Below are 113,383 nucleotides of genomic sequence, written 5' to 3' on the forward strand. Positions count from 1 at the left end.
GTTCGGCTTGATCTTGATCGAGGTGTTTTCCTCCATGGTCTTGGCCATGATGTCGTACATCTCGATCCACTTGGTCTGGTCGTGCTGCTCGGCAAGCTCCTTGAAGGCGGCCTCCATGGTGGGAACGCGGGAGTCGCCATTCTTGTACACGCGGTGACCAAAGCCCATGACCAGGTCCTTATTAGCCAGCTTGTTCTTGGTCCACTCCTCTGCCTTGGCAGGATCGTCTACCTCGAGGAAGTTCTTCATGACGGCCTCGTTGGCGCCGCCGTGCAGCGGTCCCTTGAGCGCGCCGATGGCGGCAACGATGGCGGAGTAGGTATCAGACATCGTGGAGGTAACCACGCGTGCCGAGAAGGTGGAGGCATTGAAGGAGTGCTCGGCGTAAAGGATGAGGGACTTATCAAAGGCCTCGATATCGGCGCGATTTACCGCTGGGGAGCCTTCTTCATCGCCGAAGACCATCCACAGGAAGTTTTCGGCAAAGCCCTTCTTACGGGAAGGCTCGATGTAGCCTTCACCGCGGCGGCGACGGATGTCGAGCGCGATGATGGTGGGGATCTTCGCCATGAGTTCGAGCGCGGTACGGCGGACGTGCTCGGAGTCCCTGGTGTATTCCTCCGCGTCCTGGGCCCCGATGAAGGAAATCGCCGTGCGCAGCACGTCCATGGGGTGGCAGCTTTGTGGCATGGACATGATGAGGTCAATGAGATGGCGGTCCAGGTGACGCAATGCCTTTTCACGCGCGGAGAAACGGATGAGGGATTCTTGGCCCGGCAGCTTGCCATTCCACAAGAGGTACGCAACCTCTTCGAAGGAGCAGTAGCGGGCCAGTTCTTGGACCGGGTAGCCGCGGTAGGTCAAGGAGTTGGTCTCAGGAACGACCTTGGAAACGGCAGTTTCATCAACGACGACGCCGTAGAGGCCTTTGCGGATTTCTGGGGTTTCGTTTTTCTTATCGGACATGGTCACTGGCTCCTTAGCTTTCAAAAGTGGGTTGATAGTTGTCTTTGGAATAGGTGAATACGGACTGGTCGAACTCGTTGTATTCCTGGTAGCGGACCAGCTCATACAGGCGGGAGCGGTGCTGCATGCGCTCTAGCCACTCAGTCTGGATGCCGGTTTCCTGCAAGTCGCGCAGGAATTCTTCGGTAGCGCCCATGGCCACGCGGAAGCTGGAGACTGGCCAGATCACAGCGTTGTATCCCAAACCGTCGAGGGTTTTCGCTGATTGCAGCTCGGTTTTTCCAAACTCCGTCATATTCGCCAAAAGCGGTGTATCCACGGCGGCGCGGAACTTTTCAAAGTCCGCGGGGGAATACAGCGCCTCGGTGAAGATGAGGTCCGCGCCGGCTTCGGCATAGGCCTTGGCGCGGTCGATGGCGTCATCGATGCCATTGACACCGGCGGCATCGGTACGGGCGCAGATGATGAAATTAGGATCGCGACGCTCGTTGACGGCTGCGCTGATGCGGCGGACCATAACCTCCTTGTCCACCACTTCCTTGCCGTCGAGGTGCCCGCAACGCTTCGGGTTGACCTGGTCTTCTAGGTGGCAGCCGGCCAGCCCGGCATCCTCGAGCGCGGCGACGGTGCGGGCGGCGGACATGGGTTCGCCGAAGCCGGTATCGGCATCGACAAGCACGGGCAAGTCCGTAGCGCGCGCAATCTGCCCGGCGCGCTGGGCCACCTCGGTCAAGGTGGTCAGGCCAATATCGGGCAACCCCAAATCATTGGCCAACACCGCGCCGGATACGTAGACGCCGTCGAAGCCGCCGATGTCCTGGATAAGCCGGGCGGTCAGCGGGTTAAACGCGCCCGGCAGCGTGGTGATCGATCCGGATTCGATGGATTTACGGAAATTCGCGCGCTTTTCTGCGTTGCTGATTGTAGAACCAAATAGTCCAGCCATTAGAAGATTCCCTCCGGTTTCTCGGGCGCGGTGGCGAGGTGCTCATCGCTGACCCGCACGTTGAGTTCGGTTAGATCGGTGAGGTTTTCTAGGTCTTGCACGGCGGTGAGGAAGCGCTCTTGCTCGGCCTCGTCGACGACGCCATCGGCAAGCTTTTTGAACTTGGCGATGTACTGCTCGCGGGCGAAGGGGCGGGCGCCCAGCGGGTGGGCGTCCGCCACGGCGCGCTCATCCTCGATGACGGTGCCGTCCTTGAAGGTGATAACGGCCTTGCCGCCGAAAGCCTTTTCCTCAAGGTCGTTGGAGTGATAGCGGCGCGTCCACTCGGGATCCTCGACGGTGGAGATCTTCTGCCACAGCTCGATGGTCTCCGGGCGGTTGGAGCGCTCAGGGGAATAGGAGGTTTCGTGGTCCCAAACGCCATCCTCTAGCGCGACCGCGAAGATGTACATCACAGAGTGGTCCAGCGTTTCGCGGGAGGCGGATGGATCCATCTTTTGCGGATCGTTCGCTCCGGTACCGATGACGTAGTGGGTGTGGTGGGAGGTGTGCAGCACGATGGACTCGATATCCGCCGTCTTCAGTCCCTTATCCTCCAGCGTCTTTTTCAGCGCAAAGGCCATGTCGATGGGAGCCTGCGCCTGGTATTCCGCGGAGTGTTCCTTGGTGTAGGTATCCAGGATGGCGGTCTTGGCCTCACCGTTTTCTGGCAGGGGCACGGTGTAGGTGCGCTCTGGCGAATGCAGCATCCAGGCGATGAACCCGTCCTCGCCCTCCCAGATAGGTGCCGGGGCGCCTTCGCCGCGCATGGTGCGGTCAACGGCCTCGATGGCCATCTTGCCCGCGAAGGCTGGAGCGTAGGCCTTCCACGAGGAAATCAGGCCCTTGCGGGACTGACGGGTTGCCGTGGTGGTGTGCAGCGCCTGGCCGACTGCCTGGTAAATCGTGACCTTATCCAGGCCCAACATCGTGCCAAGCCCTGCGGCTACCGATGGCCCCAAGTGCGCCACGTGGTCGATCTTGTGCTCGTGCAGGCATATGCCTTTGACCAGGTTGACCTGGATTTCGTAGCCGGTCGCGATGCCGCGGATAAGATCGCGGCCGCTCAGCCCCTTGTGCTGCGCTGCGGCAAGAAGCGGCGGAATATTGTCTCCGGGGTGGGAATATTCGGCGGCGAGGAAGGTGTCGTGATAGTCCAACTCGCGGACCGCGGTGCCATTGGCCAGTGCGGCCCACTCCGCGGAATACGTGCCATCGATGCCGAAAATGGTGGAACCGCCCTTGTCCACGGGGTGGGCTTCTGCCATCACTCGCGCAGACGTGACGGGGCCACGGGCAACGGAGGCCATAGCTACGGCGGCGTTGTCGATGATGCGGTTGATGATCATCTCGGTGGTTTCTTCCGGGACTTCTACGGGGTCCGCGGCCACCTCGGCCACCTTGTACGCCAGGTGCTCCTCGTACGGGAAGTCCTCGGCGGATTTATGAGTGCGTACCTCATGGTTTTTCACTAGTTGCGTCCTCCTTCATCAAGAATGCGTTGCACATCACAGTAAATGCTTGCATGTGGTGCACGCTATAGGTAACGTTTGTGGAAATTAGCGGACTTCTTTTGTGAAATCTGCAAAACTTGTGATTTTCACAGCGCATGGGCAGTAAAGGAAGGGCGAGGACGCATGACCAAGCACTATGCGGGGGCACGGATTCACGCTTTGCGCAAGCAACGCGGTCTCACCCAGGTGGCGATGGCGAAGAAGTTGGGGTTATCCACGAGCTACCTCAACCAGTTGGAAAACGACCAGCGCCCGCTGACCGTGACCGTGTTAATGCAGCTAGCCCAACGCTTTACCGTGGACCCCAGCTACTTCGCCGAAGACCGCGATATCCATACGATTACCGAGCTCCGCCACATCTTCCCCGATGCCTCTGAAGAAACGCTTTCGGATCTCGCCTCCCGCTTTCCCGAGTTGATGCCGCGGTTTGTTGACGTTGCTTCGCGCGCCCCTGCCGCGGACCCCTCCCCCTTTGAAGTGGTGCGCGACTTCTTTTATGACGCGCATAACTACATCCACGAGCTCGATGTGCTCGCAGAAGAACTCGCCGGCCAGTTGGGCGATCGCGTCCTGCGCCGCGGCCGACTGGCCTCCCGCATGCACGAAGACCTGGGTGTTACCGTGCGCTTTTCCCGGCCCGGCCCCCGGCGTAGCTTCGACCCGGATACGCGCGAACTCTCGCTACGCGATGGGCTATCTGAGGCCCAATTGGTCTTTGAAATGGCCCTGCAATACTGCCTGCTGGCCTACGGCGATATCTGTGACAACCTCGTGTCTGAACTGCCCGAAGGCGAATCCCAGGACTTGGCCACCCTGGGCCTTGCGCAGTATTTCGCAGCGGCTGTCACCATGCCCTACCAGCGCTTTCTCACAATGGCAGAAGATACCCGCTACGATATCGATCTGCTGTGCAACTACTTTGGAACCGGGTTTGAAACAACGGCGCAGCGCCTCGCCACGCTCCAGCGCCCAGGGCTGAAGGGCGTGCCCTTTTCCTTCATCCGCACCGACCGTGCGGGCAATATTTCCAAGCGGAAGTCCTCTACTGCCTTTCACTTCGCGCGCTCTGGCGGATCCTGCCCCCTGTGGGTGGTCCACCGCGCCTTTGAAACCCCGAACCGCATTACCCGGCAGGTCGCGGCCATGCCGGATGGCCACGCCTACCTGTGGATCGGGCGTTTCGTGCAGGGAACGGCCAAGTCTTGGGGTACGCCGCGCAAGGAATTCGCGGTAGGCCTAGGCTGCGATATCACCCAGGCGGATCGCATCGTCTATGCCGATGCCCTGAACCTGGACATGTCCGCCGCCACCCCGATTGGCCCAGGCTGCACGGCCTGCCCCCGCGAGTTCTGTCCGCAACGCGCCCTGCCGGAGGCAGATAGACCGATCAAAGTCGAGCTCAACCGCACTGCGGAACAGGCCTACTCCACGTTCTAGGAACGAGGTTTACTCCAAGTCATCGTGGGCCACCAAGCGGCGGGCGGCCTCGGTGATGGTGCCGGACAGCGATGGGTAGACCGCGAAAGAATCTGCCAACTGGTTCACCGTGAGCTGGTTGGTCACCGCCATTGCAATGGGCAGGATGAGCTCGGAGGCGGTCGGCGCGACGATGACGCCACCGATCACGCGGCCGGAGGTAGCGCGGCAGAATAGCTTGACGAAACCGTGCTGCAGCGAGCGCATCTTCGCGCGCGGGTTGGTATTCAGCGGCATAGTAATGGCGCGGGCGGCGACCTCACCGGCCTCGATTTCGGCCTGGGTAAAGCCCACCGCCGCGATCTCCGGGCGGGTAAAGACCGCGTTAGCCACGGTCTTCAGGCGCAGCGGCGAGACGCCTTCACCGAGCGCGTGGTACATCGCCACACGGCCCTGCATTGCGGCCACGGAGGCAAGCGGGAAGAGATCGGAGCAGTCACCGGCGGCGTAGATGCCGGCAATATTGGTGCGCGAGACGCGGTCTACCTGGATGTGCCCAGACTTCGCGGTCTCCACGCCCACATTTTCCAGCTTCAAATCCTTGGTATTCGGGACGGAACCAATGGACATAATGACGTGCGAGCCGTGGATCTCGCGGCCATCCTGCGTGGTGACCAGCACGTTGCCGTCCTCGGTGCGGTTAACGGTTTCCACGCGGCAGTTCTTTTCCAGCTCCACGCCGCGCTCGCTCAGCACGGTTTCGAGGACGTCGGCGGCATCGGCATCATCGTGCGGCAAAATGCGATCGCGCGAGGCCACCATCGTGACCTTGACACCCAGCTCGGCAAAGGCGGATACGAACTCCGCACCGGTGACACCGGAACCCACCACAATCAGGTGCTCCGGCAGCTCGGTGAGGTTATAAACTTGCTGCCAGGTCAGGATGCGCTCGCCATCCGGCTGGGCGCCGGGCAAAATACGCGGGGTGGCGCCGGTAGCCACCAAAACGAGGTCTGCATCCAGCGTCTCCTCGTGGCCGTCCTCATTGAAAACCGCGGTGACCTTGTGCCCACCAAACGCATCGGCCTGCTGATCCTCCGGGAAGTGCGCGCGGCCATCGATAACGCGGGCACCCAGGGAATCCATGGTATTGCGGATATCACCGGATTGCTTAGCCGCCAAGTCCTGCACGCGCTGGTTCAGCGCGCTGATGGAAAGCTGCGCCTTGCCGATGCCCTCGTTCAGCTCCATGTCATCCGCGCGGCGCAAGTCCGTTTTAATATTAGCGCCGGCAATAAAAGACTTGGAGGGAACACAGTCCAAGACCACGCTATTGCCGCCCATGCCTTGGTCTTCGATGATGGTGATTTCCGCGCCGTACTTGGCGCCAGCCAGCGCTGCCTCGTAGCCCGCCGGGCCACCGCCGATGATGACAATTCGCTTGGTCTGGTTCAACACGCAATTGCTCCTTTATAGGCTCCACTTTTAAAGTCGCCTACGAGTCTAACCCGTAGGTAACCCCAGCGCGTTAGTCCGCCTGCGCATTCTCCCCCATAAATTGCTCGACGACGGCCCCGAAAAGCTTAATGCCCACACCAATCGCCCGCTCATCCACGATGAGATCGCCCATGTGCAGATCGTGCTGCTCCCCCTCACCGGACCAGCAACCAAGGCGCGCCATGGAACCGGGCACCTTTTCCAAATACCAGGAAAAGTCCTCCCCGCCGGAAGACTGCGGGGCCTGAACCACGGCTTGCGGGTCGATGGACTGTGCGGCAGACGCGAGCATGGCGGTCGCCACGTCATCGTTAAGCACCGGCGGCACGCCGCGGTTATAGGACAATTCGTGTTCTACCCCCACCGGCGCGAGGATCTGCTCCACCAACTCCGCGAAGAGTTCCTGCATCTGGCGCCAGATGGTGATATCGGCGGTGCGCATCGTGCCGGTCAGCAGACCGGTTTCCGGAATAGCGTTGGGGGCGTAGCCCGAATTGACCTGGCCAAAGACCAGGACCGTGCCGGTGCGCGGATCAACCCGGCGCGACAGCAGCGCCGGCAGCTCTGTAATAACCTTGCCCAGCGCATAGACCACATCCGCGGAAAGGTGCGGGCGCGAGGTATGCCCGCCCGGGCCTTTAATCTTGAGCTCCACCACGTCCGTTGCGGAGGTTATGGCCCCGGCGCGGATGCCAATGCGCCCCACGCGCAGCTTCGGCTCGGCGTGGATGGCGAAGATGGAATGCACGCCTTCTAACGCACCCCAAGAAATAACGTCGGTGGCCCCGCCGACCCACACTTCTTCCGCCGGCTGGAAGATGACGCGAACGCCCAGCTTTAGCTCATTAACCCGCTGAAAATCCGCCAGCGCGCAGGCCAGGCCGAGCGCCACGGTGGTATGTACGTCGTGGCCGCACGCGTGCATGGTCCCGGGCTTCTCAGAGGTAAACTCCAGCCCGGTCACCTCCGTGATGGGCAGGGCATCGATATCGGCGCGGAAGGCCAGGCGGCCAAGCTCCGTGTCTGGGCCGATGTCCACCATGAGACCAGTGTGCGGGAAGCGCTGCGGCTCGAGCCCATAATCCGCAAGGATATTCGCGATATAATTGGTGGTTTCCACCTCTTGGTTCGCCGTTTCCGGATTGCGGTGGATATGGCGCCGCCACGCGATGACCTCCGCACGGTGAGCATCGAACCACTCGTTAATAAACTCCGAGATCACGCGCACGCCTCCCTGTTGCTGGACTATCTCTTGGAGGCAGTCTACAACTAGACCATGCGGTTCAGTAAGTCAGGGTAGTTAGCCCCGCGCATCACTAAAGCGCCGCTGGTTGATGTAGTCCTGCGGAAAGGGCGCCACGTCTTCTACCCCGAGCACCGCGGAATCCGCTAAGTGGCCCTCCACCACGTCCCCACCGGCCGGCAAGAGGACCGCCGGCGGGATTTCTAAGGCCAACGCCAGCTTGTACACCGTGGATAATTGCGGGTCCGCCATGGTGTGTATGCCATTTTCGTTGCGTTCCAAGTTGGAGATCTGGCTGCGCGATACCCCCGAAATATCCGCAAGCACTTGCTGGGATACCCCGCGCCGCTCGCGCACGCGGCGCAGTTGTTGCGAAAATCCGTAGCCGTAGCTCGACCACATTAGTTGAATAAAACTCACGATCTTTTTCCCCCTTTTTGAAAGCCACCTTCGGGCTTTCAGGGAGAAATACTAGCTTAAAGATCGATATTGCGCGGCCCGTAGAGGCGATCGCCAGCATCGCCAAGCCCCGGCACGATATAGGCATCCGCATTGAGCTCGGGGTCAATGGCGGCGGTGACGAGGCGGACGGGAAGGCCCGATTCCTCCAGCGCATCCACGCCATTTTGCGCCGAGACCATGCAGATAGCGGTGATATCGGTAGCGCCGCGGGCGGCCAGGAGGCGCAACGCGTGCAACAAGGAACCGCCGGTGGCCAGCATGGGATCAACGACGAAGACGGTGCGCCCAGTCAGGTCTTGCGGCAGCGCCTCCAAGTACGGCACGGGTTCGTGGGTTTCTTCATCGCGCGCCATACCAATGAAGCCAACCTGAGCATCAGGAATCATCGACAGGGCGGGATCCACCATGCCGAGCCCGGCGCGAATAATGGGCACGATGATGGGCGGATCCTGCAGGCGGGTGCCTTGTGCTGTGGCAACCGGGGTTTCGCAATCGAAGTTTTCTACCGCCAATTCGCGGGAGGCTTCATATACGAGCATGGTTCCCAAGTCATTGAGCGCGGCGCGAAAAGCGGAGTTATCGCTGCGCGCATCGCGCATCAGGGTCAGGCGGGAAGCGGCAAGCGGGTGGTCTACGACGTGGATATCCATGCCCACTACTTTAAACTTTTTGGGAACCACTTGGGCCATTGGCCAGTCCAATAGGGCATGAGACCATTTCAGATCGATACCGCCCACGCCCGCCATTTAGCCCGTGACCTGCATTCAAACGCGCAAGGAGACAACCCGCCCCACCCGGCATTGCCCGAAGATCCGGCTTTTACCGGGTTCAATGAGGCCGTTCATGCCGCCTTGGACAATATTGGGGCGCGGATGACCATGCTGCGCCGCGATATGGGCCATATTGCGCAGTCTTCCTTCCAGATGTCACGCGAGGCGGAAGACTCCGATGCGGCGTTGCGCGACTCCCTCGAGGCGGCGATTTAAGTGCTTGCTACTGCCATTAAGAATATTGCCGCGCTGCAGCCCTCGCCGCTTCCCGATGTCCAGCTTCCCCGCGTCCCAGATATCTCCGCCGTACCGCCACTTGCGGATATCGCGCACGGTGACGCCTCCCAACTTATCGCCGCCGCGGATCTCCTCACCGGCGATAACGAGACCGTCTCCGCCGTACTTGGCCAGGCGCGCAGCCTTATCGCAGCGGCCGCCGGCGATATCTTCGGCATCGGCACGCAGCTCATCCGCGCCGCTGCGCCCATCGCGATGGGACTTATCTCCCTCGACCCCGCCTCTCGCGCCGCAGCACTTGCCTCACTTCGCGCCGTGATAGATGAGCATATTGGCTTGGCGATGGTCCGGGTCAGCCGACTAAAAGACGAGCTCACCAATGCCACTGCGGCCCTTTTGCCTATCTCCCAGCGCCCGGTGGAATCCGCCGTGGGCCAGCCCCAGCAAGCCATGGCTGCCGCGGCGACGCACACGGCCGTGGCCCCTCCAGCAGAACTGGCCGCTGCTCCCACACCGAACCCGCCGGCGAGTACCGAAGCTGGATCGGACGCAGGCCGGGCGGCCGTTGCCGCGGCCAAGAGCCAATTGGGCCAACCTTATACCTGGGGCGGAACAGGCAACGGCGGCTTTGACTGCTCGGGGCTTACACAATGGGCCTATTCCCAGGCAGGGGTGGATATTCCGCGCACGGCGGACCAACAGGCCATCGGCAAGCAGGTCAGCGCCGATCAGCTCCAGCCCGGCGATCTGGTGGTTTGGGATGGCCATGTGGCGATGTATTCCGGCAATGGCGAGATCGTGGAGGCCGGCGACCCCGTGCAGACTAACCCGCTGCGGACGAATAATATGGGCATGCAATTTAAGGGCTTTTGGCGGCCGACTGCCTGACAAGCGCCCGGCAATTCCGCAGGGCCGCAGGGGCGTTGGGTATGCTAAAAGGTCATGAGTACCCGTGCGATTGTGCCTATTAAGCTCTCCCTGACTGAGGGCGATTTTTATACCCTCTGGGCGCCCAAGTGGCGCGAAGGCGGCTCCGAATGGCAAGCCTTTTTGGGCGACGATGACTCCGTCTTGGTCTTTGACTCCCCCGCTGAGCTGCTGTGCTACCTGGAGTCCAATGCCAAGCATGACCTGCTAGATCACCCGCAGTGGGAACAATTTGCCGCCCGCCCAGCGCACCGCGTTACCCCAGCCAAGCGCGATGAATACGATCTCATTGGCATGCCGGAAGCCCTCGCTGGCCGCCCCGGCCACGCCAATGTCGCAACCGTGGCGCGCAACCTCGAGGTGGCATCTGCGCTTGCCGATGTCGCCGCTGCCGAACAAACCACCATCTTCTTCGCCACCCACTCCATCCTGCGCAACGTCTCCCGCGGCGCCGATCACTACTCCGGTGAGCAGGGGCTGAATGAGTGGACCGGCGTCGGACGGGTCATCTTGACCAATTGGAAGAAGGTTATCGCGGATTTGGATAAAAGCGTCCGCGTCGTTCCTAGCGATGAATTCGATGCCTCCGCTATCTCCGAGGCCGAAACCCGCATCTCCGAGGCCGCGGACGCCGCCGACGCTGCCGCCAAGGAAGCTGAAGAAAAGCGTAAGGCCGCGGCGGAAGCCGCCGACCCTTATGACGAGTCCCCTTGGGCCGCCGCCGGAATCGACCCGATTAAAATCACCGCACAGTCCAAGTCCGTCTACACGCTGCGCACCTACTTGGACGGCAAGCCCATCTTCTTAGGCAAATGGGGCGAAATCTTTACCTTCGATTCCTCCAAGACGCTGGTGCGGTGGCTCATCGATAATGATGACCACGACTTGGCGCGCGTATCCACCTGGCAGGACGTTGTCACCGCCGCCAATGCCGGTGAACTCGAGGTCCAGGTCCACCCGGATAACCAGTATTCCTTTAATGGCATCGTGCGCGATATTGAAAAGGGACCGGAAGCGGTCGACTCCGACCAACTAGCCCGCTGCTACGAGGTCTGCGCCGATGCCGCGGACTGGGCCGGGGACGATTCCATTAACTCCTATATGCTGGCGAACCCACGCTTGCAGGACTACCTCGGCTACATGCTCGGTTCCACCGAGCACGCAGGCTACGTGCCGTCGAAGCCCTATAACGAGCATGCCGAGTCCTGGAAGGGTCTTGAGAACATGCTGATTAAGCGCTTCTCCCGCTTTTAAGTTTTTACTCTGCCCTGCGGTCTACCGGCTCTAGCTACGTCAGCTGCCGGGAGCCGCCGCTAACCGAAGACCGCCCCAGTCCAACCACTCCTCATAGTGGAGCGTGGACTGGGGCGGTTGCTGCATTTTCACCCACATCTCATTCCGAATACAGTGCGGCTAAAGGTGAGAGCCGAGGTGCTCGATAAGATCTGCCAGCATTCTGCGCGATTGGGGCGCGCGCGGGCGTACCTGATCGAAGCCGTGATAGGCACCTGCATATACATCAAGTGTGGTCTCGACTCCGGCGTCCTGCAGTGCGGTAGCAAAGGCCACGGATTCATCATGAAAAAGATCGATGTCTCCCACGCCGATCCACGTGGGCGGCATCCCCGAGTGATCCGAACGCGTCACCGGCGATGCATACGGTGGCAGCGGGGTTCGTAAATGGTCCTTGCCTAAGTACATATCCCAAGCGCCGCGATTTAAATTCGGAGGACAAATAAACTGCCCCACCGCACCCTCTTTAGCAATAGTGCGGTGATCAAGCATTGGATAGACCAATCCAAGCGCTCGAATGGAATGACCTTCATCCACCGTGCGTTGGGCGAGGCCAGCGGCCAAGCCGCCGCCGGCGCTATCACCAGCGACCGCAATGCGCGAAGTATCCGCGCCTAGCAGCTCGCCGTTTTCCTGCATCCAGCGCAAAGCGGCATAGCACTCTTCCAGATCCGCAGGAAAAGGTTCCTGCGTGGATTTGTGATAGCGCGGTGCGATGACGATGGCCCCCAGCTCCGATGCGATGAGCGAAGTTTGGGGATCATGCATCGCAGGACCACCGAGCAGGTGACCTCCGCCGTGAATCCACATCACCACGGGACGTTGCTCGGCTGACGCTCCATCTTCGGGTGGAGTAATAACGCGGGCACGGAATGGTTGGTCTTTAAAAGAACAAGATAGCTCTTCGATATCCACCGGACGCCACTTCGGGCGTGCCACGTCCATATTGGCAAATAGCCTGCTCGTTCGAGCAAATCGATCGCCCGAGAGCAGGTGCAGCGGCAGGTACAGTAATGGGCTGCGAAGCTCGGGTGCAACGCTGCGCAGATAAGGACGACGGCTCTTTATATATGCCGCCGCCCCTACTACCGCGCTACCTGCAGCGAGAGCTTTCAGCACCCGCATTAAAAGTCGCGCAGGATGCGCTGTGCCAAAGGCTCAGAGGATGCCGGGTTCTGGCCAGTGTAGAGGTTGCGGTCAACCTCAACATAAGGCTGCATCGGGTCGGTCTGCTTGAAATCAGCGCCGAGCTCGCGCAGGCGGGTCTCAACAACCCACTTGGCGGCGGCGATGGTCTCCTCGCCCTCTTCGGCGTTGGTAAAGCCGGTCATGGTGTAGCCCTTAAGCGGCCAGTTGTCATTGTCCAGCGCGAGCAATGCAGCCGGTGCGTGACAGACCAGGGATAGCGCGCGGCCGGAGTCGATGCGCGCCTGCAGCAGCTTGGCGGAGTCCTGGTCATAAGCTAAGTCCTCCATCGGGCCGTGGCCGCCGGGGTAAAAGACAAGGTCGTAATCGGCTTCCTTAACATCGGCCAGGTTCAGTGGGTCTTCCAGATCTGGACCGATTTCTGCGAGGTAGTTCTCCTGCTCGGCGCGGTCGCCCTCAGACAATACCTCGAGGCTATACTCGTCTACCACGGGTGCCTTTGCGTTCGGCGTAGCAAAGTCGATATCCCAACCAGCGTTCTTAAACACGCGGTGCGGAGCGATGAGCTCCTCGGCCCAGTAACCGGTAGGACGGGCGCTGCCATCAGCCAGCGTCCACTTATCAGCGGCGGTAACAACGAATAGTGCGGAAGGCATGTCTTCCTCCTTTATGTAGATTAAGTATCTATTACTCTTCGGAAGCGTTGTCATTCAGGTTCATTGAGAACCCGGAATCTTGGAGCGACTCCTCAGTCTCAGGGCCGGCAAGTTCCGGATCGGAGAGGTCCTCGTAGGCCGGAAGGACAACGGTCTCAAGGATACGCTGCCTTGTCTCTTCGGTGTCGAAAATATTTTCAATCGCCTTTACGGTGAGATCGAAAAACTCCTCCAAGCCGTATCCAAAGGTCTCACTCAAGGCGAGAAATTGGCTGCTCAGCGTGGAATCGCCGGAAGAAACGGAACAGGTAAAGCCAAGCTGCTGCAACAGCGGCAGCGGATGATCCGTCAGTTCCTCAACGTCGTCCACGGGCGAAAATACCAATGGAATGTGTCGGTCGCGGATCCATCCGGAGGCCTTGCCCGGGCGGATTCCATCGACATCGGCGGTGAAATCATCGATCATATTCACCGGGCGCAGCAAGCGGTTGACGCCGGCCTGCGCCGCGCTTTCGGTATCGGCGAAATCCTCGCCCACCGCGGTCTGGGTAGGCAGGTACTTCGCGCGGAATTCCGCCGCTGCGGCAGCGCTACCTTCCGGCAGGGTGTAGCCCGCAACGCCCGCAGTGTCCTCGGCATTAGCCGCCGGCTCTGCTGCCTCGAGGACAAACCGAACCTCAAGGTCGCCGAAGCGTTCTGCGGCCACCTCGCGTACGACCGCTGACGTATCGAAAGAATAAGCCGCGGGGTTGAGCTGCAGCTCGGCGTAGACCACGTGGTCATCGGCAAGCTGGGCACACTGCTCGCGAATATCCGCGTTCAATTCTTCTGCGGTGCTGGCCTGCGAGCGGACCGGCTCCCACAGGGATACCTTAGGAAGTTGTTCCACCACGCTCTCGGCGGAATCCTTATTTTCGGGGCTAATTAATGGTGCATCGTGCATGCGCACCATCGTAGGTATCTGCCCGAAGTTGCGCCATGCCCGCGTTCTACTTGCGCGGTTTCCTCTTTACCACTTCTGCGTTTGCGAGATCGTCGTGCGAGCCGCGCAGGTTGTTTTCCTCATTAATGGTGGTCGCGTGCACCACCGCGCCCACCAAGCCCACCAATTGCCCGATACCAGGAATCAGGTTAATTAGGCGCCACCACTGGCGCTTGGCGGACTGGCTGAGGCTGAGCTTTTCCTTCGTATCCACATCCCGCACGGTATAGCCGGCAAGAATCTTTGCCGGGCTAGCTCCCAACCAAACTTCGCTGCCCAGAACGTAGACCACCATGACGATGCAGAAAACGACAAAGGACAGGGCGTCTACATCCACGAGCTCGTCAACACCCGCGCCAAACGCACTGCTGATGCTACCGGCCAAGAAGAAATCCAAGATGCCCATGCCAATGCGCGTGCTTTGCGAAGGCCGTTCCTGTGCCTGTTGTTGGAAGGGCACCGGCGGGGCAGCGAACGACGGCGACATCTGCTGCTGCTGCGATGATGCGTGCTGACCAAATGGGTTTTGCGCGTACGGGGAGCTATATGGGCTGGGCTGGGCAAAACCCGGCGCCTGCTCCGGACCACCCTGCGGTTGATCGTGGAAGCTTTTCTGCGAGCGCGGTGCCGGAGACCACTGCCCCACCGAACTCAGCGTGCCGAGATCGCCCCACGTCGGGCGAAGGCCGGTGCGCAATGCTTCATCATATTCGGCCCTCTTTTTCGCCGAGCCCAAGATGCTGGCCGCTATGCGTAGCTGTACGCGCCGCGGCTCATCGGAGTTATATCCTTGCTGCCCGAGCTTGATATCTTTTGCTTCCAATAAAACGGAAAGCTCATCCTCGCCACCACTGCGGTCGAGGTCCCACTTTTCGTAGAAGTCTGGGGCAATATCATCGGCGTTCATAGTGTCCTATCTTAAAGGTAAAGAGCGCGGCAATCCTCACCCGTAGGGAGGATTTTTATTTCCGGCGGAAAAGCTTCGCCACACCCACGGCCGCAGCGCCCAGCGCCGCGCCCACGCCGAAGACCGCACCTGCTGGTGCGCCCTCGCGCACCTCATTGCGCACGCGAATAACGGCGGGTTCTGGAACCGGCGGGTGCGCGTACTTCAGGGATTCTGCGGTCGTCGCGGTCCATGCGGAGATATACAGCACCACGCGCCACACCAGGTACATGACAATCATCAGGACGATGACCGGGCCAAAAACCGCGCCGGCAGGGCTGCCGGTGGCAGAGGACATAATCACCGTGGACAGCTGCTTAATGGCCTCGAATGCCACCGCACCAATGGCGGCGCCGATAAAGCCGGACTTCTTAGGCACCTTCGTGCGCGGCAGGATCATAATCAGCCACCACATGACGATGAAGTTGGCGATAAGCCCCAGCAGCAGGCCACTAAAGAAGAACACGTAGCCCATGCCAGGGAAGGAATCGATGCCTAAGAGGTCAAATACCTTCTGCGTAAGCCCAGAGGAACCCGCCGCGGTCACGCTGAAGGCCACGACGAAGGCGACGATCAGGCCGATAAGGCCCAGAAGATCCGAGAACTTCTTCTTCAGGAAGGAGCCGCCGTCGTTGGCATCGATGCCCCACATGGCAGAAATGCCGATGCGCAGGTGGTTCATCCACCCCAGTCCGGACCACAGGGTGGTCAAACCACCAATACCGAACATGGCACCGCGCTGGTCGATGGCCGTATCCAAGATCTCATTGACCGATTCGCTGAGATTCCCGTCAATGGAGTCCGTGATATAGGACTGGAGATCATTGAGCAGGTCTTCGCGGTTAGCAAGGACAGCGGCGATGGTGGCCACCAGCAGCATCGCCAACGGGAAGATGGACAGCACCGAGTAATAGGTAATGCCAGCAGAAAACTGGTTGCCACCCTCTGCGGCATAGCGCTCCTGCATGCGCATGAGATGGTCAACAAAGGGCGACTTGCGCCGGACTTTATCTATCGCTCCCGGGTCATCGGCGTTCGCGCGCTCGATGCCGTAGTGGTCCGTCTTCTTAGAGGAGGATTGCGTGGTGGTGGACACGTGCTTCCCTTCTTGTTCGCACAGCGTTTATCCCGTATAGCGTAGCTGGCAAACACCCACTTGTCCCTTGGTGGGGTGGGTTAAGGGGTATCTACTACCTGCGCGGGCGGGGAAGGAAACCGACTTTTTCATAGACGGCATCGACAAGCGGCTGCGCTACTTCCTGTGCGGTCTGGGCGCCGCGCTCCAGGATGCGCTCCAGCTCGCCGCGATCCGCCATGAGCTCGTCATAGCGCTGCTTGAGCGGGGTGGTAAAGGCCTCGAGCGCCTCCGCGGTATCCACCTTCAGGTGCCCGTAGCCCTGGCCGGCGTACTTTTCCACCAAGGAGTCGATGGACTCGCCGGTCAGTGCGGACTGGATGACCAGCAAGTTCGATACGCCCGGCTGGTTTTCCCGGTCGAAGGCGACGGTGCCCAGGTCATCGGTGACGGCGGACTTGATGCGCTTGGCAGAGGTCTTCGGGGCGTCAAGCAGGTTGATCAAGCCCTTGGGGTTGGGGCCAGACTTAGACATCTTGGACGTCGGGTCCTGCAGGTCATAGATCTTCGCCGCGCCCTCTGGAATGAACGGCTCCGGCACGTGGAAGGTCTCGCCGTATTTATTGTTGAAGCGCTCGGCCAGATTGCGGGTGAGCTCCATGTGCTGGCGCTGATCCTCGCCCACCGGCACGTAATCCGGCGAGTACAGCAGGATATCGGCCGCCATCAGGATGGGGTAGGTAAAAAGGCCCACCGAGGTGCGATCGGCGCCGCGCTTGGCGGATTTATCCTTGAATTGCGTCATGCGGGAGGCCTCGCCGAAGCCGGTCAGGCACTGGAATACCCAGGTCAGCTCCGCATGGGCGGGCACGTGGGACTGGACGAAGAGGGTGGACTTCTCCGGGTCAATGCCCAGCGCGATGAGCTGTGCCGCACCCGCCATGGTGCGGTTGCGCAGCTCCTCCGGATTTTGCTCCACGGTAATCGCGTGCAGATCCGGGATGAAGTAAAAGGCATCGTAGCCTTCCTGCAGGTCAATCCACTGTTTCAGCGCTCCCAAGTAATTTCCCAAGTGATAGGAATCAGCGGTGGGCTGGATGCCGGAAAGTACGCGGGATGCGGAATTAGATGCAGTGGAATCAGTCATGTCAGGTAATGTTACTCCGTCATTTTTGCTTGCTGATTGGCCGCCCCAAGATGTTGCGCGGCGTCATCAAAAATCGAGACCAGCCGGACGCCGCGGGTAACGTGCGGCGTCCACGAGGTATCAATCACGTCATCGAGGTTGCCATCCTCCAGCGAGGTCACATACGCCTTGACCTGCTCCAATGCTTCCTGGGTATAGCTGCGGAGCTTGCCGATGTCCTGCGTGGTCACCGCACGCGCTTCCTCCGCCGATTGGCCATAGCCCATGGCATCCGGCAGGTCGAGGTCGTAGCGCTGCCACAACTCTTCTTCCCCAGTCAGTTGCGCAAGCTGCAGGTCTGCCATGCGGCCGGTGTGCCACAGCAGCCACGTGATCGAATTCGGATGATCACCAAAGTGCGCATTGGCGGTCTCGTTGCTGAGCTCCGGCAATGCAGCGAGCGCATCGAGCGGGCGTTGCGCCATGTCCGTGAGGAGATCGATAGCCTTCATCCTTGGACCGGCCCCTTAGACCTTGCGGGAGGTAGGGCTGACGATATCCATGAAGATGGCGAAGCCGGCCACCATAAAGGCACCGCCGACGCCCATGAGGACGATGGGGCCGAGGAAGGCGAAGGACGGTCCGACAGCAGTCCACCACCAGATGCTCAGGGCGAGGATTACGGCGCCAAGGACAAAAGGAATAATTGCGCGAGCCATGAACTTTCTCCGTTGCAGATTTCGAAATTTTTAACGTGTTAATACTAGCACTACTGCTTGTGCTTGGGGGTCCTTTGCCTGCCCACATCCTCCTTGTTGAAGGTCCATTGCTGCTGTACATCCACTCCCCTCGCTCCCGGCGAGTGCTTGCCGCTGGGGCGGGTAATGGATGGGTGGGCAGGCGGCCGCGCGATCCGGTTGCTATTTAGATCCTCGAGGCTGAGCGGCGAGGCAAAATCGCTTGCGGTGCGCCTGCTGCGGCCCAGCGGCCGGGTAATCGGGCTGGCGTAGCGGGTGGCCGCGCCCGCCTTCCGCTTGGCCCGGCGGGCACCATCGCGTACGATGCGCGCCGATAGCCGCAGGCGCGGATCCATCTGTTGCTCGCCGTCGCGGTACTCGAAGACGGGCAGGCCCTTCTTAAAGTAGATAGCCGCAAGGCGCGCGCTAAAGCAGACTAGGGCGGTGATGATCGCCGTGGGTTCCTCGGATAGCCCGGCGCGCAGGAGGATCATGTACAACCCGGCCGCCAGAATCGAGATGGCCGCATAAAACTCTCCGGAGAATACCAGCGGAATGCGGTCTGAGAGCAGATCGCGCAGCACGCCGCCGAAGACGCCGGAGATAACCGCTGATACAGAGGCGATGATGAAGCCATAGCCCAAGTGCGCGGCAATCTGGGTGCCCAGCACGGAAAAGACCGCCAGCCCCAAGGCATCGAGAATGAGGAAGAGGTGGCGGAAATAGTGCATGAGGAAGGACATGCCCACCGTGACGATGGCGGCAGCGATGACGATGACCAGATAGATGGGGTGTTCTACCCAGGTCAGAGGCGGATCCGCCAGCACGATATCGCGGACGGTGCCACCGCCTAGTGCGGTAATGGCGGCGATCATCGTCACGCCGAAAAGGTCGAGTTTTTGCCGGCCGGCCGATAGCGCAGCCGTCATGGACTCGGCGGTAATGCCGATGACGTACAGGACGCTAAATAGCGGCGACATCAGACGTATTCCACCAGCAGTGGCGAGTGATCGGACCAGCGCTGCTCTACGGTCGGGGCCTTATCCACCCAGGTGCGCTGCGCGCGATCGAGCAGCGGCTGAGTTGCGGCTTGGTAGTCGATGCGCCAGCCTGCATCGTTATTGAAGGCTTGGCCGCGATAGGTCCACCAAGTATAGGGGCCGTCGGCCTCTGGGTGGAGCCGGCGCGCCACGTCGAACCACTGCGGCGCGGTGGCCGGCTCCCACGGGGTGGTGCCCGCGTAGTCCACGACGCCGAGCCACTCGCCCAGGTTCTTTTTCTCCTGCGGCGCCTCATCCGGAAAGCTGCCGAAGATATGGTCCATAAAGGCGCGCTCTTCTGGCAGGTGGCCGGCCTTCTTCTCGTTGGCCTTATTATTCTTCAAATCCTGGGCACGGTGGCAGATATTCCAGTCACCGCCGATGACCATGTCCTTATCGGCGTTTTCTGCCAGCACGGAATCGAATTCATCCAAGAAGCGGTACTTTTCATCCAGCTTCGGCGAATCGGTATCGCCGGAAGGCAGATACAGCGAGGCCACGCGGATATCGCGGGTGGTAGCGGCAATCCAGCGGCCGGCATCGGTAAAGGAGCCGAAGCCGATTTCGACATCGGCAAGCGGCGTGCGAGAGAGGATGCCTACTCCGGCGCGGCCCTTGGCGGCGGCATCGGCAAGCTCCAAGTGCCAGCCTGCTTCCAGGGCGGGTGCCAGGGCCTTTCTGGCTTGATCCGGGGTGGCGCGTACCTCTTGCATCAGCACGATATCGGCCGGGGTTTGTTCCAACCAGGCATTCATGCCGGGGTTGTTTTCGTTGCGCTGCTTGCACGCGGCGCGGATTCCATTGACGTTGACGCTAGCGATGGTAAGGCTCATGGTGCTCCAGAATATAGGCGTGTGCGGTGGTACTTCTAGCTGCGGCCTGCAAGGCGTTTTTTATCCCACATTGTTATCGCCCACACAACGCAACCCGCGGCCGCCAAACCGGCGCCCGCCAGCGCCGGGGCGGAATAGCCCAGACCCGCGCCGACGACAATGCCGCCGATGGTCGCACCGGCTGCATTCGCGATATTGAGCGCGGACTGGTTGAGCGCGGCGGATAAGGTCTGGGCATCGCCTGCCACGTGGACCAAACGCAGCTGCAGCGACGGCACCAACGTGGAACCCATAAACGCCACCATGCCAAAGCAAATGGTGGCCGGGATGGCGTGGCCGGAAAGGAAATAGAAGGCCGTAAGAATGATGATCAGGCTGGCCAGGGCGAAAATGATCCCGAATTCGAGATTGCGGTCCGCCAACCAACCGCCGAAGGCATTGCCTATCGTCATGCCAATGCCGTAGGCCATGAGCACGACCCAAATCAGGCTATCGCTCAGGCCAGCGACCTCGGTCATGGTCCAGGAAATATACGTGTAGACGGAGAACATGCCGCCGAAACCCACCACGCCCATGATGACGGTGAGCCACACCTGGCTGTTTTTAAAGGCATCGAACTCGGTGCGGATATCGGTCTGTTTCATCTCCGTCATGTGCGGCATGAGGAAGAACAGGGCCACGGCGGTAATAAGACCGATGACCACAACCACTAGGTATGCCGCGTGCCACCCCAGCGCGGAACCCAGGGCCTGTGCCGCGGGCACGCCGATAACCGTGGCGATGGCAAGCCCCATGCCCACAAAAGCCATGGCCTTGCCGCGCCCGCCGGGAGGGGCCATCGACGCCGCGGACAGGTTAGCCACGGAGAAGTACGCTCCGTGGGGCATGCCGGCGATGAATCGAGCCACCATGAGCACCCAGTAATTCGGCGCGAGGACCGAGAGCAGGTTGCCCACCACCAAAAAGCCGATGAGCAAGAGGATGAGGCGGCGGCGCGGGAGCTTGCCGGTAAAGGCCGCAATCAGGGGCGCACCGACCACTACACCGAGTGCGTAGGTGGTAATCAGCGTGGAGGCGGTATCCTCAGAAACCCCGAAATCCTCCGCGATCAGCGGTAGCAGGCCCATCGAGACGAACTCGGTAGTACCGATAGCAAACGCACCAAGGGCCATCGCCACCATGACGATGGTGCGGCGCGCAGTAGAAATCTCCGTCTGGCGGGGCAAAGGCCGACGGTGAATGCGGTGTTCATGGGCGCTGCGCGGGCTTAACTGATCGATAATTTTCACGAGGGGCGACGATACACCCCACCTGCGGATAAAGCATGTTCAGGGCGTGGACAGGTGAAGAGATTTACCCAGCGCATGGCCCCGTGACCGATGCCACCCAGCCCCGGAATGTACCGAGCGCTCCACATGGAGCGGACAAAATCGGTAATCTGGTCACCTGAAGAAATTTTCCCACATTTAATAGGAGAATCATGGCTAAGATTACGTGGACCCGTACCGATGAGGCGCCGCTTCTGGCGACCTACTCCCTCAAGCCCATCGTGGAGGCCTTCGCTTCCACCGCGGGCATTGACGTAGAAACCCGCGATATTTCCCTGGCTGCCCGCATCGCCGCGCAGTTCCCAGAGCGCCTCACCGAGGACCAGAAGGTGGAAGACGCCCTGGCTGAGCTGGGCAAGATGGCCAAGACCCCAGAGGCTAATATCATCAAGCTGCCGAATATTTCGGCTTCCCTGGTGCAGCTGAAGAAGGCCATCGCTGAGCTGCAGGCCGCCGGCTACGACCTGCCTGATTACCCGGATAACCCGTCCACCGACGAGGAAAAGGACATCGCGGCCCGCTACGATTCCGTCAAGGGCTCCGCTGTTAACCCCGTCCTGCGTGAGGGTAACTCCGACCGCCGCGCGCCGGAGGCCGTAAAGAACTTTGTTAAGAAGCACCCGCACCGCATGGGCGAGTGGTCCAAGGATTCCAAGACCAACGTCGCCACCATGGACGATAACGACTTCCGTCACAACGAGAAGTCCGTCATCATCCCCGAGGAAGATACCCTGTCCATCGTGCTGAAGACCGCTGACGGCGAGCAGACCCTGCTGCCGGAGCTGCCGGTTCTTAAGGACGAGGTCATCGACGGCACCTTCATGTCCGCCAAGGCCCTCGATGAGTTCCTGCTGCAGCAGGTCAAGCGCGCCAAGGAAGAGGGCGTGCTCTTCTCCACCCACCTGAAGGCCACCATGATGAAGGTCTCTGACCCCATCCTCTTCGGCCACGTCGTGCGCACCTACTTCGCCGATGTCTTTGATAAGTACGGCGACGAGCTCATCTCCGCCGGCCTCAACGGCGAAAACGGCTTGGGCTCCATCCTGGAAGGCTTGGACAAGCTCGACAATGGCGAGGAAATCAAGGCAGCCTTCGAATCCGCGCTTGCCGATGGCCCCGATCTCGCCATGGTCAACTCCCACAAGGGCATCACCAACCTGCACGTGCCTTCCGATGTCATCATTGACGCCTCCATGCCGGCCATGATCCGCACCTCCGGCCACATGTGGAACAAGAACGACGAGGAGCAAGACACCCTCGCCGTTATCCCGGACTCCTCCTACGCCGGCGTGTACCAGGCCGTCATCGAAGACTGCAAGGAAAACGGCGCCTTTGACCCCACCACCATGGGTACCGTGCCAAACGTCGGCCTGATGGCTAAGAAGGCCGAGGAGTACGGCTCCCACAACAAGACCTTCAAGGTGCCCGCAGCCGGCACCGTTGAGGTCCGCAACTCCAAGGGCGAGGTGCTCATCGAGCACGACGTCGAGGCCGGCGATATCTGGCGCGCCTGCCAGACCAAGGACGAGCCGATCCAGGACTGGGTTAAGCTCGCCGTCAACCGCGCGCGCCTGTCCGGTATGAAGACCATCTTCTGGCTCGACCCGGAGCGCGGCCACGACCGCAATATCCAGTCCCTGGTGGAAAAGTACCTCAAGGACCACGACACCGAGGGCTTGGACATCGAGATCCAGGATCCGGTCACCGCTACCAAGACCTCCATCGAGCGCATCCGCCGCGGCGAGGACACCATCTCCGTGACCGGTAACGTGCTGCGTGACTACAACACGGACCTCTTCCCTATCCTCGAGCTGGGTACCTCCGCAAAGATGCTGTCCGTGGTTCCGCTGATGGCAGGCGGCGGCCTCTTCGAGACCGGTGCCGGCGGCTCCGCCCCGAAGCACGTCCAGCAGGTACAGGAAGAAAACCACCTGCGCTGGGACTCCCTCGGTGAGTTCTTGGCGCTGGCCGAGTCCTTCCGCCACGAGAACCAGACCAACGGCAACGAAAAGGCCGGCGTGCTGGCCACCACCCTGGACAAGGCCACCGAGCGCCTGCTGAACGAGGGCAAGTCCCCATCCCGCAAGGCGGGCGAGAACGACAACCGCGGTTCCCACTTCTTCCTGGCTACCTTCTGGGCCGAGGAGCTGGCTAACCAGACCGAGGATGCCGATCTCGCGGCCGCCTTCAAGGACGTTGCCTCCGAGCTTTCCGGCAAGGCCGATGAGATTTCCCAGGCTCTTATCGATGCCCAGGGTGATCCCGCCGACCTCGGCGGCTACTACTGGCCCAACGACGAGAAGACCTCCTCTGTCATGCGGCCTGTCGCACAGTTCAACGAGATCATCGATGGCCTGAAGAAGTAGTTCTTTCTACCATCATGTTTCCGACCGCCGCGCGTATCCTCTCCGTAGTGGAGCGCGCGGCGTCGTCGTTTTCCTACGCCGACGTCCTCAGCCACCAGGTCACCATTGACGCCGCTGCGTGGCGCGAGGGGTGGTCTCAGCACCCGCATCTCGGGCCTCTGCCGACGGTGTTCAACACTGACTCGCCCCGCGGCACACTCACCCGCGGCCAGGTGTTTGCTGCGGCCGGCAACCTCGATTCATCTGCGGATATACTCGCCTTCTTCGCTACCCTGGCCGCTTGGGGAACGGGCACCAACGGGCTGATGCGCTACCGCGCTATGACTCCGCTGACCATCCCCTCCAACACCAACAAGCTCCTCGATGCTGTCGCCGGAATGCCCTCCGACCCCGTGGCCGCGTACCGGTATTTCAATAACAGCGACTCAGGCCGCGGAAGACGCGTCCCCGGACTGGGGCCCGCGTATTTCACTAAACTGCTGTACTTCACCCATCCACCACAGCCAGGCGAGGTTACCCCACTAATCCTGGATCGCTTCGTCGCGAACGCTATGGGCTGGACCATCCACAGCGGGTGGCGCACTACGGAGTACGAGCTCTACCTGGCCACTGTGCACTCTGTGCTCGAGCAGTGGCGCCCCGATCTGCCCTCCGATGCCATCGAGTATCTCCTCTTCACCACGCGGAGCTGACATGTACCCGTTTCCTGAGATGCGGGAGTTCTTTCCTCCGCTGACTCCCGGCAGCGTCTTCATCGTGAGTTCTGCGGACCCCCATCTCGCGCATGCAATGATTCGCCAAATCGGGCATTCAGTTCAATTATGGCCGGAGCTTCCCTTCGTGCCCCTGCGCCGCGAGAGTCAATCATGGGATAACTACTTCGCGGCAGCTCGCCGCACGGCCCTGCGGCTTGACACCGTCGTTTTCCTCCCCGTTTCCCCTGAGTGCCCTGACAGGCCAGAGTGCCCGAGGGCCGTCGTCAAGCATGGCGACGCCGGTCTCATCGACCTCACATTGCTGTGGAACGGTCACCAACACTCTGCACCCGCCTCCTACCGCCTGAGCAATGTGACAGGAGCTCTCATTCCCGCCCACGACACGGAGATAGCCTTTCCCAACCTGTTCGACGAACTCTTCCTCATCGAACCCTGCAGCGTCGTAGAGGAAGCCGAGCCGCGCCTGCTCGACCTGTTGGAATCACAGCCCGATGTCCTCCGAGAGAAACTCCAGCTCGGCGAGGGCGACATCACCCTAGCACGCATCGAGTGTACGAATATTGAAAGCAGCGAGCACCACGTTATGTCCTCGCTCACGCTGCTTCTCGATATCTCCGGTATCCCCACCGACCGCACCATCACCGCCACCGGTACTCCCGATGGCCAAGGCGGTTTCACTAGTTTCCACCTCGAGCTCTCATAATGAAAGCCATTGCTCACCCCCGTTCATCGATGACCTGAAGAAGTAAAAGCTTCTTCACTGTCTAGTTTTCACATCCCTTTCACACGACTGAAAAAATTTTCGCTCTCCGGGAACCAGGGTTGCCTAAGTTCCGACTATTAGTGCAGTTGATATCAGCGTCCATGCAACTGACCACTAAGCACGAAAGAGAACTACTTTATGAGTCGGACGGCTCTGCGTTCCTTCATCCAACGCATACACTTCTACGGCGGAATGTTCGTCGGCCCCTTCATCCTTATCGCGGCATTGACCGGCTGCCTCTATGCACTGGCGCCGACCCTGGAAAAGTTTGCTTACCGCGACGTCATGACCGTCGAGGAAGTTAATAACCCGGTAAGCCTGGAGGACCAAATCAGCGCCGCCCAAAAGGAACACCCGGATATGCCGGTCTCCCAGGTATGGCCGGCGGAATCGGCGACGGACTCTACGCGCGTGCTGGTGGCGGATCCGGGCATCGACGAGAGCCTGCAGCGCACCGTCTTTATTAATCCGGCCGATGGCGAGGTCATCGGTGACTACCTCACTTATTCTGGCCTGGGTGAAATGCCGCTGCGCCGCTGGATCTCCTCGCTGCATGAAAGCTTCCACCTGGGCCAGCCGGGCGAGCTCTATTCCGAGCTAGCCGCCTCCTGGCTGTGGGTCCTGGCCTGCGGCGGGCTCTACATGTGGTGGATTCGCCGCCGGCCCAAGAAGGCGGCCGCGCCGCTAAAGAACCAGCCGCAGCGCTCCAAGCGCTGGAAGGCCACCCGCCTGCACTCCACGATGGGCGCATGGATTTTCATCGGGCTCATTGGCTTGTCAGCTACCGGCATCACCTGGTCCCAACTGGCCGGCGGGAACGTCAATTCCGTGGTGGAGAAAATGAACTGGAAGGCTACGCCGGTAGAAACCGCGCTCACCACCGATTCCTCCGCCGATGCCACACACGATGCCCACGCCGGGCACGAAGGCCACGGTGCCCACGGCGCTCACGGTGGGGATGCGGAAGCTGCGGGCGAGGCTCCGGAGCCGGAGGTCATCGCCGAGCAGGCAGAGCGCGTCTACGCCACCGGCCGCGCGGAAGGCCTAACCGGCCCGCTGCGCTTGTACGCCCCGGAGGACACCGACTCGGGGTGGAAGGTGAGCGAGCGCTGGGTCGAGTGGCGCTACACCTCTGATGAGGTATCCGTCGACGGTTCCACCGGCGAGGTCATCGACCGCCTGCCCTTCTCCGAGCTGCCGCTATTTAGCAAGCTCAGCAGCTGGGGCATCTACCTGCACATGGGCATCATGTTTGGCCTGCCGCTGCAGATCGCCCTTTTTACCCTTGGCCTCGCCATCGCCGCCATGGTTGTTCTGGGCTACTACATGTGGTGGAAGCGCCGGCCGCAATTTGCACCTGGCTCCAAGCGGCACTTCTCCTGGGCCACCACCGGCCTGGGCGCTCTCTTTGCCGCAACTGTCGGTGTATTTATGCCGCTTTTGGGCATTACCCTTGCCGCATTCCTCGTACTAGATATCATCTTGATGAATACCGGAAAGCGAAAGGCCACGCCGCCGCAGAAGGAGCAGGATGAAGACGCGGAGCTAGTAACGGTGAGCTAGCCTTCTTAATGAAAGCCATCACAGATGGTGGAGTTAATGGGTACATTGGTCATTTATGACTAATCCATTACTCCACCCTTCATCGTTGCCCTACCAACTCCCGCCGTTTGCGGAGATTAAAGTCGAGCACTACCGCCCCGCTTTCGACGAAGCGCTCGCGCGCCACGATGCCGAGCTCTCCGCCATTACTGAAAATCCCGCCGCGCCCACGTGGGAAAATACCGTGGAAACCCTCGAGCGTTCCGGCCAAGACCTCGACCGCGTCATGGCGGTCTTTGGCAACCTTTCTGACACGGACGTCACCGATGAGATGGAAGAGATCGCCGCCGATATCTATCCGCGCCTGTCCGCCCACTACGACGCGATGTACCAGGACGAAAAGCTCTACCAGCGCATCAAGGACGCCACCCCACCCGCCGGCGATGAGGAGGGCGCGCGCCTGCACGAGCACCTTCTGCGCACGTTCGCACGCCAAGGAGCGGATCTCGATGCCGCCGGCAAGGCCCGCCTATCCGATATCAACCAGCGCCTGTCCGCCCTATCGGAGGAATTCGGCCGCAATCTCATGGCCTCCACGCGCGAGCACGCCGTCGAGTTCACGGAGGAAGAGCTCGAGGGCCTGCCGCCGGAGCGCATCGCCTCGGCCAAGGCGGATGCCAAGGCCCTAGGCCGCGAAGGCTACGTCATCCCGCTCGAGCTGCCCACCGTGCAATCGGAGCAGTCCCGCCTGGCTAGGGAGGGGGCGCGGAAGAAGCTCTATGCGGCATCGGCAAGCAGAGGCTCCGAAAACAACATTCCAGGGCTTATCGAGGCCGTCCAGCTGCGCGCCGAACGCGCCGAGCTGCTGGGCTATGCTTCCCACGCCGATTACGTCATCGCGGAAGAAACCGCTGGCAGCGCCGACGCCGCGCGCGACATGCTCGCAGACCTCGCCCCCGCGGCCGCGGCCAATGCCGCCGGCGAGCACAAGCTATTAGCCGAGGAAGCCACGCTCAACGAGCAAGACTTCCACGCCGCGGACTGGCCCTACTGGGAATCCAAGGTCCGCGCCCGCGACTTCTCGCTCGACGAAGAGGAGTTGCGCCAGTACTTCCCCTGGACAAGGTCCTCACCCAGGGCGTATTCGCCGCCGCCGAGTGCCTGTACGGCATTACCGTTATCCCGCGCGAGGACCTGGAGGGCTATGCCGAGGGCGTGCGCGTCTGGGAGGTGTTCGACAAGAGTGTCGAACACGAAGATAAGGGCGAACACGGAGATAACGTCGAGCACGGAGACAAGGGAATTGGCCTGCTGCTCACAGACTATTTCGGCCGCCCCACCAAGCGCGGTGGCGCGTGGATGAGCCAGTTTGTGGGCCAATCAGGCCTGCTGGAGCGCAAGCCGGTCATCGTCAACGTGCTGGGCATTACCAAGCCCGCCGATGGTTCCCAGCCCCTGCTGAGCCTGGACGAGGTGCACACCCTCTTCCACGAATTCGGCCACGCCTTGCACGGGCTGCTTTCCGATGTCCACTACCCCACCTTCGCCGGCACCAACGTCCCGCGCGACTGGGTGGAATTCCCCTCGCAGATCAATGAGAACTGGGCGCTGGATAAGCAACTGGTCAAGCAGTATGCGCGCCACGTCGACACCGGCGAGCCGATTCCCGATGAGCTGCTCGATGCCGTGACCGCCGCCTCCGAATTTGGCCAGGGCTTTGCCACCTCGGAGTACTTGGCGGCCTCCATTATCGATTTGGCGTGGCATTCGCTCAGCGCCAAGGACGCCGCGGCACTTGAGGCCACCCCGGAGGCCGTGGACGCATTCGAGGAGGAGGCCCTGCGCGCGGTGGGGCTGGATAACCCGCACATCGCCCCGCGTTACCGATCGACGTACTTCAACCACCTCTTCGCTGGCGGCTACTCCGCGGGCTACTACTCCTACCTGTGGGCCGAGGCGCTCGATGCCGATGGCTTCGAGTGGTTCAAGGAGCAAAGCGATCTACGCGCCGCAGGACAAAAGTTCCGGGACCTCATCCTCTCCCGCGGCGCCTCCCGCGATTTCGGCGCGGCCTACCGCGACTTCCGCGGGCGCGATAAGGACGTCGCTCCGCTGCTCAAGCGCCGCGGCCTATCCGGCGCCTAGCGGATACTGGCCAGCCAGGCGGCGTGCACGCGCGCCTCATCGTTTTCTTCCGGGTGAAAGCTCAAAGCGGTGACGGCGCCGTGGCGCACGCCCACGACCGCTTCCTCCGCGCCGTCGTGCGGCACGGTCGCGATGACCTCCACGCCTTCACCGACGCGGGTGACCAGCGGGGCGCGGATGAAGCTCGCCTCGATGGGCAGAGTTTCTTCCCCGACCACGACCGGCACGGTGCGCTCGGCGGAAAAGCGCTGGTTGCCAAAGGCATTGCGCCGCACGGTGATATCGAGCAGCCCCAGTGTCTGCTGGCCTGGCGAGGGGTTATCCAGCTCGCGGGCGCAATAAATCAACCCGGCGCAGGTAGCGAGCACGGGAAGGCCTGCGGCCGCGGCCTCGCGCAGCGGGTCGGCCACGCCGAAGGTGCGGGCGAGCTTGTCGATGACACTCGACTCCCCGCCCGGAATCACCAGCCCATCCAGGCCTTCAAGGTCGCGCGGCACGCGCACCCGGCGCGTCCCCGCCCCCAAGCCGTCAAGGACGCGCAGGTGCTCTTCCACGCCTCCCTGCAGCGCGAGCACCCCGATCGTAGCGCTTGCTTCTTCTGGGTGTGCCACGCGATTACCAGCCGCGCTCGGCCAGGCGGTGCGGTGCCGGCACATCGCCGACATTGATGCCGACCATGGCCTCGCCCAGGCCGCGGGAAAGCTTGGCGAGCTCGGCGGGGGCATCATAAAGCGTGGCGGCCTTCACGATGGCCTCCGCGCGCGCCGCCGGGTTACCGGATTTGAAGATGCCGGAGCCCACGAAGACGCCTTCGGCGCCCATCTGGCGGACGAGGGCGGCATCGGCAGGCGTGGCCACGCCGCCGGCAACGAAGAGGACGACCGGCAGCTTACCGGTCTCCGCAACCTCCGCTACCAGGTCATACGGCGCCTGGAGTTCCTTGGCGGCAACGTAGAGCTCATCGCGGTCGAGGTGCTGCAGTCGGGCGATCTCCGCGCGAATCGTGCGCAGGTGCTTGACGGCCTCGGAGACATCGCCGGTGCCGGCCTCGCCCTTGGAGCGAATCATGGCCGCACCCTCGGTGATGCGGCGCAGGGCCTCGCCCAGGTTGGTCGCACCGCACACGAATGGCACGTCGAAGTCCCACTTATTGATGTGGTTGACGTAATCGGCGGGGCTGAGCACCTCGGACTCATCGATGAAGTCCACGCCGAGCTCGCCCAGAATCTGCGCCTCGACGAAGTGGCCGATGCGCGCCTTCGCCATCACGGGGATGGATACGGCGTCGACGATGCCCTCGATAAGCTCCGGATCGGACATGCGGGCCACGCCACCCTGGGCGCGGATATCGGCAGGCACGCGCTCAAGTGCCATGACGGCGCTGGCGCCCGCATCCTCGGCGATGCGCGCCTGTTCCGGGGTCACGACGTCCATGATGACGCCGCCCTTGAGCATGTCAGCTAGTCCACGTTTCACGCGCGTGGTCGCAATGTTTTCGGTCATGCGCTCTATACTGCCCTGCCCAAGTGGTACAAGTAAAGAACCATTTCCCGCGTGTTGGGTTGTACCACTTATACTGTTTTTATGCCCCTGCGCCTCGACCCCGCCGATACGCGCGCCCTGCCGGTGCAAATCGCCGCCGCCGTGCGCGCCGATGTCACCTCCGGCGCCCTGCTGCCCGGCGAGCCCGTCCCCTCCACCCGCGCGCTGGCCACCCAGCTCGGCGTCTCCCGGGGCAGCGTCGTTACCGCGTATGAGCAGCTCACCGCCGAGGGCTACCTCAGCGCTGAGGTTGGTTCCGGCACCGTCATCAATCCCCGCCTGCCTCACAGCCCGCCGCCGCGCCCCGAGCCCGCGCCGCAGCCCGCTGCCGCGCCTGACCTTTTGGAACTGACGCCCGGCCTGCCCGATACCGCCGGCATCATCACCCCCGAATGGCGCGCAGCCTGGCGCGATGCCGCCGCCCAGCCGCTTTCCGATGCCCCTCCACTCCCCCACCACATCGCCAACCACCTGCGCTACATGCGCGGGCTGCGGGTAGATCCGCGCCGCATCGTCGTTACCGCCGGCGCCCGCGATGGCCTCGCTTTAGTGCTGCGTACGCTCGGTACCGCGCTGCGCGTCGGCGTCGAATCGCCCGGTTATCCCAGCCTGCGGCGCATCCCGCAGGCGCTTGGCCATGAGCTGGTGAACGTACCCACCGATGCCGATGGCGTTACCGTTCCCGATACCGACCTCGACGCGCTGATTGTCACCCCAAGCCACCAGTACCCGTATGGCGCCTCGCTGCCGGCCGAACGCCGCGCCGAACTCGTCGCCTGGGCCCGCCAGCATGGCGCTTTACTCATCGAGGATGACTTCGATTCCGAGCTGCGCTACGTGGGTCAGCCGCTGCCCGCGCTCGCTGCGCTCGCCCCAGAGCGCACCGTGTTGCTCGGTACGTTTTCCACCGTGATTTCGCCGTCCATCGCCTGCGGCTATGTGGTGATCCCGGATGGGCTGCGCGGGGGCATCGACAAGCAGCGCGATATCTTTGGCCAGCCGGTCGGCACCATCCCGCAGGCCGCGCTCGCCCATTACCTGGCCAGCGGGGCGCTGCGGCGCCACACCGGACGCATGCGCCGGACCTACAAGCGCCGCCGCGACCTCGTGGCCGATGCCCTGGGCTCTCTCCCCGGCGCGCGCCTGCTGCCCATCAATGGCGGTCTACATGCGGTTTTGCTGTGCAACCCGGCCATCGTCCCGCGGGCCGCCGCCCGCGGCATCAAGCTGACCCCGCTGCGCGAATACTGGGGCGGCGTGGACGCCGAAGACGGCGTGGTTTTAGGCTTTGGCCACCTAAGCGATGACGATCTGCGCCGCAGCCTGAGCGCGGTCGCCGCCGCGCAACGCGAATGTTAGCCTGAATTTAAATGCCCTCGCACAGAAAGACGTAAGAATGATGCTTGGCCCGCTCGAACTTCTGCTCATGCTCATCCCGCTAGCTATCTTCATCGGACTTATAGCCGGTGCCATTTATTTAATCGTGCAAGTCTCGCGCAATACCAAAGACATCCAGCAGAATTCGCAGGCCATCGCGCAACTTCGAGAGGCACAGAAAAACGGCCCCTCCGCTGGGCAGGGGCCGCATTCTTAAATGCCTAGTCCGCAGGCTTTTCCGTATTCACCGCGTGCGAGAAGTTCTCACTGAATTCCTTGAAGCCCTTATTAAAGGTGCCCAGGTTTTCCATGAACCCGCCCATGATGTCTATGGGCAGCGGGAAGACGATGGTGGAGTTTTGGTCCGCGCCGAGTTCCAGGACCGTTTGTAGGTAGCGCAGCTGCAGCGCCGCCGGGGCCTTGCCCAACTCCTCTGCAGCCTCGCGCAGCTCGCGGGAAGACTGCAGCTCACCGTGGGCCGAAATGACCTTGGCGCGGCGCTCGCGCTCCGCCTCCGCCTCGCGCGCCAGGGCGCGCTGCATCATCTCTGGGATTTCCACGTCCTTAATCTCCACGATGCGGGTCAACACTCCCCACCGTTCGGTTTGGCCGTTGATGATCGCCGCTAGGTCCTCGTTAAGCTCCTCGCGGTGGGCCAGCAGGTCATCGAGGCTCGCCCGACCCAAAAGCGAACGCAGGGTGGTCTGCGCAATCTGCGAGGTGGCCACGGCGTAGTTTTCTACCTCGAGGACCGCCTTGCTCGAATCGGTGACCTCGAACATGACCACCGCATTCACGCGCACGGACACGTTGTCCTTGGTGATGATTTCTTGCGGCGGAATCGTCAGCGTGACCACGCGCAAATCCACGCGCTCCAGCTTATCGATGCCCGGCAGCAAGAAATGCAGCCCCGGCTCCAGCATCGGTCGCAGGTGGCCAAAGCGGAAGGTCACGCCCCGCTCATACTGCTTAATCACCTTGAGCGAGTAGGACAAAAACACCCCGATGAGAGCGAGGATGATGCCGATGACGATCGGCCAGAATACGGGAGCGGACACTTAGATTTCCCCTTCCAGTTCTTGACGCACCGAGCGGTAGCGCGTGGATTTTCCGTACTTCGAACCATAGCGATCGACCTGCGCCGCCAACTCCGCCTCGCGGTTATCCATCTCCGGCACCACCAGCTGCGGCGCGTTCGAGGGCGTATTCCACAGGTGGCGGGCCAGCGGGTACACGCCGAAACCGGTGATGATAAGCACCGTAGCCAGCGTCAACGCCACTTCCGCGGGCGAATGGTAGCTAATCAGCGAGGCCAAGGGCAGCAAGTAGCCCATCGCCGCCACCGCCAGCGCGATGCCGCGGTGGAAGCGCCCCGAATCCGAGTGCGGCCACGGATCCAACTGGCGCGTGACCTCCCGGCCATGGTGCGAGACCGTGCACTGCTGCTTGACCGGGCAGGTATTGCACACGGTCGGGTTCGCGCGGTAGCGCATGACGCGGTTTTCCGGGTCGAAGCTGGAGGGCCAGAGCCAGTGATCTTCGGGGCATCGCCAAGCATCGTGGTCTTCCATGTACCGGAACGTGCCGGATTGGTTGGACATGGTGCGGTTGGCGGTTTGTTGCGCCAGCAGGTCGAATACCCAGGCCACTGCGAGCAGGAAGAGCCCGTAGCACGCGGATAGTACGGTAAATGCACCCGGCATTAGTCGTCCTTCTTATCCGAGCGGTAGGTACCGCCCCACTTCGTGCGCGATTCAAATTCCTGGCGCGGCGCGGTGGCGGAATCGCCGCGCTCAGCATCGGGATCTTCCTCCTCTACGAAGGCACCGCGCTCATCAACGTACCCGTAGCGCCGGCCCGTGGAGCTGCGCTTGTCGACTCGCCCCTTGCCTCCAGAAACCAGTCCCACCGAGGATCCCACGGGAACCTCGCCCGCGTGGTCGTCCTCGTCTGGGGTAATGATGCTAAACAGCGGGTTAGTCGGGTGCTCATCCACCGTGGGGATGTCCTTGTTGTAGAGCACCCCGCGCAGCGCCATCCAAAGGAAGGGCAGGATGCCGATGAGGAACATGACATCGCCAGGCAGGCGCAGCCACTCCATAACGAAGTTTCCAGGTTGGGTGATATAGCCCAACGAACGCGCCTCCACGTACCCGGAGCCGACGGACTCGTAAAGCTGCATGATGCCCAGTGGCAGCAGCGAAATTACCACCATCCACAACAGGCCCAGGTTTTGCAGCCAGAAAGCCCAGCCCATGGCCTTATCGGACCATTTGTCCTTGGGGATGAGATAGCGCAGTGCAAAGACCGACAGGCCTACAGCCAGGAAGCCATACACACCCATCATTGCGCCGTGGGCGTGGTTGGCCGTCAGCGCCGTACCGATTTCGTAGTAGGACACGATAGGCAGGTTGACTAGGAAGCCAAAGATGCCTGCGCCCAAGAAGTTCCAGAAACCAACGGCAACGAGGAACATCACGGCCCAACGGTGCGGGAAGGGTCGCTCCCCAGAAGCGCGCTGGCGGGAACCCAGCTGCATGAACGTCCACGCCTCCACCGTCAACAGCGTCAGCGGGACCACCTCGGCGGCCGAGAAGAACGCGCCCAGGGCCATGTGCTCGACCGGGGTGCCGGAGAAGTACAGGTGGTGCATCGTACCCAGCACGCCACCGGTGGAATAAAGGATGACGTCCAAGAAGATGATGCCCAGGGCGATCTTTTCACGGACCACGCCGAGCAGGACGAAGACGTAGGCCACCATGACGGTGGTAAATAGCTCCAGGAAGTCCTCCACCCACAGGTGGACCACCCAGAAGCGCCAGAATTCAGCGACGGAAATGTGGGTTTCCGAGCCAGCCAGGTTGCCCACCGCGTAAAACGCCGGGATGGCGAGGCCCGCAAAGAAGAACAACCACGGCATATTAGACTTGTGCTCATTTTTTAACCGCCCGCGCAGTTGGCGGTAGATGATGCCGATCCACACGAACATGCCAATGGTGAGCAGGACTTGGAAGAAGCGCGGGAGATCGAGGTATTCCCACTGCTGAGAAAATAGCGTTCCCTCTTCGATATAGCCCATGGTGGAGAGCCATTCAAAGGCCATCGACCCGAAGACCACTACGGCGATGGCTCCCAGGAGGAACCAGACGAGCCAGTGCTGCTTCTTCGGCTCTTTCTTGCCCACGAAGGAGGCGAGGAAGATACCCGCCGCCAACAGGCCGCCGGCGGTCCACAGCAGTGATAGCTGCAGGTGCCAGGTGCGCGAGACGTTATACGGCAAGATCTCTTGCAGCGGAATGCCGAAGAAACCGGTGAGCTCGGTGCGATAGTGCTGGCTGGCCGCACCCAGCAGCGCCTGGATTAAGAACAGCAACGCAATGACCAGGACGAACCAGGCCACCACCTTCTGCGACTTGGTCAGCCCGACCTCGCCCGGCTGCTTGAAGTCCAGGTTCGGTGCTTCTTCCGAATGCCAACCAATGGACTTGGACCACCGGCCGTAAATCGCAAAGATCAGGCCGGTACCGCCGATGAGCGCGATGAGCGAGAGCACCGACCACACCACGAGGTCCGCGGTCGGGCCGTTGTCCACGCGCGATTCCGCGGGCCAGTTATTGGTATAGGAATAGTCGTGGCCCGGACGCTCTGCCGCCGAAGCCCACGCGGTCCAACCGAAGAAACCTACGAGGTTATTGATGTCTTGCTCATCGGTAATAAAGTCCGACGGCAAGCCACTGTTGTGGGAATCGGGGCCAAAGTACTGAGCGTAGTAGTCCTTATTGGCCTCGAATGCCGAAATCTGGTTATCGGTCCACTCCAGCACGCCCGTTTCTTCGTCATAGCGGTTGGTGCGGAATTCTTCTACCACGGCCTCTTCGGGAGTAGCGGAAGAATCAACGAAATCGGGCATACCATTCGCGTCGTTTTCCTCGCGGGCGTGATCGAGAGCGCGGCGCAGGTACTCCGCCGTATAGTCCGGGCCCAGGTAGGCGCCGTGGCCCAGCACGGAGCCGTATTGCTGCAGGCCGCGGGCCTGGTACAGCGCCTGGCCGTTAGTGATCTCTTCCTTGGTTAAGACCGTTTCGCCCGTGGATTCGGAGACAATCTTTTCCGGCAACGGCATGGATGCGTCATAGGTGCGGTACGCCAAAAATCCCATGACCAAAAAGCCAAAGATCATGACGAGGGCAATGCCTTGCACCCACACGTTGCTCACCTTGAGGACCGGTTTCTTCCGGTCCTCAACCCCAGTCGTGGTGGCCATAAAGTGTCCTTTTCACAGTTGTAGAGAGTTCGACATACATCATTATGAACGGACAAAGCGGTGTTAAATAGTCGAACGGAAGGCCCCTACCCCCATTCGCCCACATCGGCCAGCCCGCACGCGAGCATTATTGGGAAAATCGGTGCACCATATAGCCGGGTTCCGCCCCCAGAATCCCCACCCAGCTTGTTTACCCCCGGTTTTTCCGTAACAATTAATGCATGACATTCGCAGAGCACACCAAGCGCAATTGGCTCATCACATTATTCGCCGCGATTTTCCTCGCCGCCATCGTCTGCATGATTTTCTTAAACGATCCACACCGCACAATGGTGGTCGCCATGGTCTTTATCGCCTCAGCAATCCTGCTCTTCGGCGCAATCCTCGGCATCTGGTACCTATTTCGCCGCAAGGACGAAAAAGACCCGCAGTAGATAGGCTAGGACGCATGGAATTTAGCTTGCTTGGCCACGCCTGCGTCGCAGTTGCGGCGCCGGGCGGGCGTATCCTCATCGATCCCGGAACCATGACGCCCGCCTTTCCCGACGCCGATGCGGTGCTCATTACCCATGCGCATGCAGATCACCTAGACCCGGACCGGCTTCCCGATGCCCCACTCTGGGCGCCCGCCGAAGCCTGCGAACAGCTGGGGCGCGGTACCGCGGTTGCACCGGGCGAGACCATCACCGTCGCCGGCCTCGACATCGAAGTACTCGGCGGCCAACACGCGCCGATCCACCCGAATATCCCGCGCCCGGCCAACGTGGGCTACTACTTGGGTGGCCTGCTCCACCCGGGCGATCAGTACATCGATCACCCGGCCAACGTGTTGCTCCTGCCCATCGCTGGGCCCTGGGTAAAGGCCGCGGAGGCCGCCGATTATGCCCAGCGCGTCGGCGCCGCGGTCACGATCCCCATCCATGACGCCGTGCTTTCCGATGTCGGCCGCACCGCCTTCGACACCATGCTCACCAAAGCCGGAGTACAGGGCTATAAGCGGCTAAATCCAGGCGAGAAATTTACCGCTTAGTCTATTTTTATTCTCTGACTACCCTGCGGTTTCGCAGCGGGGTGCTGTACGTTACATACCGCTTGGTCTAGTCTTGCGTGGCATGACGACGAAATACGATAACTCCAACGCAGACTGGTCCTTCGCCACCCGCTCCGTTCATGCAGGCCAAAACCTCGACGGCGCGCACAACTCCCGCAATGTGCCGATTTACCAAACCACCTCGTACGTCTTTGATGACGCCGAGCACGCGGCCAACCGCTTTAACCTCTCCGATGCAGGCCCCATCTACACCCGCCTGACCAACCCAACGCAGGATGCGCTGGAAGAGCGCTTGGCCTCCCTTGAAGGCGGCGTGGCCGCCGTGGCCTTTGCCTCGGGCCAGGCCGCAGAGACCGCGGCCATTTTCAACCTCGCCTCGGCAGGCGATCACATCGTTTCCTCCCCGCGCCTCTACGGCGGCACCTCCACCCTCTTTACCGTCACGCTCAAGCGCCTTGGCATCGACGTCACCCTCGTGGAAAACCCGGACGACCCCCAGTCCTGGCAGGACGCCGTACAGCCTAATACCAAGGCCTTTTACGGCGAGACCTTTGGCAACCCGGTAGCCGATGTCCTCGATATCCCCGCCATCGCCGAGGTCGCGCACACTAACCAGGTCCCGCTCATCGTGGATAACACCATCGCCACCGCAGCGCTGGCCCGCCCGCTCGACTTGGGCGCGGACATCGTCGTGGTTTCGACCACGAAGTTCTACACCGGCAACGGTTCTGCGGTGGGCGGCGCGATTATTGACGGCGGCTCCTTCGACTGGACCGTCGAGCGCGACGGCGAGCCGGTATTCCCCCACTTCGTCACCCCCGACGAGGCCTACCACGGCCTGAAGTACGCCGACCTCGGCGCCCCCGCCTTCGCGCTCAAGGCCCGCGCCGGCCTGCTGCGCGATACCGGCGCCGCCATTTCTCCGTTCAATGCATGGCTGACGCTTAATGGCATTGAGACGGTAGGGCTGCGCATCGACAAGCACAATGCCAACGCCCAAGCCGTGGCCGAGTACCTGGAAGGCCACGCCAAGGTGACGAAGGTCAACTACGCCGGCCTGGATTCCTCGCCGTATAAGAAGATCAAGGAGAAGCTGGGTTACTCCTATACCGGCTCCGTGCTGTCCTTCGATATCGACGGCGGGCGCGAGGAAGCATGGGCGTTTATCGATGCCCTGAAACTCCACTCCAACCTCGCCAATATCGGCGATACCCGCTCGCTCGCCGTTCACCCGGCGACCACCACGCACTCGCAGTCCGATGATGCTGCCCTTGCCGCGGCGGGCATTGCGCAGTCGACCATCCGATTGTCTGTGGGCATTGAAGATATCGACGACATCATTGCTGACCTCGAATTGGGATTTAACGCACTGGCATGAGCTGTATAAGTATCGGCGATTTTCGCACCGAAGCAGGCGCCACGCTTTCCGATGCCCACATCGCCTACCACCGCTTCGGCCATTTCCTCGGCGATCCGCACGGCGGAAATAACGTCATCTTGGTGGAACACGCGCTGACCGGCAACGCCGATGTGGCCGAGTGGTGGTGCGATCTCATTGGCCCAGGCAAGGCGCTGGATACGACGAAGTGGTGCGTTATCGCCATGAACGCACTCGGTGGCTGCAATGGATCCACCGGCCCCTCCTCCCCGCATCCAGATGGCCGCAGTTGGGGATCGCGTTTTCCGGCGCTATCCATTCGCGATTTGGTGGCCGCGGAGAAAAAGGCGCTGGAAGAACTCGGAATAACGCGCGTACATGCGATTATCGGCGGTTCTATGGGTGGTGCACGCGCCTTGGAATGGACGCTGATGTACCCGGAGGCGGTCGATGCTGCGTGCGTTATCGCCGTCTCCGCGCGCGCCTCCGCGTGGCAGATTGGTATCCAGTCGGCGCAGATTTCCGCGATTGAACGCGATCCCTTCTGGCACGGCGGCGACTATTATTCCTCCTCCCAGCGCCCTCGCGAGGGACTCGCGGCGGCGCGGCGCATCGCGCACCTGACGTATCGCGGCGAGCAGGAAATTGATGAGCGCTTTGGTGTTCAGGCCCAAACCGACGAAGAACCCCTTGGGCCCTATCGCCGGCACGACCAGCGCTTCGCCGTGAACTCCTACCTGGATTATCAGGGCTCGAAGCTGGCGGATCATTTTGATGCCGGCTCCTATGTCACACTTACCGAGGCCCTCAACCGCCACGACATCGGCCGTGGCCGCGGCGGCCTGAACCGCGCGCTGGGTTCTTCGCAGGTACCGACCATGGTCGTGGGCGTCGATACGGACATCCTTTATCCCTATCACCAGCAGGAACACCTCTCTCGGAACCTAGGCAACCTGCTGGCCATGGCGAAGGTAGTCTCTCCCGTCGGCCACGATGCGTTCCTCACGGAGTCGCGCCAGATGGACCGCATCCTGCGCAACTTCCTCACCCTGTCCCAACCGCACCCGCTGGACGCGGACAGCACAATCGACTACGCCATCTAGCCAACCCCGCCTACACGCCGGCGCGTGCGCAATTCCGCATCGCCTACGCCAGCGGTTTACGGTCACTGGTGGCTCGACGCACGAACGGGACGCGGCGCGAGGCAGATAGTGGCGGGGTCCGGAACGGGGGCACGGTAAGTGGCTAGCCCGGACTCCTTGCAGAAGGCATACAGAAGGATCGCCGGAGCGGCGCAGGTTTAACTGCGCTGGCTTCGGCAATGTTCTTTATCGGGCCCAGGGCGGGCGCCACACGATGCCTTCGTGCGGGTGGCGCTCTAGGCGCCCACGACGGGGCGGGGCATTTGGGTCATCGTCGTTGACGGCGTTGTGATACTTGCAGGCGATGGTCAAGTTCTCGGAGTTGGTCTCGCCGCCGAGCAGCCACGGTTGCAGGTGGTGAACCTGGCATTCATCGGCAGGGATATGACAATCAGGCCACGGGCACACCGGATTTTCGGCCATCGCCATCTGCCGCTGCTTCCAGGTGGCCAGCCGGCGCGTGTGGTACAGGTTCACGGGGCCGGTGACGGGGTGGATGAGGGTGATGAGGCCGGCATCGGCAAGCGCGCGCTCCGCTAGCTGCGCACCGGTGATGGTGGCACCGTTAGTCAGCTGCAGGGTGACGTCGTCCTCGCCGTGGGTAACCTTCACCATGTCATCTAGCGTGAGGACCACGTTAGTAGTGATGGTGGAGGCGGCCGCGCCCTCTGCAAATACCCGGCGCGCATCGTCCACGGTGGAGACGTGGTTATTAATCTCAGCCACCAGGCCCGATTCCGCGGTGATGGTCAGCGTCCACAGGTCATCGGTGCGGCGGGTAAGACGCACGCCCTCCGCGCGCTTCTGTGTGCGCTCCTCCTTGACGCGGCGGCGGGCGCGCTTTTCTATCTCGCTGGTAGAAACGTTGAGCCGGCACAGCTCCTCGCGCAGGGCCCACGCCGCGCGCTGGGTCTTCAGCTTCTGCGCGTGCACCTCGATGATTTTCAGCGCATCGAGCGGGAGCGCGGTCGTTCGGGCGGCGCGCTGCTTGGCGCTAAACGATGTCTTGCCAAAATACGTATCTGCCAAGCGCGCGAATTCCGCTGCCTCTTTATCGCTAAAACCGCGGTCTACCAATTCGGCTTCGGATAGCCCAGCGCACTCCCCGATGAGCGCCATCGGGGAGTTTATCGCTGCGAGGTAATCCGAAATCATGGCCCCGAGCCTAAACCGCGGGTAGCTGAGGGCGCGAGGCCAAGTGCGCGGCGGCTGTGGATAGCCGCGCGACACGCCGCAGATTGGTGATACTGAAACAATCACCTGTGGATAACTAGCTGCCCAGCGCGTCCACGGAGTAGGCGAGAAAGGCCATCAGCGCACCGATGACCCCGGTAAAGGTGGCATCGAAGCGGCGCGAGCGCACCGCCAGCACGCCGACGCGGCGCGAATCGCACGTCAGGCGCACCACCGTCAGCCACAGCAGCGCGAGCCCGAGCAAGAAGGTAGCTCGGCGCCAATACTCGAAGATGGCATAGCCGCCGGACAAGGCCACCCCGGCGATGAAGAGCCCGATGGCCACCCACTGCACGGAAGCGGGCAGCGGGGACGGTTTCAGGTGCGCGTCGTGGGGATTGTCTAAATTCACGCCAGCTTTTCCGCGCGCTCAACGATGTTGCGCACCAAGAAGGCCCGCGTGAGCGGTCCGACGCCGCCTGGGTTGGGCGAGACGAACCCAGCCTTATCCCAGCAATCGGGGGCGATATCGCCGGTGAGCTTGCCGTCGACGCGGGATACGCCGACATCGAGAAGCGCGGCGCCTTCCTTAATCATGTCCGCGGTAAGCATGTGCGGTTGGCCGGCGGCGGCGATGACGATATCGGCATTGCGGGTTTCGGCGGCAAGATCCTTCGTGCCGGTGTGGCAGAGGGTAACGGTGGAGTTCTCACTGCGGCGGGTCAACATCAGGCCAATGGGGCGGCCGACGGTCACGCCGCGGCCGATGACGACGGTCTTGGTGCCGCCCAGCTCCACGCCGAAGCGGCGCAGCAGGTGCAGGCAGCCATTCGGGGTGCACGGCAGCGGGGCTTCCTCATTGAGAACGAGCTTGCCCAGGTTGACCGGGTGGAGACCATCGGCGTCCTTTTCCGGATCGATGCGCTCGAGGATGGCGTTTTCATCCAAGTGCTTGGGCAGCGGGAGCTGGACGATGTAGCCGGTGCAGGCGTCATCGGCATTGAGCTCATCGATGACCGCCTCGAGTTCCTCCTGCGAAATATCCGCCGGCAGGTCCTTGCGAATGGAGTTGATGCCCAGCTTTTCGCAATCGCGGTGCTTCATCTTTACATAGGACTGGGAGCCTGGGTCCTCACCCACCAGAACGGTGGCCAGGCCAGGGGTTATCCCCTTGTCCTTCAGGGCGGCCACGCGCTCAGCGAGGTCCGCAAAAATCTCGTCACGGTACAAGGTGCCATCTAGTTTGGTAGCGCTCATAGCCCCCATCCTAGACTGAAGGCATGAGCCAGCTGCACATCGTCTTTGATAATCCCGTCATCCCGACCAATACCGGCAATGCCATTCGCACCGCGGCGGTGACAGGCGCGAGCCTGCACCTGATTGAGCCGCTGGGGTTTAATTTTGACGATAAGCACTTAAAGCGCGCCGGGCTGGATTATCACGACCTGGCAGATGTGCAGATCCACAAGGATTTCGACGCGTGCATGGAGGCACTGCCCGGCGCGCGCGTTTTCGCCTTTACCACGCATACGGATAAGTGGTTTACGGAGGTTGAGTACCAGGACGGCGACGTGCTGCTCTTTGGCACGGAGCCGACCGGCCTGCCAGATGAGCATGTCAACCATCCGCGCATCACCGATCAGGTGCGCATTCCGATGATCCCGGCCAGGCGCTCGATGAACCTCTCCAACTCCGCGTCTACCGCGGTCTTTGAGGCGTGGCGCCAGCTTGGTTTTAAGGGAGCGGTGTAAGTTCTGGCAGGTCGCGGGAGCGCAGGCGGTTAAGCAGCGCGTGGGCATCGGCAAGCGCGAGGTTGCGCGCCGCCATGGACACGGGCCCCTGCACGAGGTCGAGCTCCACCGTGGCTAGGCCGAGCAGCTGGGATATCGGGCCGCGGCGCAGGGTGAGTTCCTGGATGTGGCGCAGCTCGATGGCTTGGACGCGGCGGTTGAAGCGGCCGGCGCGCACGATGACATAGTCGCCGGTCAGCGCGACGGTTTGCTGCCGGTAATCGATGGGCGAGACCCATTTGGCGCGCGCGGGCGAGGCATAGGTCGGGGCGGCGTCGGCGGGCAGGAATTGCCGGGCTTGGCTGCGCTTGCCGACGGGCACGATGCGCGTCGATCCCGATCCCTCGCCGCTGGCCATGCCGCCGTAGCCGGCGACCGACACGCGCGTTTCGTACCAGTCGAAGGGCCGCCACAGGAAGGGCTGGGTGACTTGGACGGCGTGGATGCGCTCGAGGCGGATGTTTTGGCGGCGGCGATCGGCAAGGCCGTAGGTGATATTGAGCACGCCATCCTCAAGGCTGGCGGTATAGCGCCACGAGGAGTCAATCACGTTCCAGGCGCGCGGGACGGTGGCCAAAAGGATAGGCAGCGTGATGGTCAGGGACATCGGTGTGACCACGAGGAATACAAGGGCCGCAATGAGGACGATCGTGGACACGTGCAAAGCGGCCGCGGCCAGGGAACGCGCGATGGGGATTTCGGGGATAAGGACGTTGTCCTCTTCTTCGGCTGGCTGCTCCTCAGTCGGCCGCTCCCGCGGCTCGCCGTGGACGCGGGAGAGGATTTCGGCGCGCAGGGCCTCGGCATCGCGCTTTTTCAGGAAGGCGATTTCGATGGCGGACGACTGCCCGCCGGCCGTTTCCACGCGCACGGCTGCGAGCCGGAAAAGGCGGGCGATAACGGGCTCGACGACGTCGACCGCCTGCGTGCGGTCATAGCGCGCGGTGCGCTGCTGCTTCGAAATAACCCCGCGGCGCAAGGTGAGTTCCTCCTCGCCCAGCCGGTAGCCCATCTGGCGCCACCACACGCCGGATACGAGCCAGACCACTGCGCATACTGCAATGAATCCGGCTAGGGCGAGGCCGATATCGCGCAGGTCCGCGGCGCTGTGTTCGCCGGTAACGAAGGCAAAGATTCCGCGCAGCGCCTCCATATTGACGTTTAAGGCAAAAGCCGCGATGACGGCCAGGATGACCGACCACAGCTGCAGCAGCGGGGTCAAGCGGTGGACGCGGTGGTAACTCATAGCCCGCTCATCCGTTCGCGGGCGTGGTGGGTGAGGCGGGTGCGGAGGGCATCGGCAAGCGGGGCGTCCAAACCCTTCACCGTGGCGTCCGTGGTTGCGGAGGCGGTGTGCAGCTGCAGCTCCTTGAGCCCGAAGGCGCGCTCGAGGGGGCCGGCAGTCACGTCCACGAACTGGATGCGGCCGTAGGGCACAACGGTGAAAGAATGCCACAGCTTGCCGCGCGTAATGAGCAGCTCATCGTCGGTTTCGCACCAGCCCATGCGGCGCACTTGGGCCGGAATGAGCCAGAGCAGCCAGAAAAAGAGGACGGTGAAGAGCCCCGCCGCCCAGTAGAACCACGGGGTCCACCAGTACCCTGCCGCTGCGGCCGCCGCGGCGGAAATAACCGTCCAGCCCAGGTGGCGGATGTAGCGCACCTTCACCAAACGCGGCGAGACGGGGTTCATTTCTTCGCTCATAGCTACTGACAGTAGCAATCGGTCTCGCACCCTTGCGCAACTTATCGTTAGTCGATATTATCGAATTACGACAACATCGAAAGTCGATAAGGAATCGACGGAAAGGATTGTCATGACCACCCCACAGCCCACCTCTCAAGCTGAGCGACGCGAAATTAACGCGGCGGCCGCCCTCTGCCTGTTCACCATTATCATCCTCGGCCCCACCTACCTGCGCGACCTTGTCACCGGACGCTTTTCCACCGCACTGAGTGCGGCCATCCCGGAAGGCCTAAGCAAGCACAACCTCGACGGCGGGCCATTCTGGATGCTCACTGCGGGGCTCGTCTTCAAGATTGCAGGAATCTTGATTATCGCGTTCTTTGCCTACCGTTTGGTCAAACCGATGCTTCGTGGGCAGGTTTTCAATACGAAAAACATCCGCTTTCTTAACGGCATGACCATCGGAATCCTTGTCTGGTTTATCGGACGCTTCCCACTCGAAGGTATGGGCAATAACTGGGCTTCCTCGCAGCTCGACATTGACTGGTGGGCCAACCAGAGCGGAACCCCATTAGGCGAGCTTGCGCTGCCCTACCTTTTTGTCTGCACTCTCCAGCTCTTCTCAGTTGCCATCAAGCGCGGCAGCAAGCTCGAAGAGGAGGTTGAAGGCCTTGTCTGAGGAGCAAGAACCCCAGGTGATCTGCCACCTCGACCGGATAATGGAAGAGCGCGGTATTACCGGAGCGGCGCTCGCCAAAGAGGTAGGTATCACCCCAGTTAACCTGTCCGTTCTGAAGAATAATCGCGCCAAGGCCGTACGCTTTAACACCCTTGCAGCACTGTGTGCGGCACTGGACTGCCAGCCGGGCGATATCTTCGAAGTGGAATAGAAAACCTTGTCATTATGTTGGGTTTATGCAGTACTTTGACCTACGTCCACGGAAATCTATAGGAAGAATTCCTAATGGCTAACTAACTCGCCGCCGGCGTCTAGTACCGGCCGGCGATGTTTTTCTCGGCCTGGCCACCGCTTTTGGGCTTCGATGCGGAGAAAACTAGCGGAAATCCCGGGAGCCGCGCGAGAGGAAATCACCAAAGTCCAGCGGCTCGAGCTTATCCGCGACCACGCTTACCGCGCCGGTGGCGTTTTGCACGATGCCGCGGATGATAAGCGCGCGGGCGGTACGGGCGAGCACCTTCTGGCGGGACCACAGCCCGGGCGAGACCATCACGTTCATCAGTCCGGTTTCATCCTCCACTCCCAAAAAGGTCAGGCCGGAGGCGGTGCGCGGGCGCTGGCGGTGCGTAATGATGCCGGCGATGCGCACGCGGGTGCCATCGGGGACGTGGGGAAGGCGGGAGGAAGGCAGGACATCGCCAAGCGCGGCCCTGACTAGCTCCATAGGCTGCTTATCGTGGGTGACGCCGGTAGCGGCGACATCGGTAGCCATCAGCTCGAACACCGACATGCCGGGCAGGTGCGGTGAGGCGAGCGCGGAGGTGCCGGGCAGCATGCCCTCGCGCTCGGTGGCGGCGACGCCAGCCTGCCAAAGCGCTTGGCGGCGCTCCAACCCCAAGCACTCCAGCGCCCCCGCCGTGGCCAGCGCCTCCACCTGCTCCACGCTAAGATCCGCCCGGCGCGACAGATCGGAGACGGTGCTAAAAGGCGCTGTGGCCTCCACGCGCTCGGCGGCCTTGTCCCCCAGCCCCTTGATGAGGTTGAGGCCCAACCGGATCTCGCCGGTGGGCAGCGCCCTGGCCTGCGCGCCGGAATCATTGATGCTCACCGGCAGCACGCGCACGCCGTGGCGCCGGGCATCCTGAATGAGCGACTGCGGCGAATAAAAGCCCATGGGCTGCGCGCGCAGCAAGCCCACGCAGAACTCCGCCGGGTAGTGGTGCTTGAACCACGCGGAAAAATACACCAGCGAGGCGAAGGACTGCGAGTGCGATTCCGGGAAACCGTAGGCGGCAAAGGCGGTGATCTTGGCCCAGAGCTTCTCCGCGACTTCACCGTCGATGCCGTTGGTGGCGCGCAGGCCCTCGAAAAAGCGGCTGCGCAGCGCGGCCATCTTGGCCGGTGAGCGCTTCGAACCCATGGCGCGGCGCAGGTCATCGGCCTCGGCGCCGGTAAAACCGGCGGCATCCACCGCAATCTGCATCAATTGCTCTTGAAAAAGCGGGATGCCCAGGGTTTTACCCAGCGATTTCTCCAGCACCGGGTGGTCATAGGTCACGGGCTCGAGGCTATCGCGCCGGCGCAGGTAGGGGTGCACGGAACCGCCCTGGATGGGGCCGGGGCGAATGAGCGCGACCTCCACCACAAGGTCGAAGAAACAGCGCGGTTTGAGCCGCGGCAGCGTGGCCAGCTGCGCGCGGGACTCCACTTGGAAGACGCCGACGGCATCAGCGCGGCAGAGCATGTCATAGACAGCGGGCTCGGCTAGGTCGAGTTCCCACAGGCGCACCTCGCGGCCGGTGGTGGTGCGCACGGCATCGATCATGTGGTGCAGCGCCTCCAGCATGCCGAGGCCCAGCAGGTCGAATTTCACCAGCCCGGCGGCGGCGCAATCGTCCTTATCCCATTGCAGCACGGAGCGGCCTTCCATGCGGGCCCATTCCATCGGCACCACGTCCGCGATTGGCCGGTCACATAAGACCATGCCGCCGGAGTGGATGCCGAGGTGGCGCGGCTGGTCGAGGAATTGCTCGGCGAGTAAGGAGACATCGGCAGGCGGCTCGGCTATGCCCTTCGACCACGCATCGGCCGAGCCCTGTGGGTAGCCCAGCGCGCGGGCGGCGTCGCGGGTAGCACCCTTGCGGCGGTAGGTAATGACGTTAGCCACCTGTGCGGCGCGGTCGCGGCCGTGGGTGCGATAGACGTATTGGATGACCTCCTCGCGCCGGCCGGATTCGATGTCGATGTCGATATCGGGCGGGCCATCGCGATCCGGCGACAGGAAGCGCTCGAAGAGCAGCTGCGCCGAAATGGGCTCGGCGTTGGTAATGCCCAGCGCGAAACAGACGGCGGAATTAGCTGCCGAGCCGCGCCCCTGACAGAGGATATTTTCCTGGCGGCAGAAATCCACCAGGTCGCAGACGATGAGGAAATAGCCCGGAAAGCCCAGCTGCTTGATGATGCCCAGCTCGTGCCGCATCTGCTTTTTCGCCTTGGCCTGTATTTCGGGCGGGCGCGAGGCGTAGCGCTTTTTACCGCGCCGCCACACCTCGTGTTCGAGCCAGCTCATCTCGGTATGCCCCTCCGGGACGACAAAGTCCGGCAGGTTGGGCGCAAGTGCACCCCAGGTAAAGGAACACTCGCGGGCAAGGCGCACGGTTTCGGCGATAAGCTCGGGCCGGCCGGGAAGCAACTGGGCCATCTGCTCGCCGGAGCGCATCCAGCCTGCGCCCATCGGGTGGGCATCCGGTGCGGCTTCCTCTAAGGATTGGCGGTGCGCCAAGGCGCGTTTAGCGGCGGCGAGCCTTACCTGGTCGCGCGTTGCTGCCGCAGGTCGAGCGGTTGCGATGGCGCGGAGATTATTGTACTTATCCAGGAAACTGTGGTGATCCGCATCTTCGGGAGACATTGTGCACGCATATTCGAGAACTATGCTGTCTATTTTTATTCTTTCGAGAACGTGATCGATTTTTTGTATAGCCTCCCACCCCAGCAGGAAAAAGCACTCCTCTTCTAGCTCACGCGCCACGGCGTCTAGGGGCGGGTAGGCAACGCCTCCTTTCTCCCCGGCATCCATCCGCGCGCGGGCGATAAGGCGAGAGAGGCGGCGATAGCCTTCCGGCGTGCGCGCCAGCACGGTCACTGGGGCCTCCGCGAGGGAAAGCTCCGCGCCGTATATGGCCGAAAGTCCGGCCCTAGCTGCGGCTTCCGCGAATTTCATCAGGCCGTAGAAGCCATCCCGATCCACAACAGCCAGCCCCTCGAGGCCAAGCTCTAGGGCGCGGGCGACCAGCTCTTCCGGCTCGGCGGCGCCGTCGAGAAAGCTATAGGAGCTTACCGCGTGCAGCTCCGCAAAGGGCACGGCGGAATACCCGCGCTGGACAGGCTCATCGCCGCCGCCGAGGTGATGCACGGCGACGGGCGCGGCAGCGTCCTTGCCGGATAGTATCCTTTCTAAACGCGACCACGGCAGCGCCTTTCCACCATTAAATTTCACCCTTCACAGGGTAATGTCGAATTAATGTTCTATACAACCCGGCACGATGAGACGCGTTCAATAGACAAAGCGGTTCGCTTATTGCTAGATTGCTAAACGGTCAATTTATTTAAACTCCTACATGTAAGGGGACCTCATGCAGATTCGTCGCGCAGCGGCCGCTACCGCCGCCGTTACCGTCGCCGCCACCAGCCTTGTGGCCTGCTCCTCCGACGCAGATGATGACAAGACCATCACCGTTGGCACCACCGATGATGCAAAGCAGGCCTGGGTTGCCTTTGAGCAAGAAGCCAAGGACGCCGGCTACGACATCGACATCAAGTCTTTCTCGGATTACAACACCCCGAACCAGGCCCTAAACCAGGGCGAGCTGGACACCAATAACTTCCAGCACCTGAAGTTCCTGGCCGAGTACAACCACGGCAATGGCACCAACCTGGTCCCCATCGTCGCCACCGAAATCGTGCCGCTGGCGCTGTTCTGGAAGGGCCACGACTCCCTCGATGGCATTGAGGGCGAAGAAGTTGCCATCCCGAATGACTCCACCAACCAGGGCCGCGCCATCAACGTGCTGGTCCAGGCTGGCCTTATCACCTTGAAGAAGGACGGGCTTATCACCCCAACGCCGCTGGACATCGATGAGAAGAAGTCCAAGGTCAAGGTCGTGCCGGTCGATGCAGCCCAGACCCCATCCGCGCATGGCGAGGGCACCCCGGCGATTATCAATAACTCCTTCCTGGAGCGCGCCGGCATCGACCCGGCCACCGCCGTCTTCCAGGATGACCCGAACTCCGAAGAGGCTGAGCCTTATATCAACGTCTTTGCCGTTCGCGAGGAAGACGCCGATAACGAGGACATCAAGAAGCTCGCCGAGCTGTGGCACTCCGATGCGGTACAAAAGGGCGTCGACGAGGACTCCGCAGGTACCTCCGTCGAGGTCGAGCGCACCCCAGAAGAACTCCAGGAAATCCTGGACAAGCTCGAAGCAGATTTGGACTAATCACCCTTGCCTTCTACCCCGCCGGTTTTCACCCCGGCGGGGTTTGGCACTTCCTCACTAAGGACGCAACCCGTGGCAGATTCCACCCAGAACGGCACTCGCATTGAGTTCCGCAATATCACCAAGGTCTTCCAACAGAAAAAGGCCGAGGTCAAAGCTCTTGACGATGTCTCCTTGACCGTCGATTCCGGCGAGATCATCGGCATCATCGGCTACTCCGGCGCCGGCAAATCCACCTTGGTCCGCATGATCAACGGCCTGGATACGGCCACCTCCGGCGAGCTGCTGCTCGATGGCCAGAATATCGTCGGCATGTCCGAAAAGAAGCTGCGCGGCATCCGCCGCAATATCGGCATGATCTTCCAGCAGTTTAACCTCATGAACTCCCGCACTGCGGCGGGCAATATTGAGTACCCGCTGCAGTTGCAGGGCATCGGCAAGCGCGAGCGCCAACAGCGTGTGCAGGAGCTGCTGGATTTTGTTGGCCTGGGAGATAAGGGGAAAAGCTACCCGGAACAGCTTTCCGGCGGCCAGAAGCAGCGCGTGGGCATCGCGCGCGCCCTGGCCACGAATCCTTCGCTGCTGCTTGCCGATGAAGCCACGTCCGCCCTCGACCCCACCACCACGCAGGAGGTCCTCGACCTGCTGCGCCGGGTGAATAAGGAGCTCGGCATCACCATCGTGGTCATTACCCACGAAATGGAGGTCGTGCGCTCCATCGCGGATAAGGTTGCGGTGATGGAAAATGGCCGCGTCGTAGAACAAGGCAGCGTCTACCAGGTCTTTTCCAATCCCCAGACCGCCGTGGCCGCCAAGTTCGTTGCTACCTCGCTGCGCAATGAGCCCGACGTGGTGGAAACCGATGACCTGCTCGTTCATGAAGGCCGCCTGTTTACCATCAACCTGACCGAGGAATCCGGCTTCTTCGGCGCCGCCGCCAAGCTGAAGGATGCGGGCGTATCCATCGCCGTCGTCCACGGCGGTATTACCACCTTGCAACAGCACTCCTTTGGCAAGCTCACCGTGCGCTTGAGCGGTGACGACGCCGCCATCGAAGAGTTCTACCGCGCCCTATCTGCCACCACTCAAATTGAGGAGATTGAACGATGAACGTCAACTATCTCGCCGCCGCCGACTGGGACCGCTTGGGCGGATCGCTTGTCGATGCCATCGTCGACACCCTCATCATGGTCTCGACCACCCTCGTCGTCGCCGGCATTTTGGGCCTGGGGCTCGGCATCTTGCTCTACACCGCCCGCCCGGGCGGCATCCTGCAAAATAAGGCCGTCTACCTGGTGGTCAACCTGCTGGTGAACTTCGTTCGCCCCATCCCGTTTATTATTTTGCTGGCGTTTGCGCAGCCACTCACCGTCGCCGTGATGGGCGGATCCATCGGCCGCGAACCGGCCACCTTCGTGATGGTCATCGCCGCCACGTTCTCCGTAGCGCGCGTGGTGGAACAAAACCTCGTGGCCATCGACCCAGGCGTTATCGAGGCCGCCCGCGCCATGGGTGCTTCACCGTGGAAGATCATTACCTCCGTGATTATCCCGGAGGCCCTCGGCCCGCTGATTCTGGGCTATACCTTCCTGTTTATCGCCATCGTGGATATGTCCGCCATGGCCGGCTACGTCGGCGGCGGCGGACTGGGTGACTTCGCCATCGTCTACGGCTACCGCGCCTTCGAGTGGGAAGTCACCGTCGTGGCCACGCTTATCATCATCGTGCTGGTGCAGGCAGCGCAGTTCTTTGGCAACTGGCTATCCTCCAAGGTTATGCGCCGCTAATAAGCTCCACATCCGTGGCCACAAGCGCCTTGCCGGTCTTGGGTGCGTCGCCGCAGGAAGAAACCACTCCTTCCACGGCGCGCTGCTCGAGCGTCACGCTCCACCGCCGGCCATCGGCATGCGTGACCACGGGGCCCTGCTTTTCGTCTTCTGCGTAGAGCTGGCCGTAGTAGAGGTCCTCAGAGGCATCGATAAGCTCGCGCGCTACCGCCAACTCCGCCACTTGGCCGCGCGGGCCGAAAATGCCGCGCCCGCGATTGACCGGGTAGAAATATTTCCCTTCCGCCGCCGCCGCAATCATCTGCGCGGCGGCTTCCTTATTCATCCGGCCAAAGGAATAGGCCCACGGCATGAGCATGACCGAGGGCGCGAAGCGGTGCCCCTTCGTGTGCGAGGTCTCCCACACCATATCCGGGTAATCCTCCACCAGCTCCGCGGCGAGCGGGCGCCCCTTCACGGCGCAGCACTTATCGCGCTTAGCATGGGTGCACACCAAAACCAGGGGCGTATCGAGGGTTCCTCCCCCATTGCGGCCCGGCGCGGAGAGATCCAGATCCAGAATCTTTTCCGGGCCGGTCAAAAGGACCAATTCCATCACGCCCTGCTCAGCCCACACCAGGTAACACCGGTGCATGGTGCCGATTTGGCGGCCATCGCGGCCGGGGCGGCGAATCAATTGCAGCCCGGCCTGGCCCTTGAGTTTTTTCTTCAGTTGGGCCGTGAGTTCTGGGCCAAAAGTATCGCCATCAAGCACGTCGCGCGACCAGCCGCCGGGCCACTCAAAGAGGACAAACACGGACTCTTTTTTCGCTGTGCCGGGCAACGGTTCCACCTGGTAATCTGAACAGAAATCGGTCATGTACCCTAGCCTAACCCGTCTGCAACTCAGCTCACATATTTGGCAACAATTCGGTCAAGATCTGCCCCCAACGCTAGGCAGTAATTAATGGAAATTATACTCTAGTGGTCATGTATAAAGCCCGCCTCTCAATCCTGCTTGCCGCCGCAGCCCTCCTCACCGGCTGCAGCACCGAATCAGCGGATGACACCACCATGGCGGCCTCTGTGGGAAACTCGCACATCAACCCGCTGGGTGAGGCGGATATGAGCATGAAAACGCTGCGCCCAGAAGCCCCTTCGGAGCTCGTGGTGACCAAGGTACGCGTGGGCCAGCACGATGGTTTCGAGCGCGCCGTCTTCGAGCTCGAGGGCGAGGGTTCCCCAGGCTGGTTCGTGGATTACGCCGATAACCCCAAGCAGCAAGGCTCCGGCCAACCCATTAACTATGCCGGTGATACCGCGCTCAATGTCAATATCGATGGCGTGGTCTATCCGTTTGAGGCCGGCATTGACGAGCCGCGCATCGGCATCGTCGATGCCCCCGCCGGCGGCGTTATTACCCAAGTGGTCAACGGCCGCACCTATGAGGGCCGCAGCCAGTTTGTCATCGGTATGAACCAGCGCAAGCCTTATTCCGTGCAGGTGCTAGAAAATCCCACGCGCCTCGTGGTAGATATTCGCTCCTAATACGTCGCTTCCACGCGCCAGCGCCCCTCTGACCACACCAAGAGCCAGGCGCGCTGGCGTTGCTCCCGTTCAGCCTGGCCCACAATTTGTAGCCGCGCCGCGTGCTGCGGCTGTTCGGTCCACCACTGCGTATCCACCGGCCACGGCCCAGCCCAGCCGATAACGCGGTAGCGGTGCGCGCCCCACCCGAGTGCCACGGGCACAGAGGATAGGAGGGCCTCGGCGGTGACGATGACGTCCCGCGCGGCGGCATCGATAAGCCGAATGCGCGCGGCCGGGTGGTTCGGCCCGCCGCCTAGGCGGGCGGGAAGCGGCGCGGGGATCCTGCCTGGCCAGCTGCCCTGCGGCGTGGCATCGCGCTGCTCCCCATAGGGCACGTACTCGATGCGCTCGGCCACCCCACGGCCACCGGCGGCCCGCGGCTGCAAGACGCGGTCTATGCCCAGCTGCGATTGCACGCGCGAAATCACCCGCTTGACCTGTTCCTGTGAGGCATCCCCGCCCCAGAGGCCATCGGCCTGCGGCCTAGCCACCTCCACCGGCTCAAGCACCAGCCGCACGATCGCGGCACCGTCCTTGCCGCTCGACCGCGCCGCCGTAAGCCACCCATCCAGCTGCCAGCGCACCCGGTCCGCGGTCGCCTGCTCCGTGAGCGCCTCATGAGTGCGCCATACCCGAGCCACGGTTTCGCCAGTAGCCAACTCCGCCACCACGCGCAGGCGCACGCACACCACTTCCGCCTCCGCCAACCGCACGTGCAGCTGCGCGGCCAGTTGCCGGGCCACGAACGCCGCCGCATCCACGCGTTCGATGGATTGCTCGCTGCTAACGGACAGGTCAGGCCGCGCCATTTCCGGGGATACTCGCCGGTCCGCCCGCGCGTGTGCTACCTCGTGCGCGCGTTTTCCCTGCTGCCCAAACCGGGTAACCACCTGCTTAAACGGCAGCTCCGCCACATCACCTAGCCGGCGCACACCCAATTTCTGCAGCTGGACCACAAATTCCGCAGAAAACCCCAGCGCGGCCTCCGCGGCTAAAACGCTCACGGGCTGGGCGGCCAAGAAATCCCGCGACTCGCCCTCCGGCAACACCGCGCCTACCCCGTGGTGCCGGGCCGCGATGATGGCCGTGGCAATCTCGTCTGCCACGCCGAGGGTGGAATCAAAACCGGCGTGCGCGGTGGCATCGGCAAGCATCTCCAGTGCTTCTGGCCCGTGATAGCGCAGCGCCGCGCCCGCATCCACGATGGCCAGGCCGGGCCGCAGCACCTCCACGGACGAGGCCACGGCATCCAGGCCCGCCGCAATCTCCGCGAAGGCCGCTCCATCCCTATCCGGGTTCGCCTCCACCACCTTTACCTCAGGACAAATCGCTTGGGCCTGGCGCAGGCGCATCCCGCGCCGAATGCCCGCCCGGCGCGCCGCACTATCGCAGACCAACACCGCGTGATTGCGCGCGATCAACACCGGCCCTGCCTGCCCAACCGCCTGGATGGGCCAATCCGGAAACCACACCGCAGCCGCCCTCATACGGCCGCCAACCTGCGGGGCTCGCCCATGGTAAGGCTCCCGCGTGCGGTGCCCTTTTTCGAGTCCACCGCAAGATCAATATCCACGCCGCGGATGCGCCCGCTGCCCTTGCCGATGCCCCGATACGTACTCACCTCCGCCCCAATGCGCACCGCGGTGCCCGGCAGCCGCGCACCCACGGTCAGCACCGCGGCCTGCCCGCCGCGGATCTTCGCCCACACCGGCCGCGCCTTGGCCAGGCTCAGCTCGCCGGGCGGGCCGTGGTGGATGATAAGGTCCATGCCCTCTGCCAGCACGCTGGTTACCGCCCATGCCTCCAGGCCCGGATCGGGGACGGTGACCACGTTGTTGAGCTGCCCCATTTCGGCAACTTGTGCGAGAGAAAGATCCGGCCACCCCACTAGCCCCACATGACCCCCGTGGGCCGTAAGATGGCAGATAAGCTCCACCACGAGCGCGGGACACTCCGCGCACGAGACCACCTTCCGCCGGGCGAGCCCACCTGCGGGAAGTAGCCGCGCCAGCTGGGGAACGGTATCTACCAGCTCGTCTTCGTCTTCCTGCTCCATCGCCTGCATGCGGGCGCGCAGCACCGCAACGCGGTCGGACCTATCCAGCCCTGCCACCGCTTTTTCTAGGCGAACGTTCGTTTGACTCACCCACACAGTATGAACCCTCAACCGGACACATGCAACTGTATGTTCGAATGGTAGTCTTAAGCGCATGAACCTGAACGAGGCCTACGGTGCTATGCGCGAGAATCCAACCCCCATCCCCACCCCGCCGTGGGTGCGCCTCGGATCCTCCATCCTGATCGGCGCCACCGTCGCGCTACTGACCACCCGCACCCATTTCTTCGCCACCCTATCTGGGGCCGCGGTCTGCCTCGTGGCGGCATTCGTCTTGGTCTTTGCCCACCCCTACCGCCGCGAGATGCGCTCCTATGCTGACCGGCACGATGCCGATCTCATCCCCACCATCGCGCAGCTAGTACCGCTGATGATTCTATGGCTTCTCATCATGCTCGCGCCCATCCTGGGCCTGCCCGCGTGGGGCTCGGCGCTGGTGTGGGTTGCGGTCTCATGCATCAGTTTTATCGCCTTCCCCCACGTGGATGGCACGCGCCGGCTGGCCTTTGTCTAATCCATGCGACACTGCGGGGACTTATCCACAGGATTTCCCCGGGTTTTCGCGCTGCGGATCCGGGTTATCCACAGTTTGTGCCCTTGCGGTTGCCCTACCGATTGAGCGCGGGCTAACACCGCCCTAGCGTAGGCGGCATGAACGCACTCGAGACCTACCTGACCGCCCTCGCGCCCGGCATGGACATCATCGCCGCGTGCCGCGGGCTCTCTGGGTCTGAGCTCATGGAGCGCGGCGCGCCCGATGCCATCGCCGCCGACCTGCTCCTTTTATGCGAAAGCTACTACGGCCGCACCGCCTTTAGCCGGATGCAGCGCCGCGCCATTGCCGATGCCCGCACCAACGCCCACCCCATTGCCCTCCTCGCCGGCATCGAGCGCGTAGTTAATCGCGCGCCCAGCAAGAAACAGGCGTGGGAGCTGCGTGCGGAATGCTGTGCGATGTCTGCGGAGATGAGCGCCATCATCAAACACGCCCGGCGCCGGGTGCGCGAGATGAAAAGTCCACGGTTAGCCCCGGCGTGCGCACGTACCGGCGGCCCAATGACTACTGGACGCTTGCCATTACGGGGACCTCTCGCTTCATTGCGGATCTGCAGGGCGCGATTACGGCCACTGATAAAAAGCCGCTGCAGGCGGTGGAAGATATCTTCTTCGGTGCCGGCAGCGCCGCGCGCTCCACGGTGGTCACCAACGCCGTCGTGCCGCTGGAGAAATTCATTCGCATCCGCGATGGCCACGGCGATGACGTGCAGCTCGATCTCACCAACGGTGCGACCATGTCCGGTACCGAGTACTTGCGCCGCGTGCTTAACGATGCCGGCTATTCCGCCCCCGGCCCCAGCCCCAACGGCAACGGCGACGCCAGCGGTAGCGGCAATGGTGACGGCGAAACGGGCTATGTCACCCTCGTGCATCCGGTAGAAGGGCCGGTCAACCTCTACCGCACGGCGCGCGTGGCCACCGATAAACAAAGAATGATGGCGGCCGCGGAAAATCCACGCTGCGCCTGGCCCGGGTGCAACCAACCGGCAGATCTATCCCAGGTCCACCACCTGACGGCCTGGAGTCGCGGCGGGGAGACCAATATGAAAAACCTCGTCGTGTGCTGTGCTTACCATAACGGCATCAACGACGACGACCCCAATGCCCCGCCCCGGCGCGGGCGGCTAGAAAGAGTGGGCGGTCGCATCGTCTGGCGGCCACCCGTAACACCCCGCAACTAGCCGCAGGTATGCGAAAAGGCGCTCAAGTACTGAGCGCCTTCTACGCATGCCGTTTTGTGGGTTTTACTCCCACTCGATGGTTCCCGGTGGCTTGGAGGTGCAATCCAAGACCACGCGGTTGACGTCCTTGACCTCGTTGGTGATACGGGTGGAGATCTTCTCTAGCACGTCATACGGCAAGCGGGTCCAGTCCGCGGTCATGGCGTCCTCGGAAGATACTGGGCGCAGCACGATGGGGTGGCCGTAGGTGCGGCCATCGCCTTGGACGCCGACGGAGCGGACATCGGCAAGCAGCACGACCGGGCACTGCCAAATCTGCTCATCCAAGCCGGCATTGGTCAGCTCGGTGCGGGCAATAAGATCCGCCTGGCGCAGAGTCTCGAGGCGCTCCTCGGTAACCTCGCCGATGATGCGGATGCCTAGGCCCGGGCCCGGGAAGGGTTGACGGCCGACGATCTCTTCCGGCAGGCCCAACTCGCGACCCACCGCGCGCACCTCGTCCTTAAAGAGCAAGCGCAGCGGCTCGACGAGCTCGAACTCGACGTCATCCGGGAGGCCGCCAACGTTGTGATGCGACTTAATATTGGCGGTGCCATCGCCGCCGCCGGATTCAACGACATCCGGGTACAAGGTGCCCTGGACGAGGTAATCGACGGTGGAGCCGGCGGGGGCATCGTCAAGCACACCGGCCACGGCGCGCTCAAAGGAGCGAATGAACTCCGCGCCGATAGCCTTGCGCTTTTCCTCGGGGTCGCTCACGCCAGCGAGCTTCTGCAGGAAGGCCGAACGCTCGTCGGCGGTAACCAGCTTGGCGCCGGTCGAGGCCACGAAATCCGTTTCAACCTGCTCGCGCTCACCCGCGCGCAGCAGGCCATGATCGACGAATACACAGGTCAGGCGATCGCCAATGGCGCGCTGCACCAAAGCTGCAGCGACCGCAGAGTCCACGCCACCAGACAGGCCGCAAATAGCGCGGCCTTCCTCGCCTACTTGGGTGCGGATATCCGCGATGAGCTGCTCGGCGATATTATCGGCGGTCCAGTTTTGCTCCAGACCGGCGATCTCCGTGAGGAAGCGGGTGAGCACTTCTTGGCCGTGGGGCGAGTGCAACACCTCTGGGTGGTACTGCACGCCGGCCATCTGCTTGGCCGGGCACTCCATCGCGGCGACTGGGGCACCGGCGGAGGTTGCGGTTACATCGAAGCCCTCGGGGGCGGCGGAGACGGCGTCGCCGTGGGACATCCATACCTTGTGCGTGGGCTCGAGGCCCTTGTGCAGGATGCCGCCCTTGACGTCGATATCGGTGCGGCCGTATTCACGCTCACCGGTAGACGATACGGTACCGCCGAGGATGTGGTTCATGGCCTGGAATCCGTAGCAAATGCCGAAGACCGGAACGCCAAGCTCCAGCAGCTCAGGCTTGAGCGCTGGGGCGCCATCGGCATAGACGGACGACGGGCCGCCGGACAAAATAAGCGCGGCGGGGTCTTTAGCTTTGATTTCCTCGATAGAGGCGGAGTTGGAAACAACCTCGGAGTAGATTTTGGCCTCGCGCACGCGGCGGGCAATGAGCTGCGCGTACTGAGCGCCAAAGTCCACGACGAGGACTGGGCGCGGGGTAGTATTTGGCTTAGTCACGCCCCATAGTCTAGCCCATAGGCCCCGCGGCCTAGGAAGCGCTTGCCCATGTAGCGCATTGCGGCGGCTTTCGCGCCGTGGTGGCGCGGGGCGCGCAAGCGAATCGGGGTGCGCAAGGGCCCCTCTTGCGCAGCAGCGCGGCTGCGCGAGATGAAGCGATTCGGGGCGTGCGGCGCGGGCTTGCACGGTGCGAGGCGCGCCGCACGCTACTTAGTAGCGAACCGCGAGCTCGACCTTCTGGAAGGACTTCAGGTCGGTGTACCCGCACTTTGCGAGGGCACGCCGCAGCGCACCCACAAGGTTGGTGCGGCCGAATGGTTCGCTGGATGGGCCGTGCAGCACGGTTTCCAGGCTCGGCGCAGCCGCGGGCTCAGCGTCGCCTGCGGTAAGGAAATCCACATCGAGGTCGGTATCGACCCCGGCGAACTGCGCGTATCCGCGCGGGAACCGCGGGTGGCCTGCTGTAGCCGGCCAATACCATCCCCTACCGCCTGCCTCACGGGCCTGGGCAAGAAGGGGGCCGAGCGCAACACTATCGGCGCCGCAGGCGAAGGCCTTGGCGATGGTCCCGGAATTATCGAATTCCGCATCCGCAATGATGTGCACGTAGCGGCCCTCGGTCTCGTCAAGGTAGTCGCGGCGGGCGGCGGCGGCATCGGCAATGGCGGTGGCCATGGCGGTATCGATGCCGACGGTTTCCGCGTTGGTCGTTACGCCCGCGCCCACGATGACGCCGGCCGCCCCGGTGCGCATCAGGTGCAGCGCCGTGGTGTAGTCCGCCACGCCACCGGCGATGACGGGTACTTCAAGCGAGCCGATAAATTCCTTCAGGTTCAGCGGCTCGCCGCCGGTGGCGACGTGCTCTGCTGACAGCAAAGTGCCCTGGATGAACAGTAGCTCGGCTCCGGCGGCAATGGCCTTCGGCGCCATCTCGCGGGCGTTTTGGGGCGAAACGCGCACGGCGACGGTCACACCGGACTCGCGCACTTGGGCAATGCGGGAGGCAAGGAGGGCATCGTCAAGCGGGGCGGCGTGCAACTCCTGAATGGTGGAGTTATCGCCCGGCTGGGAATAGATGCGCGCCAACGCACCCTCGAGGTCCTCGTGGCGGCCCCACAGGCCTTCGGCGTTGATGACGCCGAGCCCGCCCTGCCTGCCCATCTCGATGATGAACTCGGGCGTGGCGAGCGCATCGGTGGGGTGCGAAACGAAGGGGGTATCGAAAGTATAGGCATCGATATTCCAGGTGGTATCCACGTCCTTGGACGAGCGCGTGCGGCGCTGGGGGACGATGGAGACCTGGTCTAAATCAAAGGTGCGGCGGGCCTCGCGGCCGATGCCGATTTCGGCGTATTCACGCATGTTTGTCCTAGCGGTAGTTCGGGGCTTCGGCGATTTGCTGCAGGTGGTGCGGGTGGGATTCCTTCAGGCCCGCGGCGGTGATCTGGACAAATCGCTTGGTCTTGAGCTCATCTAAGGTGGCCGAGCCGGTATAGCCCATGGCCGCGCGCAGGCCGCCGATGATTTGGTGCACGATGGCATCGATCTCACCGCGGAAGGGCACGCGACCCTCCACGCCTTCTGGCACCAGCTTGTCCTCGCTGCGTACGTCGGCCTGGAAGTAGCGGTCCTTGGAGTAGGAACGCTTTTCGCCGGAAAGCCCGCGACCCTGCATGGCGCCCATGGAACCCATGCCGCGGTAGCGCTTGTACTGCTTGCCCTGGTACACCACGATGTCACCGGGCGCCTCAGTGGTGCCGGCGAACATGGAGCCCAGCATGACGGTATCGGCACCGGCGGCCAGCGCCTTGGCGATGTCACCGGAGTACTGCATGCCGCCATCGCCGATGACCGGCACGCCCGCGGGGGCGGCGACGGCTGCGGCCTCCATCAGCGCGGTGATCTGCGGCGCGCCGACGCCGGCGACGACGCGGGTGGTGCAGATGGAGCCCGGGCCGATGCCGACCTTGATGGCGTCCGCGCCGGCGTCGATCATCGCCTGGGCGGCCTCGCGGGTGGCGAGGTTGCCGCCAATGACATCGACCTTGTCGCCAAAGTCCTTCTTCACGCGGGAGACCATTTCGAGCACGCGGTTATTGTGTGCGTGGGCGGAGTCGACGACGAGGGCGTCAACGCCGGCATCGACAAGCGCGGCGGCGCGCTGATAGGACTCCTCGCCGGTACCAATGCCCGCGGCAACCAACAGACGGCCGGAAGCATCCTTGGAGGCGTTGGGGTACTGCTCGGATTTGACGAAGTCCTTGACGGTGATAAGGCCAATGAGCTTGTTATTTGCATCAACAATCGGCAGCTTTTCTACCTTATTGGCCGACAGCAGCTCTAGGGCCTCGTCCTTGGACACGCCCTCGCGCGCGACGACGAGCGGCATCGCGGTCATGACATCGCTGACTTTGCGGTCAAAGTCCGGCTCAAAACGCATATCGCGGTTGGTGCAAATGCCCAGCAAGGTGCCGTCCTCATCCACGACCGGCAGGCCGGAAATGCGGAAGCGGGCGCACAGGGCGTCGACCTCGCCAATAGTCATCTCGGGGCGGGCGGTGACCGGGTCCGTGACCATGCCGGACTCGGAGCGTTTGACGATTTCTACCTGCTCGGCCTGCGCTTCCGCAGAAAGGTTGCGGTGCAGCACGCCGAGGGCGCCCTGGCGCGCCATGGCGATGGCCATGCGGGCCTCGGTCACGGTATCCATCGCTGCGGATGCCAGCGGGACGCCCAGGCGAATATTGCGGGTAAATTGCGCGCCGGTATCGACCTCGGAGGGCACGATATTGGACTCGGCGGGCAAAAGAAGCACGTCATCAAAGGTCAAGCCGCGCAGGGCTACCTTGTTCGGGTCATCTCCACCAGTGTGAATAGGGTAATCGCTCATCGAGGTATCTCCTTAAACAGGTTCAGCGGCTACCCCAACTGTAGTGCGTGCCCGGCCAAGGACACCATTCAGGCTAGGGGTTAATTGCCTTAAGCGGGCAAGTTCAATAGGCTCGCAGGCGTGAACTTCTTCGCCAATATGCCCCGCGATCCTTTTGCAGACGATCCGAATGACCCTGCGTCCTTCCTGGAGGAGGACGAGCAGGTCATGCCGCTTTCCGATGAAGACCGCCTCGCCCTCATCCACGATCTCGCTCGGGTAGAGAAATTCGCAAGTGTGCTCGGCCCACGCGGGATCGATGGCATCTTCTTCTTGTGTGAAGACTGCCAGGAAAACCACTTCTACGAGTGGGACATTATGGCCGCCAATATGCGCGCCACGCTGGCGGGCGAGCTCGCCCCAGTGCACGAACCGGGGGCAGAGCCCGACCCGCGCCGCTACGTGCCGTGGGACTACGCGCTGGGCTACGTCGACGGCCTAGAAAACCGCTAGGGCGTGTAAGTCACCGCCCTCGTTATTACTCGGCGCCCGCCCCCAACTGAATGGTTGTGGTGGGTGCTTCTTCGGGCTCGCGCGTCTCCGGCTGCGGATTCGCCGGCGCCTGCTCCGTTACCACCACGGTTGAGGTCTCGTACTGCGTTTCCGTTACGGTTTTTGGTGCTGGCTCGGGGTTATCCTGCGGCTTTTGGCCCGGCGCGGTCTCAGTAGCAGTTTCCGTCACGGTTTTCGTCTTCGGACGGGCAGGACGCTTCTTTTCGGCTTCCTCTTTGGCAGCGATGGCATTTTCTTCTTTGCCCTCAGCCTCTTCAAGCTTGGAGCGGGCTTCCTTCATAAGCTCGCGCGCGCCTTCGAAATCTCCCTCTGCCGCGCGGGATTCCATCTCATCTAAGGTGCCGGCCAGCTCCACGTTGCGGGTCTCATCCGGCCTATCAAACACGCCAGAATTAACCATGACCCCGCCCGCACCGGCGAGGATGACGGTGGCGGCGGCCGCGCCGATAAGTCCGTGCATCACGGGGCGATTGCGCCGACGAGACCGCGCCTTATCGAGACTAATGACTTCTGGTTCTTCCTCTGCCCCGTCCACGCGCGGGGCTGGCGGCATCTGCTTATCGATGTCCCCCTTCAGCCCTAGCAACAACCCAGCGAGCTCATCGCTGCCGTTGGAGGGGTCTTTGCCCTGCGACAGCTCGGTGAGGAATGCATCATCATCTACCAAGGGCTGGAGCTGCTCCGTCAGGTCATCGTTATTCTTTTTGGAGTGTTTGGAGGCCATGATGGTTTCTGTCCCTCCTTCCTTTCTGAAGGTTTACGCGTGTCTCTAGAGCGGGGTTGTGGCTTTAGCCCTCAGTGGCTAGTTGTTGCCCAAGGGCCTTTCGCAATTGTGCGAGAGCTCGGTGTTGTGCGACGCGAACCGCACCCGGGGTAGACCCCACGATATCGGCGGTTTCTTCTGCCGAAAGACCAACGAACACGCGCAAAATAACGATGTTTTTTGCCTTGTCACTTAAGGTATCGAGCAACGCGCGCATTCTGTTACTACCGTCATTTTCCAGCGCCCATTCCTCGGGAGTCGCCTCGTTCGCGGTGCTTTCTGGAAGCTCTTCGGTGGGTGTAGAGCGGTCGCGACCCATGGCGCGGTGGGCATCGGTGACCTTATTAAAAGCGATGCCGTAGACATAGGCCATAAACGGCCGGCCTTTATCTTCATAGGAATCGATAGAGGTAGCGACGGCGAGGCAGATTTCTTGGGTCACGTCTTCCGCAGTGGGCTGGCGCCCGCCACCGATGCGCGCGCGGCAATAACGCAGCACCTGCGGATGAATAATTTGCAGGATAGATTGCAGTGCGCGGCGGCTACCACCAGCGGCCAGCGGAACGAGATCCGCTAGCTCTTTATCCTTATCGCTCACGAGTGTACCCTCTGCAGACTATTAAATCGATATTCAACCATATTTCCTCTGGGGCAGGGAGCGCAAAGGGACAACTGCGTTGCACACCTCCGCCTCGGCACTGCCCTTGCTTGGCGATGCCCCAGCAAGGAAAAACACCACCAAGAAACCCGCGCCCAGCGGTTGTACCTGCTTTGAAGGCGGGTTTATGGCCCCTGCACAATAGAAAGAGGAAAATTCATAATTCGTTAACCTTAGTCATTATTGCAGGTAAATGGGCGCTAACGAGTCCCATAAATAGATACAATACCTAGAAGTTAAATACTAGTAACCCTTTGTTTACCAAGACGCGACACACTACAAATCGTTGCGGTTCGCGGATGACTCTCCACCGGCCGCCAGCGTAAGAATTCTCGTCCTGTTATAAGGAGATTAAGAAACGTGTCTCAGTCCAAGTCTCTTCTCGGACCTACTGCAGATGTATGGGATTGGCAGTTGCAAGGTGCGTGCCGCGGTGAAAACTCGGACGTTTTTTACCATCCAGACGGAGAGCGTGGCCGAGCCCGCGCCCAGCGCGAAAACCGCGCCAAGGCCATCTGCAATTCCTGCCCGGTTATCGAGCTGTGCCGCGAGCACGCCCTGCGTTCAGCCGAACCGTATGGCGTCTGGGGCGGCATGAGCGAGTCTGAGCGCGTGGTGGCGCTGCGCAAGCGTCGCCGCACAACGGTCAACGTTTAACCCAAAATTAAAGTTAGCGCGCAAAGTCCACACACCGCGTTCGCGGCGGGCGGGAGTCCGGGGTTCCGAATTAGCCCTGCGTAGCAAGCGCCTGCTGCAAATAACGCCCCGTGAGGGACGCCTTCGAGCCCGCTAAGCCCTGGGGTGTGCCGCTAAAGACGAGGCAGCCTCCGGCTGAGGAGGAACCCTAAGCTTGGCACCTTTTGTGAACTAGCCTCTCCCCTGCTGCCGCTGGCGGCTAAAAAGGTCTACCGTGGCATCGCACGGGTTATGTTCCCGCGTGCTTTACGTATAAGCCAGAAGCCCGCCGCAAGCCTCCCCAATAAGACGGGGAAGGTGCGGCGGGCTCTGAGCTAAATACAGCGCAGGAATTAGTGGTGGTGATGGCCGTGGCCGTGACCGGCCTCAGCGTTGTCTTCTTCCTGCGGCTTTTCCACAACGGATGCCTCGGTGGTAAGAACCATGCGGGCAACGGAGGTGGCATTGACCACTGCGGAGTGGGTGACCTTCACGGGATCGATGATCCCGTTATCGATGAGGTTGCCGTACTCCAGGGAGTTGGCGTTAAAGCCTTCACCGTTGGCCATCTCAGATACGCGGGAGACAATGACGGAGCCATCGAGGCCTGCGTTTTCTGCGATCCAGAATGCCGGGCGGGTCAGGGCGCGGGCGACGGCGAGAACGCCGACCTTAGCCTCGCCCTCGAAGTCCTGGGCAAAGGACTCGAGTTCCTTGGAGATCTGCACCAGCACGGAGCCGCCGCCGGCGATGACGCCTTCTTCCACGGCCGCGCGGGCGGCGTTGATGGCGTCCTCGACGCGCAGCTTGCGCTCGTTGACCTCGGTCTCGGTTGCGGCACCGACGCGGATAACGGCGACGCCGCCGGAGAGCTTGGCCAAGCGCTCCTCGAGCTTTTCCTTATCCCAGGTGGAATCGGTGCGGGCGATTTCGCCGCGGATCTGTTCACGGCGATCGTCGAGGGCTGCGGCGCTGCCGCCGCCATCGACAAGCACGGCGTCTTCCTTGGTGATGGTCACGCGGCGTGCGGAACCCAGCACCTCGAGGCCGACCTCGTTCAGGTTGACGCCCACCTCAGGGTCCACCACGGTGGCGCCGGTAACCACGGCCAGGTCATCCATGAAGCCCTTACGGCGCTCGCCAAAGTACGGTGCCTTTACGGCAGCAACCTTCAGGACCTTGCGGATGGAGTTGACCACGAGCGCCTGCAGCGGCTCGCCCTCGACGTCTTCCGCGATGATGAGGGTCGGGCGGTTGGTTTCTGCAATCTTTTCCAGCAGCGGCAAGAAGTCCGGCAGGGAAGAAATCTTGTTGCGGACGAGCAAAATGGCGGCATCGTCAAGCACGGCGTGGTTGGTCTCTTCCTCCGTAGCGAAGTACGGGGAAAGGTAGCCCTTGTCAAAGGAAATACCTTCGGTGACATCCACGGTGGAGTCCATGGTCTGGGACTCCTCGACGGTGACGACGCCGTCCTTGCCCACCTTTTCCATGGCGCCGGCCACCATCTCGCCGACCTCCGGATCGCGGGAGGACACGGTAGCTACCTGCGCGATTTCGGAGGCGGAGTTAACCGGGGTGGCGCGTGCCTTAAGCTCCTCGACGGCCTTTTCCGCCGCTGCGGAGATGCCGCGGTTGAGCTCAATCGGGTTAGCGCCGGCTGCAACGTTGCGCAGGCCCTCAAAGATGAGCGCCTGGGCCAGCAAGGTCGCGGTGGTGGTGCCGTCGCCGGCGATGTCGTTGGTCTTGACCGCTACGGACTTAACCAGCTGGGCGCCGAGGTTCTCGAAGGGCTCCTCGACATCGATATCGCGGGCGATGGTCACGCCGTCATTGGTAACGGTCGGGCCACCGAAGGCCTTGGACAAGACGACGTTGCGGCCGCGCGGGCCGAGGGTGACCTTGACGGCATCAGCCAGCGTATCGACGCCGCGCTGAATTCCCTCGCGGGCTTCTTGGTCGAATGCAATAAGCTTTGCCATAAGTAGTTCCTACTTCTCGATGATGGCGAGGATGTCGCGCTGGCTCAGCAGCAAGTACTCTTCGCCGTCGTACTTCAGCTCGGTGCCGCCGTAGCGGGAGAAGACAACGGTGTCGCCTTCCTTAACGTCCATGGGGATGCGGTCATCGTCATCTTCCCAGCGGCCCGGGCCGACGGCGATAACGGTTGCTTCCTGCGGCTTTTCCTTTGCGGAGTCCGGGATAACCAGGCCGGATGCGGTGGTGGATTCTGCTTCTACGATCTGTACGAGGACGCGGTCCTCAAGCGGCTTAATAGTTGCCATGATGTTTCCTCCGTATTGTTCGTTTGCGCACCTTAATGGCGCGCGCGTGCCGGTTGTGGATGTCCAGCACAGCCGTCGTCGCGGGTGAACAACTGTGGGTCAAACAACCTGATTAGCACTCTACCCTCGTGACTGCTAACCCTCAACAACGACGCGACCCCCGTTGCTGGGCCGCGCTACGGCGCCAAGTGCGTCAGGGACACCACGCGTACCCCGCTCGGATGCCGAAAGCTCAGGTTTCCTCCCGTCACGATCATCAAGACGGGCGGGACCTCCCATTCAAAGCGTTCTGCGAAGGCCTGCAAATTGCTTACCGCCTTCTCAATGATCTCTTGGCTTTGCCCCAATTTAATTTCTACGAAAACGGTCCTGCCCGCCAGCTCAAATACCGCATCCACTTCCAACCCAGAGGCATCACGGGCGTGAAAAATACGCTTCCCGCTTAGCACTGCCAGGTCATGGACAACTTGGGATTCAAAAAGCTGCCCGACAAAGGCAAGGTTGCGCAGCAACTTGTCTGGGGACGCGTCCACGGCAGCAGCCGCCAACGCCGGATCCGCCAGATGCCTCTTCGGTGCCGTTCGCAGGCTAGCCCGGGAGCGAAGATGGGAGGACCATGCCAATTGTTCTTCCACGATGAAGATGCGCTGCAACGCAGCAAGGTACTCGCTGACCGTAGCCCTTTGCGCGCCAATATCGGTAGCAATAGAAGAAATGGACTGTTCTGTGGCTACCCCACGGGCAAGCGAACGAATAAGTGTCGTTACTTTTACCGGGTCCCTTCGCACACCATCGGCGGCATTGATATCCACGTGGGCCACAGTATCGATATAACTGCGCAGATTCTCCTGCGCCGCCTCAACGGAAAAATTCCGGTTTGCGGGCCAGCCTCCGTGCGCCATGCGCTCGATAATCCCTGCAACATCTACAACCGTCTCCCCATTCGACTGGGGGGATTCCTGAGCTACCAATTCGGCTAATGATACTGCGCCATTAGAATGCCCCGACTCATAAAAACTGAAGGTCTTCATCCGCAGCCTGGCTATGCGCCCCGCACCCGAGTGCCTGGATTGTTCCTCCATTGGCGCAGTCGACCCAGTAAGAATGAACTGCCCAGGCGCTTGCCGACGGTCAATCTCATGCCGCACCAAGTTCCACAACTGCGGTTTTTCTTGCCACTCATCAAAAACTCGCGGCGTATCCCCCTCCAACGCCAAATCCGGAACGGTGCTGAGCTGCATGTCGAGATTTAAATCCGTATCCACTTGGACGAGACTGCCCGCAATTTGCCGTGCGGTCGCGGATTTCCCACAGCCCTTTGGGCCTTCTATCAACACTCCACCGGATCGCTGCAGGACTCCATGAAGCCGCGAATCCTCTACTCGCGGGAGATAAACATAGCCTTCTTGACCAGTCATTTTAAACCCATCCATCAGTTTGAGCGCGTTTTACCCATCAGAATATCAGAGTTTTGCCCATCAGTTTGAGCGCGTTTTACCCATCAGAATATCGGCGATTCATCCATCAGTTTGTGCGGATCTGGGCGGTTGAGCGCAGAAATCCCGCGAGAATGAGCTTGACGGCGCACAGCGCGAGAAACATGGCGCCAAAAATTAGGCCGAACGGCGCCCACCACACCCCGGCGAGGCCCTCCCACAGCGCGCCCATCCCGGAATGAGAATCGGGATGCAGCAGCTGGTTGAGCAGCATCACTACCGTTGCGCTCAAGGCAATGACTATCGCCGCAGCGGTAACGGTCAGGCAAAAGGCCTCTCCCACCTGCACCCGTGCCCACGCCGCCGGTGAGGCGCCGGCCAACCGCAGGCCGCGTACATCGCTAGCGATGCGCGAGCGCATAATGAGTGAGGTCAACACCGCACCAACGATGCTCGGGGCAACGACTGGGCCGAGAAATGCCGCGAAGACTCGCCCCGATGACAAGGTATCGAGGCTTTCCGTACCTTTGAGCATCATCACCCCAGAGCCCACTGCAACGATCAGGCCACCGAGCAATACCCACGGCACGATATGAGGCACTGAGAAGCGGCGGCGCACCCGCACATTGGCCCCGGCGATGCCGCACAGGCGCGTCCATTGGTCCAGGGCGGGCATAAGCCACGGCGTCATGAGTGCCACCAGGATGACCAGCCCCATGGAAGCGGCGAGGCTATCGCCAGGATCTTCTATCTGCAGGCAGCCGTACACGGCACCGCCTACCAAGCCTGCGGCCACGAGGCAGCGCAGCACCACCCACACCGGGCGCGATTCCACCCGCGGGCGAAAGACCCGGCGCAGCGGTATGAGGGCACCGCAAACCGCCGATGCCACACACACGGACACGGCGATGCGGATGACCAGCGGGGTAATGGCCAATTCCGGCATGGGAATCCCGTCGCTGCGAAAGGCCGCGGCCATGGGCTCGACAAACAGGCGCGCCGGGAAGGTCCCGATGAGCGCCGCGATAGCGCTTACGGCACTGACCTGCCCCACGATGAAGCTATTGATCATCCACCCGGGCATGCCAATCATGCGCCACGAGCGGTAGACGGGTTCGCGTTCCTCAATGATCAGCCGCATCTGCGACAACGTAATCAACACGACGGCGCAGACCGCCATGCCCAGCACGGTACCACCGAGAGGCCCCGTGGGATCATCGTCCGCGTCCGAGGTGGCTACCAGCATCGATACCGCCAGTGCACACGCGGCCGATGAGACCACCATGGTCAGCGCAACGGCAAGCCAGGATAGCCAATTGCTTTGTAAATCCTTAAGCCACACCAGCATGGTTGGCCTCCTGGAGCTCGATAATGCGGTCGGCGGCCTCCGCGGCAAGGTAGGAGTGGGTCACCATGACCACTGCGGCCCCGCCCCGTGCGGCGGTGCGGAGATGGGTAAGGACGAGCTCGGCGGTGGCATCGTCAAGCGCGCCCGTGGGCTCATCAGCAAAGATATACGGTGCACCGGCCAGCAAGGCGCGGGCCACGGCAACGCGCTGCTGCTGGCCGCCGGAAAGCTGCGCGGGCAGGCGGCGCTCAAGCCCGTCAAGCCCCAGAGACGCAAAGGTCTTCTGCACCTCGTCGCTGGTGCAGCGCCGGCCGGAAAAGTGCGCGGTCAACGTGGCATTTTTGCGGGCGTTGAGCGATTCCAGCAGGTTATAGTCCTGGAATACGAAGGCGCGCTCCGTGCGGCCCGGCGCGTTGACCGTGCCGGAGCTGGGCTTATCCAGCCCGGAGAGCAGGTTCAACAGGGTGGTCTTGCCGCTACCGGATGGCCCCATAATCGCGACAAATTCCCCCGGCTCGATGCTTAAGTTCACCTCGGCGAGAGCGGGATGGGTGCCGTAGCGCTTGCTCAGATTCTGTGCTTTTAACATGCTTCCCATTCCACCGGCCGCATCCCGCACGCGCGATGGGGATAGCTGCCCAGAAAATGGTGGGGCTAGCTCTACTGCCACCACCCCGGCGCGGCGGCTAGGCTGAACGAATATGCGAACTGTCAAGGCCAATGCGTGGAGCCTCGTCCTCGGTGTGCTCGCGCTTCCGGGACTGGTGGTCTCCGTACTCATGCTGCCGTGGATTCCGCTGGTAGCCCGCGCCGCGGAGTTTATCGGCCGCTGTGGTGCGAAATGGATGGGCGTTGATATTCCCGCGCGACGGGCCAACCGTTGGTTTGATTGGCAGCAGCTTTATCACCTCCTACTGCAACTTCTTATTTGCGTGGCCTGCTTTGCCAACTGGGTCTTTGTCGGTTTTGTCGCGGGCGTACTGGTTATCGCGCCGTTTATTCCGCAGGCCGAGTTCAACGTCGGCGAGTGGACCACCGATAATCGCCCATTGATTTTTGTCGTGTGCTGGCTCGCGGCCACCGTGCTCTTCGTCCTACTGGTGGTGCTCAACCGCCTGCTGGTCAAGGCCTCTATTTCCCTCACCCGCCTCGCGCTGAGCCCTTCTGCGCAGGAGTTGGCGGCCTCACGCGCCACGCTTATTGATGCCTTTTCGGGCGAGCGCCGCCGCATCGAGCGCGAGCTCCACGACGGTCCCCAGCAGTACCTGACCGCGCTCAAGCTCAACCTGGCTGCGGCCAAGCTGCAGGCCCCGCCCGAGGCTCAGCAGGCGCTTGCCGATGCCGAACACAACGCCACCCATGCCCTATCCGCCCTGCGCGCTACCGTGCGCGGCATTGCACCACAGGTGCTTTTCGATGACGGCCTCATCCCCGCCCTCGATGAGCTCTTAGCCCACAGCGGGCTCGACGCGGAATTGCACGTTGAAGGCGCAGAACGCTCCATTGGGGAAACGACGGCGCTACTGGCCTACCACGCGGTAGCAGAAGCACTAACCAACGCGTCCACCCACGGCGCGGCCACCGCCGCCACCGTGTCCATATCTTTTGGCGACGATCTCCGCGTGAGCGTCCGCGATAATGGCGTCGGCGGCCTCTCCGCAGGAGGAGGCCCTAGCGCGTCCGGCCCCGCGCATTCCCGTGCCGGCGTTGGTACCAGCGCCGACACAGGTGACGAAGCGACTAGCGCAAAGACCACCGGGGCGACTGCGGGCACTGGGTTGGCAGGGCTGCACGAGCGGGCAGCGGCACTAGGCGGCAGCGTCGACTTCTTTCCCGCTCACACAGAGGGACAAGGAGCAACCTTAACCATGTCACTACCGCTAAAGGAGGCCCGATGAAACTCTTATTGGCAGAAGATTCTGCCCTTTTGCGCGCCGGGCTAGAACAGCTTTTGACGGCACTGGGCCATAGCGTGACCGCTGTCAACGATGCGGAGGAATTGCGCGCCTGCGCGGGCAGTGACCACTTCGATCTGATCATTAGCGATGTCCGCATGCCGCCTACCATGAGCGATGATGGGCTGCGCGCCGTGCACGATGTTCGGGCAGCAGACCCGTCGCAACCGGTGGTGGTGCTCAGCCAATACGTGGCGGCAAGCTACTTGGACCGGCTCTTAGAGCACGGCGGATTCGGCTACCTGCTCAAAGAGCGCGTATCTGATGTGGACGAATTCGTGCACACCCTCGAGGAAGTGGCGGGCGGCGGTACCGTCGTCGACCCAGAAGTGGTCACCGCCCTGCTATCCGCGCGGCGCACGGGGCTGAGCCAATTAACCGCCCGCGAACGCGAGGTTTTGGGGCTCATGGCACAAGGTTTGAGCAATCAAGAAATTGAAAACGCGCTGGTATTAACCGCGGGCGCGGTAAGCAAGCACGTCTCCAATGTTTTTCTAAAACTCGGATTTCGTCCCGAAGACGCCAATCGCCGGGTCAAAGCGGTGCTGATGTGGCTGCGCCACACCGAGCGTTAAAAAGGGTGCTTATGCGCTCTTCGTGGAGTTGATGACCGCAGCGCGCCAGAGCGTGTACTCGTCCGAGAAATCCTCGCGGTAGTTTTTCACCGCGCGGATGCCGTGCTCAACGGATGCGATGACCTCGTCGATGTAGTCTTCCTCGCCCTCTGCATCCACGAAGATAACTGGGCCGCTGATAGCGCGGATGGGATCCTGCAAAAAGGCGGAGTTTCCCGTGTCGGCAGCATTGCGGGCCAGGGAAGCAACCGGGTTGGGCTCGGCGCCTTCCTGTTTAGCTTCTGGGTTATACAGCGCGGCGTAGGTCGTGCCGTCATCTTGAAAGACGACGGAGACGCGATCCTCGGTGGTGCCGCCCAAGAACTGGTTGGCGTGTTCTAACTCAAACTCGATTTTTCTGCGAGTGAGATCGGGGTTGACGAGGAAACCAACGGTCATGAGAGAAAGATCCTTTAAAGCGGAGAAGGCGTGAACGCGTTAAACGTTACCGCCGCTTCCCCCACCCCGCAGTGCGAGGAAGAAGAACTTTAGGTTAACTGTGGCTCTTCCACATCCATTTGCGTATCGGTGCCAATACCCAGGCTCGACGGCGCAGCCCCCTCATGAATGAGCTGGGCGCCAAGGGCTGCAATCATCACGCCGTTATCGGTGCACAGGTTAAACCGCGGCACGCGCAGCTCCACACCGGCGGCATTGCAACGCTCGGCGGCTAGCTCCCGCAGCCGGGAATTGGCCACGACGCCGCCACCGAGCAACAGCACCTTCGCCCCGGTATCCTCGCAGGCGCGAATGGCCTTGGCGGTCAGTACGTCGGCCACCGCCTCTTGGAACGAGGCGCATACATCCTCCACGGAGATGGTCTCGCCGGCCTTTTCGGCGCGCTCCACATAGCGCGCAACGGAGGTTTTGAGCCCCGAGAAAGAGAAATCATGCCGGTGCTCGCCGCGCAGATCTTCGGCACGCGACATGCCACGGGGAAAATCGATGGTGGGTTTTCCGCGGGCGGCCAACTTATCAATGACCGGCCCGCCCGGATACCCCAGCCCTAGGAGGCGGGAGACTTTGTCGTAGGCTTCACCGGCGGCATCGTCAAGCGTGGAGCCCAATTCGCGCATGGGCTTTCCTACGGCCTCGACCTCGAGCAACTGCGTGTGCCCACCGGAGACCAGCAGGGCGATCGAGTGCGGCAGGCTCTCGCCCTCGAGGTTGGCCACGGCGACGTGCCCGCCAAGGTGGTTGACGCCATAAAAAGGCACGCCCCACGCGGCGGCATAAGCCTTGGCTGCAGAAGCACCCACGAGCAGGGCTCCGGCCAGGCCCGGGCCCACGGTGGCGGCAATGGCATCGGGCTTATCGATGCCCGCCTCCTCCAGCGCCGCCCGCATCACCTGCGGCATGGCCTCCAGGTGCGCACGGGAAGCGATTTCTGGCACGACGCCGCCAAAGCGCGCGTGCTGCTGCATTGACGAAGCAACGGCATTGGCGATGATCTCCATGTGGCCGTCTTGGTCCAGCTCGACAATGCCCACCCCGGTCTCATCGCAGGAGGACTCGATGCCCATGACCTTCATTACTGCTCCTTTGCTTCGCGCTGTCTTGCTTGTGGCGACTGGCCGGGGCGCACCATGACGTGCGCATCCGCGCCAGAAGGCTGATAATAATTGCGGCGAATCCCCTCGATGTTAAAGCCATAGCGCCGGTATAGCTCGATGGCGGGATCGTTTCCCACACGCACCTCTAAGAAGATGGGCGCGCTTTTTAAGTCCGCGATATAGCAAATATTGTCCATCATCATGCGCGCGATGCCGCGGCGCTGGGCCTTTGGATCGACGCCGATGGTGTGGATTTCAAACTCGGGGTCCGCGGCTGGGCCCATCATGCCGATGCCTGCATAGCCCAATAAGACCGGCTCCTGGCCGTCCTCCGGCGCTGCGGGATCGAGGGCGCCTTCCACCCCGAGGTAGAAGTTGAAGGGCTGAGCCATTTCTTGCTTAAATACCGCTTCCGTCCACGGGGTTTCACCGGGAAAAAGCACCTTTTCCAGCTCGGCGCAGCGCGGGGCATCGGCAGGGGTGAGCTCGCGCAGGTTCACAGGCGCACCTCTGGAATGGCCGCGGAAAGCTGCTGCTTTTTGGGAGGAACCGCATCGGGCCGGCGCAGGTACAACGGTACGAATGGCTCCGGATCCGCGTCGAGCCGCGCGACGGCCACCAGGCCCTCTGCGGTGGGCGCGGCTTCGCTGCGTGGCAGCGCAGCGAGTTCCTCCGGCAACCCCTCAGCAAGCTTCTCCGGGATGACCACCTGCGCGATGTCCTGCAGGTCAAGCTCCCCCGGCTTCGAAACGTCCGGACCCACAATGCGTTGTCCCGCGCGGTAGGTGGCCCAATAAATTTCCTTGCGGCGGGCATCGGTAGCAACCAGCGCTGCGTCTGCCGCGTCCCTTTCATCGGCTGCATCGGCCCCCGCTAGCGCGGCGTGCGCGATGGCATCATGGGTGCAGACGCCGTGGAGGGGGATGGAGAGGGCATCGGCAAGCGCCTGCGCCGTGGCCATGCCAACGCGCAAGCCGGTAAAGGGGCCAGGGCCCATGCCCGCAACGATGGCGTCGAGGGTGCCGAGCTCCAGCCCAGCCTCGCTCATCACCTCGAGGATGGTGGGCATGAGCCGTTCATTGTGCGCGCGCGTATCGGCCAGCACGCGCTGTGTTATCTGCCCAGACTCGGTGTCGACTACCCCGGTGACCAGGGCGGTCGTCGCCGTATCAATGGCCAGGACGTGCATTAGCCGACCAGCTTCCACACGCCGTCTTCGCTCTGGAAGGCCAGCGGCTGGGAGCCCTGAACCAGCGGAACCCCGCCGTCGAGCCCGTGACCCTGCTGCTCCATGGCCTTAACCTGGGCGTTGATCATCTCGCAGACCTCAACCTCGGAGGAATCCAATTCCTCTACATAGGGATCAACGTTGTGGCCCAGGGCCATGACGTAGCTCTTGCCCTCAGGGACGACGCCGTCCTCGAAGGTGATGTCATCAGGGTTCGGGGCTGCTTCCTTAACCTTGTCTTCCGCCATGCCGGAGCAGATGAAGCCGATGGCGCTGTAGTCGGCGCCGTAGACATCAGAAGGAATGAGCGACATTACCTCGAGGTTCCGCGGGGCGTGCTGCAAGGTATTGGTGAGGTTTCCCTCCAGGGAATCCTCATCACGCAGGGTAGCCCCGGCAACGAGCACCATCATCACAATGATAAATAGCGCGATAATGGTCGTGGTCAGGTTGCGAGCAAATTTAGTCATGGGGTGAGTAACGCTCCTCGGGTCAAGGGGGTCCTATATGTACATATGGTGAAGTGATTGTCAGTTCTATTACCGAGGCTACTCGGCGGCTAACAAGCACTCACCCACTGGGTAGTGCCTGCCAGTGTAGGCGGCATACCCAGTGGGTGAATAATTAGCGCGGGGCATACGGGGCTAAAGCAATAACAATAACAGCACCTGAGCGGCGATAATCTTGCCAATGATGGTGGTGGGATACACCGTTGCCCAGCCGCGCCCAGCGAGCTCCGTGCCGGTTTGGCCCCGGATATAGGCAAATACTGCCGGGTTCGTGGTCATGCCGGCCGCACAGCCCATGGCCTCGTCCCACTTCAAGCGCAGCACTAGCATGCCGATGACGCCGATGAGGATGGCCGATACCAAGGTAATGATAAGGCCAACGCCGATGATGGTCAGCGAGGACGGATCTGTCAGGGCCTCGCGGAACGATGCGCCTGCCGATGTCCCCACGCCCGCAAGGAAGAGCGTCAGCCCCAGGTTCGAGAGGGTTTCCCTGGTATGGAAGGGCATCTGCCAATTGATGGGGCCGGTGCGGTTCAGGTAACCGAGGATGAGGCCGACCACGACGGGACCGCCACCAAAGCCCAGCTGCAGGGTCGATCCGCCCGGCATAGGGACGGGGATAAGGCCCAACAGCATTCCCAAGGTCAAACCGATGGACATGGACAATAGGTAAGCGTTGCCGAGCGCCGATTCGGAATCGCCCAAGTACTTGCGCACCTCGCGCACGTGGTGCGAGCTACACACCACGCGCACGCGGTCGGAGTAATTCAGCACCATATCCGGGTGCGGGACCTCATCGCTATCGCCCTTGCGCACACGGGCGATAATGAAGCCGTGCTCGAGCGCATCGATATCGCGGATGCGCTTTCCCGCCACCTTCGGGTTCGACACGGTCACGCGCTTATATTGCAAGCCCGCCTCTGGGGTGAGCTCGACGGGGTATTCCTCACCGAGCACCTCGATGGCACCGGCGACGTCTTTTTCGGAGCCATTAATAAGGAATGCCTCGCCCTTGCGCAGGGGCATATCCGGCTGTGCCAGACGGTGATTTTCCATATCGGAGATCTCGCGGGTGGCCACCACACTATGTCCGGTTACTTGGTACAGGTGCCCGGCCGTATCCGGGAAGTCTTTGGTCAGCCGCACGCCTTTGGCTACCAGTGGAGCGGGAATCATCCCCTCTTCCTTGGCGTCCGCCTCGTGGTCTACCTTGAGAACCTTCGCGCCGATGGCGGCGACCAGAATCGCACCGATGACCGCGCCTGGATAAGCCAGCGAATAGCCGACGACTGGGGTGGAATTGCCCAGCATATCCACCACAGCCGCCATACCTGGCGTGGACGACAGCGAACCGGCAAACATACCGGCGGCCACATCGGTTTCGAGGCCGAATACGCGGATGAGCCCGAAACCCACGCCGACCAACAGGACCAACATGCCGATCATAAAGACGGTCAGCTTCCAGCCGCGGGTAGCAAATTCGCGAACGAACGACGGTCCGAAGTTCAGGCCAATGGCATAAACAAAAATGGCCAAGCCGAATTGATACACCAGCGGTGGAATCTGGATATCCGGATTGGCGGTAGAAAGCCCGAGCGCCACGAACATCGCGGCCGCGGCGCCAAGAGAGATGCCAAAGAATTTGATTTTGCCGATGGCCAAACCAATGGCCATGATGGCAAAAAGGGCGAGCAGAGGACTAGAGGCTAGGAGATCTAACACCCTTCAAGGATCCCGCACCTTAAATACCTAAAGCAACTTGACGCCCTAAGATGTCCATCACTTATACCTTGAAATTAATGAGGCCTAGCTAATCATTGTGTCGCCACGACCAGCTAATGCGGCGCACGTCCTCATCTGCGCCGGCAAACTCCGCCGGTTCGCGGTCGATGCTGACAAAGAGGTACCTATCTGCGATCTGCTCGATGAGGCCGCCGCCCCATTCGGCGACGACGACGGCATCGGCAAGCTCGGTGTCCAAGTCCAAGGCATCCAGCTCCCCCAGGGGATCGCCGGAATTGGCCCCGCCCTCATCCAAGAGGCGGTAGGCGTCCACGTGCACTAGGTCCGGTCCCCCAACCCGGGAGCGGTGCACGCGGGCGATGACGAATGTGGGCGAGGTAATCCGGCCCTTGACCTGCATGCCCTGCGCAATCCCCTGGGTGAAGGTGGTCTTCCCCGCACCCAATGGGCCGTCCAGGATAACGACATCGCCAGCTTCTAGCGCGGCGCCCAGTTCCTTGCCGCAGGCGTGGGTCTGTTCCACCGTTGCCAGATCGCGGGTTCCAGTCTCCGGAAAATTACTGCGCATCGGCCTCTCCTATATATTCGCGTTCGGTGCGGCCGGTGGGCCGGCACACCACTTCATAGTTGATGGTGCCCACGGCATTAGCAAGCTCAGTGGCAGACATGCCACCCTGTCCAAAGATGGTCACCTCATCACCGGGGGCAATACCGTGCGGGTTATCTCCTAAATCCACCACTATTTGGTCCATGCACACCCGGCCTACCTGGGGATAAAGCCGCCCGCTGATGCCCACCTGAAGGTGGCCCTGGTACGCCCGCGGCAGGCCATCGGCATAGCCACAATCCACCGTGGCCAGGAACCCTGGCTTATCCGCGCTCCAGGTCCGCCCGTAGCTGGTGGCCTCATCCTTATCGATTGGCTTGACCCCGAAGACATTCCCGGACCAGGTCATTGCCGGGCGCAGGCCATGGTCCCGCCCAGCGATGGGCTCGAGCCCGTAACAGGCGACGCCAACCCGCACCTGCTCAAAGTGCGCCGATGGGCGCGAGAGCGTGGCCGGCGAATTGGCCAAATGATTAACCGGGCACTCCAGACCCGCCGCGCGCGCCGCATCCAGGGCGCGCCGAAACTCTTCTTCCTGGGTGTCATTATGCGCGTTATCCGGATCGTCCGCGCAGGCAAAGTGGGACATGAGGCCCAGCACGGTGATATGCGGGGCATCCCGCAGCAGCGCAAAAACCTCACCCCACTCCGCCTTATCCACCCCGGAGCGGTGCATTCCGGTTTCGACCTTGATATAGACCTCAGCGGGAACCTCTGCCTCTACTAGCTTCTGGGCCTGCGCGGGAGAATTGACCGCAATCTGGATGCCAGAGGCTAGGGCCTCTTCTAGCACCTGATCCGTCTGCCAGATCCATGCCGCAATGGGCGAATCGACCCCCATGCGCCGCAGCTGCACTGCTTCTGCCAGCGTGGCGACGCCAATAGAATCCGCCCCCGCTTCCAGCATCACGGGCACGACTCTTTCTACGCCATGCCCGTAAGCATCCGCCTTCACCACGCACATCAACTTGACGTCTGGGCCGATCTTCTCCTTAATCAGCCGCACATTATGCGCGATGGCAGCAAGGTCAATTGTGGTTTTCAGCATGCCACTATTGTGCCACTTTCCACCCGCGCGCTGAATTTACTGCAGCTACGCATAAAGCCCCTCTCCCGCCCCATGCAAACAAAGACGAGAAAGGGGTCAGAACCGCCGGAAAGGTTATTCCACGGTCACGGACTTAGCCAGGTTACGCGGCTGGTCAACGTCGTAGCCCTTGGACTTTGCCACGTGTGCGGCAAAGATCTGCAGGGGCACCGTAGCAAGGAGCGGCTGCATCAACGTCGGCGCCTTTGGCACGCGGATGACGTGGTTAGCGTAATCCTCTACCGCGGTATCGCCTTCTTCTGCGATCACGATGGTAATGGCACCGCGGGCGCGGATTTCCTGGATATTGGATACCACCTTGGAGTGCAGCGAATCGCGCCCGCGCGGGGAGGGCACGATGACGAATACCGGCTGGCCCTCCTCAATCAGCGCGATGGGGCCGTGCTTGAGCTCGCCTGCGGCAAAACCTTCTGCGTGCAGGTAAGCGATCTCCTTGAGTTTCAGCGCGCCTTCAAGGGCAACTGGGAAGCCCACGTGGCGGCCCAGGAAGAGCACGGATTCCGCATCCTTCATGGAGTTAGCCAGGTCGGCTACCTGCTGTTCTTCATCGATGACGCTTTGTACCTTGTCCGGCATATTGCGCAGCTCAGCCAGAACTCCCTGAATTTCATCGGAGAACATATTCCCGCGCAGTTGTGCCAAGTACAGGCCCAGCAGGTAGGTCGCGGTAATCTGCGCCAAGAAAGCCTTGGTAGAGGCCACAGCGATTTCGGGACCAGCGTGGGTGTAGAGCGCCGCGTCGGATTCGCGCGGAATGGACGAGCCCTGCGTATTGCAGATGGCAATGACCTTCGCGCCCTGCTGGCGGGCGTGGCGCACAGCCATCAGGGTGTCCATGGTCTCGCCGGACTGGGACAAGGCCACGACCAAGGTCTTCTCATTAACGATCGGATCGCGGTAGCGGAACTCGTGGGCGAGCTCAACCTCGGTGGGGATGCGGCACCAGTGCTCGATGGCGTACCGCGCCACATGGCCGGCATAGGCCGCCGTGCCGCAGGCGATCACGATGATCTTATCGATGGACTTCAAGACCGACTCATCGATGCGCAAGTCATCCAGGGTCAGCTGGCCCTGCTCATCAAAGCGGCCCAACAGGGTATCGCGCACGGCGGCAGGCTGATCGTGGATTTCCTTTTCCATGAAGGAATCAAAGCCGCCCTTTTCAGCGGCGGCCGCGTCCCACTTGATCTCAAAGGACTTGCCTTCGGTGGGATTGCCGTCGTAGTCAGTAATGACCACATCATCAGCAGTGATGGTGACTACCTGGTCATTGTCCATTTCCACTGCGGACTTGGTGTAGTCAATAAAGCCCGATACGTCAGAGCCCAAGAAGTTTTCACCCTCGCCCAAGCCGATGACCAAGGGCGAATCGCGGCGGGCAGCAACGATGCGATCCGGCTGGTCAGCGTGAATAGCCAGCAGAGTAAACGCACCGTCGAGGCGCTTTGCGGTCAACTGCATTGCCTTGGTGAGGTCACCTGCGGCGTCATTATGGAAAACATCGCCAAGCAACGCAGCGGCAACTTCAGTATCGGTTTCAGAAACGAAGTTGTAGCCCTTGTTCAAGAGCTCGGTCCGCAGCTCCGCGAAGTTTTCGATGATGCCGTTGTGCACCACAGCCAGCTTGCCGCCGTCAACGACGTGCGGGTGCGCATTGAGATCGGTCGGACCACCGTGCGTGGCCCAACGGGTGTGCCCGATTCCCAAAACGGAATCCTTCAGCGGACGCGCTGCAATCTCATCGTCCAAGGCAGCAACCTTGCCCGCCTTCTTCCGCCAGCTAATCTCCCCATCGGCGTACATCGCCACACCAGCGGAGTCATAGCCGCGGTATTCCAGTCTGTGCAGACCTTCCACGACTACATCCAGAGCGAAGTATTCGCGGTCACCGCTAGCTTGACCAACATATCCAACAATTCCACACATAAAAAGGAATCCTACCTCATTGGTCAACACGAACCGGGGGTTGGACTAGGGGCCTGTTATTTATGGCCACATACTAATTCAGGCCTTTTATAGTTACTGAAAACTGGTCTGCCCACCGCTAGTTTTCGCACCCTCGGTGAGCAGCCCTCCCGCGCTGCGGCTGGCTGAGGGCGCGGGAGAAGAAGGGGCATCGGCAAGCAGCCGCGCCCCTTCCCTACCGGACCGCTAGCGGGTGGCGCGCTCCAGCATCTCCAGGACGTGGTGGTAATCCTCGCCGGTGGCGCGGGTCATGCCCAGCTCACACGTGCGGTTGGTAGAGGCGTGATACTGCGCGCCCAGCTCGTGGACCTGGGCGGCCTCGGCGCGGGTGGCGGACTCCGTGAGCTCCGGGTGGAGCATGCCGCGGTCGCCGGCATAGCCGCAACAATTCCAGGCGGTGGGGATGTGCACCTCCGTAGCTGCGGCGCGGGCGACCTTTTCAACATCTCCCATCATGCCAAGCTGGAACGCCGAACAAGTTGGATGAATCGTCATGGAATCGACCGGCTGGGTGGTCTCAAGGCGCGGCAGCAGCGTATCGGCGGTAAAGCTCAGCGCATCGATGACGGTGATGCCCACGGATTCCAGCATCTCCTGGAAGCCGGCGGTACAGCTGGACGCGTCCACAATCACGGGAAGGCGGGCGTTATCGGTAGCCTCCATGACGGTCTCGCGCACGCGCTGCTCCATAATGTCGTGGCCCTTGCGCATGCCCTTTGAGGACCATGGCGTTCCACAGCAGAGCTTTTCGATGCCCTTGGGAACCTCCAGCGCTATCCCCGCCCGCTCCAAGACGGTAACGAAGGCTTCCGTCGCTCCCATGCCTTTGCCTTGCGGGGCGAACATGGAGTTTACGCAGGCTGGAAGGTAGATTCCCGAGGTCTCAGCGTAGCGATCGCCCACGCGCCCGGCCAGGCGCTCGCGGGACTTGCCGCCCTTACCTAACTCCGGTTGGTATCCCGGCACAGAATCGGGGCCGACGAGCGAGCGGGCCGCATCGGTGACCTTCGTGACCAGCTGCGCCGGCAACATGTGCGCGCCGGTAAGCGCCGTTGCCGCACCGCGGCTAGTAACCTGCCAATTCTTGGCGGCAGTGGACCAGACCTTTTCTTCTGCGGCCCCGGCCTTCTCGTGGCGCAGCTTCTTGATAAATTTACCGGTATCGATGCCCACTGGGCATGCGGTTAGACACATGGAATCCACGGCGCACGTATCGATGCCCATGTACTCATAAGCCTCATCAAGTTCTGCAACTAAGTGCGTATCGCCACTTTCCTGCGCCCGCTGGCGGGCACGGCGCACCACGATGCGCTGGCGCGGGGTCAAGGTGAGATCCCTGGACGGGCAGACCGGCTCGCAATAGCCGCACTCAACGCACGGGTCGATTTCCTCCTCCACCGTGGGGTTGAGCTTGATATTTGTAATGTGTGCATCGGGGTCATCGTCTAAGATGACGCCTGGGTTCATGGTCCCAGCGGGATCGCAGGCGCGCTTGAGCAACTGCATGACCTCGTAAAGCTCATCGCCGTACTGGCGGCGCACATACGGGGCCATGGCGCGGCCGGTGCCGTGCTCGGCCTTGAGGTTTCCCTCCGCCGAAAGCACCAAGTCAACCATTTCCTCATTGAAGTTGTTATAACGGCCAATGGCGCTATCGCCTTCGAAGCGGTCCGTTAGAAGGAAGTGGATATTGCCATCTTTCGCGTGGCCGAAAATGACCGCATCATCGTAGGAATAGCGGGTAAAAAGCTCCTGCAAGGAAGAACAAGTATCGGCCAAATCCCCCACCGGCACCACAACGTCTTCCAAGAGCGCCGTGGTTCCTGAAGGTCTTGCTTCTGCCACCTGGGCATACAAGCCCTTGCGGAAGTTCCACGCGGCGGTGCGGGTGGGAATATCGGCAGAAAACTCCGCCGGCGATTGGAGGTCCAATTCGCGCAAAAGAGACGAGCCCTTGTTTTCTTTTTCCCGCAGCTCTTCCTTGTCATCGGATTGGTACTCGATGAGCAGCGCGGCCTGTGAATCCACATCGAAGCCGGTAATGGCCTGCGGGACCTTATCGAATCCTTGGCCGACGCGAATAGAGGCAGAATCCATTAGCTCCAGGGTGGCGGCACCGGTCTCCACCAGGGAAGGCAGCGCCTTCGTAGCGGCGGAGAGATCGGTAAAGACCGCCACGGTGGTCGTCGTGAGGTCTGAAATGTTGACGGTGCGAAAGACCGCTTCCGCGATAAACGCGAGTGTTCCTTCGGAGCCAACCAAGAGGTGCTCAAAGAGCTTGACGGGGCTTTCAAAATCCAGGAAGGAATTAAGCCCGTAACCCATCGTATTTTTCAGCTGGAAGTGGCGGCGGATGATATCTACTGATTCCTGGTTATCGCGCACGCGGCGCTGCAGGCGGATCAGCGTATCCACCAGCTCGGGTTCTTGCGCTTGGAATTGCCGGTCCGCATCAGAGTCCGCGGTATTGATCACCGTGCCAGAAGGCAAGACAAAGGTCAGCGATTCCAATGTGTTGTAGGTATTGAACTCGGTGCCGCAGGCCATGCCGGAGGAATTATTCGCTACCACACCGCCGATGGTGCAGGCCGCCTCGCTGGCCGGGTCCGGGCCGAGCTTGCGGTTGCGCAACCCCAAACGCGCATTGACTTGGCGCACGGTCGCCCCTGGCTGCACGCGCACCCGCTTGCCGTCATCGAGGACTTCTATGCCCCGGAAATGCTTGCGCACATCCACCAGGTAGCCCTCGCCGGAGGCCTGGCCAGCCAAGGAGGTACCACCCGAGCGCAAGGTCACCGGAATACCGTGCTGCCGCCCCGCTTTGAAAATGGCAGCCACGTGTTCTGCCGAGCGCGCTTCAATCACGGCCTTTGGGGTGTAGAGGTAGTGCGAGGCATCGGAGGCATAGGCCACCCTGTCGATGATGCCGGTCTTTACCTCCGGCCCATCCTGCGAAAATAATTGGTCGATCTTAAGGGTGCCGGTAGTCATATGCGGCGACCTGCCTTCCCAGAGAAGCATAGAGAATGTTACCTAGTGCACATTTTCGCCTGCTTTCTCGCCGGCGCGCAAGTAAGGCAACCCATATAACTTCGGCGCCGCGCACCCCTTTTGGCCTCCGCGAATCCCCCGCATGTGCCACTCGCCACCCCTTGCCACCAGCACGGGGTGATCTTCATCTATCCTAGAATGCGTGTCTGCGAATTTGAATAAACACCTCGGAACATTATCGAAGCGTGGCCGCAACCGCGTGCTGGTTGGCGACCTCGATTATGCAGGTATTACCGGCAAGGTTTATACCCCTGCGGAAGGCCAAGGCCTGCCCGCCGTCGCCTTTGGCCACGACTGGATGCACAAAATCAAGGATTACCACGCCACGCTGCGCCACCTCGCCAGCTGGGGCATCGTCGTGGTCGCCCCCAATTCTGAGACCGGCATGTTCCCCGATCACCGCAACCTGTCTGCAGACATGGAATCTGCGTTGCAGATCGCCGCTGGGGTAAAGCTCGGAACCGGCAATATCACCGTATCGCCGGGCAAGCTCGGTATGATCGGCCACGGCATGGGCGGCGGCACCGCGGTTTTGAGCGCGGTTGATAACCCGAAGGTCAAGGCCGTCGCCGCAATTTACCCCGCCGTGACCGCCCCGTCCGCCGTCGAGGCCGCCCGCAGCCTCGATACGCCGGGCTTGGTCATTGGCTCTGGGCGCGATGATATTTTCAATGCCGGAAACCCCGCCAAGCTGGCCTATAACTGGCGCGGCCAGGTGGCCTACCGGGCCATCGATAAGGGCACGCAGGCCGGCTTTAGCGAAGATCGCTTCCGCAAATTGGCCATCGGTTCCGGCGCCTTCCAATCCGGCCCCACCGAAATCGCCCGCGGTCTCGTCACCGGCTTCTTGCTTTCCACCCTTGCCGGCGAGTCCGCCTATGACGGCTTTGCGGATCCTGAGGCGAGCGCAAAGAAGGTTGAAAGCTTGACCGGTGACGACCTGGCCGAGCGCGCCGGCGTTGCCCGCGATGACTAAAAGCTAACTCGCTGAACTAGGCCTATCCACGTCGCAGCACAGATTTCACCTGCCCCGATGCGTTATTGACACGCGTTGGGGCAGCACCATTTCGGCGCCACGTTCCAGCAGCTGCTTGCCGATGCCCCACCGCATCACCGTCCCTTCCCCCACGCTGCTCATTTTTGGCCTGCTGCACGGCCTTGGCCGTGGACTTTTCTAGCTCGTCTTGGGCCTTAGCCAGGCTTTTTTCAAATTCCAGCATGCGGCGAGCAGTGCGCTCGCGAAACCCCTGCGCGAATTCTGCAAAATCGTTATTCATTACCACTGCCCTGCCTTTCGTGCAGTCACGGATGGTTCATCTGAGCTTGGCTCTGGTGCAGGCTCAGGGGCTGGGGCTGGTGCCGGGGCCTGTGGCTGTGCAGGTTCCGGTGCCGGTGCTGGTGCAGGCTCAGGTTGAGGCTGCGGCTCTGGCGCAGGTGCTCCAGCTCCAGCGGCTTCCGCTGCCTGTAGGTGCTGCACCTTTTCTGGAGGCGGGGTCGGTTCTTCCACCTGAGAAAGCTCCGGAGGCGGCTCAATTGTTCCGTCTTCCGGGCACGGTTCAGGCGCGGGTTCGGGCTGCGGCTCAGGTTCTGGGCACGGCTCCGGTTCCGGTTCCGGTTCTGGTTCTGGTTCAGGACAAGGTTCTGGTTCAGGCTCCGGTGCGGGCTCGGGTTCCGGTTCAGGCGCAGGTTCCGGTTCCGGTTCCGGCTCTGGGCAATCTGCATCGGCGATATTTTCCAGGCACTCCGCAGCGCCTTCAATGATGAGACCTACGCCCACCAAAGCGATTCCTGCACCAACGATTCCCAAGCTGCCACTGCAGGAGGACTCGATGTCACAGGCCGCATCATCTTCCACGGCAGCCGGTGTTGTTGGTTCTTCTTCGCATTCAGAATCTTCCGGCTCAGGCTCAGGGACTGCGTCCTGTTCTGGCTGCGGTGCGGGGTGTTCCTGTTGTTCTGGTGGGCAGTCTTGTGGTTTGGGTTCCGGCTCAGGATCCGGATCCGCGTGCGCCGGGGTGGTCGTGGACTCGTTCTGTCGAGACGGCTCGTTTACGAAACCGCGGCACTGTTGGCACTGGCACCCGGAAGGGTGCTGCTCAGGTGAGGATTCAGGAGCCGGCTTCGGAGTCGGTCCTGGTTTTGGCTCCGGTTGCGGCTCGGGAGCTGGTTTCGGCTCGGGTGCGGATTGTGGTTGCGGTGCCGGCTTCGGTTCTGGCTTCGGGTCTGGCCTTGGCTCCGGGGTCGGCTCTGGCATCGGTTCCGGCTTGGGCGGGCACTCAGCGGTAGATGCGGGTTGCGTCGGCTGCGCTGGCTGTGGCGGGTTGGAAGTGGTGTCGCCCCCGCCATCGGGCATCGGACGCGTGGGAGCTGGCGTATCTGGGCACTTTTCCACTGGCGGTGGGCAGGAATCCTCCTCGGCCTCTGCCGGCTCGGGGCATTCCTCAGGAAGAGGCCGCTGACAGACACATTCGCAGCGGGATTCAAACTCGTCATAGCAGGATTCAATGGCATCATCGCGGTCCCGGCACGTGCTGGCGATGGAGTCATTGGTGTCATCGATGATCTTCGCACCAATGGTAGAGACGATGGGAATAATGAACTTGGCCAGCGGGTGCCTGGTAGCCACCATGGACAAGATATTGAGCAGTGGGATTACCGCAGAAATCAGCTCGGTGAGTGCGGTATCGGAGGTATCGACGACATCGGAAATAGCGCCCGAGCATTGCTTGGCAGAGTCAGTAAGCTGCTTTCCTTCATCGCGGTGGATATCAAAATCTTTTTGAATGCCGGTCAGGTGCTCGCGCAAGGTGCCATGGGCGACTTCGGAATCATCCGTGCGCAGAAAATCCGCAAACCCCGTGCCGCCGCCGTGCGGGAGATTTCCTCCCACCGCGGAGATGGTGTGGCGCAGTATGTTTTGTGGGGCGATTCCATCTACCGCGCTGATGAGCTCACTCAGAAGCCCCAATGGCATACTGGGGCCGGAATAATGTCCCAGGCAGGCCAGTTGGAACTGCGAAATGGCGGCGGAATAATCCCCTAAAAGTGATTTAGTCAGCGTACTCATTAGTCCACTGCCTTTCCGCTTTCTCCTGCAAAGGAGCGGCTAAAGCCGGCATCGTACGTGGCGAATGCGCGCATCTGATCGTGCGCTGCCTGGCCCGTGGCAGAGATATTGTCTAAGCGCCACGTTCCATTGTCATGAATGCGCGCGAGGATGCTGCGTATGCGCTCCCCGTGGCCGGAAAAATTCCGCCCAGCCGCGGCAACGGGAAAGTCTGGAACATCGGCGCGGTGGGCTTGGCGCTGTTCATCGTTGGCGCTTATAGCTTGTTGTAGTGCTGACATCGCCTCTGCGGGGCGAAGAAAAACCTCAGACATCGGTATAAATCCCCAAATCCATATGCGGTAAGTGTGCTCACCTTCATTGGACTGGGGTTTATACCAAATGGTTCCCAGTACTTCTTATTTTCCTGCCTATACCGAGGCGACGACGGCAGAAAGCCTGCCTGCCACCTTGCGGGCGTGTTCCTCTTCTGCAGCTTCCACCATGACGCGGAACAGCTCTTCGGTGCCAGAGGGTCGGAGCAGGACGCGGCCGGTCTCCCCGAGCTCTTCTTCTGCCTCCACGATGGCCTGCTTGACCTCGGCAGAATCCATGATCGCCGCCTTATTGGATACTGGAACGTTGATGAGCACCTGCGGCAATACGGTCATCACGGAGGCCAATTCCTTCAGGCTCTTTCCGGACTTGGCCATACGGGCCATGATGGAAAGGCCGGTGAGGGTGCCATCGCCGGTAGTGGAGTCATCGGGAAGCACGACGTGCCCGGATTGCTCGCCGCCCAGGGAGAAATCGCCGCGGTGGAGCTCTTCGAGCACATAGCGATCGCCCACCGCCGCGTGGCGGACCTCAATGCCTTGCTCCTCCATGGCAAGCGTCAGGCCCAAATTGGACATGACCGTGGCCACGAGCGTGTTAAAGCGCAGGTCATTGTCTTCCTTCATCCCTACTGCGAGCAAGGCCATGATCTGATCGCCATCGACGACGTTGCCTTCGGCATCGACGGCGAGGCAGCGGTCCGCATCGCCATCGTGGGCAAGGCCCAAATCGGCGCCGTGTTCAAGCACCGCTGCCTGGGCTTTTTCGATATGGGTAGAACCACAGTTCTCGTTGATATTAAAGGCATTGGGCCGGTGGTAAATCGGAATAACCTCAGCGCCTGCTGCTTCATAGGCACTGGGAGCGACCTTAGACGCCGCGCCATTAGCCGCATCCACGACCACCTTGATGCCGCTTAAGTCAGTGGATACGACTTCCTTGAGGTGCTCTAGGTAGCGCTCACGGCCATCGGGGGCCTCCGAGATAATCCGGCCCAACTTCGTGCCCGTTGGGCCTTCCTCAACGAGGTTATCCATCGCGGCCTGAATCTCATCTTCGACGCTATCCGGCAGCTTCTTACCGCCAGCGGAGAAGAACTTAATGCCGTTATCCGGCATCGGGTTATGGGAGGCAGAGATCATCACGCCGAGATCCGCTCCGTAATCATCCGTCAAAAAGGCGATAGCTGGGGTAGGAAGCACCCCCACGCGCACAACGTCCACGCCGCGCGACGCCAAGCCGGCGGCGATGGCGGCATCGAGCATCTCGCCCGATACGCGGGGGTCACGGCCGATGATTGCCAGTGGGCGGCGCTCATAAGATTCGCGCTGCGCAGTAAAGACCTCCGCAGCCGCTTGTCCCAGCGTCAAGGCCAAAATGGGAGTCAGTTTTTTATTCGCGAGGCCGCGAACTCCATCGGTTCCAAATAGTCGAGTCATGAAAACAATTATGCCCTGTAAGTCCCACCCGTTGCATGTTTGGGGCATCGGCAAGCGGGCTAATTAGGTAACCAACATCACGAAAAATGTCCTTGTGATAAAAAGCAAAATTTGCCTAAAGTCGTACTTTTTGGCATTTATATGAAATTGTTAGCTAGGTTATACTTCACTCTTTTGCCCTAGAGAGGATCAACGATGAACGAACCTAGATCTTCAGGTGACAAGTCACCTGAAACTACCTCGCAGAAGGCTCGCTCAGCCATTGCGAAAGCCGCTTCTGGGGAACGCGCTATTCATCCAGCCCTCATTCCCGGAGTAAGTGTCGAAAACACCCGCGCAGATTTCAAGACCAATAAAACCGTCTTTGCGGTGGCCTTGGCATCAACCTTCGCCATCATCCTGTGGGCCATCATCGCCCCAGATAATCTGGCCAGCACAGGAAGCACCATGCGGGCATGGGTCGTCCAAAACTTTGGATAGCTATTTACGATCATCATGATTGCCACCACGGCATTCCTGCTGACAATCGCCATCGCCCCAACCGGAAAAATTAAACTCGGCGCCGATGATTCCAAACCCGATTTCTCCCGCAACGCATGGATCGCCATGCTCTTTGCCGCCGGTATGGGAATCGGCCTGGTCTTCTACGGCCCGATGGAGCCGCTTGCCCTATTCTTGACTCCCCCGCCGTACCTTTCCGGCGTCGAATCCGGTAGCCAAGAGGCCATCCTTCCGGCCTTTGCCCAGGCGGTCCTGCACCATGCTACCTTGCCGTGGATGATCTTTGCGCTGGTGGGCGGTGCGCTTGCCTATGCCGCTTATCGACGCGGCCGTATCCCGCTTATTTCCTCGCTCTTTGAGCCGCTCATTACGGATTCGAATAACCGGGTATTTGGAAAGATCGTCGATATCTTCGCGGTATTGGTCACCCTCTTCGGCACGGCTACCCCCCTGGGTATCGGCGCGCTGCAGATCCGTACGGGTACCTCTATCCTTACCGGCAAGCCTTTAGAGGGCAACGGAATCATGGTGGTGATCATTACGATCCTCACCATCTTTTTCATTCTTTCCGCGATGTCCGGCATCAAGCGCGACATCCGCATCTTGTCCAATATCAACATGGGCTTGGTCATCGGCCTCGCGGTCTTCGTTCTCATCACCGGGCCGACGCTCTACATTCTGGACCTGCTTCCCGCCTCCCTTCTGCAATTCTTCAAGCACTTCGAAGACATGATGTCCCTATCCGCCTCCCAGGGTGAACCGGAGAAGGAATTCGTCACCGCATGGACCATGCTCTACTGGGCGTGGTGGATTTCCTGGTCGCCCTTCGTCGGCATGTTCATCGCGAAGATTTCCCGCGGCCGCACCATTCGCGAATTCGTCTTCGTCATCATGCTCGTGCCTACCACCCTGTCGCTTTTCTGGTACGTCATCTTTGGTGCCACGGCTATCAAGACTCACCTGGACGGTGATGGAATCGAGATTGAAGGTTCCGGCGAGAATGTGATGTTCGACCTCATGAGATCGCTACCGCTCTCTAGCATCACCACGGTCATCGTCCTCCTCGCTGTGGTCGTCTTTTTCAATACGGCCGCTGACTCCGCTACCAACGTCATGGGCTCTATGTCCCAATCGGGCCGACCGGTACCTTCGACCGCGATTTCTGCAATTTGGGGCGTTGCCCTGGGCGGCATTTCCCTGTCCCTGCTGCTTATCGCCGGCAAGGATGCGCTCAGCGGCCTGCAGTCCATCATGGTCTCCAGTTCACTGCCGTTTACCTTCATCCTCATCGGCATCATGGTGGCCTGGGGCAAAGACCTGGCACGCGATCCCGCTATCCTGCGCAGGAAATACGCCCATGCCGCCATTGAGCGCGGCACCCACCTGGGCCTCCAAGAACACAATGGCGACTTCGTATTCAGCTCGTCCGCCGTTCCAGAAACCCACGGTGCCGGGGCCGAAATTGAAAACGATGACCCGTACCTCCACGAGTGGTACACCATCAACGCATCGGATGAATACCTCGCAGAGCAGGCAACCCTCCGCGAAGAGCGCCGCGCCGAGCTCAAGAACTTTGCAAAGAAGAAGACCGAGGACAAGGCCGCAGAAGACGATGAATAACCTCCCTGTTTAACCGGTCCTCTCCCCTTAGGCCCTCAGCCCCTAGCCCGCCTCTCATCGCACTGCGCATTAGCACTCACTGCGATGAGAGGCGGGCTTTTCTCTGTTCCTACAGTCCGTGGTGCACTGCGGCGCGCGGGCTTCATCGTGGCCCTCGGCTGAGCGCTTTTGCCTCGCGCAAGGCTAATCTTCAAGAGGTTGGCCAGGTGGGGTTTGGCCGACCCAATCGAAGGGGGCATCGGCAAGAGCGAGAAAACGACAAAGCCGCCGCCTCCCAAAATGGGAAGCAGCGGCAGTGCACGGCGCTTGCGCGCGCAGTGGAAGCGAGATTAACGCTTGGAGTACTGCGGTGCGCGACGTGCCTTGTGCAGACCAGCCTTCTTACGCTCAACTGCACGAGCGTCACGGGTGAGCAAACCAGCCTTCTTCAAGGCGGAGCGATCAGCCGGGTTGTAGATGTTGAGTGCACGAGCGATAGCCAGGCGCAGGGCGCCGGACTGACCGGTCGGGCCACCACCGTTAACGGTGACCTTCAGGTCAAACTGGTTCTCACGGTCCAGCAGGGTCAGCGGGGTGAGGATGTCCTGCTGGTGCAGCTTGTTCGGGAAGTACTCCGCGAACTCGCGGCCGTTAACCACGATCTGGCCGGAGCCAACAACGAGGCGAACGCGAGCGACGGCGCGCTTACGGCGACCGACGGTCTGAATTGGGCCCTCGTGAACCGGAGCAGCGGCCTCAACCTCTGCCTCGGTCTCAGGGTTGGCGCTAGCCAACGAATCACCGATGGTGTTGGTGAACTCTTCGGTAGCGGCGCTTGCTGCAGCGATGTCAGCAGCCTCGGCTACATTGTTGTCGATGTTCTGCTCAGCCATTACTGTGCCACCTGCTTAAACTCGAAGGTTTCCGGCTTCTGACCGGCGTACGGGTGCTCATCGCCTACGAAGACGTGCAGCTTCTTGATGGAAGCGCGGGAGAGCTTGTTGTGCGGCATCATACCGGCAACAGATTCTTCGATAACGCGGACCGGGTTGGCGTCCAAAGACTGACCCAGGGTCATGGACTTCAGACCGCCCGGGTAACCGGAGTGGCGGTAGCGCATTTCGCGGTCGCGCTTGGTGGAAGAAACGTGAATCTTGTCAGCGTTGATGATGATGACGTGGTCACCGGTGTCAACGTTGGGTGCGAACTGTGGCTTGTGCTTGCCGCGCAGCAGGTCTGCCACGGTGGAAGCAAGCTTGCCCAGCACCACGTCAGTAGCATCGATGACGTACCACTTGCGGGTGATGTCACCGCTCTTTGGGTGGAAAGTAGACAAAATGACTCCTTGAAAGTCTGTCTCGGAACTGCCGGCCAGCGCTAAGCATCCATTCGCTTCCCAACAGCGGCCGGTGGAGACCTGCGGGAAGCGCTTCGCCAGCTGCTTGCCGACGAGCGAACACATAGGGCTACAACTTTAGCTGCTGCTGGCAGAAAAGACCAAAACGCCGAAACCGGCACCTTCTCAGAAAGAAAAGGTACCGGTAAAAGAGGTTCTAGGTGGCGGTTTCTGTGGTTGGTTTCTGCGGTTAGCTTCCGTGATTAGCGCGGTGCGGGGACGGCAGCTGCGTTCGCCTCCTGCCGGATGGATACGGGCACAGGCACCGCTCGTCCCTCCTACCGCGCTTGAAGAAGCAGGCTAGTTAGATACCGCCAACAGTGCGTTAGCCCCAGCTAGCGGCGGCGCGACGGTTGACATCGCTCATGGCGTCATTGCCCTGAGAGACGGTCTTGGAGATGGTTGCCAGCACGGTATTGAGTTCCTGTGCCGCCTTATCCCACTTGGCCTGCGCCTGGTTATAAGCCACTGCGGATTCACCTTCCCAGGTGCTCACCATGGGCTGAAGGCGGGATTTGAGGTCGGCCAAGGTGCTGTTGATGCGGCCGGAGGTGGCGTTGATATCAGCTGCGGCAGAAGAGATGGCGCCGAATTGGTACTTGATCTCGGACATGTGGAAAATGGTTCCTTTCGAAATTGCTGGTGGAGGTGGCTGGGTTACAGGGCTAGGCCGCCGCCAACCTTGGAGAAGGCCTCAGTGTTTTCGGCTTCGACGTTGTCAAAGTTGCGGGCATTGCTGCGGATGTTTTCAGAAATCGAGGTCAATGCCTCGCGCAGCTGCTGTGCGGAGGTGTTGTAGCGCTGCATCAAGTTATCGAATGAAACCTGCGCCTGGCCGGCCCAGCTGCCGCGGACAGAATCCACTACACCCTGTAGGCGGGTGAGCTCGCCTTGGACTTCGTCATTGGTGTTATCCACGCGGCCGGCAGTGGAGACCATGACATCGGCTTGTGTCTTAAAAGTCTGAGACATAACAGTGCGCCCCTCCTTAGGGCGGGAAGAGATGTTGAGTGTGATTTCCCCCGAAAAAGCTTCTGTGCTTTCTCACCGTTATTGGACTGAGCTCAGGGCCATATGGTTCCCAGTAAGTTAAAACTTTTCTGGTTATTTCTTACTCAGGGACTCGGTGGCCATCCGGCACGCGGCTTTTTGCACGGCATTGGCGTTATGGCGGGTATGGCACCCCACCGACATGTGGTGCCCGGTATCTTCCCAGATGGTCCATTCCACAACGGAGCCATCGCCGGGGTCTTCTATATAGTGCAAACGCCCTGCGTCCTCGGATACATCGCGCAGTTCCGGATCCCTATCCACCTGCGCTTTTATTTCATCAAAGAGCGCCTTGGCCGGAACGTTAAAAAGCGAGTCCGACGCTAAGAGGATCCTTAAATCAGGGTCTTTTCCTGAGGCGGTAACCAGTCCTTCCTCCACGGTGGCTTGAAATCCGGTGGGAAGGACAACGGAGAGCCCTTCAATATCGAGGCGTTTTTCGCCTGGGTTGAGCTCGCCATCACCGCCCGCGTCGCCAGCCGCACCGTCGCCATCATCGCTGCCACCGCCACCAGATTCTTCCGCCGACACGGAATCGGCGGCACTCGCAGCGGTGGTGCTTCCGGCAGTAGTACCGGTCTCGCCATCGTCTTCATCATTAGACGCATTCGCGCCCATAGCCCACCACGAGGCCCCAACGACGGCAAGAATCACCACGACGATCGCGACGTGGAACATATCGATGGCACCTATCCAACCGCGCAGCTTATCGCCCCACCGCGTGCCTGCTTCCTGCCCCTTGCCTGCTCGCGGGCCAGTTCCAGTTCCGGCTCCGGGTCCGGCTTCAGTCCCTGCCTCCGGAGCCGCTTCCGCGCGTTCCATGGGGACATCCATCTGGGCGGTCGGCGCGGATTCTGGGGCGGCCGCAACCGATTCAGTACTTCGTGCTGGAGTTGATTCCGGTGCGGGTGTTGCATCTTGCTGCTGCACGCGGGCGCCGGCTACATCGAGCTGGCGGGTCAGGATGGTCACCGCTTCCCGGGAGATAGCGGTGCCCGAGGGATCCGCGATGACGGATACGTCCACGTCCGGCCAAGCTGATCCAGCGATCTTCGCAATCTGGTCCATGACGTGGCCTAAGGCTTTGCCTTCTACGATGCCGGTTCCAGCGAGATCGTAGCGGTACACGGTTTCCGGGCCTTCAAAGACAGTGGCCGCATCCATGACGGTCACCGTAATTGTTGCCGGTGGCGCGGATGTAGGCGTATCTGTAGACATTTATTCTTTTCCTTCCCCATAGACCACCTGGGCAATTCCCAGGTTTTCGCCGCGGATGCTCCACTGCCCGCGGCCGGGCGGCTGGTGGCTGGGCTTGAGCCCAAAGATGGTGCCTTCGTCGCGGTCGGCATCGAAAAGCAGGAATGCAGGTTGCAGGTCGCGCACCGCGGAAAAGAATTGGCCGAACAGCGCCCGTCCGATGCCGCCGGATTTTCGGGCGATTACCATGTGCAAGCCGATGTCCCGCGCGTGCGGCAGAAGATCGATTAAGGGTGCGAGGGCGATATCGCTCACCAAGTCCGCATCATCAATCACCACATAAATATCCGGGCCCTCCCACCAATCGCGGGTGGCGAGTTGCTCCGGGGTGATATCCGGCCCCGGCAAGCGTTGTTCCAGCGTGCGCACGGTATTGACGATTTCCTCCTGCGCACTTGATTGCGTCGCGGCATAGGCCGCCACCATGTCCGGATCCAGCGTGCCCAGGTGAGCACGGCGCTGATCGATGACCACCAGTCGCGCCTCCTCCCGCGGAAGGCTACTAACCCCACGCATTATCTGTGCCAAGAAATTGGACTTGCCGCAGCCCTGGGCACCGATGGCAACTAGGTGCGGTTCGCGCTCCGGATTCCACGCCAAAGTGGAAAGGTCGCGCCCGCCGATGCCCCAGGGGATGCCACTAGTAGGTGCTTCGCCATGGGCGGCGAGCGCCTCTGGGGTCAGCACCGCGGGCAGCATCTTCAACCGCGGTGTGGGAACGGCGTTAGCATGCACGCGGCAGATATGGGCAATGTCTTGATTCGAGGTGTGGGCGAGCAGCATATTTTCGCCGGCCTGTGTCAGTCCCCTGCCCGGCGCGCTGGGCAGTTTTTGCTGCAGCTTGCGGTCAATGAGGGAATCGAGCGCCTCACCCAAGCGCAGCTCGAGGCGGTGGACTATGAGATCCCTAATCGCCGGGCGCATCGTGGTCCACCGGGAGGTCGCGATGACGACGTGGACATTGGCGGAGGCGCCGTCCGCAACGATATCCGTGATGGACTCAGCTATATCCTCAAACTCCGCGTTGGACGGGCCGATGTGGTGCCAGCCGTCGATAATCAAGAAGGTCTCGCGCGATTCCGGCCGGCGAATAAACCCGGCGACCTCGTCTACGATGCGGCGGATCTTCTCGCCTTCCTCGCGCCCGGCTACCCCGGCAACGTGCGGTAGCCGGTCTAGGGCGGTTAGCTGCCCGCCGCCCAAGTCGATGACGTAAAAGCGGATATCTTCCGGCCGCAGGTGCAGCGCCAGGGAGGAGACTATCGTCCGCAGCGCGCCAGACTTGCCGGATTGCGGTCCCCCGCACAAGGCAAGGTGGCCGCCGTGTTGGTGAAAATCGATGACTAATTGGTCTTGCCGCTGGTAGTAGGGTCTATCGATGATCCCAATTGGCGCAGACATTTCCGCTGCGGTGGACTCCGCGCCCTCCATCTCGAGGGACGATAGTTCAATGACCGGTGGCAGCGGAGGTAGCCAGATGCGGTGGGCCTCTTGGCCGCGTGCGGCAGCCTCTTCGCCGGCGGCGCGAACGACCTCAGTAAGAACCGATGTGGATTCATCCATTACCACCGCAGGAGAATTCTGTACAGCGGCATCGTCCTTCGCCCATCCCGTAAAAAGCTCCACCCGGCGCGGCGGGCCGGAAGGATTACCTTCCAGGTCCGTGGCCGCGTGCATCCCCGCGCCAGGTGCAGCCCGGCGCGCGAGCGGCCCTGATACGTAGGAGGCCTGAAACCGGGTGAGGTCCTCGGCATCGGATTTCAGGTAGCCGGCGCCGGGTTGGCCGGGGAGATGATACGCGTCGGTCACGCCAAGGACCTGGCGGGATTCGGCGGAGGAAAAGGTTTTGAGGCCGATTCTGTAGGACAAGTGGGAATCTAGCCCCCGCAATCGCCCTTCCTCGAGCCTTTGGGAGGCCAAAAGCAGGTGCACGTGGAGGCTGCGCCCCAGGCGCCCAACGGCAACGAAAAGCTCGGCGAAGTCGGGGTGTTGGCCCAAGAGCTCGGAAAATTCGTCCACGACGATGACCAGCGCCGGTAAGGGTCCGTAGTCCCGCACGGCATCCGCAGAGGCGTTGTACTCTCCCACATTGGCAAAGTTGCCGGCGGTACGCAGGAGTTCTTGGCGGCGGTTCATCTCCCCGGAAATGGCATCATACATGCGCTCTACCAGGGTGGATTCCTCTTCAAGGTTGGTAATGACCGCGGAGGTATGCGGCAGGCGGTCACAGCCGAGGAAGGTCGCACCACCCTTGAAATCCACCAACACCAGGTTGAGTTCATCCGGGCTATGCGTGGCGGCAAGCGCGGTAACCAGGGTGCGCAGGAGCTCAGATTTACCGCTGCCCGTTGCCCCGATGCACAGGCCGTGTGGCCCCATTCCGCCGTGCGCGGATTCTTTGAGATCCAGGGTTACCGGCTGCCCGATGGAATCGATGCCAATGGGCACCATGAGCCGCGAGGCACCATCGCGCCCGTGCCACATGCCGCTGGCGGCCAACTCATCCACGCCGCTGTAACCGAGCAGCCCCAGCAAATCATTGCCCCGGCGCCCGGAGGTGCTATCGGGTCGGCGAAAGACCGCCATCCGGCGGGCCATAATCGTGGCCGCGGCAGTGCCCAAATAATCGGGTGTGCCCAGTTCTTCCACGCCCGCTGCCGTGACCGCCTGCAGGGTATCCGCCGCGACGAGGCACAAGCCCTCTTGTTCTGCGCGCAGGCTCAACGCAGACGATGGCGCACCGCCTACTTCAATAACGGTGGTATAAGAATCGCTGTGGAAGAAGTCTTCGGTGCCGGTGGTCAAGAGGGCATCGACAAGCACGATGCGAAACCGCGCCTTGTCTGGCTCCCTAGTGTGTGGCAGCCATTTTAGCCACTCCCACTCGCCGCCAATAGCCTCGATCCCGATGGTCTCGGGGCCGTGCGCCAGGGCTAACTGCATGACGAGGGCGCGCACCGTATCGCGAGCATTATCGCCGGTAAAGGATAAAAACCTAAAAGCCTGCAATTGGATCACCACCGGGAGATCCGGCACGGTGCCCACCGCCTTGATGGCCTGGCGCATGCTCACCGCACAGACCGGGTCTAGGTCCTCGGTGGCACCGGAATCCGGGACGTTGATGGGCGTGCACAACGTGGTGGGCCCAGTGCCCACGCGCACCTCCAAGGCATCCGGATCATCAGGCCCACGCTCCCACATGCGCCGCGAGCCCACCAGCGGTTCCAGCCCCGCCGGATCCGGGTGCCGGTACAGCTCGTGCGCGCGCTGCGCACCGGCATTGTCCAGGGCCTTTTCCCGCAGCGCCTTAATGTGACGCAAGTAGGTCCGCCGGGTTTCATCCGGGTCCTGCCCGCTATTTTGCGGCCCAAACATCATGGCCATGCTGGCCAGCATCATGAGCGGAAACATCAGGGATACCGGGCTGATATGCCGCGAGTCGCCCGCGCCCAGCACCATCAGCGCCACCATGCCCAACATTGCGGCAATCATCACGATGGGCAGTAGCAAGCGCACCAAGCGCACCGGCTGTGGGCGCACCGCTTCTGGAACTTCTTCTGACTCGATGGTGCCGGTGGGAAGCGGCGGTGGCGCGTCCCTGAGCGGCACGGTCAATGGCTCCACGATGTGGGTTTCCCCGATCCCAAGCATGGGTAAAATCCTCCCCCGATCCACACGCTTAGCGCTCTTGGCCCCCTGCCAAGATTCCCCGCGCTGCGGTGGACACGACGCCACCAGTAAGCCACAATATGTGACATTGGGCAAGGGGGACGCCCACAATCATGAGACAATTCGGGGGAATTATGACCGCTCCAACGGCGCATCACCTGCGCCTTACCATCCGCATCCACGCTGATTCCTTTCACAAGGAAGCAGACGTGGCATTGCCGTTAAGCTCCAGCCTGGGCGAGCTCATGGCAGAACTTACTGACCTTGTCGATGCACCCGCGATCGCCTCGCCGTGGCGCGCCAGCACGGCATCTGGGCGCACCATCGACTTCACCGCACCGCTTGCCGCCACGCCGCTTGCGGAAGGCTCCATCCTGGTGCTCGCCCCGCGCGAGGAGCGGCCCGCGCCCGTCATCCGCGATGCCGCCGAATCCCTTGCAGCCCAAAGCCACGACGACACCACTTGCGCCATCCCGATCGTCTGGGCGTGGACTGGGCTTGGTGCTGCCTTCGCCGTGGCCTGGGTGCTCTCGCTCCCGGCGGTGGCCTGCGCCGGGCTCGCCGTCGCGGCCTTCGTGCTCGCCCTGTGGACGCGCGCGCTATCCCTCGTCATGCTCGCCCTGGCAGCAGGGGCGGCGAGCGGATGGGCGCTTATTTCGCCCGCGCTTGCCGATGCCCCCTATGCCGCCCTCACCGCCAGCGCCACCCTCCTCGTGGCCTTATTAGCCTGCCACCTCACCCGGCTGAGCACCGTACGGATAACCTCTGGCGCGCTCACCATCGCCGGCTTAGTGCTCATAGCGGCCGTGAGCTACCTGCTTCCTGGACTGAGTGGCAATTCGGGCATCGGCACGAGCCACGGCACCGCGGCGGCCGCGGGCACCGTTATCGCTGGAGTCATTTTGCTTGCCACCGCCCCCGCGCTGACCATCGCCACCGCGGGGCTCAAGGTGCCGCAATTGCCCACCGCGGGCCAAGACCTCGCCGTCTCGGATGAGCGCCAGCCCGACGTAGCCGATCGCGCCACCCGCGCCGGGTACGCCTACGAGGGCATCTGCTGTGGAATCACGCTTTGCCTCATTCCAGCGCTAATCGCGCTCAGTTTCACCGGCACGGGCACCCTCGTAGCCACAGACGGCACCGTGGGTGACGCAGGGTCCGCTGCTCCTACCATCGGCTCTCGCATCGCCATGCTTTTCGGCACCGGTCTAACCGGGCTCGGCTTCGTCCAAACGCTCTGCGTCTCTGTTGCCGGAACGGTGGTCATGCACGCCGCGCGTCACGGTCGCGTGCTTGCCAGCTGGGCGCTCATGCTCGTTGCCATGGTTGCCTGCCTCACTGCCTGTCTGTGCGCCGTGCACGCGATTGCCGCCGATGGGCTTGCCGGCGCCTGGGCGCCGACGGCGGTCGCCACTCTCCTGCTTGCCGCGATGCTCAGCGCCCCACTGTGGGCGGCCAAAATGAGCGAGGTGGAACCAACGACCATCGCCTGGTTTGAACGCCTTGAGTCCCTGACCATCGCCGCCTGCCTGCCGCTTGCCGCGCACCTCGCCGGGATCTTCGAGCTCATTCGGGGGCTGGGATAATGCACCACACTCACTCACGGCGTTCTTTTGCACTACCTAGGTTTAGCGGCAGTTCTGGAATTACTGCTTGCGCGCTTACCGCATGTGTCCTCGCCGGAACCGGAGGCTTCATCACAGGAGCTCCGACCGCTCCCATCGCAAGCGCGCGGGAACCGGACCGGGAATGCGCCACCGCGCATCCATCTCCCCTAGCGCCAGAACCTTCCGAGGACCAGCGCGCCTACCGCTCCCAACTGCACTCCTTTGCCACGGGCCAAGGTGTAACGGTAGCCGTCATCGATACCGGGGTTGCCCATCACGATCAGCTGCCAAATCTTACTACAGGCGCGGACCTGGTCACTCCGGAAGAACCGGATCCGCACCGGGATTGCGACCTACACGGCACCGTCGTAGCCGGCGTCATCGCAGGCCACGATATCGGCATCGCCCCGCGCGCCGAGCTCCGCGCCATCCGCCAAACCAGCGCGCATTATCGCCAATACGGTGACACGGCCGGCGACGCCGATGAAGACAGCACCACCGGTTCACTCGACACGCTGGCCCGCGCCATCGAGCATGCCGTGGAAGACAACGCCCGGGTGATCAATATTTCCATCGTATCCTGCGTTCCAGAGAGTACCGCTCAACGCATCGATAGTTCCCGGTTAGATGAGGCACTTAACCGCGCAGAAGATGCCGGTGCCGTAGTCATCGCTGCCTCCGGCAATATTTCCTCCGGTACCTGCGAAGAAGGCGACCACGTCTTTCCCGCGGACTCACCGACCGTACTATCCATTAGCGCCCAAGAGGATGCCCACGCACTTGCAGAATACTCGCTCACGCCCGCCGATGGCCCACAACTATCCGCCCACGGATTTGTGCCGTTAGCGCTGAACCCCGCCGGTGGCTGGGCAGACGGAAAGAACCAAGAGGATTCCCTGGCGCAGTTCCACGGCACCTCCTTCGCAGCACCGGTAGTCAGCGGCACCGCCGCCTTAATAGCCGAGCGCTATCCAGAAGCCAGCGCTGCCGATATACGCCAACGGCTCCTCTCTGCCGGCGAACCCGGCAACGGTTTCATCGATCCGCTCGCCGCCCTTACCCATATCGATGGCGAGTACGCCGCACCCGCGCGCGATCTCACCATCCAACCCACCAAAGAGGAACACTCCTCCGCAGCGAGCCGTGCCGGTTGGGTGCTCGGCGGGTTAGTCCTGCTGCTGACCGGCCTGGCGGTTGCCCGCGGGCTTCGCCGGCCCAAGTCCGCCTAGCGGCTGACCTGTAGTGCTTCGTCTCGGTCCAAGCGCGAGGCCTCTGGCAAAAGCCGGATGATTTCCCACGGAACCTCGGCTCCTATGCCAGTGCCGAGGGCCTCCAAGAGTTCTTTGTTATCGACCGCATGGCGCTGCCCCGTCGGCGAGACAACGTGATAGCCATGCCCGGTATCCACGCCAACTCCTCCGGCCGATAGCCCACCAAAACGATCCGCTACGCCTTCACCGGCGAGCGCTACCGTTCCGGGGTTCTCAGTCACCATCGCTGCCCCACCGTCGCTATCGGCACACATCCAGCCTTCATCTGGGTCAACGAAGTCGAAGGTGGTGGCGGGCAGGCGGAAGTTTAAGGGGGCATCGGCAAGCGCGCCTACCTCTTGTGGTGAGGCTTCTTTGCGCGTCGCACCGTAGCTAACCAGTATGTCAGCCTGAGTGGCGGAGAGCTCGGCGACGCCGTCGTCCGTCCGGGCCCACTGACCCTGCCCGGTATCCATAATGTCCGGCAGCGGATCGGGAAACGTAAGCGGCGGCTGCTCCGCAAAGGCATTGAGCAACTCCGCGGGGACGGGCCAGGAATGGGTGCTCCCGTCGATGCCAATCCCGCGGCGGATGACCCGGCCCTCCGTGCTCTGCGCATCGGGCAAGCGCACGCGCCCGTCCGCGGTGAGCAGCCACTGCACACCATCCGTTTCTGCGAGCGCGGCGCGCTTCTCCCCAAAGCCCTCCTGTGGCGGATCCGCCACCACGATGACCTCTTCTTTGGCTACTTGTTGGCCATCGATGCTGGTGAGATTATCCGCGGGCTGCTCATCGTGCTCGGCAAGGCACGCCGCCCACGAGCGCTGCGGTGTCTCGCCCGGGGCAGCCAGATACCCGGGCGCATCCGAAATCCCCACCGGCGTGCCTAACGAGGCCTCGCGCAAATGCTCGTCCCCAATGGTCTGTGCCTCGGCCGCCTCGCCGGCGATAATCCGCGCGGAAGAGAGATTGTAGACGGGGTGATACGTATCGTTGACGTCCACGAAGAGCTGGCCCTGCTCCGAGCGCACGATGGGCGCATCCCCTGGCTGCGGGCTCGGCTGCAACCAGGCCAAAAGACCAGAGCCGACCGCCAAAAAGGCCACGCCTACTCCGCCGAACATCATCGCCTTGCGGCGGCGGGCCAGCGGATCGTGGATCATGCGGGTATCGCCCAATACGAGCCCGTGTTCCACGCGGCGGCGTAAAAATTTATGGCCCGAGACTTGGGCCTTGGTCGTTGGCAATGGACGTGCCATGAATTTCCCCCCGAAAATTCCCCGAAAAGTCTAAATAAACCCAGACCTCAGGCTAGCGCAGGCGCCACGGCCCTGCCACTTGGCAGCGTGTGCTCACAGAACGGTGCGCTTTTCTCGCGTCACGTCTGCCCGCGCGGACATTTCGCTGGGTTCCGGGTAATCCACCTGGACTAAAGACAGGCCCTTCGCCGGCGCCACCGGGATGCGAGAGGAGCGCTTTGTCTCCTGCAGCAAGGCCGCGGCGAAGTCGACGTTCCTGCGGCCTTCCCCAACACTTAAGCAACAACCCACTAAGGACCGGACCATCGACCAGCAGAAGGCATCCGCGGTCACTCGGGCTTCAAAGAGCTGCGGTTCCTCCTGCGTCGATACATCCCGCCAGCTAAATTCCTGTAATTCGCGAATGGTGGTGGCATTTGGCTTGGCCTTGCAAAAGGCCGCAAAATCGTGCAAGCCCACCAAGACGTTGGCCGCGTCCTGCATGGCATCGATATCTATCGGTTTGAACCATTCGGCCGTATCGCGCGCCCTTGTCGGCAACGCACCCCGCTGGCTAGTGGTTATCCGGTACACATAATGCCTGCGCAGCGCGGAAAATCGGGCATCAAAACTGTCTGGCGCGAACTCGCAGCCATGCACCCGAACGTCTTCCGGCAACAACTTGGCAAGCCTGCGCACCAACTTCCCGGGATCATTTGCTACGGACCGTTGCTCCAGCATCTCCTGCGGCACATCCACGTGCGCCACCTGCCCGCGAGCATGGACGCCCGCATCCGTACGCCCAGCTACCGTCAGCGGTACCTCCGTGCGAGCGATCATTGCTAGCTGCTCCTCGAGCACGCCTTGGACGGTGCGCAGTCCGCCCTTTTGCCTGGCCCAGCCGTGAAAATCGGTGCCGTCATAGGCCAGATCTAACCGGAGCCGAACGAATCCTTCTGCTGGTCCCTCATCTGCGATCGCTGCTGCTTCAGTCATGGTGGACCTAATGCTACCGGAGGCATCGGCGAGTTCCCGAAATGTGCAACCTCTCCTGCTACACCTCCCCTGTTCGTTTTGAGCAGAAAATGCAATATCTGAAGGCCGTATTTGCTCAGTTATTGCAGTGGAGGATGCGCATAGGAGGTTGAGCGTAGGAGGTTGTACATAGGTGTCGTCGTGCATTGGAAGATGCGTGGTCCGCTGCATGGCGAAGCCGCGCGATGGAGCGGGACGAGGGAGCGGGACGAGGGGGGTGGGACCAAGTACCTGAGGCTCCAAGTTCAAAACGACAAAAGCCGCCTCCCCTGTCTCTTCGTAAAGAGAATGGGAAGGCGGCGATTATGCGCTACATCTGCGAGTAGGGACTGCAATCCACGCAGGGCGTTAGGGCCTGCGCGAATTCAGTGGCCGAGGGAGATTACTTCTCCTCGGACTCCTCAGCAGAGGTGTTCTCAGCAGCGGTGTCCTCGGCCGGAGCTTCGGTCTCCGCAGCCTCGTCTGCCTGAGCTTCTTCAGCTTCAGCGGCCTTGGAAGCGGCAGCGCGGGTAGCGCGGTTAGCCTCGGAGGTCACGGTCTCCTCAAGAACGAGGGAGATCTGGGACATCGGGGCGTTGTCACCGGTGCGGTTGTCCAGCTTGATCGTGCGGGTGTAGCCGCCCTCACGGTTCTCAAACTTCGGTCCGACCTCGTCGAACAGGTGGGAAACTACATCCTTACGCGGGATGAGCTTCAGCACTGCGCGGCGGTCAGCGATGGTGCCGGACTTAGCCTTGGTGATGATCTTTTCGACGTACGGGCGAAGAACCTTCGCCTTGGCATCGGTGGTCTTGATGGCGCCGTGCTCGATCAGGCTAGCTGCCAAGTTGCTCAGCATGTGAGCTTGCTGCTTGGCGGAGCCACCGAGACGGGCACCCTTCTTCGGGGTAGGCATTGTTTACTCCTCGTGTGCGGTAAAAGTTGAGCGCGCGGCAACGAGTGCCGCAGTTCAGGGTGATTCTTTACTCGGAATCGTCCGCAGCCGGGTCCTTGAAGTCGCCGGTTTCTGCGTCGTAGCCCTCGAGCTGGGTGGGGTCGAAGTCCTCAGGGGTGTCCTTCAGAGCAAGGCTCAAGTTAGCCAGCTTGATCTTTACCTCATTAATCGACTTCTGACCGAAGTTGCGGATATCCAGCAGGTCGGACTCGGTGCATTCTGCAAGCTCGCCGACGGTGTGGATTTCCTGACGCTTCAGGCAGTTGTAGGAGCGAACGGAGAAGTTCAAGTCCTCGATAGGCATGCCGTAGGCGGCGATGTACTCGGTCTCCTGCGGGGAGGGACCAATCTCGATGCCTTCGGCTGCGTTGTTCAGCTCGCGTGCCAGGCCGAAGAGTTCGACCAAGGTGCCGCCGGCAGAAGCCAGGGCGTCGCGGGCGGAAATCGAGTTCTTGGTTTCGACGTCGATGGTCAGCTTGTCAAAGTCGGTGCGCTGCTCAACACGAGTAGCTTCGACCTTGTAGGAGACCTTCAGCACTGGGGAGTAAATCTGGTCGATTGGAATACGGCCGATTTCCCCAGAGGTTGCGGTAGCCGGGACGTAGCCACGGCCGCGCTCGACGACGAGCTCAATGTCCAGCTTAGCGGTGTCATTCAGCGAGGCGATGTGCAGATCCGGGTTGTGGATCTCCACGCCAGCCGGCGGCTGGATATCGCCCGCGGTGACATCACCAGGGCCTTCCTTGCTCAGGTACATAACCACCGGCTCATCGGAGTCGGAGGACAGGACCATGCTCTTGATGTTCAAGATGATCTCGGAAACGTCTTCCTTCACACCGTTGATGGTGGTGAACTCGTGGAGCACACCATCAATCTTGATGGAGGTTACCGCTGCGCCTGGGATGGACGACAGCAGGGTGCGACGCAGCGAGTTACCGAGGGTGTAGCCAAAGCCCGGCTCGAGCGGTTCGATGACGAACTTCGAACGAGACGAGTCGATGAATTCCTCGGTGAGCTGAGGACGCTGGGAAATGAGCATTGCAATTCTCCTTTTCGGCGACCGCTATTTGACGCCGGTAGAGGGGGTAAAAATCTTGAGGTTGAAGATTCCTGATGGACCGCGTGGCCTTGAAGGGCCGTGCGGTATAACAGTTTACTTCGAGTAAAGCTCGACGATGAGCTGCTCTTGCAGCGGAATGTCGATCTGAGCGCGCTCGGGCAACTGGTGCACGAGGATGCGCAGCGTATCAGGAACGACCTGCAACCATGCCGGTACGTTGGCATCGATAAGAGCGTCCTGAGCGTCTTCGAACCATTCCATCTTCTGGGAACGCGGGCGGACATCGATGATGTCGTACTGCGTAACCCGGTAGGACGGGATGTTGATGTTCTTGCCGTTCACGGTGAAGTGACCGTGAGAAACGAGCTGGCGAGCCTGGCGGCGGGTGCGTGCCAGACCTGCGCGGTAGACTACGTTGTCCAGGCGGGTTTCCAGAAGGATGACCAGGTTGTCACCGGTCTTGCCTGGGAGGCGGTTAGCCTCGGTGTAGTAGCGGCGGAACTGACGCTCCAGCACACCGTAGGTGTACTTTGCCTTCTGCTTCTCCTGGAGCTGCAGCAGGTACTCAGATTCCTTGATGCGGTTGCGGCCAGCCTGTCCCGGAGGGTACGGGCGGCGCTCGAATGCCATGTCTCCGCCGACCAAGTCGACGCGAAGACGGCGGGATACGCGGGTAGCGGGGCCAGTGTAACGAGCCATTTTCTTACCTCTTTCCTTCCCTTAAACCTTGCGACGCTTGGTCGGACGGCAGCCGTTGTGCGGCTGTGGAGTTGCATCCGTGATCGAGGAAACCTCGAGGCCTGCAGCCTGCAGGGAACGGATGGCGGTCTCGCGGCCGGAGCCCGGACCCTTAACGAATACGTCAACCTTCTTCATGCCGTGGTCCATTGCCTTGCGTGCGGCGCTTTCAGCGGCCATCTGCGCAGCGAACGGAGTGGACTTACGGGAACCCTTGAAGCCAACGTGGCCAGAGGATGCCCAGGAGATAACAGCACCGGTCTGATCGGTGATCGAGACGATGGTGTTGTTGAAGGTGGACTTGATGTATGCGTGGCCCAGAGCCACATTCTTCTTGACGACGCGACGGCCGGAACGGCGTGCGCCGGAACGAGTCTTTGGAGGCATGAACTACTTCTTCTTTCCTGCGATCGTCTTCTTCGGGCCCTTACGAGTACGCGCGTTGGTCTTCGTACGCTGACCGCGTACCGGCAGACCGCGACGGTGGCGCAGACCCTTGTAGCTTCCGATTTCAATCTTGCGACGAATATCAGCCTGAACCTGGCGGCGGAGGTCACCCTCTACCTTCCAGGAACCTTCAATTGCGTCACGCAGTGCCGAAACCTGTTCATCTTCCAGGTTGTCGGTGCGCAGGTCAGGAGAAATGCCAGTCTTTTCTAGCAATTCCTTGGCACGGGTTGGACCGATGCCGTAGATGTAGGTGAGAGCGACCTCCATACGCTTATTGCGTGGGAGGTCAACACCAGCTAGACGTGCCATAAGGCGTGTCCTTTCGGGTTGTTACGGCGGTTTTCTCCCCATCCGTCCCGCTCCATGCAACGCTTCGCCCGGACCGTGCCGGGAATCCTTGGGTTGCTTACCAGTGCGGGCTCAGGCCACCGTAGCCTGAGGTGTACAGGACAAAGCCGTGCTTCGCCCTTGGGTGAGGAGGCTGACTGTGTTTACTTGTAGCGGTAGACGATGCGTCCGCGGGTCAGGTCATAAGGAGACAGCTCTACGACGACGCGATCCTCCGGGAGGATGCGGATGTAGTGCTGACGCATCTTACCGGAAATGTGTGCAAGAACCTTGTGCCCATTGTCGAGCTCGACACGGAACATTGCGTTTGGCAAAGGCTCGACGATGCGACCCTCTACCTCAATTGCGCCTTCCTTAGCCATAACCTCTACTTTTCTGGTGACAGACAAGTACCTGTCACCTGCATGTTTGTTGTCTACTGCGGTGGTGCAAGCCAACCAGACCTACTGGCGCCATACACCGTCAAACCAGCATACGCTGCAGCGACACGATTTCCAAACCGCACGCACTTTCCTAATTTCCCAACCTGCAGCAGAATACTAAAAATACCCTCGTACTCGGTTCCAGCTTTCGGAACTAAGCACGAGGGCGGGGTGCACTCACGCGGTGAACTATACCGAATTAGTAGATGTAAACCTTGTCACCAATCTGGACGTCGTTCCAGTAGCGAACCGCTGCATCGTACGGCAGGTGGACGCAACCGTTGGAGTCAACATTGGTGTTGTCCAAGTGGAAAGCGTGGCCGTTGTTGGTGAAGTAGATGGAGTAAGGCATCGGCGCGTTGTTGAACTCGCGGGAGATTTCGTCCTTCACCTTGCGGTTGACGTGGAAGGTACCGCGCGGGGTTTCCTCGCCCACCATGCCAGCGGACATGGATGGGGAAATGTAGGAAACATCGCCGCCTTCCTGCAGCCAGGTGCGGCGTCCATCAAGGTCGACGCAGATCTTGGCGTCTGCTGGGCAGGAGCCGCGGTCGAATTCGTTGGCGCGGCGCTGCTCCTCCGCACGGCGTGCCGCTTCTTCAGCCTTCGCCTTTTCTTCCGCAATCTGCTGTGCGTGTGCACGCTCAGCATCCTCGCGAGCTTGGCGTGCTTCCTCGTTCTTCTGCGCTACGAGGCCCGGGAAAAGGAACTCCAGTGCGCTGTCCACTGCGGACTGCACATTCGGCGCCAATTCTGGGGCGTACTTCTCAGCCTGGTCCAGGATGTCAGTGCGGGTCTGCCATGCCTGGTCACGGGTCTGGCCCTGGAAGTTATCAACCTGCTGCTGGGCATGCGCGGTGAGCTGATCAAGATTAGGGAGTTGCTGAGCAGAAGCTGCCGGGGCGCCGACAATGGTGCTCAATGCCATGACACCAGCCACTGCTGGTGCAGCAACGGTGGCACTTAACTTGCGGAGGCTGAATTTAGACATAGTGGTGAGTATAAACCTTTCAGGGGATTATCGCCTAGTTTAAGAGGCGATTTCTAGGAATGTTTATCAGGAGCGCCTAGTGAGAATGCGGGGGCCGTCCGCCGTCGCGGCTACCGTATGCTCCCAATGGGCGGCAGTCGAGCCATCCAGCGTGACCACCGTCCAATCATCTTCCAGCACCGCACTATCGACGGTGCCCAAGGTGAGCATGGGTTCGATGGCTAGCACAGAGCCTTCCTGAATGAGGGGCCCGCGGCCAGGCTTTCCCTCATTTTCCAAATAGGGTTCTTCGTGCATGGTCCGGCCAATTCCATGGCCGCCATAACCGTCCACGATATAGAGGGACACGCCAAACTTTTCTTCGGCGCGGTAGGTTGCCTGCTCCAAGGCGTGGGAAACATCCGTGAGGCGGTTGCCCGGGACCATCGCTTGCAGTCCTTCCATGAGCACCCACTCGGTCGCCGCGTTCAACGCCGCAACGTCCGGGTCCGGTTCACCGATGGGAAAGGACCACGCGCTATCTCCTACCCACCCATCGAGCGTGGCACCGCAGTCGATGGAGAGGAGGTCGCCATCGGCAAGCACTGTTTTAGCATCGGGGATGCCGTGCACGATGACATCATTAACGGAGGAACAAATGGAGCCCGGAAAGCCCTCGTAGCCCTTAAAGGTAGGGGTGGCACCGGCTTCGCGGATGGTCTGTTCCGCCACCGCATCGAGCTCCAGCGTGCTCACTCCCGGCGCCGCGGCGGCGCGAACTGCTTGCAGCGCCTTGCCGACGATCTCGCCAGCCGCCTGCATGGCATCCAGCTCGCCTGCGGTGCGGGCGGGAATACGCTTGGTGCGGCGCCGAAAAGCCATTACTTGCCCAGCGCTTCCATGGCGCGGGCGTTGATCTCTTCCACGGAGCCTTCTGCCTTGATGGGGATGATGGCATCGCCGTAGTGCTCGATGAGCGGGAAGGTCTCCTCGCGGTAGACGCCCAGGCGGGTGCGGATGGTTTCTTCATTATCGTCGGCGCGGCCGCGGGCCATCATGCGCTCGACAACGACGTCCTCAGAAACCTCGAAGTTCAATACGCCGTCGAGCTTTTCGCCCTTCTTGGACAACAGCTCTTCCAGGATGTCTGCCTGCTCGGTGGTGCGCGGGAAACCGTCCAAGAGGAAGCCATTCTTGGCGTCGTCTTGGCTGAGGCGCTCTTCTACCATGCGCGCGGTGACATCGGTAGGCACGAGCTTTCCGGCATCGATATAGGACTTCGCCTCAACGCCCAGCGGGGTGCCCTCGCCAATATTGGCGCGGAAGAGGTCACCGGTGGAGATGTGCGGGACGCCGAGCTTTTCGCTCAGGATTGCTGCTTGGGTGCCTTTGCCAGCACCGGGAGGGCCGAGAAGTACAAGACGCATTATTTTAGTAGTCCTTCGTAGTTGGATTGGAGAAGTTGGGATTCAATTTGCTTGACCGTGGTCAAGGCCACGGAGACCATAATCAAGATGGCCGTACCGCCAAAGGCGGAGGTGCCGTTGGCAGAAGAGTGACCAACGCCAAGGTCCAGCAGGATATTCGGCAGGATGGCGATCAACGCCAAGTACAGGGCACCGACGCTCAGCAGGCGGTTCATGACAAAGCCGAGGTACTCCGCGGTGGGGCGACCCGGGCGGATGCCTGGGATGAAGCCACCGTACTTCTTCATGTTATCGGCTTGCTCGGCGGGGTCGTACTGCACCGAGACGTAGAAGTACGCGAAGAAGATGGTCAGCAGGAAGTACAAGACGATGTACTGCCAGGACGACGGTGCCTGCAGGTGCGCAATAACGTTGCGCTGCCACCAGTTATCCGGAGTGTGCACGGAGCTGGAGTTAACGATCTGCGTAATCAGCACCGGCATGTAAATAAGCGAGGAGGCGAAGATGACCGGGATAACGCCGGCCTGGTTGACCTTGAGCGGCAGGTAGGTGGAAGAACCACCGTACTGGCGTCGTCCCACCATGCGCTTGGCGTATTGCACCGGAATGCGGCGCTGGCCCTGCTCGATGAAGGTAATGCCGACGACCAGAACAATGAGACCGGCCAGCACCATGGCAAAGACCATGCCGCCGTTGTTTTGCAGGATGTTCATGCCATCGGTAGGCAGGCGTGTCGCAATACCGGCGAAAATGAGCAGGGACATGCCGTTGCCAATGCCCTTTTCCGTAATCAATTCACCCATCCACATCACGAGGACGGCACCGGAGGTCATCGTCACCACAAGCAGGATCAGGGTGAAGAAGTTGCGGTCTTCCGCCAAGACCGGCACGCCCTGGCCCAGCAGCTGCTCGCGATCCGCCAATGCGACGATGCCGGAGGATTGCAGCAGCGCCAAGGCGAGCGTGAGGTAGCGGGTGTACTGGGTCATTTTCGCTTGCCCAGACTGGCCTTCCTTCTTTAGCTGCTCAAAGCGCGGGATGACCACGGTCAGCAGCTGCACGATGATGGAAGCCGTAATGTAGGGCATGATGCCGATGGCGAAGATCGACAGCTGCAATAAGGCGCCACCAGAAAACAGGTTAATCACGGAGTACAGGTCTCCGGATTCTTCTGTCAGCTGACGCAGGCGTCCTGCAATTGACGCGTAATCTACACCCGGCGACGGGATCTGTGCACCGATGCGGTACGCAATGATCATCACGATGGTGAAGACGATCTTCTTGCGTAGGTCGGCATCCTTAAAAGCCTGCAAAATGGCGGACACTACAAAATCCTCCTGGCCTACCGCTGTCACTGCCACGCGCGAATCTTCAGGATTCTTATTGCAGCAACACACGGAGGTGGACACTCGTTGGCCCCCTCAGGGCTCCGCGTCTTTCTCACTTGGCGTTAAGAAGTAAAGACAAGGAGTCCCAAAGGAACGGTGGAACACTTTTGACCCCATAACCCTACCAGCCAAATATCTGCGCGCCACATCTAACCCGCATTATGTGACAATGATTGCCTTTTCTTTCGCGCTTATACCACTAGGGGTTTACCATGTTAATTATTGCCCCGCGCAATTTTCTACCCGTAATATTTCGGCCTTGCGATCCCTAAACACCAAGGTCGTTATTGGTGTGAACCCAACATTGCGAAAGAAGTCTGAATGAGCAAAAAATTCACGCCGATGACCGTTGCTGAGATCATCGACGTCTTCATCCCTAGTCCCAACCCCTTCCGCTGGGAGGCTTTTGATGGCTCGGCCACCGGCCCTGCCGATGCCGAGTACAAGGTCACCATCAATAGCCTTGGCGGACTTGCTTATATCGCCACCCACCCAGGCGATGTCGGATTCGCCCGCGCTTATGTCACTGATGGCATCTCTGTAGAAGGTGAGCACCCTGCCCACCCGTACGGCGTCTTCAATGCCCTGCACGCCATGTATGACAAGTTCGAAAAGCCCAGTGCTAAGGATATGGCGCGCGTGATTCGTTCGCTGGCTTCCATGGGCGCCTTCCACATCCAGCCGGTGCCTGAGGTAGAGCGCGCCTCTTGGCTGCGCCGTAAGCTCCACGATGGCCTGTCTAAGCACTCCAAGGAGCGCGATGCCGACGTCATTTCTGATCACTACGACGTGGGCAATGACTTCTACGAGCTCTTCTTGGGCGATTCCATGACTTATACCTGCGCCTACTTCCCCACCCCGGATGCCACTTTGGAGGAAGCGCAGGAAAACAAGTACCGGCTCATCTTTGACAAGCTGCGCCTAAAGGAAGGTGACACCCACCTGGATGTGGGCTGTGGCTGGGGCGGCATGGTGCGCTACGCTGCACGCCGCGGCGTGAAATCCATCGGCGTGACCTTGTCGCAAGAGCAGGCCGAATGGGGCCAAAAGAAGATCGAAGAAGAAGGCATGCAGGATCTGGCCGAGATCCGCTTCATGGACTACCGCGATGTCAAAGAAGAAGGCTTCGATGCCATCTCCGCCATCGGCATCATCGAGCACATCGGCGTGCAGAACTACGATGACTTCTTCAAGTTCATGTACAGCAAGCTCAAGGTCGGCGGGCTGATGTTGAACCACAACATCACCTACCCGGATAACCACAAGACGCCCAAGGGCGGGTTCATTGACCGCTACATCTTCCCCGATGGCGAGCTCACCGGCTCTGGCAACGTCACCAAGGCCATGCAGGACAATGGCTTCGAGGTCTTCCACACCGAGTCCCTGCGCTTTGATTACATGCGCACCCTGCACGAATGGTGCGAGAACTTGAAGGAAAACTGGGAGGAGGCCTGCGATCTGGTCGGCCTGCCCACCGCTCGCCTCTACGGCATCTACATGGCCGGCTCGGAGTGGGGCTTCGAACGCAATATCATTAACCTCTACCACTTCTTGGGCATCAAGCTCGGTGAGGCCGGCTCCCGCGCCGGCGTGCCTGAGCGCCGGTGGTGGGAAGACAGCCGCTTTTAAAAGGAGCCCACTATGACCCTTTTGGACCAATTGCGCGAGCGCGTTTCTGCCCTGCAACCACGCCCAGTCGACGCCGTGCGCATCGAGCCCGTGGGCTGGCATGCCCACCGCGCAGGCGTAGACACCCTGCTACGCAGCTTCCGCGAGGTTCCCGCTGGCAAGCGCGTGCGCCTGGCCAAGAAGACCTCTAACCTCTTCCGCGGCCGCAGCGAGAATCAGGTAGGCCTCGATGTCTCCGGATTGGGCGGGGTCATCGAAATCGATCCCCTCGCCCGCACCGCCGATGTGCAGGGTATGTGTACCTACGAGGATTTGGTCGATGCCACCCTGGCGCACGGCCTCATGCCGTTTGTAGTGCCGCAGCTGAAGACCATCACCCTAGGTGGCGCTGTGACCGGCATGGGCGTGGAGTCCACCAGCTTCCGCAACGGTCTACCGCACGAGTCCGTCATCGAGATGGATATCCTCACCGGCACCGGCGAGATCCTTACCTGCTCGCGCGAGGAGAACGTCGATCTCTTCCGCCTCTTTCCCAATTCCTATGGTTCTTTGGGCTACGCGGTACGCCTCAAGATTGAGCTCGAGCCCGTGCCTCCCTACGTGGAGCTGCGCGAGCAGCGCTTCCACTCGGTAGAAGAGGCGAGCCGCGTGCTTGCCGATGTCTCCGTTCACCACACCCACGAGGGTGAGACCGTCGATGGGCTAGACGGCGTGGTCTTTTCTGAGGACGAGGCTTACCTCGTCTTTGCCCGCTTTACCGATGAGGAGGGCCCTACCTCCGATTACACGCGGGATAAGATCTACTACCGCAGCCTGCAGCACGCCCAAGGCATGCGGCGCGACCGTCTTGCCATCCGCGACTATATCTGGCGCTGGGATACTGACTGGTTCTGGTGCTCACGCGCGTTTGGCGCCCAAAACCCCAAGGTCCGCAAGGTATGGCCGCGCGAGCTGCGCCGCAGCTCCTTCTATTGGAAGCTAGTGCGTTTGGACCGCAAGTACGAGTTGGAGTACAACTTCATCAAAAAGCCGCACGGCAAGCCGCGCGCTGAGCGCGTCGTGCAAGATATTGAGGTCACCCCGGAAAACCTTCCGGAGTTTCTCCACTGGTTCTTCCAAGCCTCCGATATCCAGCCTGTGTGGCTGTGCCCCATCCGCCTGCGCGATGTCGTGGGCGAGCTCGTGGGCACCGGCGATATTGCCGCCGAGGCCAAGGACCCCTGGCCGCTTTATCCGCTGCGTCCCGGAAAGACGTGGGTCAACGTTGGCTTCTGGTCCGGCGTGGATGGCGATCACGTCGATCCCAGTGCCCCGGGCAATGGCGCATTCAACCGTGTCATTGAAGAAAAGGTCAATGACTTGGGCGGCCACAAGTCGCTGTATTCCGAGGCCTTCTACTCCCGCGAGAGGTTCGAAGAGCTCTATGGCGGAAAGCTCCCGGATGCCATCAAGGCGGTAACGGACCCGGACGACCGCTTCCCCGGACTCTTTGAAAAGACCGTGGACGAGGCTTAAG

At 61.4% G+C, this 113,383-nt stretch carries 107 protein-coding genes and 2 pseudogenes (1 of these 109 cut by a window edge); 35 read left to right on the forward strand and 74 right to left on the reverse strand.

Translation table 11 applies throughout. The features are described from left to right. The 3 genes in view from ABRP66_RS00275 to prpD are tightly spaced (at most 13 nt apart) and all read right to left on the reverse strand, a layout consistent with a single transcriptional unit that may run on beyond the window. Nucleotides 1-966, reverse strand: the 5' portion of a protein-coding gene (locus tag ABRP66_RS00275) for a bifunctional 2-methylcitrate synthase/citrate synthase (RefSeq protein ID WP_284796211.1). It extends 195 nt beyond the left edge of the window; only the first 966 of its 1,161 coding nucleotides appear in the window; its start codon is at nucleotides 964-966; its stop codon lies off the left edge, out of view. A 13-nt stretch (nucleotides 967-979) separates the two neighbouring features. Further along, entirely contained in the window at nucleotides 980-1,912 is a 933-nt protein-coding gene (prpB, locus tag ABRP66_RS00280; protein ID WP_284770104.1) for a methylisocitrate lyase, read from the reverse strand. After that, a complete protein-coding gene (prpD, locus tag ABRP66_RS00285) occupies nucleotides 1,912-3,423 on the reverse strand; it encodes a 2-methylcitrate dehydratase PrpD (protein WP_284781851.1) in 1,512 nt (503 codons plus the stop codon). Before prpD ends, prpB begins: the two co-directional genes overlap by 1 nt. A 165-nt stretch (nucleotides 3,424-3,588) precedes the next feature. Between prpD and ABRP66_RS00290 the strand changes: the two genes are divergently transcribed. After that, entirely contained in the window at nucleotides 3,589-4,902 is a 1,314-nt protein-coding gene (locus ABRP66_RS00290) for a short-chain fatty acyl-CoA regulator family protein (protein WP_349838155.1), read from the forward strand. Between the two features lie 9 nt (nucleotides 4,903-4,911). On the opposite strand, the gene ABRP66_RS00295 is transcribed toward ABRP66_RS00290, so the two are convergent. From ABRP66_RS00295 to upp, 4 genes are all read right to left on the reverse strand, one after another. After that, nucleotides 4,912-6,339, reverse strand: coding sequence for an NAD(P)H-quinone dehydrogenase (locus ABRP66_RS00295; RefSeq protein ID WP_005281545.1), 1,428 nt, complete (start codon nucleotides 6,337-6,339; stop codon nucleotides 4,912-4,914). A gap of 70 nt (nucleotides 6,340-6,409) precedes the next feature. After that, the gene (locus ABRP66_RS00300) at nucleotides 6,410-7,600 is read right to left on the reverse strand and encodes a M20 family metallopeptidase (RefSeq protein WP_284781961.1); all 1,191 of its coding nucleotides are present in this window, start codon (nucleotides 7,598-7,600) and stop codon (nucleotides 6,410-6,412) included. 78 nt (nucleotides 7,601-7,678) lie between these two features. Further along, on the reverse strand, nucleotides 7,679-8,041 hold the full coding sequence (locus tag ABRP66_RS00305) for a helix-turn-helix domain-containing protein (protein WP_284781855.1): 363 nt from the start codon (nucleotides 8,039-8,041) through the stop codon (nucleotides 7,679-7,681). A gap of 56 nt (nucleotides 8,042-8,097) precedes the next feature. Further along, on the reverse strand, nucleotides 8,098-8,733 hold the full coding sequence (upp, locus tag ABRP66_RS00310; protein ID WP_284770107.1) for a uracil phosphoribosyltransferase: 636 nt from the start codon (nucleotides 8,731-8,733) through the stop codon (nucleotides 8,098-8,100). Nucleotides 8,734-8,790: 57 nt separating this feature from the next. Between upp and ABRP66_RS00315 the strand changes: the two genes are divergently transcribed. From ABRP66_RS00315 to ABRP66_RS00325, 3 genes are read left to right on the forward strand one after another with little or no spacing between them, the layout of a single operon-like run. Beyond that, complete coding sequence (locus tag ABRP66_RS00315; protein ID WP_284849866.1) at nucleotides 8,791-9,069, forward strand: chemotaxis protein; 279 nt, start codon at nucleotides 8,791-8,793, stop codon at nucleotides 9,067-9,069. Beyond that, a complete protein-coding gene (locus ABRP66_RS00320; RefSeq protein WP_284849865.1) occupies nucleotides 9,070-9,978 on the forward strand; it encodes a C40 family peptidase in 909 nt (302 codons plus the stop codon). 54 nt (nucleotides 9,979-10,032) lie between these two features. Further along, entirely contained in the window at nucleotides 10,033-11,271 is a 1,239-nt protein-coding gene (locus tag ABRP66_RS00325; RefSeq protein ID WP_284864446.1) for a SatS C-terminal domain-containing protein, read from the forward strand. A 159-nt stretch (nucleotides 11,272-11,430) separates the two neighbouring features. Here the strand turns inward: ABRP66_RS00325 and ABRP66_RS00330 are convergent, their stop codons facing one another. The 11 genes from ABRP66_RS00330 to ABRP66_RS00380 form a co-directional block, all read right to left on the reverse strand. Then, nucleotides 11,431-12,255, reverse strand: a complete 825-nt coding sequence (locus ABRP66_RS00330) for an alpha/beta hydrolase fold domain-containing protein (protein ID WP_349838156.1) — start codon at nucleotides 12,253-12,255, stop codon at nucleotides 11,431-11,433. 179 nt (nucleotides 12,256-12,434) lie between these two features. After that, nucleotides 12,435-13,112, reverse strand: a complete 678-nt coding sequence (locus tag ABRP66_RS00335; protein WP_023030183.1) for a type 1 glutamine amidotransferase domain-containing protein — start codon at nucleotides 13,110-13,112, stop codon at nucleotides 12,435-12,437. Between the two features lie 31 nt (nucleotides 13,113-13,143). Then, nucleotides 13,144-14,064, reverse strand: coding sequence for an adenosine deaminase (locus ABRP66_RS00340; protein WP_349838157.1), 921 nt, complete (start codon nucleotides 14,062-14,064; stop codon nucleotides 13,144-13,146). 37 nt (nucleotides 14,065-14,101) lie between these two features. Continuing rightward, nucleotides 14,102-15,001 (reverse strand): RDD family protein, encoded by a 900-nt coding sequence (locus tag ABRP66_RS00345; protein WP_284852081.1) that lies wholly within the window; start codon nucleotides 14,999-15,001, stop codon nucleotides 14,102-14,104. A gap of 55 nt (nucleotides 15,002-15,056) precedes the next feature. Continuing rightward, nucleotides 15,057-16,136: a YhjD/YihY/BrkB family envelope integrity protein gene (locus ABRP66_RS00350; protein ID WP_284781867.1), complete on the reverse strand. Its 1,080-nt coding sequence runs from the start codon at nucleotides 16,134-16,136 to the stop codon at nucleotides 15,057-15,059. Between the two features lie 94 nt (nucleotides 16,137-16,230). Further along, nucleotides 16,231-17,262, reverse strand: a complete 1,032-nt coding sequence (trpS, locus tag ABRP66_RS00355) for a tryptophan--tRNA ligase (protein WP_284781868.1) — start codon at nucleotides 17,260-17,262, stop codon at nucleotides 16,231-16,233. A gap of 11 nt (nucleotides 17,263-17,273) precedes the next feature. Continuing rightward, on the reverse strand, nucleotides 17,274-17,753 hold the full coding sequence (locus ABRP66_RS00360) for a DinB family protein (RefSeq protein WP_284781869.1): 480 nt from the start codon (nucleotides 17,751-17,753) through the stop codon (nucleotides 17,274-17,276). A 15-nt stretch (nucleotides 17,754-17,768) separates the two neighbouring features. Further along, nucleotides 17,769-17,960, reverse strand: coding sequence for a hypothetical protein (locus ABRP66_RS00365; RefSeq protein ID WP_284781871.1), 192 nt, complete (start codon nucleotides 17,958-17,960; stop codon nucleotides 17,769-17,771). A 50-nt stretch (nucleotides 17,961-18,010) separates the two neighbouring features. Continuing rightward, nucleotides 18,011-18,958, reverse strand: a complete 948-nt coding sequence (locus ABRP66_RS00370; protein WP_284781873.1) for a trimeric intracellular cation channel family protein — start codon at nucleotides 18,956-18,958, stop codon at nucleotides 18,011-18,013. After that, nucleotides 18,958-19,851, reverse strand: a complete 894-nt coding sequence (locus ABRP66_RS00375; protein WP_284784433.1) for an exodeoxyribonuclease III — start codon at nucleotides 19,849-19,851, stop codon at nucleotides 18,958-18,960. Before ABRP66_RS00375 ends, ABRP66_RS00370 begins: the two co-directional genes overlap by 1 nt. 35 nt (nucleotides 19,852-19,886) lie before the next feature. After that, nucleotides 19,887-21,140 carry an MFS transporter gene (locus tag ABRP66_RS00380; protein ID WP_284770121.1) on the reverse strand — a complete coding sequence of 418 codons (1,254 nt, stop codon included), beginning with the start codon at nucleotides 21,138-21,140 and terminating at the stop codon, nucleotides 19,887-19,889. A gap of 191 nt (nucleotides 21,141-21,331) precedes the next feature. Between ABRP66_RS00380 and ABRP66_RS00385 the strand changes: the two genes are divergently transcribed. The 5 genes and pseudogenes from ABRP66_RS00385 (at nucleotide 21,332) to ABRP66_RS00405 (ending at nucleotide 28,711) form a co-directional block, all read left to right on the forward strand. After that, nucleotides 21,332-23,545, forward strand: a complete 2,214-nt coding sequence (locus ABRP66_RS00385; protein WP_284770122.1) for an NADP-dependent isocitrate dehydrogenase — start codon at nucleotides 21,332-21,334, stop codon at nucleotides 23,543-23,545. Nucleotides 23,546-23,559: 14 nt separating this feature from the next. Next, nucleotides 23,560-24,237, forward strand: a complete 678-nt coding sequence (locus tag ABRP66_RS00390; protein WP_284770123.1) for an 8-oxoguanine DNA glycosylase OGG fold protein — start codon at nucleotides 23,560-23,562, stop codon at nucleotides 24,235-24,237. Between the two features lies 1 nt (nucleotide 24,238). Then, a complete protein-coding gene (locus ABRP66_RS00395) occupies nucleotides 24,239-24,964 on the forward strand; it encodes a hypothetical protein (RefSeq protein WP_284849859.1) in 726 nt (241 codons plus the stop codon). Nucleotides 24,965-25,162: 198 nt separating this feature from the next. After that, nucleotides 25,163-26,587: a PepSY-associated TM helix domain-containing protein gene (locus ABRP66_RS00400; protein WP_284781880.1), complete on the forward strand. Its 1,425-nt coding sequence runs from the start codon at nucleotides 25,163-25,165 to the stop codon at nucleotides 26,585-26,587. Nucleotides 26,588-26,642: 55 nt separating this feature from the next. Further along, nucleotides 26,643-28,711 (forward strand): annotated as a pseudogene (locus ABRP66_RS00405) (M3 family metallopeptidase). Here the strand turns inward: ABRP66_RS00405 and pdxT are convergent. Together pdxT and pdxS are read right to left on the reverse strand one after the other, a co-directional pair. Then, nucleotides 28,708-29,367, reverse strand: a complete 660-nt coding sequence (gene pdxT / locus ABRP66_RS00410) for a pyridoxal 5'-phosphate synthase glutaminase subunit PdxT (RefSeq protein WP_502879900.1) — start codon at nucleotides 29,365-29,367, stop codon at nucleotides 28,708-28,710. The pseudogene ABRP66_RS00405 and the gene pdxT overlap by 4 nt on opposite strands. Beyond that, nucleotides 29,327-30,214 (reverse strand): pyridoxal 5'-phosphate synthase lyase subunit PdxS, encoded by an 888-nt coding sequence (gene pdxS, locus ABRP66_RS00415; protein WP_284770128.1) that lies wholly within the window; start codon nucleotides 30,212-30,214, stop codon nucleotides 29,327-29,329. The genes pdxT and pdxS overlap by 41 nt, the downstream gene beginning before the upstream one ends. Before the next feature lie 81 nt (nucleotides 30,215-30,295). On the opposite strand from pdxS, the gene pdxR reads away from it, so the two are divergent. Then, nucleotides 30,296-31,612 (forward strand): MocR-like pyridoxine biosynthesis transcription factor PdxR, encoded by a 1,317-nt coding sequence (gene pdxR, locus ABRP66_RS00420; protein ID WP_284770129.1) that lies wholly within the window; start codon nucleotides 30,296-30,298, stop codon nucleotides 31,610-31,612. A gap of 37 nt (nucleotides 31,613-31,649) precedes the next feature. Next, a complete protein-coding gene (locus ABRP66_RS00425) occupies nucleotides 31,650-31,847 on the forward strand; it encodes a hypothetical protein (RefSeq protein WP_284770130.1) in 198 nt (65 codons plus the stop codon). A 4-nt stretch (nucleotides 31,848-31,851) separates the two neighbouring features. Here the strand turns inward: ABRP66_RS00425 and ABRP66_RS00430 are convergent, their stop codons facing one another. The 3 genes from ABRP66_RS00430 to ABRP66_RS00440 are packed head-to-tail and all read right to left on the reverse strand — an operon-like array spanning nucleotide 31,852 to nucleotide 35,894. Continuing rightward, nucleotides 31,852-32,688 carry an SPFH domain-containing protein gene (locus ABRP66_RS00430; protein ID WP_023025338.1) on the reverse strand — a complete coding sequence of 279 codons (837 nt, stop codon included), beginning with the start codon at nucleotides 32,686-32,688 and terminating at the stop codon, nucleotides 31,852-31,854. Further along, nucleotides 32,689-33,333, reverse strand: coding sequence for a hypothetical protein (locus ABRP66_RS00435; RefSeq protein WP_284770131.1), 645 nt, complete (start codon nucleotides 33,331-33,333; stop codon nucleotides 32,689-32,691). After that, nucleotides 33,333-35,894, reverse strand: a complete 2,562-nt coding sequence (locus tag ABRP66_RS00440; protein ID WP_284770132.1) for a nitric-oxide reductase large subunit — start codon at nucleotides 35,892-35,894, stop codon at nucleotides 33,333-33,335. Before ABRP66_RS00440 ends, ABRP66_RS00435 begins: the two co-directional genes overlap by 1 nt. Before the next feature lie 221 nt (nucleotides 35,895-36,115). Here ABRP66_RS00440 and ABRP66_RS00445 point away from each other — a divergent pair, with 221 nt between their 5' ends. The 4 genes from ABRP66_RS00445 (at nucleotide 36,116) to metX (ending at nucleotide 39,426) form a co-directional block, all read left to right on the forward strand. Next, nucleotides 36,116-36,328 (forward strand): hypothetical protein, encoded by a 213-nt coding sequence (locus ABRP66_RS00445; protein ID WP_284770133.1) that lies wholly within the window; start codon nucleotides 36,116-36,118, stop codon nucleotides 36,326-36,328. A 14-nt stretch (nucleotides 36,329-36,342) separates the two neighbouring features. Next, entirely contained in the window at nucleotides 36,343-36,924 is a 582-nt protein-coding gene (locus ABRP66_RS00450) for an MBL fold metallo-hydrolase (protein WP_284781884.1), read from the forward strand. An 82-nt stretch (nucleotides 36,925-37,006) separates the two neighbouring features. After that, a complete protein-coding gene (locus tag ABRP66_RS00455; RefSeq protein WP_284853400.1) occupies nucleotides 37,007-38,323 on the forward strand; it encodes an O-acetylhomoserine/O-acetylserine sulfhydrylase in 1,317 nt (438 codons plus the stop codon). Next, nucleotides 38,320-39,426: a homoserine O-acetyltransferase MetX gene (gene metX / locus ABRP66_RS00460; protein ID WP_284770136.1), complete on the forward strand. Its 1,107-nt coding sequence runs from the start codon at nucleotides 38,320-38,322 to the stop codon at nucleotides 39,424-39,426. Before ABRP66_RS00455 ends, metX begins: the two co-directional genes overlap by 4 nt. Nucleotides 39,427-39,651: 225 nt before the next feature. On the opposite strand, the gene ABRP66_RS00465 is transcribed toward metX, so the two are convergent. The 3 genes from ABRP66_RS00465 to ABRP66_RS00475 all read right to left on the reverse strand — a co-directional run bounded on the left by ABRP66_RS00465 (nucleotide 39,652) and on the right by ABRP66_RS00475 (nucleotide 41,895). Next, nucleotides 39,652-40,620: an HNH endonuclease signature motif containing protein gene (locus tag ABRP66_RS00465; protein WP_284770137.1), complete on the reverse strand. Its 969-nt coding sequence runs from the start codon at nucleotides 40,618-40,620 to the stop codon at nucleotides 39,652-39,654. Between the two features lie 115 nt (nucleotides 40,621-40,735). Continuing rightward, nucleotides 40,736-41,050 carry a DUF3017 domain-containing protein gene (locus ABRP66_RS00470; RefSeq protein ID WP_284781887.1) on the reverse strand — a complete coding sequence of 105 codons (315 nt, stop codon included), beginning with the start codon at nucleotides 41,048-41,050 and terminating at the stop codon, nucleotides 40,736-40,738. Beyond that, complete coding sequence (locus ABRP66_RS00475; RefSeq protein WP_284781889.1) at nucleotides 41,047-41,895, reverse strand: bifunctional methylenetetrahydrofolate dehydrogenase/methenyltetrahydrofolate cyclohydrolase; 849 nt, start codon at nucleotides 41,893-41,895, stop codon at nucleotides 41,047-41,049. The genes ABRP66_RS00470 and ABRP66_RS00475 overlap by 4 nt, the downstream gene beginning before the upstream one ends. A 23-nt stretch (nucleotides 41,896-41,918) precedes the next feature. Between ABRP66_RS00475 and ABRP66_RS00480 the strand changes: the two genes are divergently transcribed. Then, complete coding sequence (locus tag ABRP66_RS00480; RefSeq protein WP_284781890.1) at nucleotides 41,919-42,389, forward strand: tRNA (cytidine(34)-2'-O)-methyltransferase; 471 nt, start codon at nucleotides 41,919-41,921, stop codon at nucleotides 42,387-42,389. Here the strand turns inward: ABRP66_RS00480 and ABRP66_RS00485 are convergent. Continuing rightward, nucleotides 42,373-43,674: a PH domain-containing protein gene (locus ABRP66_RS00485; RefSeq protein WP_284770140.1), complete on the reverse strand. Its 1,302-nt coding sequence runs from the start codon at nucleotides 43,672-43,674 to the stop codon at nucleotides 42,373-42,375. The two genes, ABRP66_RS00480 and ABRP66_RS00485, sit on opposite strands and share 17 nt — an antisense overlap. Then, nucleotides 43,671-44,132: a PH domain-containing protein gene (locus ABRP66_RS00490; protein ID WP_284770141.1), complete on the reverse strand. Its 462-nt coding sequence runs from the start codon at nucleotides 44,130-44,132 to the stop codon at nucleotides 43,671-43,673. The genes ABRP66_RS00485 and ABRP66_RS00490 overlap by 4 nt, the downstream gene beginning before the upstream one ends. Before the next feature lie 112 nt (nucleotides 44,133-44,244). Here ABRP66_RS00490 and ABRP66_RS00495 point away from each other — a divergent pair, with 112 nt between their 5' ends. Together ABRP66_RS00495 and ABRP66_RS00500 are read left to right on the forward strand one after the other, a co-directional pair. Next, a complete protein-coding gene (locus ABRP66_RS00495) occupies nucleotides 44,245-44,793 on the forward strand; it encodes a hypothetical protein (RefSeq protein WP_349838159.1) in 549 nt (182 codons plus the stop codon). Then, complete coding sequence (locus ABRP66_RS00500) at nucleotides 44,777-45,004, forward strand: helix-turn-helix domain-containing protein (protein ID WP_005277240.1); 228 nt, start codon at nucleotides 44,777-44,779, stop codon at nucleotides 45,002-45,004. Before ABRP66_RS00495 ends, ABRP66_RS00500 begins: the two co-directional genes overlap by 17 nt. Before the next feature lie 165 nt (nucleotides 45,005-45,169). Here the strand turns inward: ABRP66_RS00500 and ABRP66_RS00505 are convergent, their stop codons facing one another. Continuing rightward, nucleotides 45,170-48,289 (reverse strand): error-prone DNA polymerase, encoded by a 3,120-nt coding sequence (locus ABRP66_RS00505; protein WP_284770143.1) that lies wholly within the window; start codon nucleotides 48,287-48,289, stop codon nucleotides 45,170-45,172. 136 nt (nucleotides 48,290-48,425) lie between these two features. Here ABRP66_RS00505 and ABRP66_RS00510 point away from each other — a divergent pair, with 136 nt between their 5' ends. The 3 genes from ABRP66_RS00510 to ABRP66_RS00520 all read left to right on the forward strand — a co-directional run bounded on the left by ABRP66_RS00510 (nucleotide 48,426) and on the right by ABRP66_RS00520 (nucleotide 51,076). Further along, nucleotides 48,426-49,289, forward strand: a complete 864-nt coding sequence (locus ABRP66_RS00510) for a MetQ/NlpA family ABC transporter substrate-binding protein (RefSeq protein ID WP_023016795.1) — start codon at nucleotides 48,426-48,428, stop codon at nucleotides 49,287-49,289. 72 nt (nucleotides 49,290-49,361) lie between these two features. Next, nucleotides 49,362-50,399 carry a methionine ABC transporter ATP-binding protein gene (locus tag ABRP66_RS00515; RefSeq protein WP_349838161.1) on the forward strand — a complete coding sequence of 346 codons (1,038 nt, stop codon included), beginning with the start codon at nucleotides 49,362-49,364 and terminating at the stop codon, nucleotides 50,397-50,399. After that, a complete protein-coding gene (locus ABRP66_RS00520; protein WP_005277229.1) occupies nucleotides 50,396-51,076 on the forward strand; it encodes a methionine ABC transporter permease in 681 nt (226 codons plus the stop codon). The genes ABRP66_RS00515 and ABRP66_RS00520 overlap by 4 nt, the downstream gene beginning before the upstream one ends. Here ABRP66_RS00520 and ABRP66_RS00525 read toward each other — a convergent pair. Then, nucleotides 51,063-51,935 (reverse strand): ferredoxin family protein, encoded by an 873-nt coding sequence (locus tag ABRP66_RS00525; RefSeq protein WP_284770145.1) that lies wholly within the window; start codon nucleotides 51,933-51,935, stop codon nucleotides 51,063-51,065. The genes ABRP66_RS00520 and ABRP66_RS00525 overlap by 14 nt on opposite strands. A gap of 110 nt (nucleotides 51,936-52,045) precedes the next feature. Here ABRP66_RS00525 and ABRP66_RS00530 point away from each other — a divergent pair, with 110 nt between their 5' ends. Next, complete coding sequence (locus ABRP66_RS00530) at nucleotides 52,046-52,603, forward strand: AMIN-like domain-containing (lipo)protein (protein WP_349838162.1); 558 nt, start codon at nucleotides 52,046-52,048, stop codon at nucleotides 52,601-52,603. Here the strand turns inward: ABRP66_RS00530 and ABRP66_RS00535 are convergent. Together ABRP66_RS00535 and imuA' are read right to left on the reverse strand one after the other, a co-directional pair. Then, nucleotides 52,600-54,132 (reverse strand): DNA polymerase Y family protein, encoded by a 1,533-nt coding sequence (locus ABRP66_RS00535; protein WP_284796229.1) that lies wholly within the window; start codon nucleotides 54,130-54,132, stop codon nucleotides 52,600-52,602. The two genes, ABRP66_RS00530 and ABRP66_RS00535, sit on opposite strands and share 4 nt — an antisense overlap. Continuing rightward, nucleotides 54,129-54,791, reverse strand: a complete 663-nt coding sequence (imuA', locus tag ABRP66_RS00540; protein ID WP_349838163.1) for a DnaE2-dependent mutagenesis accessory factor ImuA' — start codon at nucleotides 54,789-54,791, stop codon at nucleotides 54,129-54,131. Before imuA' ends, ABRP66_RS00535 begins: the two co-directional genes overlap by 4 nt. Before the next feature lie 64 nt (nucleotides 54,792-54,855). Here imuA' and ABRP66_RS00545 point away from each other — a divergent pair, with 64 nt between their 5' ends. Together ABRP66_RS00545 and ABRP66_RS00550 are read left to right on the forward strand one after the other, a co-directional pair. Beyond that, entirely contained in the window at nucleotides 54,856-55,275 is a 420-nt protein-coding gene (locus ABRP66_RS00545) for a hypothetical protein (RefSeq protein WP_005281427.1), read from the forward strand. A 137-nt stretch (nucleotides 55,276-55,412) separates the two neighbouring features. Beyond that, a pseudogene (locus tag ABRP66_RS00550) lies at nucleotides 55,413-56,500 on the forward strand (HNH endonuclease signature motif containing protein). Between the two features lie 63 nt (nucleotides 56,501-56,563). Here the strand turns inward: ABRP66_RS00550 and guaA are convergent. The 3 genes from guaA to guaB form a co-directional block, all read right to left on the reverse strand. Then, a complete protein-coding gene (gene guaA / locus ABRP66_RS00555; RefSeq protein WP_284770150.1) occupies nucleotides 56,564-58,138 on the reverse strand; it encodes a glutamine-hydrolyzing GMP synthase in 1,575 nt (524 codons plus the stop codon). Between the two features lie 210 nt (nucleotides 58,139-58,348). Beyond that, the gene (locus ABRP66_RS00560) at nucleotides 58,349-59,500 is read right to left on the reverse strand and encodes a GuaB3 family IMP dehydrogenase-related protein (protein WP_284770151.1); all 1,152 of its coding nucleotides are present in this window, start codon (nucleotides 59,498-59,500) and stop codon (nucleotides 58,349-58,351) included. Between the two features lie 7 nt (nucleotides 59,501-59,507). Beyond that, entirely contained in the window at nucleotides 59,508-61,028 is a 1,521-nt protein-coding gene (gene guaB, locus ABRP66_RS00565; protein ID WP_349838164.1) for an IMP dehydrogenase, read from the reverse strand. A gap of 120 nt (nucleotides 61,029-61,148) precedes the next feature. Between guaB and ABRP66_RS00570 the strand changes: the two genes are divergently transcribed. Further along, complete coding sequence (locus ABRP66_RS00570) at nucleotides 61,149-61,520, forward strand: DUF5319 domain-containing protein (RefSeq protein ID WP_284770153.1); 372 nt, start codon at nucleotides 61,149-61,151, stop codon at nucleotides 61,518-61,520. Between the two features lie 25 nt (nucleotides 61,521-61,545). Here ABRP66_RS00570 and ABRP66_RS00575 read toward each other — a convergent pair whose 3' ends face one another. Continuing rightward, nucleotides 61,546-62,304 (reverse strand): PTS lactose/cellobiose transporter subunit IIA, encoded by a 759-nt coding sequence (locus tag ABRP66_RS00575; RefSeq protein WP_284770154.1) that lies wholly within the window; start codon nucleotides 62,302-62,304, stop codon nucleotides 61,546-61,548. 64 nt (nucleotides 62,305-62,368) lie between these two features. Further along, nucleotides 62,369-62,941, reverse strand: a complete 573-nt coding sequence (locus ABRP66_RS00580; RefSeq protein ID WP_284770155.1) for a sigma-70 family RNA polymerase sigma factor — start codon at nucleotides 62,939-62,941, stop codon at nucleotides 62,369-62,371. Nucleotides 62,942-63,361: 420 nt separating this feature from the next. Here ABRP66_RS00580 and ABRP66_RS00585 point away from each other — a divergent pair, with 420 nt between their 5' ends. Then, nucleotides 63,362-63,658, forward strand: coding sequence for a WhiB family transcriptional regulator (locus tag ABRP66_RS00585; protein WP_284770156.1), 297 nt, complete (start codon nucleotides 63,362-63,364; stop codon nucleotides 63,656-63,658). A gap of 371 nt (nucleotides 63,659-64,029) precedes the next feature. Here the strand turns inward: ABRP66_RS00585 and groL are convergent, their stop codons facing one another. From groL to ABRP66_RS00610, 5 genes are all read right to left on the reverse strand, one after another. After that, entirely contained in the window at nucleotides 64,030-65,655 is a 1,626-nt protein-coding gene (gene groL / locus ABRP66_RS00590; protein ID WP_349838165.1) for a chaperonin GroEL, read from the reverse strand. Between the two features lie 9 nt (nucleotides 65,656-65,664). After that, nucleotides 65,665-65,958, reverse strand: coding sequence for a co-chaperone GroES (gene groES, locus ABRP66_RS00595; protein ID WP_005277188.1), 294 nt, complete (start codon nucleotides 65,956-65,958; stop codon nucleotides 65,665-65,667). A 176-nt stretch (nucleotides 65,959-66,134) separates the two neighbouring features. Beyond that, nucleotides 66,135-67,376: an ATP-binding protein gene (locus ABRP66_RS00600; protein WP_284849851.1), complete on the reverse strand. Its 1,242-nt coding sequence runs from the start codon at nucleotides 67,374-67,376 to the stop codon at nucleotides 66,135-66,137. A 106-nt stretch (nucleotides 67,377-67,482) separates the two neighbouring features. Continuing rightward, nucleotides 67,483-68,742, reverse strand: coding sequence for an FtsX-like permease family protein (locus tag ABRP66_RS00605; RefSeq protein WP_284770158.1), 1,260 nt, complete (start codon nucleotides 68,740-68,742; stop codon nucleotides 67,483-67,485). Next, the gene (locus ABRP66_RS00610) at nucleotides 68,726-69,331 is read right to left on the reverse strand and encodes an ABC transporter ATP-binding protein (RefSeq protein WP_284770159.1); all 606 of its coding nucleotides are present in this window, start codon (nucleotides 69,329-69,331) and stop codon (nucleotides 68,726-68,728) included. The genes ABRP66_RS00605 and ABRP66_RS00610 overlap by 17 nt, the downstream gene beginning before the upstream one ends. Nucleotides 69,332-69,443: 112 nt before the next feature. On the opposite strand from ABRP66_RS00610, the gene ABRP66_RS00615 reads away from it, so the two are divergent. Then, on the forward strand, nucleotides 69,444-70,640 hold the full coding sequence (locus ABRP66_RS00615; protein ID WP_284781908.1) for a sensor histidine kinase: 1,197 nt from the start codon (nucleotides 69,444-69,446) through the stop codon (nucleotides 70,638-70,640). Beyond that, complete coding sequence (locus ABRP66_RS00620; protein WP_284770161.1) at nucleotides 70,637-71,272, forward strand: response regulator transcription factor; 636 nt, start codon at nucleotides 70,637-70,639, stop codon at nucleotides 71,270-71,272. The genes ABRP66_RS00615 and ABRP66_RS00620 overlap by 4 nt, the downstream gene beginning before the upstream one ends. Before the next feature lie 9 nt (nucleotides 71,273-71,281). Here ABRP66_RS00620 and ABRP66_RS00625 read toward each other — a convergent pair whose 3' ends face one another. The 10 genes from ABRP66_RS00625 to ABRP66_RS00670 form a co-directional block, all read right to left on the reverse strand. Further along, nucleotides 71,282-71,710 carry a hypothetical protein gene (locus ABRP66_RS00625; RefSeq protein ID WP_284770162.1) on the reverse strand — a complete coding sequence of 143 codons (429 nt, stop codon included), beginning with the start codon at nucleotides 71,708-71,710 and terminating at the stop codon, nucleotides 71,282-71,284. An 89-nt stretch (nucleotides 71,711-71,799) separates the two neighbouring features. Then, a complete protein-coding gene (gene tsaD / locus ABRP66_RS00630) occupies nucleotides 71,800-72,843 on the reverse strand; it encodes a tRNA (adenosine(37)-N6)-threonylcarbamoyltransferase complex transferase subunit TsaD (RefSeq protein WP_284770163.1) in 1,044 nt (347 codons plus the stop codon). Further along, nucleotides 72,843-73,364 carry a ribosomal protein S18-alanine N-acetyltransferase gene (rimI, locus tag ABRP66_RS00635; RefSeq protein ID WP_284770164.1) on the reverse strand — a complete coding sequence of 174 codons (522 nt, stop codon included), beginning with the start codon at nucleotides 73,362-73,364 and terminating at the stop codon, nucleotides 72,843-72,845. Before rimI ends, tsaD begins: the two co-directional genes overlap by 1 nt. Continuing rightward, nucleotides 73,361-74,053 (reverse strand): tRNA (adenosine(37)-N6)-threonylcarbamoyltransferase complex dimerization subunit type 1 TsaB, encoded by a 693-nt coding sequence (tsaB, locus tag ABRP66_RS00640; protein WP_284852065.1) that lies wholly within the window; start codon nucleotides 74,051-74,053, stop codon nucleotides 73,361-73,363. Before tsaB ends, rimI begins: the two co-directional genes overlap by 4 nt. Beyond that, nucleotides 74,053-74,562 carry a hypothetical protein gene (locus tag ABRP66_RS00645; RefSeq protein WP_284770166.1) on the reverse strand — a complete coding sequence of 170 codons (510 nt, stop codon included), beginning with the start codon at nucleotides 74,560-74,562 and terminating at the stop codon, nucleotides 74,053-74,055. Before ABRP66_RS00645 ends, tsaB begins: the two co-directional genes overlap by 1 nt. Nucleotides 74,563-74,736: 174 nt before the next feature. After that, nucleotides 74,737-76,326, reverse strand: coding sequence for an aspartate:alanine exchanger family transporter (locus tag ABRP66_RS00650; protein ID WP_284805865.1), 1,590 nt, complete (start codon nucleotides 76,324-76,326; stop codon nucleotides 74,737-74,739). A gap of 88 nt (nucleotides 76,327-76,414) precedes the next feature. Further along, the gene (tsaE, locus tag ABRP66_RS00655; RefSeq protein ID WP_284770168.1) at nucleotides 76,415-76,915 is read right to left on the reverse strand and encodes a tRNA (adenosine(37)-N6)-threonylcarbamoyltransferase complex ATPase subunit type 1 TsaE; all 501 of its coding nucleotides are present in this window, start codon (nucleotides 76,913-76,915) and stop codon (nucleotides 76,415-76,417) included. After that, on the reverse strand, nucleotides 76,905-78,002 hold the full coding sequence (gene alr / locus ABRP66_RS00660; RefSeq protein WP_284852474.1) for an alanine racemase: 1,098 nt from the start codon (nucleotides 78,000-78,002) through the stop codon (nucleotides 76,905-76,907). The genes tsaE and alr overlap by 11 nt, the downstream gene beginning before the upstream one ends. A gap of 114 nt (nucleotides 78,003-78,116) precedes the next feature. Continuing rightward, entirely contained in the window at nucleotides 78,117-79,988 is a 1,872-nt protein-coding gene (gene glmS, locus ABRP66_RS00665) for a glutamine--fructose-6-phosphate transaminase (isomerizing) (RefSeq protein ID WP_349838167.1), read from the reverse strand. Nucleotides 79,989-80,213: 225 nt separating this feature from the next. Beyond that, nucleotides 80,214-83,018 carry an FAD-binding and (Fe-S)-binding domain-containing protein gene (locus ABRP66_RS00670; RefSeq protein ID WP_284849847.1) on the reverse strand — a complete coding sequence of 935 codons (2,805 nt, stop codon included), beginning with the start codon at nucleotides 83,016-83,018 and terminating at the stop codon, nucleotides 80,214-80,216. A 202-nt stretch (nucleotides 83,019-83,220) separates the two neighbouring features. On the opposite strand from ABRP66_RS00670, the gene ABRP66_RS00675 reads away from it, so the two are divergent. Further along, complete coding sequence (locus ABRP66_RS00675) at nucleotides 83,221-84,054, forward strand: dienelactone hydrolase family protein (protein ID WP_284796245.1); 834 nt, start codon at nucleotides 83,221-83,223, stop codon at nucleotides 84,052-84,054. A 22-nt stretch (nucleotides 84,055-84,076) separates the two neighbouring features. On the opposite strand, the gene ABRP66_RS00680 is transcribed toward ABRP66_RS00675, so the two are convergent. From ABRP66_RS00680 to glmM, 4 genes are all read right to left on the reverse strand, one after another. Beyond that, nucleotides 84,077-84,355: a hypothetical protein gene (locus ABRP66_RS00680; protein WP_284796247.1), complete on the reverse strand. Its 279-nt coding sequence runs from the start codon at nucleotides 84,353-84,355 to the stop codon at nucleotides 84,077-84,079. Next, nucleotides 84,355-86,145, reverse strand: coding sequence for a hypothetical protein (locus ABRP66_RS00685; protein WP_284770173.1), 1,791 nt, complete (start codon nucleotides 86,143-86,145; stop codon nucleotides 84,355-84,357). Before ABRP66_RS00685 ends, ABRP66_RS00680 begins: the two co-directional genes overlap by 1 nt. Beyond that, nucleotides 86,145-86,459, reverse strand: a complete 315-nt coding sequence (locus ABRP66_RS00690; protein ID WP_034653448.1) for a hypothetical protein — start codon at nucleotides 86,457-86,459, stop codon at nucleotides 86,145-86,147. The genes ABRP66_RS00685 and ABRP66_RS00690 overlap by 1 nt, the downstream gene beginning before the upstream one ends. Before the next feature lie 96 nt (nucleotides 86,460-86,555). Then, nucleotides 86,556-87,899: a phosphoglucosamine mutase gene (gene glmM, locus ABRP66_RS00695; protein ID WP_284796250.1), complete on the reverse strand. Its 1,344-nt coding sequence runs from the start codon at nucleotides 87,897-87,899 to the stop codon at nucleotides 86,556-86,558. Nucleotides 87,900-88,094: 195 nt separating this feature from the next. Between glmM and ABRP66_RS00700 the strand changes: the two genes are divergently transcribed. Together ABRP66_RS00700 and ABRP66_RS00705 are read left to right on the forward strand one after the other, a co-directional pair. Next, nucleotides 88,095-88,379, forward strand: a complete 285-nt coding sequence (locus ABRP66_RS00700; RefSeq protein ID WP_284770175.1) for a hypothetical protein — start codon at nucleotides 88,095-88,097, stop codon at nucleotides 88,377-88,379. 15 nt (nucleotides 88,380-88,394) lie between these two features. Continuing rightward, nucleotides 88,395-90,020, forward strand: coding sequence for a BCCT family transporter (locus ABRP66_RS00705; RefSeq protein ID WP_502879898.1), 1,626 nt, complete (start codon nucleotides 88,395-88,397; stop codon nucleotides 90,018-90,020). A 329-nt stretch (nucleotides 90,021-90,349) separates the two neighbouring features. On the opposite strand, the gene rpsI is transcribed toward ABRP66_RS00705, so the two are convergent. From rpsI to eccCa, 6 genes are all read right to left on the reverse strand, one after another. Beyond that, a complete protein-coding gene (rpsI, locus tag ABRP66_RS00710) occupies nucleotides 90,350-90,892 on the reverse strand; it encodes a 30S ribosomal protein S9 (protein WP_349838170.1) in 543 nt (180 codons plus the stop codon). After that, nucleotides 90,892-91,335 (reverse strand): 50S ribosomal protein L13, encoded by a 444-nt coding sequence (gene rplM / locus ABRP66_RS00715; RefSeq protein ID WP_126318309.1) that lies wholly within the window; start codon nucleotides 91,333-91,335, stop codon nucleotides 90,892-90,894. The genes rpsI and rplM overlap by 1 nt, the downstream gene beginning before the upstream one ends. A gap of 385 nt (nucleotides 91,336-91,720) precedes the next feature. Beyond that, nucleotides 91,721-92,008 (reverse strand): WXG100 family type VII secretion target, encoded by a 288-nt coding sequence (locus ABRP66_RS00720; protein ID WP_005277116.1) that lies wholly within the window; start codon nucleotides 92,006-92,008, stop codon nucleotides 91,721-91,723. Nucleotides 92,009-92,052: 44 nt separating this feature from the next. Then, nucleotides 92,053-92,367 (reverse strand): WXG100 family type VII secretion target, encoded by a 315-nt coding sequence (locus ABRP66_RS00725; RefSeq protein ID WP_284770177.1) that lies wholly within the window; start codon nucleotides 92,365-92,367, stop codon nucleotides 92,053-92,055. A 132-nt stretch (nucleotides 92,368-92,499) separates the two neighbouring features. Further along, nucleotides 92,500-93,663, reverse strand: a complete 1,164-nt coding sequence (locus tag ABRP66_RS00730) for a type VII secretion-associated protein (RefSeq protein WP_349838171.1) — start codon at nucleotides 93,661-93,663, stop codon at nucleotides 92,500-92,502. After that, nucleotides 93,664-97,353 carry a type VII secretion protein EccCa gene (gene eccCa / locus ABRP66_RS00735; protein WP_284852472.1) on the reverse strand — a complete coding sequence of 1,230 codons (3,690 nt, stop codon included), beginning with the start codon at nucleotides 97,351-97,353 and terminating at the stop codon, nucleotides 93,664-93,666. It abuts the gene before it with no gap. 152 nt (nucleotides 97,354-97,505) lie between these two features. Between eccCa and ABRP66_RS00740 the strand changes: the two genes are divergently transcribed. Both ABRP66_RS00740 and ABRP66_RS00745 read left to right on the forward strand, forming a co-directional pair. Next, a complete protein-coding gene (locus ABRP66_RS00740) occupies nucleotides 97,506-98,957 on the forward strand; it encodes a ubiquitin family protein (protein ID WP_284770180.1) in 1,452 nt (483 codons plus the stop codon). Continuing rightward, nucleotides 98,957-100,207, forward strand: a complete 1,251-nt coding sequence (locus ABRP66_RS00745; RefSeq protein WP_284770181.1) for a S8 family serine peptidase — start codon at nucleotides 98,957-98,959, stop codon at nucleotides 100,205-100,207. The genes ABRP66_RS00740 and ABRP66_RS00745 overlap by 1 nt, the downstream gene beginning before the upstream one ends. Here the strand turns inward: ABRP66_RS00745 and eccB are convergent. From eccB to secY, 12 genes are all read right to left on the reverse strand, one after another. Then, a complete protein-coding gene (gene eccB / locus ABRP66_RS00750; protein ID WP_284770182.1) occupies nucleotides 100,204-101,487 on the reverse strand; it encodes a type VII secretion protein EccB in 1,284 nt (427 codons plus the stop codon). The two genes, ABRP66_RS00745 and eccB, sit on opposite strands and share 4 nt — an antisense overlap. 93 nt (nucleotides 101,488-101,580) lie before the next feature. After that, nucleotides 101,581-102,462, reverse strand: a complete 882-nt coding sequence (gene truA, locus ABRP66_RS00755; RefSeq protein ID WP_284869154.1) for a tRNA pseudouridine(38-40) synthase TruA — start codon at nucleotides 102,460-102,462, stop codon at nucleotides 101,581-101,583. 421 nt (nucleotides 102,463-102,883) lie between these two features. Next, nucleotides 102,884-103,396 carry a 50S ribosomal protein L17 gene (gene rplQ / locus ABRP66_RS00760; RefSeq protein WP_284770184.1) on the reverse strand — a complete coding sequence of 171 codons (513 nt, stop codon included), beginning with the start codon at nucleotides 103,394-103,396 and terminating at the stop codon, nucleotides 102,884-102,886. Nucleotides 103,397-103,463: 67 nt separating this feature from the next. Further along, complete coding sequence (locus ABRP66_RS00765) at nucleotides 103,464-104,474, reverse strand: DNA-directed RNA polymerase subunit alpha (RefSeq protein ID WP_284770185.1); 1,011 nt, start codon at nucleotides 104,472-104,474, stop codon at nucleotides 103,464-103,466. Between the two features lie 114 nt (nucleotides 104,475-104,588). Then, a complete protein-coding gene (rpsD, locus tag ABRP66_RS00770; RefSeq protein WP_023016758.1) occupies nucleotides 104,589-105,194 on the reverse strand; it encodes a 30S ribosomal protein S4 in 606 nt (201 codons plus the stop codon). A gap of 21 nt (nucleotides 105,195-105,215) precedes the next feature. Then, entirely contained in the window at nucleotides 105,216-105,620 is a 405-nt protein-coding gene (gene rpsK, locus ABRP66_RS00775; RefSeq protein WP_005277076.1) for a 30S ribosomal protein S11, read from the reverse strand. Between the two features lie 3 nt (nucleotides 105,621-105,623). Continuing rightward, nucleotides 105,624-105,992 carry a 30S ribosomal protein S13 gene (rpsM, locus tag ABRP66_RS00780; protein WP_005281309.1) on the reverse strand — a complete coding sequence of 123 codons (369 nt, stop codon included), beginning with the start codon at nucleotides 105,990-105,992 and terminating at the stop codon, nucleotides 105,624-105,626. A gap of 182 nt (nucleotides 105,993-106,174) precedes the next feature. After that, nucleotides 106,175-106,393, reverse strand: coding sequence for a translation initiation factor IF-1 (gene infA / locus ABRP66_RS00785; protein ID WP_003854422.1), 219 nt, complete (start codon nucleotides 106,391-106,393; stop codon nucleotides 106,175-106,177). A 259-nt stretch (nucleotides 106,394-106,652) separates the two neighbouring features. Beyond that, nucleotides 106,653-107,444 carry a L,D-transpeptidase gene (locus ABRP66_RS00790; RefSeq protein ID WP_349838173.1) on the reverse strand — a complete coding sequence of 264 codons (792 nt, stop codon included), beginning with the start codon at nucleotides 107,442-107,444 and terminating at the stop codon, nucleotides 106,653-106,655. A gap of 66 nt (nucleotides 107,445-107,510) precedes the next feature. Next, on the reverse strand, nucleotides 107,511-108,305 hold the full coding sequence (gene map, locus ABRP66_RS00795) for a type I methionyl aminopeptidase (protein ID WP_284852470.1): 795 nt from the start codon (nucleotides 108,303-108,305) through the stop codon (nucleotides 107,511-107,513). Continuing rightward, complete coding sequence (locus ABRP66_RS00800) at nucleotides 108,305-108,850, reverse strand: adenylate kinase (protein ID WP_284852469.1); 546 nt, start codon at nucleotides 108,848-108,850, stop codon at nucleotides 108,305-108,307. The genes map and ABRP66_RS00800 overlap by 1 nt, the downstream gene beginning before the upstream one ends. Next, a complete protein-coding gene (gene secY, locus ABRP66_RS00805) occupies nucleotides 108,850-110,175 on the reverse strand; it encodes a preprotein translocase subunit SecY (RefSeq protein ID WP_284770189.1) in 1,326 nt (441 codons plus the stop codon). The genes ABRP66_RS00800 and secY overlap by 1 nt, the downstream gene beginning before the upstream one ends. Before the next feature lie 384 nt (nucleotides 110,176-110,559). On the opposite strand from secY, the gene ABRP66_RS00810 reads away from it, so the two are divergent. Continuing rightward, nucleotides 110,560-111,867 (forward strand): class I SAM-dependent methyltransferase, encoded by a 1,308-nt coding sequence (locus ABRP66_RS00810; RefSeq protein WP_284770190.1) that lies wholly within the window; start codon nucleotides 110,560-110,562, stop codon nucleotides 111,865-111,867. A 12-nt stretch (nucleotides 111,868-111,879) separates the two neighbouring features. After that, entirely contained in the window at nucleotides 111,880-113,382 is a 1,503-nt protein-coding gene (locus tag ABRP66_RS00815; protein WP_284770191.1) for an FAD-binding oxidoreductase, read from the forward strand. The last annotated feature ends 1 nt before the right edge of the window (nucleotide 113,383 follow it).

The sequence above is a fragment of the Corynebacterium sp. KPL2680 genome, assembly GCF_040225675.1.
In the GTDB taxonomy this organism is placed as follows: Bacteria; Actinomycetota; Actinomycetes; order Mycobacteriales; family Mycobacteriaceae; genus Corynebacterium; species Corynebacterium rhinophilum.

Excerpts from the sequence above, each read along its gene's own strand:
- prpB (WP_284770104.1), bottom strand. The coding sequence starts at position 1,912 with ATGGCTGGACTATTTGGTTCTACAATCAGCAACGCAGAAAAGCGCGCG.
- ABRP66_RS00290 (WP_349838155.1), top strand. The coding sequence starts at position 3,589 with ATGACCAAGCACTATGCGGGGGCACGGATTCACGCTTTGCGCAAGCAA.
- upp (WP_284770107.1), bottom strand. The coding sequence starts at position 8,733 with ATGGATATCCACGTCGTAGACCACCCGCTTGCCGCTTCCCGCCTGACC.
- ABRP66_RS00315 (WP_284849866.1), top strand. The coding sequence starts at position 8,791 with ATGAGACCATTTCAGATCGATACCGCCCACGCCCGCCATTTAGCCCGT.
- ABRP66_RS00325 (WP_284864446.1), top strand. The coding sequence starts at position 10,033 with ATGAGTACCCGTGCGATTGTGCCTATTAAGCTCTCCCTGACTGAGGGC.
- ABRP66_RS00330 (WP_349838156.1), bottom strand. The coding sequence starts at position 12,255 with ATGGACGTGGCACGCCCGAAGTGGCGTCCGGTGGATATCGAAGAGCTA.
- ABRP66_RS00335 (WP_023030183.1), bottom strand. The coding sequence starts at position 13,112 with ATGCCTTCCGCACTATTCGTTGTTACCGCCGCTGATAAGTGGACGCTG.
- ABRP66_RS00340 (WP_349838157.1), bottom strand. The coding sequence starts at position 14,064 with ATGGTGCGCATGCACGATGCACCATTAATTAGCCCCGAAAATAAGGAT.
- ABRP66_RS00345 (WP_284852081.1), bottom strand. The coding sequence starts at position 15,001 with ATGAACGCCGATGATATTGCCCCAGACTTCTACGAAAAGTGGGACCTC.
- trpS (WP_284781868.1), bottom strand. The coding sequence starts at position 17,262 with ATGACTGATTCCACTGCATCTAATTCCGCATCCCGCGTACTTTCCGGC.
- ABRP66_RS00360 (WP_284781869.1), bottom strand. The coding sequence starts at position 17,753 with ATGAAGGCTATCGATCTCCTCACGGACATGGCGCAACGCCCGCTCGAT.
- ABRP66_RS00365 (WP_284781871.1), bottom strand. The coding sequence starts at position 17,960 with ATGGCTCGCGCAATTATTCCTTTTGTCCTTGGCGCCGTAATCCTCGCC.
- ABRP66_RS00370 (WP_284781873.1), bottom strand. The coding sequence starts at position 18,958 with ATGTCGCCGCTATTTAGCGTCCTGTACGTCATCGGCATTACCGCCGAG.
- ABRP66_RS00375 (WP_284784433.1), bottom strand. The coding sequence starts at position 19,851 with ATGAGCCTTACCATCGCTAGCGTCAACGTCAATGGAATCCGCGCCGCG.
- ABRP66_RS00385 (WP_284770122.1), top strand. The coding sequence starts at position 21,332 with ATGGCTAAGATTACGTGGACCCGTACCGATGAGGCGCCGCTTCTGGCG.
- ABRP66_RS00390 (WP_284770123.1), top strand. The coding sequence starts at position 23,560 with ATGTTTCCGACCGCCGCGCGTATCCTCTCCGTAGTGGAGCGCGCGGCG.
- ABRP66_RS00395 (WP_284849859.1), top strand. The coding sequence starts at position 24,239 with ATGTACCCGTTTCCTGAGATGCGGGAGTTCTTTCCTCCGCTGACTCCC.
- ABRP66_RS00400 (WP_284781880.1), top strand. The coding sequence starts at position 25,163 with ATGAGTCGGACGGCTCTGCGTTCCTTCATCCAACGCATACACTTCTAC.
- pdxT (WP_502879900.1), bottom strand. The coding sequence starts at position 29,367 with ATGTGCCGGCACCGCACCGCCTGGCCGAGCGCGGCTGGTAATCGCGTG.
- pdxS (WP_284770128.1), bottom strand. The coding sequence starts at position 30,214 with ATGACCGAAAACATTGCGACCACGCGCGTGAAACGTGGACTAGCTGAC.
- pdxR (WP_284770129.1), top strand. The coding sequence starts at position 30,296 with ATGCCCCTGCGCCTCGACCCCGCCGATACGCGCGCCCTGCCGGTGCAA.
- ABRP66_RS00425 (WP_284770130.1), top strand. The coding sequence starts at position 31,650 with ATGATGCTTGGCCCGCTCGAACTTCTGCTCATGCTCATCCCGCTAGCT.
- ABRP66_RS00435 (WP_284770131.1), bottom strand. The coding sequence starts at position 33,333 with ATGCCGGGTGCATTTACCGTACTATCCGCGTGCTACGGGCTCTTCCTG.
- ABRP66_RS00440 (WP_284770132.1), bottom strand. The coding sequence starts at position 35,894 with ATGGCCACCACGACTGGGGTTGAGGACCGGAAGAAACCGGTCCTCAAG.
- ABRP66_RS00445 (WP_284770133.1), top strand. The coding sequence starts at position 36,116 with ATGACATTCGCAGAGCACACCAAGCGCAATTGGCTCATCACATTATTC.
- ABRP66_RS00450 (WP_284781884.1), top strand. The coding sequence starts at position 36,343 with ATGGAATTTAGCTTGCTTGGCCACGCCTGCGTCGCAGTTGCGGCGCCG.
- ABRP66_RS00455 (WP_284853400.1), top strand. The coding sequence starts at position 37,007 with ATGACGACGAAATACGATAACTCCAACGCAGACTGGTCCTTCGCCACC.
- metX (WP_284770136.1), top strand. The coding sequence starts at position 38,320 with ATGAGCTGTATAAGTATCGGCGATTTTCGCACCGAAGCAGGCGCCACG.
- ABRP66_RS00465 (WP_284770137.1), bottom strand. The coding sequence starts at position 40,620 with ATGATTTCGGATTACCTCGCAGCGATAAACTCCCCGATGGCGCTCATC.
- ABRP66_RS00475 (WP_284781889.1), bottom strand. The coding sequence starts at position 41,895 with ATGAGCGCTACCAAACTAGATGGCACCTTGTACCGTGACGAGATTTTT.
- ABRP66_RS00480 (WP_284781890.1), top strand. The coding sequence starts at position 41,919 with ATGAGCCAGCTGCACATCGTCTTTGATAATCCCGTCATCCCGACCAAT.
- ABRP66_RS00485 (WP_284770140.1), bottom strand. The coding sequence starts at position 43,674 with ATGAGTTACCACCGCGTCCACCGCTTGACCCCGCTGCTGCAGCTGTGG.
- ABRP66_RS00490 (WP_284770141.1), bottom strand. The coding sequence starts at position 44,132 with ATGAGCGAAGAAATGAACCCCGTCTCGCCGCGTTTGGTGAAGGTGCGC.
- ABRP66_RS00495 (WP_349838159.1), top strand. The coding sequence starts at position 44,245 with ATGACCACCCCACAGCCCACCTCTCAAGCTGAGCGACGCGAAATTAAC.
- ABRP66_RS00510 (WP_023016795.1), top strand. The coding sequence starts at position 48,426 with ATGCAGATTCGTCGCGCAGCGGCCGCTACCGCCGCCGTTACCGTCGCC.
- ABRP66_RS00520 (WP_005277229.1), top strand. The coding sequence starts at position 50,396 with ATGAACGTCAACTATCTCGCCGCCGCCGACTGGGACCGCTTGGGCGGA.
- ABRP66_RS00525 (WP_284770145.1), bottom strand. The coding sequence starts at position 51,935 with ATGACCGATTTCTGTTCAGATTACCAGGTGGAACCGTTGCCCGGCACA.
- ABRP66_RS00530 (WP_349838162.1), top strand. The coding sequence starts at position 52,046 with ATGTATAAAGCCCGCCTCTCAATCCTGCTTGCCGCCGCAGCCCTCCTC.
- ABRP66_RS00535 (WP_284796229.1), bottom strand. The coding sequence starts at position 54,132 with ATGAGGGCGGCTGCGGTGTGGTTTCCGGATTGGCCCATCCAGGCGGTT.
- ABRP66_RS00545 (WP_005281427.1), top strand. The coding sequence starts at position 54,856 with ATGAACCTGAACGAGGCCTACGGTGCTATGCGCGAGAATCCAACCCCC.
- ABRP66_RS00560 (WP_284770151.1), bottom strand. The coding sequence starts at position 59,500 with ATGCGTGAATACGCCGAAATCGGCATCGGCCGCGAGGCCCGCCGCACC.
- guaB (WP_349838164.1), bottom strand. The coding sequence starts at position 61,028 with ATGAGCGATTACCCTATTCACACTGGTGGAGATGACCCGAACAAGGTA.
- ABRP66_RS00575 (WP_284770154.1), bottom strand. The coding sequence starts at position 62,304 with ATGGCCTCCAAACACTCCAAAAAGAATAACGATGACCTGACGGAGCAG.
- groL (WP_349838165.1), bottom strand. The coding sequence starts at position 65,655 with ATGGCAAAGCTTATTGCATTCGACCAAGAAGCCCGCGAGGGAATTCAG.
- groES (WP_005277188.1), bottom strand. The coding sequence starts at position 65,958 with ATGGCAACTATTAAGCCGCTTGAGGACCGCGTCCTCGTACAGATCGTA.
- ABRP66_RS00600 (WP_284849851.1), bottom strand. The coding sequence starts at position 67,376 with ATGACTGGTCAAGAAGGCTATGTTTATCTCCCGCGAGTAGAGGATTCG.
- ABRP66_RS00605 (WP_284770158.1), bottom strand. The coding sequence starts at position 68,742 with ATGCTGGTGTGGCTTAAGGATTTACAAAGCAATTGGCTATCCTGGCTT.
- ABRP66_RS00610 (WP_284770159.1), bottom strand. The coding sequence starts at position 69,331 with ATGTTAAAAGCACAGAATCTGAGCAAGCGCTACGGCACCCATCCCGCT.
- ABRP66_RS00615 (WP_284781908.1), top strand. The coding sequence starts at position 69,444 with ATGCGAACTGTCAAGGCCAATGCGTGGAGCCTCGTCCTCGGTGTGCTC.
- ABRP66_RS00620 (WP_284770161.1), top strand. The coding sequence starts at position 70,637 with ATGAAACTCTTATTGGCAGAAGATTCTGCCCTTTTGCGCGCCGGGCTA.
- ABRP66_RS00625 (WP_284770162.1), bottom strand. The coding sequence starts at position 71,710 with ATGACCGTTGGTTTCCTCGTCAACCCCGATCTCACTCGCAGAAAAATC.
- tsaD (WP_284770163.1), bottom strand. The coding sequence starts at position 72,843 with ATGAAGGTCATGGGCATCGAGTCCTCCTGCGATGAGACCGGGGTGGGC.
- tsaB (WP_284852065.1), bottom strand. The coding sequence starts at position 74,053 with ATGCACGTCCTGGCCATTGATACGGCGACGACCGCCCTGGTCACCGGG.
- ABRP66_RS00645 (WP_284770166.1), bottom strand. The coding sequence starts at position 74,562 with ATGACTAAATTTGCTCGCAACCTGACCACGACCATTATCGCGCTATTT.
- tsaE (WP_284770168.1), bottom strand. The coding sequence starts at position 76,915 with ATGCGCAGTAATTTTCCGGAGACTGGAACCCGCGATCTGGCAACGGTG.
- alr (WP_284852474.1), bottom strand. The coding sequence starts at position 78,002 with ATGCTGAAAACCACAATTGACCTTGCTGCCATCGCGCATAATGTGCGG.
- glmS (WP_349838167.1), bottom strand. The coding sequence starts at position 79,988 with ATGTGTGGAATTGTTGGATATGTTGGTCAAGCTAGCGGTGACCGCGAA.
- ABRP66_RS00670 (WP_284849847.1), bottom strand. The coding sequence starts at position 83,018 with ATGACTACCGGCACCCTTAAGATCGACCAATTATTTTCGCAGGATGGG.
- ABRP66_RS00680 (WP_284796247.1), bottom strand. The coding sequence starts at position 84,355 with ATGAATAACGATTTTGCAGAATTCGCGCAGGGGTTTCGCGAGCGCACT.
- ABRP66_RS00685 (WP_284770173.1), bottom strand. The coding sequence starts at position 86,145 with ATGAGTACGCTGACTAAATCACTTTTAGGGGATTATTCCGCCGCCATT.
- ABRP66_RS00690 (WP_034653448.1), bottom strand. The coding sequence starts at position 86,459 with ATGTCTGAGGTTTTTCTTCGCCCCGCAGAGGCGATGTCAGCACTACAA.
- glmM (WP_284796250.1), bottom strand. The coding sequence starts at position 87,899 with ATGACTCGACTATTTGGAACCGATGGAGTTCGCGGCCTCGCGAATAAA.
- ABRP66_RS00700 (WP_284770175.1), top strand. The coding sequence starts at position 88,095 with ATGAACGAACCTAGATCTTCAGGTGACAAGTCACCTGAAACTACCTCG.
- ABRP66_RS00705 (WP_502879898.1), top strand. The coding sequence starts at position 88,395 with ATGATTGCCACCACGGCATTCCTGCTGACAATCGCCATCGCCCCAACC.
- rpsI (WP_349838170.1), bottom strand. The coding sequence starts at position 90,892 with ATGGCTGAGCAGAACATCGACAACAATGTAGCCGAGGCTGCTGACATC.
- ABRP66_RS00720 (WP_005277116.1), bottom strand. The coding sequence starts at position 92,008 with ATGTCCGAGATCAAGTACCAATTCGGCGCCATCTCTTCTGCCGCAGCT.
- ABRP66_RS00725 (WP_284770177.1), bottom strand. The coding sequence starts at position 92,367 with ATGTCTCAGACTTTTAAGACACAAGCCGATGTCATGGTCTCCACTGCC.
- ABRP66_RS00730 (WP_349838171.1), bottom strand. The coding sequence starts at position 93,663 with ATGTCTACAGATACGCCTACATCCGCGCCACCGGCAACAATTACGGTG.
- eccCa (WP_284852472.1), bottom strand. The coding sequence starts at position 97,353 with ATGCTTGGGATCGGGGAAACCCACATCGTGGAGCCATTGACCGTGCCG.
- ABRP66_RS00740 (WP_284770180.1), top strand. The coding sequence starts at position 97,506 with ATGACCGCTCCAACGGCGCATCACCTGCGCCTTACCATCCGCATCCAC.
- ABRP66_RS00745 (WP_284770181.1), top strand. The coding sequence starts at position 98,957 with ATGCACCACACTCACTCACGGCGTTCTTTTGCACTACCTAGGTTTAGC.
- eccB (WP_284770182.1), bottom strand. The coding sequence starts at position 101,487 with ATGGCACGTCCATTGCCAACGACCAAGGCCCAAGTCTCGGGCCATAAA.
- truA (WP_284869154.1), bottom strand. The coding sequence starts at position 102,462 with ATGACTGAAGCAGCAGCGATCGCAGATGAGGGACCAGCAGAAGGATTC.
- rplQ (WP_284770184.1), bottom strand. The coding sequence starts at position 103,396 with ATGCCTACCCCGAAGAAGGGTGCCCGTCTCGGTGGCTCCGCCAAGCAG.
- ABRP66_RS00765 (WP_284770185.1), bottom strand. The coding sequence starts at position 104,474 with ATGCTCATTTCCCAGCGTCCTCAGCTCACCGAGGAATTCATCGACTCG.
- rpsD (WP_023016758.1), bottom strand. The coding sequence starts at position 105,194 with ATGGCTCGTTACACTGGCCCCGCTACCCGCGTATCCCGCCGTCTTCGC.
- rpsK (WP_005277076.1), bottom strand. The coding sequence starts at position 105,620 with ATGCCTCCAAAGACTCGTTCCGGCGCACGCCGTTCCGGCCGTCGCGTC.
- rpsM (WP_005281309.1), bottom strand. The coding sequence starts at position 105,992 with ATGGCACGTCTAGCTGGTGTTGACCTCCCACGCAATAAGCGTATGGAG.
- infA (WP_003854422.1), bottom strand. The coding sequence starts at position 106,393 with ATGGCTAAGGAAGGCGCAATTGAGGTAGAGGGTCGCATCGTCGAGCCT.
- ABRP66_RS00790 (WP_349838173.1), bottom strand. The coding sequence starts at position 107,444 with ATGTCTAAATTCAGCCTCCGCAAGTTAAGTGCCACCGTTGCTGCACCA.
- map (WP_284852470.1), bottom strand. The coding sequence starts at position 108,305 with ATGGCTTTTCGGCGCCGCACCAAGCGTATTCCCGCCCGCACCGCAGGC.
- ABRP66_RS00800 (WP_284852469.1), bottom strand. The coding sequence starts at position 108,850 with ATGCGTCTTGTACTTCTCGGCCCTCCCGGTGCTGGCAAAGGCACCCAA.
- ABRP66_RS00810 (WP_284770190.1), top strand. The coding sequence starts at position 110,560 with ATGAGCAAAAAATTCACGCCGATGACCGTTGCTGAGATCATCGACGTC.
- ABRP66_RS00815 (WP_284770191.1), top strand. The coding sequence starts at position 111,880 with ATGACCCTTTTGGACCAATTGCGCGAGCGCGTTTCTGCCCTGCAACCA.